The sequence below is a fragment of the Enterococcus sp. AZ140 genome (assembly GCF_051714405.1).
GTDB lineage: Bacteria > Bacillota > Bacilli > Lactobacillales > Enterococcaceae > Enterococcus_B > Enterococcus_B pernyi.
In genome coordinates, this window is sequence record NZ_JBIORU010000001.1 from 1,157,843 (window position 1) to 1,273,185 (window position 115,343).

Annotated in this window: 104 protein-coding genes, 1 tRNA gene and 1 riboswitch (2 of these 106 running past the window's edge); of the genes, 82 read left to right on the plus strand and 23 right to left on the minus strand. The window is 38.9% G+C overall.

The features are described from left to right. The 3 genes from hslU to IGJ39_RS05510 all read left to right on the plus strand — a co-directional run. Positions 1-696: the final stretch of an ATP-dependent protease ATPase subunit HslU gene (hslU, locus tag IGJ39_RS05500; protein ID WP_010735739.1), read on the plus strand. It extends 702 nt beyond the left edge of the window; the window shows 696 of its 1,398 coding nt (coding positions 703-1,398); its start codon lies off the left edge, out of view; it ends in the stop codon at positions 694-696. 15 nt (positions 697-711) lie between these two features. Continuing rightward, positions 712-1,503 (plus strand): GTP-sensing pleiotropic transcriptional regulator CodY, encoded by a 792-nt coding sequence (codY, locus tag IGJ39_RS05505; protein ID WP_010735738.1) that lies wholly within the window; start codon positions 712-714, stop codon positions 1,501-1,503. Positions 1,504-1,569: 66 nt separating this feature from the next. After that, positions 1,570-2,445, plus strand: a complete 876-nt coding sequence (locus IGJ39_RS05510; protein ID WP_019723888.1) for an aldose 1-epimerase family protein — start codon at positions 1,570-1,572, stop codon at positions 2,443-2,445. Between the two features lie 137 nt (positions 2,446-2,582). Here the strand turns inward: IGJ39_RS05510 and plsY are convergent, their stop codons facing one another. Then, positions 2,583-3,218: a glycerol-3-phosphate 1-O-acyltransferase PlsY gene (gene plsY, locus IGJ39_RS05515; protein ID WP_195339326.1), complete on the minus strand. Its 636-nt coding sequence runs from the start codon at positions 3,216-3,218 to the stop codon at positions 2,583-2,585. Positions 3,219-3,315: 97 nt separating this feature from the next. Here plsY and IGJ39_RS05520 point away from each other — a divergent pair, with 97 nt between their 5' ends. The 7 genes from IGJ39_RS05520 (at position 3,316) to IGJ39_RS05550 (ending at position 13,942) form a co-directional block, all read left to right on the plus strand. Further along, positions 3,316-3,741, plus strand: coding sequence for a CoA-binding protein (locus IGJ39_RS05520; protein WP_010735735.1), 426 nt, complete (start codon positions 3,316-3,318; stop codon positions 3,739-3,741). 269 nt (positions 3,742-4,010) lie between these two features. Next, positions 4,011-6,056 carry a DNA topoisomerase IV subunit B gene (parE, locus tag IGJ39_RS05525; RefSeq protein ID WP_065096566.1) on the plus strand — a complete coding sequence of 682 codons (2,046 nt, stop codon included), beginning with the start codon at positions 4,011-4,013 and terminating at the stop codon, positions 6,054-6,056. A gap of 11 nt (positions 6,057-6,067) precedes the next feature. Further along, the gene (gene parC / locus IGJ39_RS05530) at positions 6,068-8,518 is read left to right on the plus strand and encodes a DNA topoisomerase IV subunit A (RefSeq protein WP_019724203.1); all 2,451 of its coding nucleotides are present in this window, start codon (positions 6,068-6,070) and stop codon (positions 8,516-8,518) included. A gap of 272 nt (positions 8,519-8,790) precedes the next feature. Beyond that, positions 8,791-11,022 (plus strand): formate C-acetyltransferase, encoded by a 2,232-nt coding sequence (gene pflB / locus IGJ39_RS05535; protein WP_066025377.1) that lies wholly within the window; start codon positions 8,791-8,793, stop codon positions 11,020-11,022. 197 nt (positions 11,023-11,219) lie between these two features. Further along, entirely contained in the window at positions 11,220-11,981 is a 762-nt protein-coding gene (gene pflA, locus IGJ39_RS05540) for a pyruvate formate-lyase-activating protein (protein WP_019724233.1), read from the plus strand. 84 nt (positions 11,982-12,065) lie between these two features. Then, complete coding sequence (locus IGJ39_RS05545; protein WP_019724232.1) at positions 12,066-12,992, plus strand: manganese-dependent inorganic pyrophosphatase; 927 nt, start codon at positions 12,066-12,068, stop codon at positions 12,990-12,992. Between the two features lie 98 nt (positions 12,993-13,090). Then, entirely contained in the window at positions 13,091-13,942 is an 852-nt protein-coding gene (locus IGJ39_RS05550; protein ID WP_195339327.1) for a DUF1803 domain-containing protein, read from the plus strand. Positions 13,943-14,105: 163 nt separating this feature from the next. Here IGJ39_RS05550 and IGJ39_RS05555 read toward each other — a convergent pair whose 3' ends face one another. Next, positions 14,106-14,717 (minus strand): hypothetical protein, encoded by a 612-nt coding sequence (locus tag IGJ39_RS05555; protein WP_019724125.1) that lies wholly within the window; start codon positions 14,715-14,717, stop codon positions 14,106-14,108. Positions 14,718-14,855: 138 nt separating this feature from the next. Then, on the minus strand, positions 14,856-15,404 hold the full coding sequence (locus IGJ39_RS05560; protein WP_019724126.1) for a DUF2179 domain-containing protein: 549 nt from the start codon (positions 15,402-15,404) through the stop codon (positions 14,856-14,858). A gap of 137 nt (positions 15,405-15,541) precedes the next feature. Between IGJ39_RS05560 and IGJ39_RS05565 the strand changes: the two genes are divergently transcribed. From IGJ39_RS05565 to IGJ39_RS05585, 5 genes are all read left to right on the plus strand, one after another. Then, positions 15,542-15,928 carry a hypothetical protein gene (locus IGJ39_RS05565; protein ID WP_019724127.1) on the plus strand — a complete coding sequence of 129 codons (387 nt, stop codon included), beginning with the start codon at positions 15,542-15,544 and terminating at the stop codon, positions 15,926-15,928. Positions 15,929-15,936: 8 nt separating this feature from the next. Then, positions 15,937-16,698 carry an alpha/beta fold hydrolase gene (locus tag IGJ39_RS05570; RefSeq protein ID WP_019724128.1) on the plus strand — a complete coding sequence of 254 codons (762 nt, stop codon included), beginning with the start codon at positions 15,937-15,939 and terminating at the stop codon, positions 16,696-16,698. 157 nt (positions 16,699-16,855) lie between these two features. Beyond that, positions 16,856-17,824, plus strand: a complete 969-nt coding sequence (locus IGJ39_RS05575; protein WP_010735724.1) for a LacI family DNA-binding transcriptional regulator — start codon at positions 16,856-16,858, stop codon at positions 17,822-17,824. 62 nt (positions 17,825-17,886) lie between these two features. Next, positions 17,887-18,579 carry a hypothetical protein gene (locus IGJ39_RS05580; protein WP_019724129.1) on the plus strand — a complete coding sequence of 231 codons (693 nt, stop codon included), beginning with the start codon at positions 17,887-17,889 and terminating at the stop codon, positions 18,577-18,579. Between the two features lie 172 nt (positions 18,580-18,751). Beyond that, the gene (locus tag IGJ39_RS05585) at positions 18,752-19,780 is read left to right on the plus strand and encodes a zinc-binding alcohol dehydrogenase family protein (RefSeq protein ID WP_438764283.1); all 1,029 of its coding nucleotides are present in this window, start codon (positions 18,752-18,754) and stop codon (positions 19,778-19,780) included. Positions 19,781-19,913: 133 nt separating this feature from the next. On the opposite strand, the gene IGJ39_RS05590 is transcribed toward IGJ39_RS05585, so the two are convergent. Then, positions 19,914-20,579: a YitT family protein gene (locus tag IGJ39_RS05590; protein ID WP_010735721.1), complete on the minus strand. Its 666-nt coding sequence runs from the start codon at positions 20,577-20,579 to the stop codon at positions 19,914-19,916. Between the two features lie 510 nt (positions 20,580-21,089). Between IGJ39_RS05590 and IGJ39_RS05595 the strand changes: the two genes are divergently transcribed. From IGJ39_RS05595 to IGJ39_RS05630, 8 genes are all read left to right on the plus strand, one after another. Further along, on the plus strand, positions 21,090-21,305 hold the full coding sequence (locus IGJ39_RS05595) for a hypothetical protein (RefSeq protein WP_010735720.1): 216 nt from the start codon (positions 21,090-21,092) through the stop codon (positions 21,303-21,305). Between the two features lie 130 nt (positions 21,306-21,435). Next, the gene (locus IGJ39_RS05600; protein WP_019723585.1) at positions 21,436-22,974 is read left to right on the plus strand and encodes an ABC transporter permease/substrate-binding protein; all 1,539 of its coding nucleotides are present in this window, start codon (positions 21,436-21,438) and stop codon (positions 22,972-22,974) included. Further along, the gene (locus IGJ39_RS05605) at positions 22,971-23,918 is read left to right on the plus strand and encodes an ABC transporter ATP-binding protein (protein ID WP_438764285.1); all 948 of its coding nucleotides are present in this window, start codon (positions 22,971-22,973) and stop codon (positions 23,916-23,918) included. Before IGJ39_RS05600 ends, IGJ39_RS05605 begins: the two co-directional genes overlap by 4 nt. A 410-nt stretch (positions 23,919-24,328) precedes the next feature. Then, positions 24,329-25,813 carry a helix-turn-helix domain-containing protein gene (locus IGJ39_RS05610; protein ID WP_019723587.1) on the plus strand — a complete coding sequence of 495 codons (1,485 nt, stop codon included), beginning with the start codon at positions 24,329-24,331 and terminating at the stop codon, positions 25,811-25,813. 331 nt (positions 25,814-26,144) lie between these two features. Beyond that, on the plus strand, positions 26,145-27,617 hold the full coding sequence (locus IGJ39_RS05615; RefSeq protein WP_065096555.1) for a helix-turn-helix domain-containing protein: 1,473 nt from the start codon (positions 26,145-26,147) through the stop codon (positions 27,615-27,617). Positions 27,618-27,993: 376 nt separating this feature from the next. Then, positions 27,994-28,341, plus strand: coding sequence for an LPXTG cell wall anchor domain-containing protein (locus IGJ39_RS05620; RefSeq protein ID WP_019723588.1), 348 nt, complete (start codon positions 27,994-27,996; stop codon positions 28,339-28,341). 33 nt (positions 28,342-28,374) lie between these two features. Beyond that, a complete protein-coding gene (locus IGJ39_RS05625; RefSeq protein WP_019723589.1) occupies positions 28,375-28,977 on the plus strand; it encodes a hypothetical protein in 603 nt (200 codons plus the stop codon). Positions 28,978-29,075: 98 nt separating this feature from the next. Continuing rightward, the gene (locus tag IGJ39_RS05630) at positions 29,076-29,600 is read left to right on the plus strand and encodes a hypothetical protein (RefSeq protein WP_019723590.1); all 525 of its coding nucleotides are present in this window, start codon (positions 29,076-29,078) and stop codon (positions 29,598-29,600) included. Positions 29,601-29,710: 110 nt separating this feature from the next. On the opposite strand, the gene IGJ39_RS05635 is transcribed toward IGJ39_RS05630, so the two are convergent. After that, entirely contained in the window at positions 29,711-30,325 is a 615-nt protein-coding gene (locus IGJ39_RS05635; protein WP_019724622.1) for a LysM peptidoglycan-binding domain-containing protein, read from the minus strand. A gap of 397 nt (positions 30,326-30,722) precedes the next feature. Then, positions 30,723-30,935, minus strand: a complete 213-nt coding sequence (locus tag IGJ39_RS05640) for a DUF378 domain-containing protein (RefSeq protein ID WP_010735711.1) — start codon at positions 30,933-30,935, stop codon at positions 30,723-30,725. A gap of 210 nt (positions 30,936-31,145) precedes the next feature. Here IGJ39_RS05640 and IGJ39_RS05645 point away from each other — a divergent pair, with 210 nt between their 5' ends. Together IGJ39_RS05645 and IGJ39_RS05650 are read left to right on the plus strand one after the other, a co-directional pair. Then, positions 31,146-31,838 (plus strand): hypothetical protein, encoded by a 693-nt coding sequence (locus IGJ39_RS05645; RefSeq protein ID WP_019724533.1) that lies wholly within the window; start codon positions 31,146-31,148, stop codon positions 31,836-31,838. A 96-nt stretch (positions 31,839-31,934) separates the two neighbouring features. Then, the gene (locus tag IGJ39_RS05650) at positions 31,935-32,210 is read left to right on the plus strand and encodes a hypothetical protein (protein ID WP_019724534.1); all 276 of its coding nucleotides are present in this window, start codon (positions 31,935-31,937) and stop codon (positions 32,208-32,210) included. A 146-nt stretch (positions 32,211-32,356) separates the two neighbouring features. Here IGJ39_RS05650 and IGJ39_RS05655 read toward each other — a convergent pair. Next, positions 32,357-32,439, minus strand: a tRNA-Leu gene (locus IGJ39_RS05655). A 64-nt stretch (positions 32,440-32,503) separates the two neighbouring features. On the opposite strand from IGJ39_RS05655, the gene IGJ39_RS05660 reads away from it, so the two are divergent. From IGJ39_RS05660 to nagA, 4 genes are all read left to right on the plus strand, one after another. Beyond that, positions 32,504-32,665, plus strand: coding sequence for a hypothetical protein (locus IGJ39_RS05660; protein WP_019724415.1), 162 nt, complete (start codon positions 32,504-32,506; stop codon positions 32,663-32,665). Positions 32,666-32,799: 134 nt separating this feature from the next. Beyond that, on the plus strand, positions 32,800-34,017 hold the full coding sequence (locus IGJ39_RS05665) for a pyridoxal phosphate-dependent aminotransferase (protein WP_019724414.1): 1,218 nt from the start codon (positions 32,800-32,802) through the stop codon (positions 34,015-34,017). A 435-nt stretch (positions 34,018-34,452) separates the two neighbouring features. Continuing rightward, positions 34,453-35,289: a helix-turn-helix domain-containing protein gene (locus IGJ39_RS05670; protein WP_010735706.1), complete on the plus strand. Its 837-nt coding sequence runs from the start codon at positions 34,453-34,455 to the stop codon at positions 35,287-35,289. Between the two features lie 74 nt (positions 35,290-35,363). Further along, a complete protein-coding gene (gene nagA / locus IGJ39_RS05675) occupies positions 35,364-36,512 on the plus strand; it encodes an N-acetylglucosamine-6-phosphate deacetylase (RefSeq protein ID WP_029594281.1) in 1,149 nt (382 codons plus the stop codon). 94 nt (positions 36,513-36,606) lie between these two features. On the opposite strand, the gene IGJ39_RS05680 is transcribed toward nagA, so the two are convergent. Beyond that, positions 36,607-37,395 carry a MerR family transcriptional regulator gene (locus tag IGJ39_RS05680; RefSeq protein ID WP_253181800.1) on the minus strand — a complete coding sequence of 263 codons (789 nt, stop codon included), beginning with the start codon at positions 37,393-37,395 and terminating at the stop codon, positions 36,607-36,609. Between the two features lie 162 nt (positions 37,396-37,557). On the opposite strand from IGJ39_RS05680, the gene IGJ39_RS05685 reads away from it, so the two are divergent. Continuing rightward, positions 37,558-40,149 carry an HAD-IC family P-type ATPase gene (locus tag IGJ39_RS05685; protein WP_019723960.1) on the plus strand — a complete coding sequence of 864 codons (2,592 nt, stop codon included), beginning with the start codon at positions 37,558-37,560 and terminating at the stop codon, positions 40,147-40,149. A 269-nt stretch (positions 40,150-40,418) separates the two neighbouring features. On the opposite strand, the gene IGJ39_RS05690 is transcribed toward IGJ39_RS05685, so the two are convergent. Together IGJ39_RS05690 and IGJ39_RS05695 are read right to left on the minus strand one after the other, a co-directional pair. Beyond that, a complete protein-coding gene (locus tag IGJ39_RS05690) occupies positions 40,419-40,787 on the minus strand; it encodes a hypothetical protein (RefSeq protein ID WP_253181799.1) in 369 nt (122 codons plus the stop codon). After that, positions 40,788-41,600 carry a DNA/RNA non-specific endonuclease gene (locus IGJ39_RS05695; RefSeq protein WP_019723962.1) on the minus strand — a complete coding sequence of 271 codons (813 nt, stop codon included), beginning with the start codon at positions 41,598-41,600 and terminating at the stop codon, positions 40,788-40,790. Positions 41,601-41,726: 126 nt separating this feature from the next. Here IGJ39_RS05695 and IGJ39_RS05700 point away from each other — a divergent pair, with 126 nt between their 5' ends. Then, on the plus strand, positions 41,727-42,251 hold the full coding sequence (locus tag IGJ39_RS05700) for an NfeD family protein (RefSeq protein WP_034690200.1): 525 nt from the start codon (positions 41,727-41,729) through the stop codon (positions 42,249-42,251). A 13-nt stretch (positions 42,252-42,264) separates the two neighbouring features. After that, positions 42,265-43,746 (plus strand): flotillin family protein, encoded by a 1,482-nt coding sequence (locus IGJ39_RS05705; RefSeq protein WP_019723963.1) that lies wholly within the window; start codon positions 42,265-42,267, stop codon positions 43,744-43,746. A gap of 182 nt (positions 43,747-43,928) precedes the next feature. On the opposite strand, the gene IGJ39_RS05710 is transcribed toward IGJ39_RS05705, so the two are convergent. Then, positions 43,929-44,525 carry an FUSC family protein gene (locus IGJ39_RS05710; RefSeq protein ID WP_010735697.1) on the minus strand — a complete coding sequence of 199 codons (597 nt, stop codon included), beginning with the start codon at positions 44,523-44,525 and terminating at the stop codon, positions 43,929-43,931. 109 nt (positions 44,526-44,634) lie between these two features. On the opposite strand from IGJ39_RS05710, the gene IGJ39_RS05715 reads away from it, so the two are divergent. Then, positions 44,635-45,600 (plus strand): aromatic acid exporter family protein, encoded by a 966-nt coding sequence (locus IGJ39_RS05715; RefSeq protein ID WP_019723463.1) that lies wholly within the window; start codon positions 44,635-44,637, stop codon positions 45,598-45,600. A gap of 57 nt (positions 45,601-45,657) precedes the next feature. On the opposite strand, the gene IGJ39_RS05720 is transcribed toward IGJ39_RS05715, so the two are convergent. Next, positions 45,658-46,617 (minus strand): Gfo/Idh/MocA family protein, encoded by a 960-nt coding sequence (locus IGJ39_RS05720; protein WP_019723462.1) that lies wholly within the window; start codon positions 46,615-46,617, stop codon positions 45,658-45,660. Positions 46,618-46,814: 197 nt separating this feature from the next. Here IGJ39_RS05720 and IGJ39_RS05725 point away from each other — a divergent pair, with 197 nt between their 5' ends. From IGJ39_RS05725 to purB, 9 genes are all read left to right on the plus strand, one after another. Continuing rightward, entirely contained in the window at positions 46,815-47,351 is a 537-nt protein-coding gene (locus IGJ39_RS05725; protein WP_019723461.1) for a hypothetical protein, read from the plus strand. 13 nt (positions 47,352-47,364) lie between these two features. Then, positions 47,365-48,165 (plus strand): M15 family metallopeptidase, encoded by an 801-nt coding sequence (locus IGJ39_RS05730; RefSeq protein ID WP_019723460.1) that lies wholly within the window; start codon positions 47,365-47,367, stop codon positions 48,163-48,165. A gap of 9 nt (positions 48,166-48,174) precedes the next feature. Beyond that, positions 48,175-48,789 carry a glycoside hydrolase family 73 protein gene (locus IGJ39_RS05735; protein ID WP_019723459.1) on the plus strand — a complete coding sequence of 205 codons (615 nt, stop codon included), beginning with the start codon at positions 48,175-48,177 and terminating at the stop codon, positions 48,787-48,789. 24 nt (positions 48,790-48,813) lie between these two features. After that, positions 48,814-49,491: a hypothetical protein gene (locus IGJ39_RS05740; protein WP_010735691.1), complete on the plus strand. Its 678-nt coding sequence runs from the start codon at positions 48,814-48,816 to the stop codon at positions 49,489-49,491. 276 nt (positions 49,492-49,767) lie between these two features. Continuing rightward, positions 49,768-49,865: riboswitch (purine riboswitch) on the plus strand. An 86-nt stretch (positions 49,866-49,951) separates the two neighbouring features. Then, positions 49,952-50,533: a xanthine phosphoribosyltransferase gene (locus IGJ39_RS05745; protein ID WP_019723458.1), complete on the plus strand. Its 582-nt coding sequence runs from the start codon at positions 49,952-49,954 to the stop codon at positions 50,531-50,533. Positions 50,534-50,535: 2 nt separating this feature from the next. Beyond that, entirely contained in the window at positions 50,536-51,840 is a 1,305-nt protein-coding gene (locus IGJ39_RS05750; RefSeq protein ID WP_019723457.1) for a nucleobase:cation symporter-2 family protein, read from the plus strand. 441 nt (positions 51,841-52,281) lie between these two features. Next, positions 52,282-52,770, plus strand: a complete 489-nt coding sequence (gene purE, locus IGJ39_RS05755; RefSeq protein WP_010735688.1) for a 5-(carboxyamino)imidazole ribonucleotide mutase — start codon at positions 52,282-52,284, stop codon at positions 52,768-52,770. Further along, on the plus strand, positions 52,763-53,887 hold the full coding sequence (gene purK, locus IGJ39_RS05760; protein ID WP_019723456.1) for a 5-(carboxyamino)imidazole ribonucleotide synthase: 1,125 nt from the start codon (positions 52,763-52,765) through the stop codon (positions 53,885-53,887). The genes purE and purK overlap by 8 nt, the downstream gene beginning before the upstream one ends. Positions 53,888-53,900: 13 nt before the next feature. Next, positions 53,901-55,196: an adenylosuccinate lyase gene (gene purB / locus IGJ39_RS05765; RefSeq protein WP_034690182.1), complete on the plus strand. Its 1,296-nt coding sequence runs from the start codon at positions 53,901-53,903 to the stop codon at positions 55,194-55,196. Positions 55,197-55,337: 141 nt separating this feature from the next. On the opposite strand, the gene IGJ39_RS05770 is transcribed toward purB, so the two are convergent. After that, entirely contained in the window at positions 55,338-55,715 is a 378-nt protein-coding gene (locus IGJ39_RS05770; protein ID WP_010735685.1) for a hypothetical protein, read from the minus strand. Positions 55,716-55,971: 256 nt separating this feature from the next. Between IGJ39_RS05770 and purC the strand changes: the two genes are divergently transcribed. The 36 genes from purC to holA all read left to right on the plus strand — a co-directional run bounded on the left by purC (position 55,972) and on the right by holA (position 103,119). Then, positions 55,972-56,703 carry a phosphoribosylaminoimidazolesuccinocarboxamide synthase gene (gene purC, locus IGJ39_RS05775; protein ID WP_019724080.1) on the plus strand — a complete coding sequence of 244 codons (732 nt, stop codon included), beginning with the start codon at positions 55,972-55,974 and terminating at the stop codon, positions 56,701-56,703. 3 nt (positions 56,704-56,706) lie between these two features. After that, positions 56,707-56,961 (plus strand): phosphoribosylformylglycinamidine synthase subunit PurS, encoded by a 255-nt coding sequence (gene purS / locus IGJ39_RS05780; protein ID WP_010735683.1) that lies wholly within the window; start codon positions 56,707-56,709, stop codon positions 56,959-56,961. A 1-nt stretch (position 56,962) separates the two neighbouring features. Continuing rightward, on the plus strand, positions 56,963-57,637 hold the full coding sequence (gene purQ / locus IGJ39_RS05785) for a phosphoribosylformylglycinamidine synthase subunit PurQ (protein ID WP_019724081.1): 675 nt from the start codon (positions 56,963-56,965) through the stop codon (positions 57,635-57,637). Continuing rightward, the gene (gene purL / locus IGJ39_RS05790) at positions 57,638-59,860 is read left to right on the plus strand and encodes a phosphoribosylformylglycinamidine synthase subunit PurL (protein ID WP_019724082.1); all 2,223 of its coding nucleotides are present in this window, start codon (positions 57,638-57,640) and stop codon (positions 59,858-59,860) included. Further along, on the plus strand, positions 59,845-61,284 hold the full coding sequence (gene purF / locus IGJ39_RS05795; RefSeq protein ID WP_071867134.1) for an amidophosphoribosyltransferase: 1,440 nt from the start codon (positions 59,845-59,847) through the stop codon (positions 61,282-61,284). Before purL ends, purF begins: the two co-directional genes overlap by 16 nt. Positions 61,285-61,314: 30 nt before the next feature. Continuing rightward, on the plus strand, positions 61,315-62,358 hold the full coding sequence (purM, locus tag IGJ39_RS05800) for a phosphoribosylformylglycinamidine cyclo-ligase (protein ID WP_019724551.1): 1,044 nt from the start codon (positions 61,315-61,317) through the stop codon (positions 62,356-62,358). Further along, complete coding sequence (gene purN / locus IGJ39_RS05805) at positions 62,355-62,933, plus strand: phosphoribosylglycinamide formyltransferase (protein ID WP_019724550.1); 579 nt, start codon at positions 62,355-62,357, stop codon at positions 62,931-62,933. The genes purM and purN overlap by 4 nt, the downstream gene beginning before the upstream one ends. Then, complete coding sequence (purH, locus tag IGJ39_RS05810) at positions 62,930-64,462, plus strand: bifunctional phosphoribosylaminoimidazolecarboxamide formyltransferase/IMP cyclohydrolase (RefSeq protein ID WP_029594273.1); 1,533 nt, start codon at positions 62,930-62,932, stop codon at positions 64,460-64,462. Before purN ends, purH begins: the two co-directional genes overlap by 4 nt. A gap of 15 nt (positions 64,463-64,477) precedes the next feature. Next, positions 64,478-65,743 carry a phosphoribosylamine--glycine ligase gene (gene purD, locus IGJ39_RS05815; protein ID WP_195339591.1) on the plus strand — a complete coding sequence of 422 codons (1,266 nt, stop codon included), beginning with the start codon at positions 64,478-64,480 and terminating at the stop codon, positions 65,741-65,743. 118 nt (positions 65,744-65,861) lie between these two features. Beyond that, positions 65,862-66,776 carry an aldo/keto reductase gene (locus IGJ39_RS05820; protein ID WP_019723830.1) on the plus strand — a complete coding sequence of 305 codons (915 nt, stop codon included), beginning with the start codon at positions 65,862-65,864 and terminating at the stop codon, positions 66,774-66,776. A gap of 105 nt (positions 66,777-66,881) precedes the next feature. Then, the gene (locus tag IGJ39_RS05825) at positions 66,882-68,003 is read left to right on the plus strand and encodes a hypothetical protein (RefSeq protein WP_019723829.1); all 1,122 of its coding nucleotides are present in this window, start codon (positions 66,882-66,884) and stop codon (positions 68,001-68,003) included. A 239-nt stretch (positions 68,004-68,242) separates the two neighbouring features. After that, entirely contained in the window at positions 68,243-69,220 is a 978-nt protein-coding gene (guaC, locus tag IGJ39_RS05830) for a GMP reductase (protein ID WP_019723828.1), read from the plus strand. 242 nt (positions 69,221-69,462) lie between these two features. After that, positions 69,463-70,899, plus strand: a complete 1,437-nt coding sequence (locus IGJ39_RS05835; RefSeq protein ID WP_019723827.1) for a PLP-dependent aminotransferase family protein — start codon at positions 69,463-69,465, stop codon at positions 70,897-70,899. Between the two features lie 518 nt (positions 70,900-71,417). Next, positions 71,418-72,527 (plus strand): pyruvate dehydrogenase (acetyl-transferring) E1 component subunit alpha, encoded by a 1,110-nt coding sequence (gene pdhA, locus IGJ39_RS05840; RefSeq protein WP_010735671.1) that lies wholly within the window; start codon positions 71,418-71,420, stop codon positions 72,525-72,527. A 2-nt stretch (positions 72,528-72,529) separates the two neighbouring features. Next, positions 72,530-73,507 (plus strand): alpha-ketoacid dehydrogenase subunit beta, encoded by a 978-nt coding sequence (locus IGJ39_RS05845; RefSeq protein ID WP_010735670.1) that lies wholly within the window; start codon positions 72,530-72,532, stop codon positions 73,505-73,507. Between the two features lie 24 nt (positions 73,508-73,531). Continuing rightward, positions 73,532-75,184 carry a dihydrolipoyllysine-residue acetyltransferase gene (locus IGJ39_RS05850; protein ID WP_195339590.1) on the plus strand — a complete coding sequence of 551 codons (1,653 nt, stop codon included), beginning with the start codon at positions 73,532-73,534 and terminating at the stop codon, positions 75,182-75,184. A gap of 7 nt (positions 75,185-75,191) precedes the next feature. Beyond that, positions 75,192-76,598, plus strand: coding sequence for a dihydrolipoyl dehydrogenase (lpdA, locus tag IGJ39_RS05855; RefSeq protein ID WP_010735668.1), 1,407 nt, complete (start codon positions 75,192-75,194; stop codon positions 76,596-76,598). A gap of 167 nt (positions 76,599-76,765) precedes the next feature. Next, positions 76,766-77,041 carry a UPF0223 family protein gene (locus IGJ39_RS05860; protein ID WP_019723241.1) on the plus strand — a complete coding sequence of 92 codons (276 nt, stop codon included), beginning with the start codon at positions 76,766-76,768 and terminating at the stop codon, positions 77,039-77,041. A gap of 4 nt (positions 77,042-77,045) precedes the next feature. Then, positions 77,046-77,813, plus strand: coding sequence for an inositol monophosphatase family protein (locus tag IGJ39_RS05865; RefSeq protein ID WP_029594039.1), 768 nt, complete (start codon positions 77,046-77,048; stop codon positions 77,811-77,813). A gap of 345 nt (positions 77,814-78,158) precedes the next feature. Then, positions 78,159-79,988 carry a translational GTPase TypA gene (gene typA / locus IGJ39_RS05870; RefSeq protein WP_010735665.1) on the plus strand — a complete coding sequence of 610 codons (1,830 nt, stop codon included), beginning with the start codon at positions 78,159-78,161 and terminating at the stop codon, positions 79,986-79,988. A 455-nt stretch (positions 79,989-80,443) separates the two neighbouring features. Then, on the plus strand, positions 80,444-85,660 hold the full coding sequence (locus IGJ39_RS05875; RefSeq protein WP_019723243.1) for an LPXTG cell wall anchor domain-containing protein: 5,217 nt from the start codon (positions 80,444-80,446) through the stop codon (positions 85,658-85,660). A 435-nt stretch (positions 85,661-86,095) separates the two neighbouring features. Beyond that, positions 86,096-87,874 carry a DNA helicase RecQ gene (gene recQ, locus IGJ39_RS05880; protein WP_195339587.1) on the plus strand — a complete coding sequence of 593 codons (1,779 nt, stop codon included), beginning with the start codon at positions 86,096-86,098 and terminating at the stop codon, positions 87,872-87,874. Positions 87,875-87,971: 97 nt separating this feature from the next. Then, positions 87,972-88,274, plus strand: coding sequence for a YlaN family protein (locus IGJ39_RS05885; RefSeq protein ID WP_010735661.1), 303 nt, complete (start codon positions 87,972-87,974; stop codon positions 88,272-88,274). A gap of 2 nt (positions 88,275-88,276) precedes the next feature. Continuing rightward, entirely contained in the window at positions 88,277-89,443 is a 1,167-nt protein-coding gene (locus IGJ39_RS05890) for an FtsW/RodA/SpoVE family cell cycle protein (protein WP_019723755.1), read from the plus strand. Between the two features lie 21 nt (positions 89,444-89,464). Next, the gene (locus tag IGJ39_RS05895) at positions 89,465-92,893 is read left to right on the plus strand and encodes a pyruvate carboxylase (RefSeq protein WP_019723754.1); all 3,429 of its coding nucleotides are present in this window, start codon (positions 89,465-89,467) and stop codon (positions 92,891-92,893) included. Positions 92,894-92,910: 17 nt separating this feature from the next. Then, a complete protein-coding gene (locus tag IGJ39_RS05900) occupies positions 92,911-94,041 on the plus strand; it encodes a CAP-associated domain-containing protein (RefSeq protein WP_019723753.1) in 1,131 nt (376 codons plus the stop codon). Further along, on the plus strand, positions 94,028-94,459 hold the full coding sequence (locus tag IGJ39_RS05905; protein WP_065096766.1) for a YlbF family regulator: 432 nt from the start codon (positions 94,028-94,030) through the stop codon (positions 94,457-94,459). The genes IGJ39_RS05900 and IGJ39_RS05905 overlap by 14 nt, the downstream gene beginning before the upstream one ends. After that, the gene (locus tag IGJ39_RS05910) at positions 94,443-94,784 is read left to right on the plus strand and encodes a YlbG family protein (RefSeq protein ID WP_034689324.1); all 342 of its coding nucleotides are present in this window, start codon (positions 94,443-94,445) and stop codon (positions 94,782-94,784) included. The genes IGJ39_RS05905 and IGJ39_RS05910 overlap by 17 nt, the downstream gene beginning before the upstream one ends. A 183-nt stretch (positions 94,785-94,967) precedes the next feature. Beyond that, positions 94,968-95,525: a 16S rRNA (guanine(966)-N(2))-methyltransferase RsmD gene (gene rsmD / locus IGJ39_RS05915; RefSeq protein WP_019723134.1), complete on the plus strand. Its 558-nt coding sequence runs from the start codon at positions 94,968-94,970 to the stop codon at positions 95,523-95,525. Then, a complete protein-coding gene (coaD, locus tag IGJ39_RS05920) occupies positions 95,526-96,017 on the plus strand; it encodes a pantetheine-phosphate adenylyltransferase (protein ID WP_019723133.1) in 492 nt (163 codons plus the stop codon). After that, positions 96,007-97,050: a SepM family pheromone-processing serine protease gene (locus tag IGJ39_RS05925; RefSeq protein ID WP_019723132.1), complete on the plus strand. Its 1,044-nt coding sequence runs from the start codon at positions 96,007-96,009 to the stop codon at positions 97,048-97,050. The genes coaD and IGJ39_RS05925 overlap by 11 nt, the downstream gene beginning before the upstream one ends. Before the next feature lie 304 nt (positions 97,051-97,354). Continuing rightward, complete coding sequence (locus IGJ39_RS05930; RefSeq protein ID WP_229049050.1) at positions 97,355-98,497, plus strand: hypothetical protein; 1,143 nt, start codon at positions 97,355-97,357, stop codon at positions 98,495-98,497. 123 nt (positions 98,498-98,620) lie between these two features. Continuing rightward, positions 98,621-99,265, plus strand: coding sequence for a helix-hairpin-helix domain-containing protein (locus IGJ39_RS05935; protein ID WP_029594023.1), 645 nt, complete (start codon positions 98,621-98,623; stop codon positions 99,263-99,265). A gap of 19 nt (positions 99,266-99,284) precedes the next feature. Continuing rightward, positions 99,285-99,767, plus strand: coding sequence for a ComE operon protein 2 (locus tag IGJ39_RS05940; RefSeq protein WP_019723128.1), 483 nt, complete (start codon positions 99,285-99,287; stop codon positions 99,765-99,767). Beyond that, positions 99,760-102,036: a DNA internalization-related competence protein ComEC/Rec2 gene (locus IGJ39_RS05945; RefSeq protein ID WP_019723127.1), complete on the plus strand. Its 2,277-nt coding sequence runs from the start codon at positions 99,760-99,762 to the stop codon at positions 102,034-102,036. Before IGJ39_RS05940 ends, IGJ39_RS05945 begins: the two co-directional genes overlap by 8 nt. A gap of 36 nt (positions 102,037-102,072) precedes the next feature. Next, positions 102,073-103,119 (plus strand): DNA polymerase III subunit delta, encoded by a 1,047-nt coding sequence (holA, locus tag IGJ39_RS05950; RefSeq protein ID WP_029594021.1) that lies wholly within the window; start codon positions 102,073-102,075, stop codon positions 103,117-103,119. 112 nt (positions 103,120-103,231) lie between these two features. Here holA and rpsT read toward each other — a convergent pair whose 3' ends face one another. From rpsT to IGJ39_RS05980, 6 genes are all read right to left on the minus strand, one after another. Then, complete coding sequence (rpsT, locus tag IGJ39_RS05955; protein WP_010735647.1) at positions 103,232-103,486, minus strand: 30S ribosomal protein S20; 255 nt, start codon at positions 103,484-103,486, stop codon at positions 103,232-103,234. A 401-nt stretch (positions 103,487-103,887) separates the two neighbouring features. After that, positions 103,888-104,157, minus strand: coding sequence for a hypothetical protein (locus IGJ39_RS05960; RefSeq protein ID WP_010735646.1), 270 nt, complete (start codon positions 104,155-104,157; stop codon positions 103,888-103,890). 195 nt (positions 104,158-104,352) lie between these two features. Then, positions 104,353-104,478 carry a hypothetical protein gene (locus IGJ39_RS05965; RefSeq protein ID WP_010735645.1) on the minus strand — a complete coding sequence of 42 codons (126 nt, stop codon included), beginning with the start codon at positions 104,476-104,478 and terminating at the stop codon, positions 104,353-104,355. Between the two features lie 70 nt (positions 104,479-104,548). Then, on the minus strand, positions 104,549-105,004 hold the full coding sequence (locus tag IGJ39_RS05970) for a DUF441 domain-containing protein (protein WP_010735644.1): 456 nt from the start codon (positions 105,002-105,004) through the stop codon (positions 104,549-104,551). 380 nt (positions 105,005-105,384) lie between these two features. After that, positions 105,385-106,341, minus strand: a complete 957-nt coding sequence (locus tag IGJ39_RS05975) for a permease prefix domain 1-containing protein (protein ID WP_019723124.1) — start codon at positions 106,339-106,341, stop codon at positions 105,385-105,387. Next, a complete protein-coding gene (locus IGJ39_RS05980; RefSeq protein ID WP_019723123.1) occupies positions 106,338-106,670 on the minus strand; it encodes a PadR family transcriptional regulator in 333 nt (110 codons plus the stop codon). The genes IGJ39_RS05975 and IGJ39_RS05980 overlap by 4 nt, the downstream gene beginning before the upstream one ends. Positions 106,671-106,931: 261 nt before the next feature. Between IGJ39_RS05980 and IGJ39_RS05985 the strand changes: the two genes are divergently transcribed. Together IGJ39_RS05985 and abc-f are read left to right on the plus strand one after the other, a co-directional pair. Next, entirely contained in the window at positions 106,932-107,066 is a 135-nt protein-coding gene (locus tag IGJ39_RS05985; RefSeq protein WP_019723122.1) for a hypothetical protein, read from the plus strand. A gap of 111 nt (positions 107,067-107,177) precedes the next feature. Then, on the plus strand, positions 107,178-108,761 hold the full coding sequence (abc-f, locus tag IGJ39_RS05990; protein WP_195339582.1) for a ribosomal protection-like ABC-F family protein: 1,584 nt from the start codon (positions 107,178-107,180) through the stop codon (positions 108,759-108,761). A 115-nt stretch (positions 108,762-108,876) separates the two neighbouring features. On the opposite strand, the gene IGJ39_RS05995 is transcribed toward abc-f, so the two are convergent. From IGJ39_RS05995 to IGJ39_RS06005, 3 genes are all read right to left on the minus strand, one after another. Further along, complete coding sequence (locus tag IGJ39_RS05995; protein ID WP_066025946.1) at positions 108,877-109,710, minus strand: undecaprenyl-diphosphate phosphatase; 834 nt, start codon at positions 109,708-109,710, stop codon at positions 108,877-108,879. A 152-nt stretch (positions 109,711-109,862) separates the two neighbouring features. Next, the gene (locus tag IGJ39_RS06000; RefSeq protein WP_019723743.1) at positions 109,863-110,567 is read right to left on the minus strand and encodes a histidine phosphatase family protein; all 705 of its coding nucleotides are present in this window, start codon (positions 110,565-110,567) and stop codon (positions 109,863-109,865) included. A 23-nt stretch (positions 110,568-110,590) separates the two neighbouring features. Then, positions 110,591-111,217 (minus strand): MBL fold metallo-hydrolase, encoded by a 627-nt coding sequence (locus IGJ39_RS06005; protein WP_010735633.1) that lies wholly within the window; start codon positions 111,215-111,217, stop codon positions 110,591-110,593. Positions 111,218-111,532: 315 nt separating this feature from the next. Between IGJ39_RS06005 and IGJ39_RS06010 the strand changes: the two genes are divergently transcribed. After that, the gene (locus tag IGJ39_RS06010; protein WP_019723742.1) at positions 111,533-113,881 is read left to right on the plus strand and encodes an ATP-dependent DNA helicase; all 2,349 of its coding nucleotides are present in this window, start codon (positions 111,533-111,535) and stop codon (positions 113,879-113,881) included. A 58-nt stretch (positions 113,882-113,939) separates the two neighbouring features. On the opposite strand, the gene IGJ39_RS06015 is transcribed toward IGJ39_RS06010, so the two are convergent. Then, positions 113,940-114,434, minus strand: a complete 495-nt coding sequence (locus tag IGJ39_RS06015) for a YajQ family cyclic di-GMP-binding protein (RefSeq protein WP_019723741.1) — start codon at positions 114,432-114,434, stop codon at positions 113,940-113,942. Positions 114,435-114,608: 174 nt separating this feature from the next. Here IGJ39_RS06015 and IGJ39_RS06020 point away from each other — a divergent pair, with 174 nt between their 5' ends. Further along, positions 114,609-115,343 carry the 5' portion of a YitT family protein gene (locus IGJ39_RS06020; protein WP_080570510.1) on the plus strand. 195 nt of this gene lie beyond the right edge of the window, so 735 of the gene's 930 nt are visible here — the first part of the coding sequence; its start codon is at positions 114,609-114,611; the stop codon falls past the right edge of the window.

Consider the following 115,343-nt stretch of genomic DNA (forward strand, 5'->3'; position numbering starts at 1 on the left):
ATCGAACGAACAGTGACCGTCAAAGAAGCCTTAGAATTATTGATCAAAGAAGAATCAGCAAAATTAGTCAATGATGCGGATATCCATAGTGAAGCGATCAAATTGGCTGAATCAAGCGGGATCATTTTTATTGATGAAATCGATAAAATCACTTCTAAATCGCAACAATCTGGGGAAGTATCAAGAGAAGGTGTCCAAAGAGATATCTTGCCGATCGTTGAAGGTTCACAAGTCAATACGAAATACGGTACCTTACAAACAGACCACATTTTATTTATCGCTTCAGGAGCGTTCCACTTATCAAAACCAAGCGATTTGATTCCTGAATTACAAGGTCGTTTCCCAATCCGTGTTGAGTTAGATGACTTAACTGCTGAGGACTTTGTCAAGATCTTGACTGAACCAAACAATGCGTTAGTCAAACAATATATTGCCTTGATTGGTACTGAAAATGTGACTGTCACGTTTACTAAAGAAGCAATCGAACGGATTGCCCAAATCGCTTATGATGTGAATCGTGATACCGATAATATCGGTGCACGACGTTTACACACGATATTAGAGAAATTGTTGGAAGACTTGTTATTCGAAGCGCCAGAAATGCAAATGGGAGAAATTACCATTACAGAAGCCTATGTCAATGATAAATTAGGATCAATTGCGGCAAATGAAGATCTAAGTCGCTATATATTATAAAATCGGAGGAAAAAAATGACGGATTTGTTGACGAACACTCGAAAGATAAACAAATTATTGCAACAAAAAAATACGTTTGATATGCAGGCGGATTTACCTTACGATAAAATGGCGGTCACTTTAGGTGCTGTTTTAGACAGCAATACGTATATCATTGGCAGTGAAGGGGTTTTACTTGGTTATAATGAACGGCACGATGTGAACAATGATCGTGTGAAAACAATGTTTGTGCAAAAACAATTTCCTGATGCCTACACAGAAACAGTCGATATGATCACGAAAACAGAATCCAATATCCCGATCACAAGCGATATGACGGCATTTCCATTTGAAAGTCGCGAAAAATATCCTTTTGGATTGACGACAGTAGTGCCGATCTTTGGCGCAGGTGAACGCTTAGGAACGATCATTTTAGCAAGAATGGAACAAGCCTTTAACGATGAAGACCTTGTTTTAGCAGAATACGGCGCGACAGTAGTAGGGATGCAGATCCTTTATCAAAAATCACGAGATATCGAAGCGGACGTTCGTAGTACGACCGCTGTCCAAATGGCGATCAATACGTTGTCATACAGTGAATTAAAAGCAGTTCAAGCCATTTTTGATGCTTTAGAAGGTAATGAAGGCCGATTGACTGCCTCAAATATTGCGGACAAGATTGGTATTACTCGTTCGGTCATCGTAAATGCCTTACGTAAACTAGAATCAGCTGGAATCATTGAATCCCGCTCTCTAGGAATGAAAGGCACGTATTTAAAAGTATTGAATGCTCGTTTTAAAGATGAGCTGACGAAGCATAGTTATTAAAAGGAAGATTTTTCAGAGGCTTGCTACTCGAAGAAGTGAGTGTCTGAGAAAAGATGGAGGATGACGATGACTGTTATTATTCAAAATGATCAGCTGATTGCTGAAATTTCCGAACATGGAGCAGAATTGATCAGTTTGAAATCAAAAGAACATGATCTAGAATATATTTGGCAAGGCGATCCTAAGTATTGGGGAAGACATGCCCCCGTTCTTTTCCCTATTGTTGGACGTTTGAAAAACGATCAATATGTGTACCAAGGAAAAACGTATTCAATGGGTCAACATGGTTTTGCTCGTGATATGGATTTTGAAGTGGCGGAGCACGAACAAGAACGTGCGAAGTTTGTCCTGAAAAGTACCCCTGAAACAAAAGAGAATTATCCGTTTGATTTTGAATTGGTACTTGTTTATGAATTAGGGGGAGACGGGATCACTGTTCATTATCAAGTTGAAAATATTGGGGAAGAAGAGATGTATTTCTCGATTGGCGGTCATCCAGCATTCAATGTGCCATTAGAAGAAGGTTTGACTTTTGAAGACTTTTATTTGGCTTTCTCTCCTAGAAAATCACGTTTGCGTTTACCATTAGCTGGACCATTCATCGACATGGAGCAAAAAACGATTGGACAAACGAATACCAACCTTGCGTTATTTCGGGAGCTGTTTGACCAGGATGCGTTAGTATTTGAAACAAGGGGATTGAATGCTTACAGTATCCGGAGTGAAAAGTCTAGTCACAGTGTCACCCTCAGTTACAAAGATATGCCTTACGTTGGGATATGGTCGCCCTATCCTAAAGAAGCACCATTTGTTTGTATCGAGCCGTGGTTTGGAATCGCAGATACTGTTGATAGTAATGGGCAGTTGAACGAAAAAGCAGGAATCAACCAATTAGGCGCTCACGAATTATTCAAGACGAAATATTCGATCACTGTCAAGTAAACACAAGTCGATTACATGTGTTCTCTTGATCTAGTTCGATGAAACAAAACATGCCTTCTGAACAAATGAACGAATGGTTGAGCAATCGATCAGTCATTTGTTTAGAAGGCATTGTTTTTTATCATTCATCAAAAAGATTATTTCTTTTTGCTACTATTCAAACCGAATGGGATTCGGCTTTCTGTTTTATTTTTGATACGCTTGATATTGTCTTTATGACGGTAAAAAATAAAAGCGGAGACACCACAAGCAATCAACGTCAAAAGTAAATTTGGTTCTGGTAAGATCACTGGTGCAATGTATGGTAAGAAGATGGTGGATAAAGTGATCAAGACCGCACTGATCATGCTCGTTAAGCTTACCATGCTCGTGCAGTATAAACTGATCACGAAAATTGCTGATGAATAAAGAAAGAACAGTGGATTGAAGCCTAATAACATACCGGCACTTGTCGCCACTGCTTTGCCACCTTTGAACTTAGCAAAGATCGGAAATGTATGTCCTAAGATCGCACAGACACCAAACCATAGCGGGTTGACAGAAGTGACATGGAAAATGACAGGTAAGGCAGTAGCTAATGTTCCCTTTAAGATGTCCATGAATAATACCACTGTTCCAGCGGTTTTACCTAGAACACGAAATGTATTCGTCGTTCCCATATTTCCACTACCGTGTTCGCGGATGTCTCTTTTAAAAAAGATTTTACCAACCCATACTCCAGATGGAATGGAACCCAAAAGATATGCTACAATAAACAATAAGATTATTTTCATTTTTTAACCTCTTTCAAGTTGAAACTAATGTATATTTTAGCATGAAAGAATGCTTCAAACAATCGAAAAAATCGAACGATCGAAAGGAGTCATCCACATGTCATTTAAAAATCCAGAACAAGCGAATATCTTTCGCTATCTTCAAGAAGCAAAAACGATCGCGGTCGTTGGTTTAAGTAATAAGCCCGAACGGACAAGTTATCAGATCGCACAATTACTACAAGAACACGGCTATCGTATCATTCCAGTCAATCCTGTATTAGCAGGGGAAGAAGTGTTAGGCGAAACTGTTGTCGCACAGTTGACAGATATCAATGAACCTATTGATATCGTGGATATTTTCCGCCGTAGTGAGTTTTTACCAGAAGTAGCGGTAGATTTTCTGAAAACAGATGCGAAAGTCTTCTGGGCACAGTTAGGCATTGAGAATGAAGAAGCTGCTGAAATGCTCCAAGCAGCTGGAAGAAATGATATCGTCATGGATCGCTGCATCAAGATCGAATTAGCAAAAATGGAACAATAAAAAACAGGAATAACAGAAGCACATATCCTGATAGTCAGTGACACTTTTACTGGCAAATGGTTTAGCTAAGTGATGAAAAATGGTTTGACCTGTTATCAAAAAAGAGTAAGTGATCGTTACCACTGACAAGCTGAGAGAAAAGAAAGAAAAAAGCGGGAGAGTTGGTTGTTTCTTGTAATTCTGACCTTCCCTCTTTTTTTTTGAGGACTTTTCTAGTATGATAAGCGTGGTGCGGTTATATCGCAAGTATTATTGAAGGAGCGTTTGCCTTGGCAAAAAAAATTAAAAATGAATACAATGATGCCTCGATCCAAGTTCTTGAAGGATTAGAAGCAGTAAGAAAACGACCAGGGATGTATATCGGGTCGACTGATAGCCGAGGCTTGCATCATTTAGTCTATGAAATCGTTGATAATGCCGTAGATGAAGCTTTATCAGGCTACGGAAATGAAATCGCTGTGACGATTCACGAGGATAACAGTGTGACTGTTACGGATAGTGGACGTGGTATGCCTGTTGGCATGCATGCTTCAGGTATCCCAACGGTCGAAGTTATTTTCACTGTGCTACATGCCGGCGGTAAATTTGGCCAAGGAGGATATAAAACTTCTGGTGGACTTCATGGTGTAGGTGCCAGTGTTGTCAATGCTTTATCTAAATGGCTAACAGTGACGATCGTCCGAGATGGTATCGAATACCAACAAACATTCAAACAAGGTGGAAAACCAGACGGAACGTTGAAAAAAATTGGCAAAACGAAGAAAGCCAATGGGACGTCTGTTCATTTCTTACCAGATGATAGTATTTTCTCAACCACGAAATTTTCCTATGATACGTTATCTGAACGTTTAAGAGAATCTGCATTTCTGTTAAAAGGTGTAAAAATCACTTTGACAGATCTAAGAGGTGACGAAACAGTTCAAGAAGTCTTTCATTACGAAGAAGGAATCAAAGAATTCGTTGCGTATTTAAATGAAGAAAAAGATACGTTGACGCCAGTAGTCTATTTCTCTGGTGAAAAAGAAGGAATCGAAGTAGAAGTGGCCTATCAGTATAATGATGGCTATTCTGAAAATGTCCTGTCGTTTGTTAACAACGTGCGAACAAAAGATGGTGGGACACATGAAGTCGGCATGAAAACAGCAATGACCAAAGCCTACAATGAATATGCCCGTAAAGTAGGCTTGTTGAAAGAACGAGATAAGAACCTAGAAGGTACTGACTTCCGTGAAGGACTTGCGACAGTCTTGTCGATCCGGGTACCTGAACATTTGCTACAATTTGAAGGACAAACGAAAGAAAAACTAGGTACACCGATTGCTCGTTCCGTCGTTGATAATGTCATGAGCGAACAAATGGGCTTCTACTTGCAAGAAAATAGCGAAATGAGCCAAATGCTGATCCGTAAAGCAATCAAAGCGAGAGAAGCAAGGGAAGCCGCTCGTAAAGCCAGAGAAGAAAGCCGTAATGGGAAAAAACGTAAAAAGGGCGAATCATTACTTTCTGGAAAATTAACACCTGCACAATCGAGAAACCCTAAGAAAAATGAATTGTATCTTGTCGAAGGAGATTCAGCCGGTGGATCAGCCAAACAAGGGAGAGATCGGAAATTCCAAGCGATATTGCCACTTCGAGGAAAAGTCATCAATACCGAAAAAGCAAAAATGCAAGATATCTTAAAAAATGAAGAAATCAATACGATGATCTATACGATCGGTGCCGGCGTAGGCCCTGAATTTTCACTTGAAGATTGCAACTATGACAAGATCATCATCATGACCGATGCGGATACCGATGGTGCCCATATCCAAGTCTTATTGTTGACATTTTTCTATCGCTATATGAAACCATTGATCGAAGCAGGGAAAGTTTACATTGCTTTGCCGCCGCTATATAAAGTATCTAAAGGCCAAGGGAAAAAACAAGTAGTCGAGTATGCTTGGACCGATGACGAATTAGCTGCAGTCATTAAGACTGTCGGTAAAGGCTATATGTTGCAACGGTACAAAGGTCTTGGGGAGATGAATGCGGAGCAGTTATGGGAAACGACGATGGACCCAACCTCTCGGACCTTGATCCGGGTGAGGATCGATGATGCTGCGCAAGCAGAGCGACGCGTAACCACCTTGATGGGGGATAAAGTCGAACCACGTCGTAAATGGATCGAAAACCATGTCCAATTCAGCTTAGAAGAAGAACGTAGTATTCTAGACAAAAAAGAAGAAACTGAGACTTCCGCGTCTGTTTCTAATGACCTATTAGAAGAAGAACGCGCAGAAGAAAACAAAAATGAACAATCAGTAGAGGTAGAATAGGAGGTCACCTAATGGAAGAACGTCAAGAAATCCAAGAATTAACGTTAGAAGAAGTGATGGGTGACCGCTTCGGACGTTACTCGAAATACATTATTCAAGAACGTGCTTTGCCGGATATCCGTGATGGTCTGAAACCCGTTCAACGTCGTATTTTATTTGCGATGAACAAAGACGGCAATACGTTTGATAAAGGATTCCGTAAATCAGCTAAATCCGTCGGGAATATCATGGGTAATTATCATCCTCATGGTGACAGCAGTATCTATGATGCAATGGTTCGTATGAGCCAAGATTGGAAACTACGAGAAGTACTCGTAGAAATGCACGGAAACAACGGAAGTATGGACGGAGACCCACCAGCAGCAATGCGTTATACAGAAGCACGCTTATCGAAATTGAGTGGTGAGATGCTTGCTGATATCGAAAAAAATACGGTCGACCTTGTGTGGAACTTTGATGACACTGAAAAAGAGCCGACTGTATTACCAGCGAGATACCCCAATCTATTAGTCAATGGATCAACCGGTATCTCTGCGGGCTATGCTACTGAGATACCAACGCACAATCTTGCGGAAGTTATTGATGGAACGGTCTATATGATCGACCATCCACAAGCCAGCTTAGACAAATTGATGGAATTCATTCCAGGTCCTGATTTTCCAACTGGGGGCATTTTACAAGGAAAAGATGAAATCAAGAAAGCTTATGAAACTGGTCGTGGGAAAGTGATCCTACGCTCAAAAACGGCGATCGAATCCATCAAAGGAAACAAGCAACAAATCGTGATCACTGAGATTCCTTACGAAGTGAACAAAGCGACTCTTGTCAAAAAAATGGATGAGATACGCTTGAACAAGAAAATCGATGGGATCGCAGAAGTTCGTGACGAAAGTGATCGTACGGGTCTACAGATCGTTGTGGAATTGAAAAAAGACGCTAACGCTCAAGGAATCTTGAATTATTTATTCAAGAATACCGAATTACAGATCAACTACAACTTCAATATGGTGGCAATCGATCATATGACCCCTCATCAAGTAGGGTTGAAGGATATTTTAAGTAGTTACATCGAGCACCGCAAACAAGTGATCACCAAACGTAGTCAGTTTGACTTGGAGAAAGCGCAAAGAAGACAGCATATCGTTGAAGGGCTGATGAAAGCTCTATCGATTTTAGATGAAGTCATTGCAACGATCCGTGAGAGTAAAGATAAAAAAGATGCGAAGCACAATTTAGTCCAAATGTTCCAATTTACAGAAGAACAAGCTGAAGCCATCGTTACGTTACAGCTTTATCGTTTGACGAATACAGACATTACCGAACTACGCCGTGAATCGCAAGAATTGATTGCTCTGATCACTGAATTAAATAAAATCCTTTCAAACGATAAAGAATTATTTTCTGTCATGAAAAAAGAACTACGTGAAGTCAAGAAGAAATATGCTTCTTCTCGCTTGACGATGATCGAAGATGAAATCGAAGAAATCAAAATCGATACACAAGTATTAGTTGCGCAAGAGGATGTCATTGTCAGTGTCACACGTGAAGGCTATGTGAAACGAACAAGCCTTCGTTCCTATAGTGCATCAAAACCAGAAGAAATCGGGATGCGTGAAGGAGATTATCTTCTATATGCTGGGGAACTGAATACGTTAGATCATTTGTTACTGGTCACCAATAAAGCCAATGTGATCTATCGACCAGTTCACGAACTACCAGATTTGAAATGGAAAGATGCCGGTGAGCATATCTCACAAACGATAGTGAATCTAGCTGTTGATGAATCCATTTTAGCGGTATTCCCCTATCAGAAAATCGATTCCGAAAAAACATTTGTATTTATCAGTAAAAACGGCTTGATCAAACAGACGCGGATGACAGATTTTGAACCATGGCGTACGTATAAGAGTCGTCCATTGAGTGGCATGAAGCTAAAAGCCAGTGAAGATGAATTAGTGGCTGTCTATCTTGAAAAAGAACAAACAGATCGTGATGTTTTCCTTGTTACGCATCAAGGAATGGGCCTACGCTATCCGTTGACTGAAGTGCCAGTTGTTGGAACGAAGGCTGCAGGTGTCAAATCGATCAATTTGAAAGAAGAAGATTATGTCGTTAATGGTTTACTTGTCTTAGCAGAAGGAGATACGCCTATCGTTATCGTCAGCCAGCGTGGGGCAGTAAAACGAATGCTTGCACAAGAAATCAGTCAGACTTCTCGTGCCAAACGAGGTGTGAGTGTATTGCGAGAATTGAAGAAACAACCACATCGAGTGATCTATATGTCAGAGGGGCATGCCAAAACGATGACGTTGATCAATCAAAAAGGACAAGAATTACCAATCGATCCGACGGATTATCCAATTGGTGATCGTACGTCTAACGGTTCATTTGTTTTAGATGAGAAAAAAGGCGGAGAAGTACAAATGGTGATTGATTCTCCAACGATGGATATCAAGGAATAACTGTTATAGTTTTTTATGGAATAGCTGGCAACTGTATTATTACAGTTGCCAGCTATTTTTATTTATTAACATAAAATTAAGACTTGCACAAACAAAATATGAATAGATTCACAATAGATAAATGCCTATATATCAGCTTTAATAACTACTATTATTTTATATTCGCTTTATTTGTTAAAAAAAAAACAAGAAAACCCTTGCATTGGAGGCAACATGTGTTATACTTATCACGTAAAAACTGTTACATAAAACAGAAACGGGAGGTCCATACGATGGAACAATGGAATGGATTTAAAGGAACTAAGTGGAAAGAAGGCGTGGATACACGTGACTTTATCCAAAACAACTATACAGAATACCGCGGTGATGACAGCTTTTTAGAAAAACCCACTGAAGCAACAGAAAATTTGTGGGAAAAATTACAAAAATTGAATGATATCCAATTTGAACGTAATGGTGTATATGACATGGATACAGATGTCGTATCAACAATCACTTCCCACGAAGCAGGATACCTAGACAAAGATTTAGAACAAATCGTCGGTCTGCAAACTGAAACTCCTTTGAAACAAGCATTCATGCCATTTGGTGGCATCAACATGGCGAATCATGCGTTAACAAGTAACGGCTATGAGCCAAAAGAAGAGTTAACACACATTTTCACAGACTGGAGAAAAACACATAACCAAGGTGTATTCGATGCTTATACTGCAGAAATGCGTGCTGCACGTAAAAACAAGATCATCACTGGACTTCCTGACGCTTACGGACGTGGCCGCATCATCGGTGACTACCGTCGTATCGCATTATACGGAATCGACTATTTGATGGCTCAAAAGAAAAAAGACCATGACAATACAGGCTACCATACGATGAGTGAAGAGGTCATCCGTCTTCGTGAAGAAATCTCAGAACAATATCGTGCATTAGCTCAAATGAAAGAAATGGCTGCAAAATATGGGTATGACATTTCAAAACCAGCTGCAAACGCAAAAGAAGCCGTTCAATGGTTATACTTTGGTTATCTAGCAGCAATCAAATCTCAAAATGGTGCAGCTATGTCGATCGGACGTATCTCTGCATTCTTAGACATTTATATCCAACGTGATTTAGACAACGGTGTGATCACTGAAAAAGAAGCACAAGAATTGATCGACCATTTAGTAATGAAATTACGTATGGTGAAATTTGCACGTACGCCTGAATACAACCAATTGTTCTCTGGCTTCCCGATCTGGGCAACCTTATCAATCGCTGGTATGGGCTTAGACGGACGTTCATTAGTCACAAAAAATGATTTCCGTATGTTGCACACATTGACAAATATGGGACCTTCACCAGAACCAAACTTGACTGTTTTATACTCAGAAAACTTACCAGAAGGCTTTAGAACGTATGCAAGTAAAATTGCGATCGAAAGTTCTTCGATCCAATTTGAAAATGATAACTTGCTTCGTGAACAATGGGGTTCAGATGACTGTGCGATTGCGTGTTGTGTATCTGGAACGGTTGTTGGTAAAGATATGCAATTCTTCGGTGCTCGCGCAAACTTAGCTAAGGCTTTGTTATACGCGATCAATGGTGGTGTGGATGAAATGACAGGCGCACAAGTAGGTCCTGAGTATCGTCCGATCACAAGCGACACATTAGACTTTGAAGAAGTAAAACACAACTTCATGAACATCATGGACTGGTTAGCTGAGCTTTATGTCAATACGCTAAACATCATCCACTATATGCACGACAAATATTCTTATGAAGCAGCACAATTAGCTGTCATGGATACTGACTTGAAACGTACATTTGCGACAGGTATCGCAGGTATCTCTCATGCGGCAGATAGCTTATCTGCAATCAAATATGCACAAGTTAAACCAATCCGTAATGACAAAGGGATCACAGTTGACTTTGAAGTAACTGGTGACTTCCCTAAATATGGTAATGACGATGACCGTGCCGATGAGATCGCTGAATGGATCTTAGAATACTTCATGGGTCAAATCAAACGTCATAAAACTTACCGTAATTCGACTCCGACAACTTCATTATTAACGATCACATCAAATGTCGTTTACGGAAAAAATACAGGGAATACACCTGACGGACGTGAAGCTGGTAAACCTTTAGCACCTGGTGCAAACCCAAGCTATCAAGCAGAACAAAATGGGTTGCTTGCAAGCTTGAACTCAACTGCGAAATTCAACTATGCACACGCTCGTGATGGTATCTCTAATACACAAACAATCAACCCTTCTGGTTTAGGGAAAGATGAAGAAACAAGAATCGACAACTTACGTAACGTCTTAGATGGTTACTTCTCAAGAGGAGCATACCACTTGAACGTGAACGTATTCAGTAATGACTTATTGCGTGATGCCATGGAAAACCCAATGAAATATCCAAACTTAACGATCCGTGTTTCTGGATATGCGGTTAAATTCCGTGACTTGACAAGAGAACAACAATTAGACGTATTAATGAGAACGTCACACGACAGAATGTAAGACAATCAATGCAGTGTAAAAAGGAAAGGCAAAAGTTCCGCATGAGCTTTTGTCTTCCTTTTTTACAACTATATGTAAAAAAGGATATATAGCGTGTTAGAGGCAAACAGATAGATCTCCTCTTCACAGCGTGTTGAGAAGTCGCAACATTGTCCGTGGCTCATAACGAAAGAAACTAAAGAAAAGAAGTGATTAAAATGGAAGAACAAACAAAAGGCTATGTCCATTCGATTGAAACATTTGGGTCTGTAGATGGACCAGGCGTTCGCTTTGTCGTCTTCATGCAAGGTTGTCGCATGCGTTGTGAATTTTGTCATAACCCCGACACCTGGAATATTGGTGGAGGAAAAGAATATACCGCAGATGCAATTTTAGACCAAGCAGAACGTTACCGTTCTTATTGGGGGAAACAAGGAGGGATCACGATCAGTGGTGGTGAACCTTTATTGCAGATCGATTTCCTGATCGAATTATTCCAAAAGGCGAAAGAACGTGGCATTCATACAACAATCGACACATGTGGAAAACCATTTAGCCATGATGAGCCTTTCTTTTCTCGTTTTGAAGAGTTGATGAACTATACGGACTTACTGTTATTCGATATCAAACACATCGATAACGAAGCACATAAAAAATTAACTCATTGGGGCAATGAAAATATTTTAGAAATGGCTCAGTATCTTTCAGATATCAAGAAACCTGTCTGGATTCGTCATGTGTTAGTCCCAGAACGTAGTGATTATGATGAGTATTTGATCCGCCTTGATGCATTCATCAAAACACTTGAAAATGTCGATCGTGTGGAAATCCTTCCTTATCATACAATGGGTAAATACAAATGGGAAACGCTTGGTTTGACGTATCCATTAGAAGGAATCGAACCACCGACAAAAGAACGAGTAGAAAATGCAAAACGTCTTCTTCATATCGAAGATTATACAAAGTATTTAACTAGATAGACGCGAACGGAAGGAAGATAAGTATTGCTTCTTTCCGTTTTTTTGCTATTATTGAATAGGAGAAAACAAAAAGGAGCGAGTCAAATGTCAAAAGTTTTAGTTTTTGGTCATCAAAATCCTGATACAGATGCAATTGGAGCAGCGATTGCATTTTCATATTTGCAAAATCAATTAGGAGTAAACGCTGAGCCTGTCGCTTTAGGCACGCCAAGTGAAGAAACACAATTTGCACTAGATTACTTCAAATTAGAGGCGCCTCGAGTGATCACATCGATCAAAGAGGAACAAGCAGATGTCATGCTTGTCGATCATAATGAATTCCAACAAAGCGTGGTAGATATTGCGGAAGCTACGATTCTAGCAGTAGTTGACCATCATCGTATCGCCAACTTTGAAACAGCGAATCCATTGTATTATCGTGCTGAACCAGTGGGTTGTACAAGTACGATCATTCTAAAATTATTTAAAGAAAATCAAATTGAGATTCCGAAAGAAATCGCTGGAATCATGTTATCAGCAATCATTTCAGATACATTGTTGTTCAAATCACCAACTTCAACAGAAGCAGATCAATTGGCTGCAAAAGAGCTAGTTGAAATCTCTGGTGTAGACTTAGAAGCGTATGGTTTAGACATGTTGAAAGCAGGTACAAATCTAAGTGATAAACCAGCAGAAGTATTACTTGATCTAGATGCGAAAAGTTTCCCTATGGGTGAAGCAAGTGTTCGTATCGCTCAAGTCAATACAGTTGATCTAAATGAAGTAATGGATCGTCAAGCTGAACTTGAAACTGCTATGCAAACAGAGATCGCGACGAATGGGTATGATCTTTTTGTTCTTGTTGTAACAGACATCTTGAACAGTAACTCAGAATTATTGATTGCTGGCGAAAGAAAAGAACAAGTTGAACAAGCTTTTGGCGTGAAGTTAGAAAACAATCGCGCATTTTTACAAGGGGTCGTTTCACGTAAAAAACAAGTGGTACCTCAATTAACAGAAGTTTTCAATTAGGCAATGAGATTGGAAGAAGGGAGTGGGAGTGTAACCAGTTGACTGGGACCTCCCGCTTTTTTCATTCAAGGTGTCACATAGAAAGCAGGTAAACAGATATGCAATATTTTTATTCTTTAGAGAACGAACGAAAACTAATTGAGCATCCGCTCTTCCAACCAATGATCGACTATTTGATCGAACAAGGCTCACAAGAGGTCATTTTACGCCAACTAAAGAAAGCATTTCCCCAAAAGAAAATGGTACACTTTCTTGATCAAATGATCGATAGTGGCTTGATCATCCGAGAAAATCGCCGTTACCGCTGTGCTTTTCCGGTCTATGACCAAGGAGATTTCCAAACAGAGATCAATCAACTGACTAAAGAATTGATCAATGAATTAATGAAACAACCGGAACACCGCAGAAATCTCTTCTTATCAGAAGAAATTTGGGATTTCTGCCATGAAACAACGTCTGCTTATTTTTATGCCACTACTTTTTCAGTTCCTACGATTGTGCGGTTGGAAGCAGGAAATGAGAACTATCGCTTTGTAACGCTCAACCAAGGAGAGAACGTGGTTTCTTTACCAACGTATTTCCATCTCCAAAAACAGCAAACCCCACTATCTGAGGAATTTCAGGCTCTAGGGCAGTTGATTGGCGATGTGAATGAAACCTATTTTTTTGACCAAATAGAAGTGATTATCGAACGAATTTGTGAAAACAAATACAAAAAACGCCGTGAGTCGATTTTTTTAGATGCCTTATTATTAGCGGGGGTTGTCGTCCAACAGGAGCAATATCAATTGCTCTTGCCTGTAACAGAGGATAGGAATGACGCATTGCTACAAAAATATGAACCTTCAACGGAAACACCAATGCGAGCCGCCTTTATTAAAGAACAAGCGTTGGTCGAAGTCATGCGGCAATTGGATTTAAAATCTTATTCTTATATCAAGAAAATATGACCTCGACAATTGTTGGGGACCCCACCGACTAAAACCGGAAAAAGTGAGAACAGAAAGAACTACTTCGAAAAATCAGGCAGCATCCACAAAAATTAGAAAATAATTTTTGTGGATGCTGCCTGATTTTTCGAGACTAAACACTCCTGTCCAGATCTCATTGGGATCATGCTGCTTGACGAAAATGCCACATCATATAAGCCAAATTCCCAATAAACAAGATATCTAGAATATTACTAGTGATTTGGATATTGGCAGAATTGATCGATGGCGCAAAGGCTAGGATGAATAGTGCTACGAGACTATAGCAAAAACAGAAAAAGGTGCTGGTTTGTATGACCATCGGCATTCTTAATTGCTTGGTGATCAATGAAAAAATAAAGAAAGTAAATATCGTTAAAATCACAACTAAACCGTTAATAATGAAGAAAAAAAGTGAATCTTGATTAACCGTATAGAGCATAGCTGTTAAAAGGTTCAGTGATTTCAGTATCACGAAAATAACATTTACTTCATTAAATGTATTCATCTTTTTTTTAGCAAAATAGGCGGCGAAACATAACGAGAAGATAAGGCCGCAGAAAGTAGAAAGAATCAAGAAGGTTGGGTTGTCAGTCGATTGATTCAGCTCGGAATGGTCAAGCAATAACCAGCCAAATGAATTGCATGGGATGCTTGAAGTCTTAAAATAAGCATAAAAGAAAAAAAGTAAAGCATTCAAAACGGCAAAAACAGATCCCCAATGTAGATAGGTCGTTGTTTTTTGTTGTATTTCCATAAGTACTCCCATAAATTTAATGATATACAATATAATAACAAAATGATGAGGAATTGTCGATGGTTTTTAATAAAACAAATAAATAGACGATGGTCGGATGAAATAAATTCATCGAATCATCGTCTGTTTTGTGAATATTCATTTCACATTGCTTCGACGTTTGCGCACTTTCTTTGTCCAGAATCCGCCAGAAATATATTTTGGTTCGTAGGAGATAATAAAAGCGCGTTCTTCAACTTCTTTGATCAAGCGATAAAGCTCACGTTCACTTTTACGTGGAGATAAAATCTCTAGGACTAACCGTTCACCTTCTAAACCAGTTGCTGACGTTTGAGTCACTCCAAACCCATTTTGTCGAAGAATGATCGGCAAATTTTTATCCTCTGAAGTATTTGCTGGTAGGATCGTCGTTACCATGATATATCCTAGTGCTAATTTATCCTCAATGGCAATCCCAACACTGATACCAACAGCATAGCCTAACGCATAAACGAACAAATTCAATGGATTATCTAAGCGGTCTAAAACCAGCGATAAACCAACGATATAAATAGTGATCTCAACCATACTAACTAATGGAGCAATGTAGCGATAGCCTTTCATGGTCAACATAAAGCGTAGGGTATTTAATGTGATGTAAGCGAAATTGATGAAAAAGATCATCGCTAACATTTTTGGATCGAACATAATAAGAACTCCTTTCAGTAGCGTCTATGTTCATCATATCAGAAATAATGCGATTAAAGAAAAGAATAAACGTTTATTACTTTAAAAAAATGATAAAATGATTATAATAGAATTATAAAGAGAGTCAGGTGAGCGCGATGAAGCGAATGAACAGGGTCATTGGAGTCAGTCATATATGTAGTATTTTTCTTAGTATGTATTTAGGGACCCATGCGATCCAACAACCCATTGAAGCGAATTCCTTGTTATTCCCAATCTCACTAACTGATGGGGTAATATTAAGTATTTTTCTTTTTCTAATGGTGTTTATTGGTAATATTTTTGGTAGTGTGGCTAGCTTCTTTAAAATGTCGATTTCCCCAGCCTTATCCATAGGATTAGGAACCATAGGAATATTGGCCATGTTATTCTTTGTTAAAAGGATGGATTTTTATACTATTACATTTGGGCTACTATGCCTTGTACAAGTCATGCTAAGTTTATGGTTGTCTTTACGGTCAACCAATCTAATGAAAATCAGGTGAATCAATCAGTGAATCCAATTATTTTGAAACGAACCATCAAAAACATACCCGTATTAGAAGTTGTCCAAAAAGAGTTGAAGACAGAGAAAATCCCAGTAGTGATCTACTATCATGGTTGGCAGACAAGCAAGGAGCTTGTATTGACTCAAGGTAGAAAAATGGCTAAAAAAGGGATGCGAGTTTTGCTTCCAGATGCGATGAATCATGGCGAGCGTAAACAACCCGTTTCAAAAATTCCTTCCTTTACTTTTTGGAGTAGTATCTACGGGAATCTATTCGAGTTTGATACATTGATCGAACATCTAAAAAAACGTGAACTTCTTTCAGATAAATTAGCTGTGGGTGGTGTGTCAATGGGTGGAATGACCACTTGTGCATTGCTAGCCAAACACCCAGAAATCACTGGCGGAATTTGTTTGATGGGATCACCATCACCACTTGAATATGGTCAAGAAATCTCACTTAGAGCACAAGAATTCCAGTACAAGTTGCCCGTTGACTACTTTGATTTGATTTCTTGGGTCAACCATTATGATCTATCTTTACACCCAGAAAAATTAGCAGGTCGTCCTTTATTTTTCTGGCATGGTGAAAAAGATGAAAAGATTCCTTTTCGACAAGTGTCTAAATTTGTCGAAAAAAACCAAGATAAGTCTTATGGTAAGGGAATCGTCTTTCGTGCTTCTTCGGAAAAACGTCACATGGTAGAAGTCCCATTGATGGATGAAGCAGCGGATTTTTTGAGCCAAATGATGGCTGTGTCTATATAGTAAGTAAGAGGTCTAAATAAATAAAACGTCTATCAAAGAGAAATTTTTTTCTTTGATAGATTTTTTTTTCAGAACTACTTGAGAGTTGCTCTTTTTTAGCACAAATCTTTGCTATAATGACTATAGTTATGGAATTAGGCATGGAAGGGGAGATTTTATGCCAACATTGGCAGATGTAGCTAAACGAGCAAATGTCTCAAAAATGACGGTTTCTCGGGTGATCAATCATCCAGAACAAGTCACTGATGAGCTAAAGGAACTAGTTTTTACAGCCATGGCTGAATTGGATTATCGTCCAAATATTGCAGCAAAAGCGTTAGTTTCGAACCGTTCACAGATCATCAAGTTGTTTATTCTTGAGGAAATCGATACCACGGAGCCCTATTATATGAATCTACTCATGGGGATTGCTAAAAGGATTGGTAAAGAGCACTATTCCTTGCAATTAGTGACCAACGATGCTTTTGACGTTGGCTCCTGCGATGGTTATATCATCACTGGCGTGCGTCAAAGAGATTTTGATTGGATCAATCGTCTAGAAAAGCCAGTCGTGCTATTTGGTGAAAATCGTATGGGCTATGATTATGTTGATAGCGATAATCAATATGGAACCGCCAAAGCGACACAATATGCCTTAGAAGTTGGTTATCAAACGGTTGTTTATATCGGCATTGATGAAGCAGAACCTTTTGAACTATCTAGAGAAGCGGGCTATCTAAAAGTGATGGAAGAGGCTGGGCTAACTCCGAAAATGCTGCGTTTTGATAATCACTCCACCACACCAGAAAAATATATCACAGAACATTGGGACGAATTTTCAGATAAAACGTGTTTTGTTTGCAGTTCTGATCGTTTAGCGCTTGGTATCGTTCGTGGCATCACACAAGTTGGCGGACAGTTACCCGATCAATTTGGCGTTATTGGTTTTGATGGCGTATTTCTTGATCAAATCAGTTCCCCAAAACTGACTACCGTTAAACAAGACATCATTCGTATGGGGGAAGTGTGCGGCGAAATGTTATTAAAGAAAATTACTGAAAAAGGAGCAAGTCAAGGATACCGTCACTTTTTCCCAGAATTGATCATTCGTGAAACGACAAGAAAGTTAAATAAGACTAACGCTTAGCTATAGAAAATAGACGATTTGTGCTATTATAAGAGAAAGTCCACTGAAAAAGGATGGTTTACATGACAGAAATCAAACGAAAACATTTTCGCTTTCCTGCATACGATGATCACATAGGTGTAAAGTTAAAAAATGAAAATAGGCGTGTGCTGTTTGACGGACAAGATGATCTGATGACCGATACAAGCGACAAACCATTGTTCGAGCAAATCAATGAATTTCATTTTGAGGATTATTCAAAAAATGAAAAAAATCCTCATTCGACAGTCAATGTTCGGCATGCTTCAACACAAAAAGCAAATCTAGCAAAACATAAACAAAATTTGCCAGACTATAGGCAGAGTAAAAAAACACAAACCAAACGAAACAGTCAGACGAATTTTGGCTATACTCGTCATGCCAGCCCTTCAGAGCAAAGATCAACACAAGAAAAAACAAGCCAATCACGAAGTGTATTCAATCGTTCGGGAAGAGAACGTTCTTATTTTGTACCTAAGTACGTACCCGCTTCGATCATTCCTGATCCGAAGAAAAATAAAATCTCTGAAGAAGAATTGCTCGCTTCGATCAAAAAAGAAAAGAATGCGTATCTTTTATTTGAAACAGAAAATACACCCTATGATGGAAAACAAGGTGTAACAATGAACCAAGAGAAAAGTTCAAGTAAGAAAACTCATGGAGTATTAGATCGTTCGTTGGAAGGCCTGATCAATGACCAAGGTAATTCCTTGAAAGGCAATGGTTATTTCCAATAAGTAGTGACTGCTCAAGTATGAGAAAAAGTTGTTCCTTCAAACATTCAGACACATAAGAAACAAGCAGGACTTGTGAAAAAATGTCTGGGTGTTGGAGCGGAACAGCTTTTTTTTGACCGACTATATTATTGCAGTAGAAAGGAACAGAAAAATGATAAATAGACCCTCATCAATGAAAAGGTTTGGTTTTACTTATGAGACCCCTTATCCGCAATTGATTGAAGAAGATACGATGGTACCAAAACCTGGCGAACACGACTTATTGATCGAAGTTGTAGCACTTTCAATCAATCCTATAGATACGAAGCGAAGAGAAATCGTCAAAGAAGAAACATTCACTGTGCTCGGCTATGATAGTGTGGGTTATGTACGGGAAATGGGCGCGGCTGTAAAAGGGGTTGAGCTGAATGACCGTGTCTATTATGCAGGAACGACTCAACGCGAAGGGAGTCAACAAGAGTATCAAATCGTTGATGCACGGATCGCTGCAAAAGCTCCTAAGAATCTTAGCGACGAAGCTGCTGCAGGGATTCCATTGACTGCACTCACTGCCTATGAATTGCTATTTGAAAAATTTCAGTTAGTTCCTCAAGAAAAAGCAAATGAAGGGAAAGAGCTTTTGGTGATCAATGGAGGAGGTGGCGTTGGTTCGATCATGACGCAACTAGCGAAGTGGACGGGTATGAAAGTGTATGCAACTGCTAGTCCGCAAAATTTTGGATGGCTTGAAAAAAATGGCGTAGATGTTCCGATCGATTACCATCATTCTATCTATGACCAATTAAAATTAGCTGGGAGCGATGGTGTTGACTATATCGCAGTGTTGTATGATATTGAAGCCTATCTACCAGAAATAAAAAATATCATTCAACCTTTAGGGCATATCGGAATGATCGTCAATACACAAGCGAAAATCGATTGGAATGAATATAAAAATGATTCAATCAGCTTCCATTGGGAGTATGTTTTCACGAAAACCGATCATAATAAAGAAATCGCAACACAAGGCACAATCCTAGAGACATTGACAAAGTTATTTGAAGAAAATAAACTTCATAGCCACGTAACAACTGTTTACTCAGATGGTATCACCCGAGCTTCCCTTGAACAAGCGATGAAGTTGGTGAAGGAAGGTAGCCAGCAAGGCAAAGTCGTTTTGTCAGGTGGGTTCAAATCCACCGGTGGAAAAATGGCTCGATAAGACAAGTAGTAAGAATGACTATAAAAAAGCAACTGTGGCTGGAACATGGTTTCTCTCGCACTATCTAAAACCAGATAAACGGCGAGAAATAAACACTTCTGTTCCGACCTCAGTTGCTTTTTATGGTAAGAGTTCAATCTATATATGAATCTTCCACAGGTTCTAATTGATTGACTGTTGGGGATGGAGCTGTGATTTTTTTGAAAGGATTAGCGAAGCGGAAGTACTTCACTTTATTCAATGTATAAGATAAAATTGAGCAACTCAAAAGAGTATAGGCAAAATGCGTAAAATCCAAATACAACAAAGACACAACTAAAATCCCAAACGTGATAACAAATAGACTTTTCCCGATATTCACATGATAATATTTTTCAATTGCTTGATAAACGATATCGGTGCCGCCAGTGCTGCCCCCAAAACGAAAAACTAAGCCACAACCGATTCCCGAAAGAATGCCAGTCATTAGACTATTCACTAAAAGATTTCCAACAGCAAAGTGGACATTTAAATTTTCCCATACATGCAAGAAGAAGACCAGAGAAAATGTTCCGACGATCGTTCGAATAAATGCATGTTTTCCAAAAATAAACAAGGAAATCAGCAATAAAGGTAAATTTATAATCAGTGAGGTGATGGAAGGCGCAAAGCCAAATAAATGATTAAGTAAAAGAGCAATTCCTGTGACACCACCGTCAGCTAATTTTGAAGGGAGATTGATTCCGGTTACCGCTAATCCATAAAGAGCAGCCCCAAAAATAATTCCACATAAGTCTAATAAAAATTTTACTTGTTTCATCTCTAACCTCTTTTCTTTTTGAAAATTTTCAGCAATCTTTATATTACACTGAATGGCTCTATAAATTCAATAGGTAAATAGAAAAAAATATACATAATGAAGTGTATTTAATTTTGGTCAATCATTCCTTGTAAAACAATCTTTTAAATCAAAAATGATTCTATGTAAAAATATGTATTGCATAATTTAGGGATAAAAAAATAGTGAATAAAATAGTGTGATAAATAAAAAAATGTATTTAAATATAAAAAAACATAAATTATTTTATTAAATTTAACGATTATGATGTTAAAACAACCGATTTTTACTTTTTTGGTCACTGACACACAACTTAAAGTATAATAATTATTGAACAAGCCAGTAAACAAGTATCTCCCCCACGAGATTTTAAAAGTTACTGGCTGTTTTTTTTTGTTCAAAATTCCAACTTCTCCTTTACAACGAGAACAATTGTTCGTATAATAAAAGAGCGAACAATCGTTCGGTATAAAATAATAGAGGTGATCAGAGATGCAATCAATGAGACGTTTTGGTGCGATGTTGTTGATTTTATTTTTTGGAATTATTATAGGTAATTATGGGTTACAAACAGCATTATTGATTTTTTTACCTTCGTTTGTATTATGGTTTGTGATGTGGGATGAAAAAAAGTATCGACAAAATGAACGAAAACGCAGGTATGAAGAAACCTTCTATCAACATAGAGCTACGTACGATTCAAAATAACTAAATACAAAAACAAAACTTGCAATCACTTCTCACCATCTAGTCGATTGCAAGTTTTTTTTTAAAACAACTTAGTTGGGGATTTACTTCGCTATGTTTATACTTAAAGGAGAACAGAAAGGAAGGTCATATGAATACGTTTATCGAAACGCTCAGTGAGAGAAAAGAAGAGTTATTCGCAGCAACATTTCAGCACTTATCTATTTCATTGATTGCATTATTGATTGCCGCAGTGATTGCGATCCCACTTGCTATTTGGGCAGTCAACCATAAAAGAATGGCAGAATTTTTGTTACAAGTAACGAGTGTGCTGCAAACTATTCCCTCACTTGCACTTTTAGGATTATTGATTCCATTTGTAGGGATCGGCACTTTACCGGCGTTGATCGCCTTGATCTTATACGCCTTATTACCGATATTTCAAAGCACTTATATAGGATTAGCAGAAATCGATCCATCAATCGAAGAAGCAGCAGTTGCTTTTGGGATGTCTCGTTTTCGAAGATTGATCAAAGTAGAATTACCCATCGCGCTGCCTGTCATTATCTCAGGTATCCGTACTGCGTTAGTATTGATCATTGGTACAGCAACATTAGCAGCCTTGATCGGTGCTGGCGGGCTAGGAACATTTATCTTACTAGGGATCGATCGGAATACACCTGTTTTAACTTTGATCGGCGCAATCAGCTCCGCCTTGTTAGCTATTGTTTTCAGTAGCTTGATCCGTCTATTACAACACTTGAAACCTCGTTATACGATGATCACTTTAGGCTTGATTTTGACTTTAGTCGCAGGTGCTTCCATTTATCAAACTGGTTTCTTGAAACAAGAGAAAATCACGATTGCCGGTAAGCTTGGTGCAGAACCAGATATATTGATCCAGATGTACAAAGGATTGATTGAAGAAGAAACCGAGGCGGAAGTCGAATTAAAACCGAATTTCGGTAAAACCAGTTTTCTATTCAGCGCTTTAGAAAACAAACAAATTGATATTTATCCTGAGTTTACTGGAACAGTATTAGAGAGTTTGGTTACAGTTCCAGAATCAATCAAGGACCAAAAATTAACAAAAGAAGAAACGTATCACGAGGCCAATAGACTGTTAAATGAACAGTTCTCAATGACACTTTTAAGTCCGATGGCTTATCAAAACACATATGCTCTTGCTGTTAAACGTGACTTTGCGGATGAGCACCAATTAAAATCAATTTCTGATTTAGCTAAAATCGAGAATCAAATGAAGGCAGGGTTCACGTTAGAATTTATCGACCGTGCGGATGGGTACAAGGGGATACAGGAACTTTATCAGTTAGATTTTCCGAGTGTCCAAAGCATGGAACCTAGTTTGCGTTACCAAGCAATAAATAATGGTGATGTCAATGTAGTTGATGCCTATTCTACCGACAGTGAACTGAAACAATACGATTTAGTCGTCCTAGAAGATGACCGAGGCTTGTTCCCTACCTACCAAGGCGCACCATTGATGAATGAAGATTTTGCCAATGATCATCCAGAAGTCGTGGCAGCTTTAGAGAAACTTAGCGGCAAAATAACGGAAGAACAGATGCAAACGATGAATTACCAAGTAAATGTCGAGAAAAAACAACCAGCTGAAGTGGCACGACAATTTTTGGTTGACCAAGGTTTAGTGAAGGAGGGTAACAATTGACCGAACTGATTGAATTTAAAAACGTCCAAAAAACCTTTAATGACAAGTATGCAATTAGACAATTAGACCTTTCGATCAATGAGGGAGAGATCTTTGTATTGGTAGGTCCTTCGGGAAGTGGAAAGACAACTTCACTAAAAATGATCAATGGACTCTCTTTACCAAGTGTCGGTGAGGTATATTTCAAAGGTAAATCATTAAAGGACTATAACTTGCAAAAAATGCGTTGGCAAATGGGATATGTCTTGCAACAGATTGCATTATTTCCAACGATGACTGTCAAACAGAATATCGAAGTGATCCCTGAAATGTTAGGCTGGGAAAAACAGAAACGATCCGAGACTTCGGATCAGTTACTGGCAAAAGTTGGTTTAGATCCTGATATCTATCGTGATCGAATGCCACAAGAATTGTCTGGAGGAGAACAACAGCGTGTAGGGATCATTCGGGCGTTAGCAGCCAATCCTGAAGTGATCTTGATGGATGAGCCTTTCAGTGCGTTGGACCCTCTATCAAGAACTTCCTTGCAGGAGCTTGTTTTATCACTTCATAAAGAATTAGGTACGACGATTGTTTTTGTTACCCATAATATGGAGGAAGCAATTAAACTAGGGGATCGCATCGCTGTGATGAAAGAAGGGGCATTGATCCAATGTGATACACCAGAACAATTATTGATGCATCCTAAGAATGACTTTGTACGTAGTTTCTTCGAGGAATCGATCCAAGAAAAAGATCAGACAGCTGAACAACTTGTACTTGCTGGCTTTTTTGAGAAAGAGATCACTGAACAACGAAGAGTGGTTCAGCTTGATACACCACTAAAACAATTATTTGCTCAACTAGAAGCAGTCGAAACAGTCAACATCTATAAACAAGAAATTCCGATTGGATCGATCTCCAGAGAACATGTCTTTGCATTTCTAAGTGGGAAACAGAGTTGATTTGGATGTTTTAGACAGGTGAACCCTGACTTATTTAGATAACTAGACACAAAGAAGTAGTGGTTCAATAAAAGTTATTTAAAAAAATATTAGAATAACAAATAAAGAAATGATTGAATAAAGGCGTTGATTTTCGGATGCTTTTATTCGATCATTTATTATTACAAATATTATTTAACTGTAAATTAAAAATATCTCATGTTATCTTCATTTTTCTTATAGACATAAGACGATTTATATTTTAAAATTATGATTAAGTAATAGTACATATATTTTTGTTGAAATCTTATTTCAATGATAAATCTAAATGAAAATTGAATAATCATATAAGAAAAAAATGGAAAAATCACAGACGGGGTGTTATTTTTTTGTTTATTACTGTGCTTTTTTATTAGATTTGGGGGAGTAAAATGAAAGGAATATTAAATAAACAAAGTACAAGGCAATTAGCATTATTAGAATTGCTATGGGAGAATGAATGGTTGACCGTATCGAAAATTGTCCAAGTCATCGGGGGAGTCGAAAAGACGATACGAACGGATATCAAACATTTAAATGAAATAATCAAACCGCTTAAAATTGAAACATCTTTTAAACACGGGGTTTTCTTGGATAAAACACTTGGGGTCTCAAAAACACATCTTTATTCTTTGTTTTTGCAAAACTGCATCGAATGTCAGATCATCGAAGAAATTTTTATCAATCCAAAGCTTTCTAAAGGTGAGTTATGTGATTGCTTGTTTATCTCAGAGACACAGTTGAACCGCTTGTTGGCCAAGCTAAATTCAGTTTTAGAAAAATTTTCAATACAGATCAGTCATGAATTGACGATTGAAGGTTCAGAGATAAATATTCGTAAATTATTTGCTAGTTTGATGTATGAAAAATATCTTTCTGCGGAAACGCTTCTTTTAAAAGAAGAGTTTGACCTGATCGATCGATTGATCCAATGTTTTTATGAGGAAAACATAACGATCATTGAAGCGAATGACCAACATCATTTTTTATTAAATAAAATACATTTAAAAGTACTAGCTGCGCTATATCGATGCAAGCAAGGCGCTTTTATAGAAAAAAAAGCAACTGTTTTTAACTACAAAACCATTTTGAATGACGAAGAATTAAAACGTAGATGTAAAGAATCTTTTGAAATTGAACTGAATGAAGACATATTATACAATTTATTTGCCAACTATTGCGAACCTTTTAAAGTGACCGGAGCTTGCCAACAGTTTGGTATGTTTCAATCATCCTTACATAGTAAAATTGAACGACTGATCAAAGATTTATCTCAACGATTTAATATCGAGTGTTCCCATAGTGATACATTGATTGCAGACATTTTATGGAGTAGTTATCGAATCACTGGACCGACTTTCATATTGAACAATGTGATTGAAGAATTTGTTTTAGAATTAATGGGTGAAAATCAAACAATCATGTTTGAATTAAGAGAGTGTTTTGCAGAAATATATGAAGAACTTGAACTTAAACCGTTTGATAAGAAAAATATGGTGTATCAATCGATCTATAGTTTGGTTACACAGTGGTCTGATTTTAGGATCGAGATGAAAAAGACCCATCAGATCAAGGCTGCATTGATCTTGGATGTTCCCATTGGTCATTTGCGTATGTTGAAGGAAGAAATCGAAATGCATTTCAGAAGTACGTACTCCGTTGATATCTTGTCACCATTTGATCTGTTCAGCCAAGTAAAATTAGAAAAATATGACTGTGTGTTGACAGATGTTTGTACAATCCGAGGGTCCATCGAACAACCGAGGGTGATTGGCATCCCACATTATTTCGATAATGAGTTCATTCACAAATTACATACTTTTATTATAAATAGAAAAGAAAGTATCAAGTTATTTAGAAAAGAACTTGTGATGTAATCTGTTTAATAATCCAATTTATTAGATATGCCTATACTGGCATATCTTTTCTTGTTCTTAATTAATAAAAATGCAAAAAATCATTGATAAATATCTGTTTTGGAAATGGTTATCAATCGAATGATCACTGAAAAAATGAGAGCACCTTAATTTTTTTAAACTATACCAATTTTTTGAATGATAGAATTATTGACATTTTCAATACATTTACCTATAAGTTCTAACGTTATTTTACCAAGCAGTCGGTAGATTGAGATTATTTTTAGATAAATCACTATGTTAAAAATAATGTAGACGTTCAATATTTTTTGTTTGGAGAGGTGGAAACGAAATGAGAGAAATCTTAGATGGACGTTTGAAACGTCAGTTGAAGATTTTGGAAATATTATGGGATACTCAGTGGATGACGACAGCTGAATTAGCCGAAATGATCGAAAGCTCAGAAAAAACAACTCGAAATGATCTTTCACAAATCAATGAGATGATTGCACCGCTGACAATTGAAACCTCCTTTAGATCAGGAGTATTGCTAAAGAAAAATCTGAAAACACCCAAAGCATTCATCTATTCAAAAATTTTGAGTAAAAGTTTGGAATATACCTTACTTGAGACACTATTTTTTAGAAGAGTAAGTTCAAAAGACGATCTAAGTGATAGTTTATACATATCTGAAACACAAGTATCACGTATTATTAATCGAATCAATCAAGTCATCAGTAAATATGAATTTAAAATCAATAATCATCTCGATATTGTAGGTAATGAAGGGAATATTAGAGATTTTTTTTCTGCTTTTTTTGCAGAAAAATATAATTTACCTGAGAATTTAATGAAAGGCGATGATATCTCTCTGATCACGGATATCATCGAAGTATTTGTAAAAGAGAATACGATCTGGGCATTAGTCAATAATGACAATCATTTATTTTTAGGAAATATGAAATTTCATTTATTTATTTGTTTTGTTCGTTTGAAGCAAGATTATCAGTTGATCTCAAGGAATGTACCGTTCATTTTCCAACATTTCGCAAATGAAACAGAACTTTTAGGACGTATCAATGAAAATTTTGCCGTCAGTTTAAGAGAAGAAAACCTCCAACAACTTTTCTATGAGTTTTATCAACCGATTCATCCGACTTTACGATTACAATATTTAAATGTCCAAGTTGATGCAGTAAATCAAAAAAATAAACTAAATCAAGTAATTGAATATTTAGAGAATAAGTTCGGTATAGTTTGTGAGAATCGTGATCAATTGATTCATGATATTTATTGGACAACTATGAATATGGTAAGACCCACCTATATTTTACATAATAAGAAACAAGAATTTTTTCAAAACGTAAAAAGAGATAGTCCCACACTAGTGAAAGATCTTGAAGACCGATTTTTTGAGATTTATCAGACATTAGGATCTGCATTTCATAGCTATCTAGATGAAATGATCCATCAATCCGTCTTCAAGTTGTTGACTTCCTGGTCAGATCTATGGGTACAAGTACGGAAGCAAAAGATAAAACTCCATGTCGCACTATTATTAGATAGTTCTTATGATCATATGCGTATGCTCAAAGAGGAAATCAAATTTTATTTTCGACACAATATCAATATAGAGATTCTCAACCCTGCGACAAAAATACAAAATGATTATTTAAAAAAGTTTGATTGTCTTCTGACAGATATCTATTCCAATGACTATTTTGAAGTGCCTACTCTTGGTATTTCTAACTATTTAGATGAAGCGATCATTGATAAATTGGTCGAGTACTATCACATCAAAGTGGATGAACTTGCTGAGATTTGATCGACTATACAAAAATCAGTTGGCAATTGTTTCAGGATAGTTTATTCGATTCCGCGATATATCGCTCAATTATTTCTTTTGGTGGGAATTATTAAGAAAAGTTCAAACTGATTGGTTAAAATAATATGTTATTTATTTTTTCTTGGTTTCATATGGACTCTATAATGCTATTTTATCACTGTTATATATGGGGTATTGGTCAATTATTGTAAGTCTGGTTTGTATTTGTTACTAAAATAAATAACTATATATTCTTATTTTATTTACCAAACTGGCGGTAAAACTTGGTTTTAAAAGTGCTGGTTTTTTAAGGATAATTGTTTTGTGGGAATCGTGTCGTTTATATTAGGAGGTGAAGGGTAAGATAAAAAAGACGATGTATTACATGATAGGTGTGTTGTTGTTATGCGTTATGAGTCCAACTGTCTATCATGCTCAACAATCAGAAATACAAACAGTTCATGTCGAAGCAACGATCGGTGATTTAGGTAATAGTTCCGAAAATCAAGACGACACAGGGCAGAGTACCCAAAATGAAGAACAGCAAGCTACAGGTCCAACATCAAACAAAAGTAAAGGTTCTTCCTCTAATTTTCCACAAACTGGGGAACGTTTGACCAATGGAATTGCTTTGATCGGTTTATTGCTTACTCTTTTTTCGATAGGATTGTTTTATACATTCAATCAAAAAGAAGAACGACTACAAAAAAATTTAGTGAAATAATATAGATTATTTCAGCAAGGAGAGAAATTCAATATGAAGAAGCTAAGTAATTTAGCAATTGTATCTACAATTTTATTAAGTGGTTTAGGACTTGGTTCAATGAACGCTGCTGCCAATGACTTGGGATGGATTCCTGGACAACCAGACAATTCACCGGGACAAACGATCAAAGGTGATGACAAAGCAGATGTTCAAGTTTCAGGATGGATCGGAGAATGGGATCCAGTTGATCCAGAAGATAAACGCTATATCGATATCACGATCCCAACGACTGTAAGATATGCAAATGCAATGGCAGAAGACGGAACGCCTCAACCAGAGATCGTTTCCCCATTATATGCAATGACAAATAATTCAACTTCACATAGAGTGATGATCGAAGTAGATAGTTTTGCGGAGACAAGCTCAACTGGGATCACTCAAGATTTGTTCTTTACACCATTAAATGAAGCAGCGGTTCGTTTGCAAAGTGCTTCTGGACAGTTCTTGAATACTCGTACTTACTTGACAACTATCGGAACAGGACAAACAAAATCCTTGAAATTTGAAGGAGCAATCACTAGTCCTTTCCAACAAGATGTTATTGTGACACCTGCATACACGATGTCATTCCATTTTTCTGCATTAGCTAACTAATCTTAGCAAAGTTGATAAGTATTCCATTACCTATTTTAGTAGAAAGAGTCTGAATAACAGACTTTTCAGTTATAATTTGAGAAAGGAGGTTGAGAAAAATGGCACATAGTAATAATATTGAAAAAAAGAATCATAGTAAAAAGAAGAGAACTTATATCTTGTTTTCTTTGCTACTCGTATGTCTTGTAGCAGGGATCGGCGGATACTTTTATTTTAATCAATCTCCTCCTCAAGTAGTGGCAGGATTGCCTGATTTAGATGATCATCTGTCAAGATTGAGTAATGAAGATATTTTAAAAGCAATGCAAGATCAAGTAGATAAAGACAAAATGCGTATTCTTTTGAAACATGATATAGAAGTTGATAAAGAAGGAAAAGCGAGTGTCGATGTACGTAATAATGGTCAGAATGCATTCAATATCCAAGTAGAATACTATCTAGCGTCAAATAATAAACAATTGTATAAATCAGGATTGATTCCTCCAAACAACCGAATAGACTCTATCCCTTTTGAGAATCTACCTGATGCTGGCAGTCATGATGTTAGAATTTTATACAATATTTATAACGAAGAAAAATTGGTCAATACAACAACGATCGATGGTACAATCAACATTAGTTGATCGCTGATTGAAGGTAACATAAATAAAAAATGGAAGGCTCTGAAAATAGATTATCTATTTTCGAGCCTTCCATTTTTTTATTTAACTTTTAACTCAATGATAAATTGTTCTTAGTACCAACCGTTAGCTAACCAGAAAGCCTTGGCTGCATCCCAAGAGCCATAACGAGAAGCCACATATTGTTCTGCCACTCTTTCTTGATTGGCAGCAGAGTAGTCACCGTTCAAGTAAGAAGAGTCTAATTGGTAACGGCCGATATAGCGTCCGTTTGTTGCTGTATAAGAACCGCTAGACTCTTTTTGTGCGATCCATTCTTTGGCATCGTTCGTACCAGTTGAAACAGCGACTTCAGTAGCTGGTGCTTGTTCTACAACTGGCGCTTGTTCTACTACAGGTGCTTGTTCCACTACAGGTGTTTCCACAACTGGCGCTGTTTCTTGAACAGGTTCCACAGGTGCTTGAGTAGCGACAGGTGCAGCTGCTTGCTCACCAGTAGGAATAGTTAATTCTTGACCTGAAAAAATCAGGTGAATGTTTGAGATTGAGTTAGCTTCGGCAATTGTTTGGATCAAGGAGTTGTCACCAACGTATTTTTGAGAAATCGTTGATAAAGTATCACCTGATTGAACAGTGTAGGCTTCGTCTGCGTGTGCAGAAGTACCCATAAATAATGCAGCGCCGGCGGCCAAAGTTGTTCCAAAAAGAATAGTTTTAAGTGATTTCATGAAAGATCTCCTTCGTATTTTAAAAAGTTATTTTGATTAGCTGTTTTCGCTAACGAGTAATACTTTACCATGAGGAGACATTTCATAGGTGATAAAAACGTAACAGTTTATGACAAAGCTACCTTTTTTGTAATATTCAACGAAACATATGTAATCGAAAAACGCTTTCTTTCCTTTAATTAAAAGAATGTATGTTCTCTTTTTTTGATGAAAAAAATTAGTTAAGAAAATATTAAGCGGATAATAAATATGTTTTTTTCTATTGTAGAAGATAAAATGGGTGGCTATCTATCAGTCATAATAGCTATTCTTAAGCCTGTTGACGACAATACAAAGGAGTAAATAAAAAAACATGAAGCAAATGGTTGCCCCATGTTCTAAAAAAATCAAATCCCAATTATTGATGTTCTACACGATTGGAGATCATTGGAAAGAATTTCAAACAATAAATAGCACAAATCCCAACAATAATATATATAGCTTTAGCTAAAATAGTCGTAGAGCCGCCTGCAATCGTCGCAACTAAATCAAATTCTAATAAACCGACTAACAACCAGTTCAATCCTCCAACAATCAACAATGTTAAAGCGATCATATCTAATGTTTTCATTGAAATTACCCCTTTCCTATATGACATACTATTATTATAAAACAATTAAAGAATTTGTACTAAAATATTGCCTGTAATTTAATTTATAGTCCTTTCATTTCAACGTTTTATAGAATTTGAAAATTTAAAATAGATATGTCTTGACAATAGACAAGTAAAAGATTAGATTTAGCTGGTTATAAAATAATAATATTTATTAAGGAGAAGAACATGAAGAAAAAATGGATGATTACTGGATTGATTGCATTGTTGCTAGGGGCTATTGGTTATACGGGCACACGGTTTGCAGGAGAAGTTTTATTCTGGGGTGGAGAATCTGATATCACTAAGATCAACGAAAATTTAGAAAAACTTGATCAACAGTTAACAAGCCATGACCAAAAAATCACTGACTTAAATAGTCAATTAGCAATAAAAAATCAAGATCTTCAAAATATACAAACAAAAGCGCAAGAATACCAAACAAAGATCACTGACTTGGAAACGCAAAAAAGCCAATTGGTTGCTGAACATGCAAATTTACAAAACCAATTAACCAGTAAAGAAAATCAATTAAATGACAAACAAATCGAAATCAACAATAAGATCAATGAAATAACTCAAAAAATAAACGAAATCAATACCCTAAATAGTCAATGGAACACTAGACTCCAAGAAATCCAGGGCAAATATACAGAGATGCAAAGTACGGTTAATCAGTTAAACGAACAAATCAGCCAATTAAATCGAGAAAAAACAAATTTGCAAACTGATTTAGCAACCGCGAAGAAACAATTAGAAACTATTTCAGCAGAAAATAGTAATTTGAGAAGTTACATCGCACAATTAGAAAAAGCGAGAAACGATGCAAAGCAAACGGCGGAAAAATCTCAACAAATCGTTGATCGCCAAGTGCATAAGTAGACGTTAAAGATACTTTTTTAGAGTTGTTTTTCCAAGGAAAATCACTTGAAAAACGGAACGTTTGTTCGTATAATGGTGATGAGGGGAGAGATGACAATGGAAAGAAAATATGGAACAGTCTCAAAAATCAGAACGATCAAACTAGGGGAACGACCACTGATCCGTTTTACTTTAGGCTCAGAGAATTGCTTGATTGCTAATCATAGTCTTAATTTTATTGCCGATGTAGATGAAGGAATGAAGATATTTGTGAAAGGCTACTATAATAACCGTAAGCAATTTGTCGTCAAAGACTACACGGTATTAGAAAAACCAAACATTGTTGTCGCTTTTGAAAATAGTCTCTTCCCTAAACAGAAGATCATCAAATGAGAGAACAAAGTCAATGTTCGATATCAAGAACTAATGGATTACTCTTATATAGGTAGAAAAATTGTAAGTTGACTCGATGAACTGCCTTGTTTTTTTAATAACAAACAAAAAAACTCATGGCATAAACCATGAGTTTTACTTATTGATGCAGACGATGGGATTTGAACCCACACGAGCTTACGCTCACAAGACCCTCAATCTTGCATGTCTGCCGTTCCATCACGTCTGCAAGAAACAACACTTTAATCATAGCGAGTAACGAAATAGATGTCAAGATATGAAAGAGGAAAATCATGAATAAATATGATGGGGAATTTTCAATTTTAGGAATGGTGGCAGGCATTATCATTGGATCTGCATTTGGACAATTGACTATGGGGATATTCTTAGGTGTGATTATCGGGATCGCTATGGATTGGGCAGCAAATCTTTGGAACGATCGGCATGAGAAATAAAAGTAAAAAAAGTTGATTTTCATCTAGGATTTCTTTAAAACGGTGGCAAAATCCAGATGAATGGAGTATGATATGGAAATAAATGGGTATAATCAGAAATTTCTAACTTTTTTGAAACGAGGGATTGGATCACTATGAGAGAATTTGAAAAATCCAACAAATTAGAAGGCGTAAGTTACGATGTCCGCGGACCGGTTCTTGAAGAAGCAGAACGAATGCAAGAAGAGGGCATCAGTATATTAAAATTGAATACGGGAAATCCAGCACCATTTGGATTTGAGGCACCAAATGAAGTGATCCGTGATTTGATCATGAATGCCAGAGATTCAGAAGGCTATTCGGATTCAAAAGGGATTTTTTCTGCACGAAAAGCGATTGAACAGTATTGTCAATTGAAAAAATTTCCAAATGTGACGATCAATGATATCTATACTGGTAATGGGGTCAGTGAGCTGATCACGATGTGTATGCAAGGGCTATTGGACAATGGCGATGAAGTATTAGTGCCAATGCCAGATTATCCTTTATGGACAGCTTCTGTTTCTTTGGCTGGAGGAAAACCAGTTCATTATGTATGCGATGAACAAGCCGAATGGTATCCAGATATTGAGGATATCAAATCTAAAGTTACCAGCCGGACAAAGGCAATCGTGATCATCAATCCTAATAATCCAACAGGAGCTTTATATCCGAAAGAGTTATTAGAAGAAATCGTGAAAATTGCACGAGAACATCAATTGATCATTTATTCAGACGAAATCTATGATCGTTTAGTGATGGATGGCTTAGAGCATATCCCGATTGCGACTTTAGCACCTGATCTATTCGTTGTCACATTGAATGGCCTATCTAAATCACATCGTGTGGCGGGATTCCGTGTCGGCTGGATGGTGTTGAGTGGTGACAAATCAAATGTAAAAGGCTATATCGAAGGGTTGAATATGCTTTCCTCTATGCGTCTTTGTTCAAATGTCCTGTCACAACAAATCATCCAAACTGCCTTAGGGGGCTACCAAAGTGTGGATGAATTGCTATTGCCTGGTGGACGGATCTACGAACAAAGAGAATACATTTATAATGCAATCAATGATATCCCTGGATTATCAGCGGTTAAGCCGAAAGCAGCTTTTTATATCTTTCCAAAAATCGATACGAAACGCTTCAATATTACCAATGATGAGCAGTTCGTATTAGATTTTCTGCACGAGCACAAGATTTTACTTGTTCACGGAGGCGGTTTTAACTGGCCTGATCCAGACCACTTCAGAATCGTTTACTTACCAAAATTAGACGATCTAAAAGTAACGGCGAAAAAAATGCGTGAATTCCTGACAACCTACCAACAAAGATAGGAAATATCATAATTTGGCTGTTGTGCGTGTGTATTAAGTAGGTAGTATTAAGCGTAAGCGAGTAACTGATGGAACATATCAAGATTTTATGAAGTAAGTGAATCACTATAACAATTGGAATCAACGATTCTTATGGGCGTTTGCTTACTTCACTAAATCAACCGTTTTTGTCTGAGTTTTATTTTCATTTGACACCTGTAAATAACCAGTTTCGAGTAAGAGCCAACGAGTAGTAAAAACGATGTGATTGGTAACTTTTTTTATAAAGTAAATACGACTTCACCTAAAAGCCGTCCCGATACCGAGGCGTTTTTTTAATGTCAATTTTTGAAAAATGATTCGTTGCTATTGGACTTTTCTTGAAGTTTACAAAGTAGTCAAGTACAATACATGTAGTCATGCGAATACGCATATTTTTTTGAGAGGGGGATACTTATGGAAGCATTAGTCGATTCCTTTGGTACGATCATCAAAGAAATCCGAAAAGAACAAAAAATGACTCAACAAATGCTTTCACAAGGCATTTGTTCTCAAAGTGTGCTGAGTAGAATCGAAAATAACGAAGAGTTACCAAATGTATTAGTGATGGCTCAGATCTGTCACAGGCTTGGTGTAACGATCGATTATGTCATGAACTTATCCAAGGACAAGATTCGAGCAGCAACTAGACAGTTTGATCTTCTGGATCTTTACTTTTTAAAAAGAGATTATCGTAAATTAGAACAAGAACTAAAATCAGCGAAGGTGACAGAGAATCTCTATTCAGCTGAGGATTTTCAACGGTATTATTATTATTTAGGTGTTTGTGAATTTACATTAAGGAAAAACCTAGTAAAGGCACTTAGTTACTTGAAAGAAGCATTGACTTACTCCAGCCAAAAAGATCGGACACATGTCTGTGATATCGAGATCCAATTGATCAGCTGTATTGGGAAAGTCTATGGGGTTGCAGGGAGAAGTACAGAAGCAAGATATTATTTAAGTCGTAGTGTCCAACTCTTGCATGATACGATCAACGAGCACAACAAAAGCGAATTGACCCAGATTTTTTATAATTATGGTAGTTTTCTATTTCATCAAGGAGAACGCCAAGCAGCCCTTGAACAAGTGAATCAAGGGATTCGTTGGGCACAAGAAAAAAATAGCTATTATTATTTAAATGATTTATTTATTCTAAAAAGTTTGATCTACAAACAGCAAAATGAACTATCAAAAGCATTGTTTTATGAAGAATTAGCTCAAGCAGTAAAAAAGATTGCTAAAAGTATATAAATGGTGTAGACCATTCTTGACTTCTTTCGTAAATAAGAGTAATTTAAAGGTAGATCATCAAAGGAGAGAATAGAATGAGAACTTATATCTATGCTGACAAATTCTTTTTAGCATCTGGTGTGAAAAACACTGGATATCTTGAAATCACTGATGGGCTTTTTGGCGAATATCTTTCAGAAAAACCAGCTGGTGAAGTAACGATCATTGATCAAAGCGGTAAATGGATCGCCCCTGGACTTGTAGACACACATATTCATGGGTTTATGAATCACGATGTTATGGATAATGACGCAGAAGGAATCAAAGCTATGTCAGAAGGTTTGTTATCTTGTGGGGTAACTGCCTTTTTACCTACAACATTAACCTCTAGTAAAGAACGTCTAAGAGATGTAGCAGAGACGATCGGAAAAATGTACCATGAAGCTCCTGGCGCTAAAATCAAAGGGATCTATTTTGAAGGACCATTCTTTACAGAAGAGCATAAAGGCGCGCAAAACCCAAGTTATTTTGGCGACCCTGATTTGGCAGTCTTCAATGAATGGCAAGAAGCTTCAGGCGGATTGATCAAAAAAATCGCATTAGCACCAGAACGCGCAGGTGTCGAAGAATTTGTAAAACAAGTGACAGATGAAGGCGTTGTCGTTGCTTTAGGTCATAGTAATGCAACGATCAATGAAGCACAAGCAGCTGTTGAAGCAGGTGCAAGCGTGTTTGTTCATGCGTTTAACGGGATGCGCGGCTTGAACCATCGTGAGCCAGGTATGGTCGGCGCATTATTATCATTGGATCACGTATTTTCTGAGTTGATTTGTGACGGTCACCATGTCCATCCAAATGCAGCACAGATCCTGATGGAAAAAGCAGGACATGAACATGTGGCTTTGATCACGGATTGCATGATGGCTGGTGGAATGCCTGATGGTAACTACAATTTAGGTGAGTTCCCAGTAGTCGTAAAAGATGGAACGGCTCGCTTAGAATCTGGAAATCTAGCTGGAAGTATCCTAAGATTAAAAGAAGCAATCAAAAATGTCGTAGATTGGGGCTTAGCTACACCAGAACAAGCCATTATGATGGCTACGTACGTTCCTGCAGTTAGCTGTAAGATCGACGATACATGTGGAAAGATTGCTAAAGGAAGAGATGCTGATTTCATCGTCTTGAATCCTGACATGACCTTAGATGCCACTTATTTAGATGGTGTTGAACGTTATCATGCGTAAAAAAGAATAAATGAACAGCCAAAAGGAAGAAGCAACTCGTAGCTTTACTCTCTTTTGGCTGTTTTTTTGTGGTGTTTTTTAGATAAATAGTTGGTTACTGGATCAATACTTCTAAGCGTGTAATAAATTCATTCTGGTCATTGGTTTCATGGAAATCTACGAGATAGAGTTCATAAAATGGACTTTTTAATTCTAGTTGATGTGTTTGTGCATATTTTTTCATTTCTTGAATGCCTGTGACTTGTTGCTCATAGGCTCCTTGGTAAGTGTAGGTCAAGTATTTCCCGGATGGTAACGTAGACACCTCATTGATCAAAGAGGCAGTTTCTGGATAGAAATAAAAGACTTGATAAGCAAAAGAATCTGACTCTTCATGTAAGATACTTCCAAATAAATTTTGATTGTTGGCACTGAGGTGTTTCTCATGTTTTTTATGCAGTTGTTTCAATGCGTAATCGACATCATCGCTAGTCGTCATTTCATCGTCTTTGATGACTTGACGTAATTGATGTTCCATCACGATCGGTTGATTGAATGGAGTATCTTCTACTTCATAGATCAACTGTAAGCGATCATCTAATAAGGCGATTTTTTCTTTTGATTCTGCAATCAACCGATGCAAAGAATCAATTTCAAATCGTAAAAGTTCTTTTGTTCGATCGATATTTTTATTATTCAGATATTCGACGATCTCAGGCAAAGAAACATCAAAATATCGCAGATCGCGAATCGTATTTAGTTGTTCTAATTCTTTGTACGAATAATTTCGATAACCGTTGTCGTCATAATCTGGTTGGATCAAACCGATTTTTTCATAGTAACGTAAAGTATGTGGGGTAATATCATATAATTTTGCTAATTCATTGATTTTCAATCGATTCACTTCCGTTTGATTTTATTTATACTTTATATCTGTTCCTCATTTTACTATTAGTTGATTCAAAAAAGCGAGTATTTTTAAATTATTTACACAAAACCCTTGACCTTAGAGTTACTCTAACCTGTAAGCTGATTATAGATTAGTCAGTGTTGGAGGAGAAAAAGTATGGAATGGTATAACAAGTCAACGGAAGAAACAATCAAACAAGTTCAAGTCACAGAATATATCACAGAGAGTGATCGGCTGGAACGTCAACAAAAATATGGAAAAAATAAAATGGAAGAAAAAGATCAAACACCAGAATGGCAAAAATTCTTATCTTATTTCCATGATGCGTTGATGTACATCTTATTAGGGGCAGCGATATTGAAAGTTGCAACTGGTGCATTGATGGAAGGTGGCATGATCTTTTTAGTTGTTTTTCTAAATGCGATGATCGGGTACTTCCAAGAACGAAAAGCAGCTTCTTCTTTAGATAGTATCAAAGGATTATTGAGTGATAAAGCAGTGATTTTAGAAGATGGTAAAAAACGAGAGATCGATCCGGCAGACTTGGTCGTCGGCGATCAAGTAGTCTTGACTGCTGGAGATATCGTACCAGCAGATGTTCGGATCATCGAATCATTCAATTTACAAGTGGATGAGGCGATTTTAACAGGAGAAACACATTCTGTCAGCAAAACTGTTGATAGCTTACCTGAAAATACAGAATTAGCTGAACAAGTAAATATGGCTTTTTCGGGCACTAAAGTTGAATCTGGCAATGGATTAGGTGTCGTTGTTGAAGTAGGTTCGAATACTCAAATCGGTAAAATCAGTCATTCTTTATCAACTGTTGAAGAACAAGAAACCCCGTTATTGAAGAAAATCAAGGAAATGAATACAAGTATATTTAAAGGAATCAGTGCGTTGATTTTGTTAATTGCTCTTGTTTCGTATTTTTATTATGGTATGACATGGGGCTATATCGCTACGGCGATCATTGCTTTGATCGTTTCTTCGATTCCAGAAGGCCTGCCGTCGATTTTAACGATCATTTTGTCGATTGGCGTGAATCGAATGGCAAAGAAGAATGCCATCGTAAAAACATTGCCTACAGTAGAAACCTTAGGTGCGATGACGGTTATTTGTTCAGATAAGACAGGGACATTGACAAAAAATGAAATGTCTTTAGTTCATATAGCGACACTAAATGATTGGTATACGCCTGAATCATTTGCACAAGTAGCACATACAAAAGTCGAAGAATATTTGTTACAAGCAATGCATAATTGTCAAGAAACACAATTAGCAGATGGGGATTGTCCTGAAACGGGAAATGCAACAGAACTTGCATTATTACGTTATACAAATACGCAACAGGCAATAATCCATTCACCTATTGCCAAAATCCCTTTTGATTCAGCGTATAAATACATGGGGACTGTTCATGAGATCAATGGGAAGAATATCTTGTTCGTAAAAGGTGCACCGGATGTATTGATCGAAAAAGCGGGACAACAAATGGATGCTAGAGGTATGAGCCAGTCGATCGATAAAAAACGTTGGCATAAGAAAAATGAAGATTTAGCGAGTCAAGGGCAACGTGTGTTAGCTTTTGCGATGAAAGAAATCGGCGATGAAGACTTATCTCATGATGCACTAGATGAAGCATTGACGATGATTGGCTTATGCGGTGTGATCGACCCACCAAAAGAGTCAGCAATCGAAGCAGTGAAATCAATGCAACAAGCTGGAATACGTGTCAAAATGATCACAGGCGATCATCCACTGACAGCGAAAGCCATCGCAAAACAACTAGGATTGCAAAATCATCAAACAGCAATCACAGGAAAAGAGCTGAATCAACTGTCAGAGCAACAATGGCAACGCGCAGTAAGTGAAAACGATGTATTTGCGCGAACGACACCAGAACACAAATTGGCAATCGTTTCTTATCTACAAGCGCAAGGTGAAATTGTTGGGATGACCGGCGATGGTGTAAATGATGCACCAGCATTGAAAAAAGCTGACGTCGGGATTGCTATGGGGATCAAAGGGAGCGATGTTAGTAAGCAAGCAGCAGATATGGTTTTAGTCGATGATAATTTTGAGACGATCGCTTATGCAGTCAAAGAAGGACGTCGGATATTCGACAACTTGAAGAAAACGATTCTCTTTTATTTACCAACATGTTTGGCGCAAGGATTATTGTTACTTTTCTCATTGATCGGAAACTACCCATTACCTTTGACGACTGTGCAAATCCTATGGTTGAATCTAGTTGCTTCGATCACCTTGTCCTATGCTTTAGGATTTGAACGGGCAGAAAAACAAGTGATGAGTCGACGACCACGACCATTGAACGAACGGATTTTGTCACGATATGCGTTGATGCGCATTTTGTATGTAGGGATGATCTTGACGATCTTAGGCTTAACTGCGATGGAATATGTCTCAAACGATGCACGTCAGACGGTGTTGATCAATGCGATGGTGTTTGGTCAAGCCTTCTATATGATCAATTGTCGTAGGATCAGCGAATTTAGTTTAGATAGAGGATTATGGAAAAATACCGCATTGTTTTATTCAATTGGGATCATGATTTTGCTTCAAGCCGCGATGATCTGGTTCCCACCATTACGAATGGCTCTAGGAACAAACCTACTATCAAGTACGGAAGTCGTCATCAGTCTTTTACCTGGATTACTTTTATTCTTCTTAGTAGAAATCGAAAAATATGTTTTATCAGCTAGAAGTTACAGGGTAGGTGCTTGATCATCCATATTATTGAAAAAACATAGAAAGATACCAAAGTAACTAGGTGCTTTTTATTCACACTAAACCCAAGTAATGTTGGAAGAAGAAACTAGTTTATAAAATAAGTTAGTAAAAACGTCCGAAATGAGAATGATCATTTCAGACGTTTTTTTGTACGTTATTCTGTTTCATATACCTAAACATGCGCGATACGTTTTTTGTTAAATGTTCAAAGATAAAGCCCCAGTTTGTCATTGTTAATGCGAGCAACCTTAGATAGTAGAAAGTTAAAAAAATTCGACAATTGATTTCGAAGAGTTTGCGTATCTTATTAGTAGATCGGCAAAACTCCCATTAAATCGCTGGATTTCTTCTTTTTGGTGAGAGCGAGGAAACAAACAAACCGTTTTTTCATTTGCTAAGAGATAATCACCATCGATCGTACGAGCCACCAAGTAAAAGGATGAAAGGAGATTCGCGACCTCCGCTTCATCCAGGGAGGTATAATCGATTGTTCGCAGAATACTAGCTTTGAAATGTTGGTAAGAAGGGAAAAATACAAGTTCCTCATAATCGAACAGCTCGTTTTCTTCCAGCCATGCGAGTGTTTCTTCTAATGTACGATTTTGCTTCAATTGTTCAAACAATCGTTTCACCTACTTTTTATTTGGTATCAATACCGTAAAATCAATCGTTGGATTATTGCCTGTTCCTTTTGCCTCTAACTCGACACTTTCAGGGATGAGTTCATCGCCAACATAATGTGGAGTAACACGATAGCGTACAGTTTCACCATGATTCAACGCCTTACGGATTTTTAGTTCATAGTAGTTCATGTAAGGATCATTGACTGGAAATTGAAACAAAGTAACTAGATTTCTTTCGTCGTCGCCACTACCGCCGAACTGTTTAGCGATCAGATGTCCGCGAGAATGATCGTATCTGGGACCAGAAATAAATCCAGGAGGACGGATGTCACGGTTTGCGCTGGTTCCTGTATTGATCATTGATTTTTCCAATAAGGCATCCGCACCAGTGGGACGTCCTAATCGATCAAGCTCATGATACTCGATCCATCCTTTGTTTGTTGAGAGTTCAGCCCCATCAAAGGAAGCTGTTCCTAATTCTTGTGGCCCAGGATTGTTTCCAGTCGGTGCTAAGTCTTCTTCTTGTGGTAAGCCGTTGTTTCTTGGTTCAGATGAGTCAGGTATACTACTTGTGATAGTAGCTTCACTTTTGCTTGTACTTTCGACTGGTTTATCAGAAGACTCCATACTATATGTACTCATGTTTGATCGTTGTTCAGTAGAAACTTCCGGTTCACTATCGATTGAAGCAGTAAAACTAGATTCACTGTAATCCCTTGAGATCGGTTGTTCTACATTCACTAGATCCATTCCGATAAAGCCAATTGCGCCAAAAACAACTATAGAGATCAATGTACCCCATAGTTTTTTTAAATTTTTCATTCGTTCACCTCCTTTGTTAGTATAATCCAAAACCAAGCGGACTAAAAGTGAAAACTTTATCCAAAGTAGGTTAATTATATAGGTTAGTATGATATGATAATCTTGTACACAAAGGAGGCGAATGAGATGATAGGAGGAATCGCAATCATCACGATTTACTGGTACGTTTTACTCATATGCGCTGGGGTTGCAGTGTTACTTGTTATTTTTGGAGATGTCTTTGATTTCGATGGACCTATTGATCCGATGCTGATCGTTCCCTGGTTGACTTTTACCAGTTTATTAGGTTATTTAGGTGAATCCTTGACCGACCAGTCCTCATTAGTGATTTTCGTGATCAGCGCGATTATTGCAACCGTTTTAGTTTTTTTGTTGAATTTTTATATCTTGATGCCGATGAAGCACGCAGAATCGACGCTATCAACTTCTGAAAAAACATTAGAAGGTCAAATCGCGACAGTGGTGACCCCGATACCGATCCAGGGAATGGGAGAGATCCAATTAAAAAGTGTTACTGGTTCAATCAGTCGCCCTGCTTGTTTTTATACGCCCCAAGAGAAAATGATCGGACGTGGCGAAAAGGTGTTGATCATTGAAGTAAGAGACCGTGTTTGTTATGTTACACCGTACGAAAGTATGTTGAAAATGTAAAGGAGTGGAAGAAATGGAAATATCTGGAGTGTTTGTTGCAATTGTTTTAGCAGTGTTGATCGTTTTAATGTTATTGATCGTCTTTGTCGCTAAGTACCAAACGGCAAAGCCTGACGAAGCATTGATCATCAGTGGTAGTTACTTGGGAAGTAAAAATGTTCATGCCGACGAGAGTAACAATAAAATCAAAATCGTCCGCGGTGGTGGTGCATTCGTATTACCAGTTTTCCAACGTTCGAATCGCATCAGTTTATTATCAAGCAAATTAGACGTGTCTACCCCAGAAGTTTATACAGAGCAGGGTGTGCCGGTGATGTGTGACGGTACTTCGATCATCAAGATCGGTTCTTCTGTCGAAGAAATTGCGACAGCAGCGGAACAATTTCTAGGGAAAACGCGAGAAGAACTTGAAAATGAAGCGCGTGAAGTATTAGAAGGTCATTTGCGGTCGATCCTAGGTTCGATGACAGTAGAAGAAATTTACCAAAATCGTGACAAATTCAGCCAAAGCGTGCAAGAAGTTGCCTCGGTGGATCTAGCAAAAATGGGCTTGATCATTGTTTCGTTCACGATCAAAGAAGTCCGTGATAAAAATGGTTATTTGGATTCTTTAGGGAAACCACGGATTGCTCAAGTCAAACGTGATGCAGATATTGCAGAAGCAGAAGCACTAAAAGAAACGCGTATCAAAAAGGCGGAAGCAGAGAAAGAATCTCAAGCTGCAGAATTACAACGCCAAACAGAGATCGCCGAATCTTTAAAAGAAAAAGAATTGAAATTAGCTGCCTATAAACAGGAACAAGATGTGGCACGAGCAAAAGCTGACCAAGCGTATAATTTAGAAAGTGCCAGAGAACAACAACAAGTAATCGAACAAGAGATGCAAGTAAAAGTCGTCGAACGTCAAAAACAAATCGAATTAGAAGAAAAAGAAATCATTCGTCGTGAAAAACAATACGATTCTGAAGTGAAGAAAAAAGCCGATGCGGATCGTTACGCCAAAGAACAAGAAGCCCAAGCGCAAAAAGTCAAAGAAGTGACTGAGGCAGAAGCAGAACAATTTAGAATCGAAGCCTTAGCCCAAGCCCAAGCCAACCAAACTCGTTTAGCTGGACAAGCCGAGGCAGAAGCCACGTTAGCAAAAGGGAAAGCGGAAGCAGAAGCAAAACAAAAAATCGCAGATGCGTTCAAAGAATATGGAGAAGCTGCTGTGCTTAGCATGGTGATCGAAATGTTGCCTCAATTGATGCGTGAAGCGGCACAACCGCTAGGCAATATCGAAAAAATCTCTGTTGTTGATACAGGAAACTCCTCAGGTGAAGCAGGTGGCGCCAATCGAGTGACAAGCTATGCGACAAACTTGTTGTCGACGACACAAGAAACGTTGAAAGAAACAACTGGATTGGATATCAAGGATATCATTGAGAATCTTTCCACACGTGGAAATTCTAGACAATTGAATGTCTATGAAGGATCAAATGAACCGAAAGAATAACTTAAGAAAGAGAGTGGGACATTAGTTCTCTCCCACCACCTAAAACCGAATAAACGGCGAGAACAGAAGTAACCTCTTCGGAAATAAGGCGCCATCCACAAAAATTTGAAGAACAATTTTCGTGGATGGCGCCTTATTTCTCGAGGCTGAACACTTCTGTCTCGACCTCTTTTGTTGGTTCGCTATTTATTTTCATTTTGCTCACGGATCTGTGCTTTTACTTCTTCAAGACTTTCAAGTAAAGCCTGCTCTTTTTTTCTTAATTGTTCTAAGTCCTCGACAATCTCTTCTTTTTTTTCAACTTCTGGCGGACGCAAGCAAAAATTGATACCGATAGCAATAAATGTCCCGATAAATGTATCGAAAACCCGCTCAATCGCATAGAAGGCTGACTCTCCTTGAGGGATACTTAAAGAGATCAGCAGTAATGTTGCAATAGCAGCAATGATCCCAGAATTATTATTGATACCGTCAGATAAGACGATCACAATGATCACTAAAAGTGGGAGAACGATCAGTTCAACTAAAAAATCATTGTGGAAGTAACTTTTTACAAAAAAATAGAAAATACCTAATCCGCCACCAAGTAGATTGCCAATAATACGCGAGCGACCAAAAGAAAAGGTCGTAGTCAAATCCTGGCGCAAGGAAAAAACAGCAGATAGGGCAGCAATCATTGGAATGCCACGATCAAAGAGATGAAAGATCAAAATACATAAGAAAACGGCTAAAGCACTCTTCATTGTACGCATACCAAGTCGAAAGCGTCCAAATTGCATAGTATACTCTCCTTTACGTTCTTTACAATATCATAACTAAACTTACCTTGGATTGCTAGTTTTTCATGAACGAATTTAGTATAATTCAATAAAAAGAAAGGAGCCGATCATGCGTATTGGAATGAGAACGGTAAAAACGGTCATCAGTGTATTTGCTTCCATGTTGGTTGCAAACTACTTTTCCTTATTATTCTGGCCATCTGCCGGTATTATTGCGTTGTTAAGCGTAGGGAATACTCGTCGCTCCACCTTGATGACTGGAATCTATCGAATCGCTGCATTTATTGTCGCTACACTTATTGCCTATATGTGTTTTACACTTTTGGGCTATCGAATCATCAGTTTCAGTGTCTTTCTATTATTTTTTATTCCAATCGCCGTGCGGTTCAAATTGACAGAAGGAATCGTTGTAAACTCAGTCTTGATCACTCATTATCTTAGTGAACAAAGTATGAGTTGGCAATTGATCACAAACGAAGCAGCCTTGATGATCATTGGTGTAGGCTTTGCTTTGTTATCTAATGTCTATATGCCAGATAGTAAAAAACGTTTAAAGGAAAATCAAATGATCATCGAAGAGCGATTTCGTCTTCTTTTGAAGAATATGGCAGACTTTTTGCTTTCTGGCGAAGCTTACGAAAATCAAGGGTTATGCAAAGAATTACAAGTTTATATTCGAGAAAGCCAAGCATATGCACGGAATCACCAAGAGAATAACTTGCTTAGACAAAATCAATACTATGAAACCTATTTTTCTATGCGACGGGCTCAGATCAATGTGATCCAAGATATGCAAGAAAATTTAGCTTATATCCAGGACCCAGTGCCTTATAGCGACCATATATACGGCTTGTTGATCTATACAGCTGAGACATTTTCTGAATCAAATGATGGCAAAGAAATATTGACACGGATCGAAGAGGTCTATGGGATGTATCGTCAAATGCCATTGCCGACTACTCGAAGTGAATTTGAAGATCGTGCGGAATTGTTTCAGTTTTTACAGTCATTCAAAAGTTTTATTGAAATAAAAGTAGAATTTTCTCAGCAGATGATAGTGGATGCGGAAAGATGAACAAATAAGACGAAGCGATGAGAAGACCATTCTCGCTTCGTCTTATTTTTATTTTGTTTATTTGTTATTCTTCCAATGCTCTTGCATATCATCTAAGAGTGCAATCACTTCGGTAGTTAAGTACAGGGAACGGTTTGGAAGTTCTCCTTCGATCATTTTTACCATATTTTCAATTTCATAATTCATTGCTTGCGCACGATGGCCACTTTCGATCAATTCTTTTGTACCGTCAGTATAAATGATTTCGGCTTGGTCAGCTCTAGGATAATCATTGATCGAGATATACCCATTTTCAAAAGCAACGATTCCGATTTTTGGCATTTTTGCTTGGAAGGTCAGGTTGATCGTAGCTAGTTCATTTTCTTTATTTTGTAAGATCGTTACAGATTGTTCATCGACACCTGTTTTAAATGGAATCATACGAGAGGCGATGACTTCCGGTTGTGAGCTCAAAAAGAAGCGAGCAAATGAAACAGCATAGGTTCCAATGTCAAGTAATGCTCCACCTGCTAAATCAGGGTTGAAGAAGCGGTTGGTCGGATCAGGTTCTTTGTAACTGCCAAAAGGTGCTTGGATCATCTTTAATGCACCTAACTTGCCTGAATCGATCATTGAACGAAGTTGATGATACAAAGGCATGTTGAAAATCGTCATCGCTTCTGCCAAGATCAGCTGTTTTTGTTCGGCTAATTGGATGGCTTGTTGAAGTTCTGCCTTATTCATCGTGATGGCTTTTTCGCATAAGACATGTTTCCCAGCTTCCAAGGCAGGAAGGATATAGTCGATATGTTGACGATTCGGAACGGCGATATACACGATATCAACTTCAGCATCTTGCAACATTTCACGATAATCGCCATATGCTTTTTTGATAGAATGGCGTGTAGCAAAATCCTGTGCTTTTTCCAAAGTTCGTGATGCGACTGCCGCCAATGTACTTGATGGTTGATCGAAGCTTTCTGCAAATTCGTTAGCGATCGATCCTAGACCGACAATGCCCCATTGGAATTTTTTCATTTTTTCATCTCTCCTTGACGTGATATATTTAATATAAGGGTATTTAGTTGAATACTCTTGGTTTCGCTATTATTATATCAAAAAAAGGACATCCCATCGTTTTGAAGAATTGCTTTCTAAAAAAAGGTGAAAGAAATGTTCTAATAGATGATTTTTTACCTTAATTTAAGTAGAATAAGAAGGAGGAGGAGATTGCGATGCATCAAGTATACGTTGATCTTATTATGAGTGTTTTACTCGAACAATTTGAAACAGAAGAAAATTTCTTAGATACTTATCTATTGGTGGATGAAACAACTTGGCAAGCTTGGAAGCGTGGTGAACAAAACTTACCATCCGAGGCCATGCAAAAAGTGAAAAATCTTTTTACGGACTATGAATGGATGTTGACGCAAAAAATTCTACGTCAAACCATTATTTTCCCTGAAAAAAGAAACGTTGCAGTAGCGGAATATAAGCAAATCAAAACACGTATTGCTCAGAAATGGGTAAGTAGTGGCAGTGCGAATGTAGAGTTGCTCCCTTTAAAAAATGATCAAATTGTCAATGGATATCTTGACTTGAAAGTCAGTATTCAATATGATGAGTGGGGTTATGATGACATTTTGAACTTTCGATTACCAGCAGAAGTTCAAAAGCAAATCGAAGGGGAGAAAATCGAGTTGTTAGATTGGGTAAATGAAAATCTGGAAGAAACTTACGTGAGTGAGAAAGTGGAACCAGAAAGGGAATGAAAGGATTTTTTGCGTGAATAAAATTTTAGGCGTTATCTCAGTCGTGATTATGATTGTTGCGATGGGCTATCTGGTTGTTAGTGAGAGTCGGACGGATACGAAAGCTCAAGCTGATAATTCAAAGACAGAACAAACAAACACGACGAGTGCGACAGAAGAAAGTACAGAAAAAGCAACAAAAAAAGCAACCTCTAGTGATTTACCAGATGTTAAGTTGGATGATTGGTCACTGGTATTGGTAGGACCTGATCATAAAATCGAGACAGAAATCGATGAAGCCAACCAATTGGCTGCGCTAGATAATGGCTATCTGATCGACAAACGTATTAAAGCTGATTATGAAGAACTGGCTAACGCAGCTAAAGCTGCGGGCTTTCCTTTAGTTATGGTATCGGCTTATCGCTCAGTTGCGACACAACAAGAGGTGTTCGCTCAAAATGTCCAACAGGTGATGAGTAGTCAGGGAGTCACTGAAGAAGAGGCGACCGCGATTACGAAAAAAACTATGACAGAACCGGGTTACAGTGAACACCATACAGGTTTAGCTGTGGATGTGGTCGATGAAACATGGTACAACAATTATCCCAATACTGTATTGGATGAAAAATATGGTGACGAACCAGGTGCGAAATGGCTTGCGGACAATGCCTCTAAATATGGCTTTATCATCCGTTATCCAAAAGGTCGAGAAGATATTACAAAAATCACTTACGAACCTTGGCACCTACGTTATGTAGGCAAAGAAAGTGCAGAATATATCACATCAAACGATTTAACGATGGAGGAGTACTTGGACCAACTAAAAGAAAAGTAGGAATAAGAGATGGCAAAAAACAAAGGGAAAAAACAAAGGCGTAAAAATAATCGCTGGTTTGCTGTAGTTTTAGGGAGTATGTTGATCATGATGGCTTTTGTTTTTTCTTTGAGAAGTTTGTCATCGCCCTACTCTACAGAAGCACAGCAACAAGAAACACTGACTCATCAGGAATTTATCAACGCATTAGTTCCACATGCGAAAGAACTACAACAAGGCTATGGCGTTTTGCCAAGTATCATTATTGGGCAAGCCATCCTTGAATCTGATTGGGGCAATAGTACGCTTGCCAGTAAATATAAGAACTTGTTTGGAATCAAAGCGTTTGGGAACGAAGAAAAAGTCAATCTGGAAACAAAAGAATATATCAATGAAGAATGGATCACCATCCAAGGAGACTTTCGAGTCTATTCTTCGTGGGAACAATCAATGGATGACCACACAGCTTTATTTGTCAATGGTGTCGATTGGAATCCTGCATTGTATGCGAATGTGATCACTGCGACCAATTATATTGAAGCAGCTCATGCGTTACAGGCGGCAGGATATGCGACAGATCCGACATATGCTGATAAAATCATACATGTGATTGAAACTTACCAGTTAAATCAATACGATCAATAATCAGAAAAGAACGGAAGTGGACGGATGGCAGATTTATTTGTTCCAGAAATAATGACAGAATTACGTAAGGATATCGTGAGAGTCCCAGAGGTCATTATGGAAGCAAGTGGTATTAAAATTTTTGGCAAGTTGATACGTTCGATTATCTTCACCACGGATATTGCGATCATCAGAAACACCAATGCAAATGCAGTGATCGCAGTTTATCCTTTTACACCCCATCCGGCGATTACGAAAAGCATCATTGAAGCAGCGGATATCCCTGTGTTTTCAGGTGTCGGTGGTGGCTTGACACAAGGGATGCGTTCGGCATATATGAGCCTTTTTGCAGAAGCACAAGGATCATTAGGCGTAGTCTTGAATGGTCCAACACCAGTAGAGACTGTCCATGATGTCTGTCAAGTGGTTGATATACCGGTAATCAGTACAGTCACGTCTAAATACTCGGAAATCGACGAAAAATTGGCAGCAGGCATTACGATCATCAATATCAGTGCGGGAAAAGATACAGCAGACACTGTTCGCTTTTTCCGAGAAAAGTACCCAGAATTACCAATTATTGCGACTGGAGGTCCCACGGAAGAAAGCATCAAAGAAACGATTGAAGCTGGCGCCAATGCAATCACCTACACACCACCTAGTAGCGGAGAGTTATTCAGTCGTAAAATGGACAAGTATCGAAAAATCGAGAAAACCAATTGAGTACCAAACGAAAATAAATATCATTCAACCAACCATAGATAATAGTTATCGATATAAACTTGGCTTTAGCAACCTTTTCCTTTATGGGATAGGTTGCTTTATTTCATAAATACTATTTTGTTTGCTAGGATGAAACTATGAGGTTTATCAAGTCTAATCTAAAGATAAATCCTTCATGAGAAAAACAAGAAATATAGTTGTAAGTTTCAGAAACAAGTGTTAGACTGTTTTCATCGTTTAAAAATTAAACTATTTTGTTTCTAAAAATATCATTTATCAATCGAATATCGAACAACTTATATATCGTCATAATAAGGATGACAGTTTCTAGCCAGCACCGTAAATGTTGGACTATAAGTGAAAAAGTAGTGAAACATCTTTTTTGCTTATACATGAGCAGTAGAGATGTTTTTTTTCTATTTTGAGTGGCATGAATTTAGCAAGAAAAGGAGTAAATAAAGTGAGAGAATTAGTTGAACGTATCAATAAAGATGGACAAGTCTTGGGTGAAGGCGTGTTGAAAGTAGATAGTTTTGTTACCCATCAGGTAGATCCAGTGTTGATGGAACAAATGGGCCAACGTTTTGCGGAAGTATTTAAAGAACAAGGAATCACTAAAGTGGTGACAATTGAAGCTTCTGGTATCGCCCCTGCTTTATTTGCGGCTAAAGAGCTCGGCGTACCGATGATCTTTGCAAGAAAAGCCAAAAGTTTGACGATGGATGAAGAATTATTGACGGCATCCGTTTATTCATTTACGAAACAAGTAACAAGCACGATATCGATTTCTCGTAAATTCTTGTCTTCTGAAGATAAAGTATTGATCATTGATGACTTTTTAGCGAATGGTCAAGCGGCAAAAGGGTTGATCGAATTGTGCCAACAAGCAGGTGCGAGTGTGGAGGGAATCGGGATCGTCATTGAAAAATCCTTCCAAGACGGTCGTCAACTTCTTGAAGAAATGGGCTTAAAAGTGGTCTCGCTTGCCCGCGTAGCATCACTTTCTGATGGTCAAGTAGATTTTCTTGAGGAGGATGCGTAAGCGTGGAGAAAGAAACACAAAATGGAAAAGCAGCAGTCTTAGGGTTACAGCATTTATTAGCGATGTATGCGGGAGCAGTCGCTGTACCGTTATTGATCGGTACGGGTCTAGGATTTAATCAAGAACAAATGACTTATCTTATCTCAATCGATATTTTCATGTGTGGATTAGCGACGCTCTTACAATTAACTGTCAATCGCTTTTTCGGGATTGGTTTACCAGTTGTTTTAGGTTGTGCGATCCAAGCAGTTGCACCGTTGATTTTGATCGGTAGTACTGAAGGTGTCGGTGCAATCTATGGCTCGATCATCGCATCAGGGATTTTTGTTGTGCTAGTTGCTGGTTTCTTTTCAAAGATCAAAAAACTATTTCCGCCGATTGTTACTGGAACAGTGATTACAGTGATTGGCTTGACGTTGATTCCAGTAGCCATCGAAAAAATGGGTGGCGGCAGTGCAACTGCTCCAGGCTTTGGTGATCTGACGAATTTATTATTAGCGTTTGTCACGATCCTACTGATCGTTGGTGTGCAATTATTAGGCAAAGGGTTTATTCGATCGATCGCTGTGCTGATCGGTCTGATCGGTGGAAGTATCTTAGCTGCCTTTTTAGGTAGAATCGATCTAGGAGCAATTGGACAAGCCCCTGTTTTTCACGTACCGCAACCTTTTTACTTTGGAAAACCGACATTTGAAATCTGGTCGATCTTATTGATGATCATCATTTCAATGGTAAGTATGGTAGAATCAACAGGCGTCTATTTTGCCTTAGGAGATATTACTGGAAAAAAAGTCGGGGAAGAGCAGTTGAAAAAAGGCTATCGAGCAGAAGGGTTAGCCGTCATCTTAGGTGGTATTTTTAACACATTTCCTTATACAGGATTTTCGCAAAATGTCGGGTTGGTACAACTTTCAGGAATCAAAACAAGAAAACCCATTTACTTTTCCGCTTTCTTTTTGATCATCTTGGGTCTATTCCCTAAAATCGGCGCAGTGGCTCAAATCATACCTGAACCAGTCCTTGGTGGCGGGATGTTGGTCATGTTTGGAATGGTGGCGATCCAAGGAATCCGGATGTTATTAGAAGTAGATTTTACAAATGACAAAAATTTATTGATTGCTGCAGTGTCGATTGGTTTTGGTTTAGGCTTCAATTTGATGCCCGAATTATTCAGCCAGTTACCTGAAACAGTTCAAATGTTCACAGGAAATGGGATCGTTATGAGCAGTATCACAGCAATTGTGTTGAACTTAGTTTTTAACGGACTAAAACAAGACGAGAGAATCATTAAAGAAGCATTGAAGTAATGATGTAGATCACTTTTATAAATCATAGCTAGTAACTGAATAAGGTAGAGACCTTTTTAGCTTAGAGAGATAAGGCGCCATCCACGAAATTTGTTTTTCAAATTTTTGTGGATGGTGCCTTATTTTCGAAGAGTTTACTTTTGTTCCTGCCGTTTATTCGATTTTAGGTGGTGCGAGAAGACGAATTTCCCAGACGAATTTTTTAATTGTAGCAAATTCATGAACAGATTCTCTCTGCATTTTGGATACATGAAGAAAAGTGTTATATCCTTAAAAAAAACAAATGATTTGGACCAGAAAAAACTTGATTTCAACAAGCAAGAGTTGATTTGTTAAAGACGAACAATAAACCTTTTTATCTATTTTTCATTCGAATTTATCTTGATTTACAGGGGGGCGATTGATAAAATATAAGTGAATACGAATCGAGAGGAGAAACGAATGGCTGCAAAAATTTCTGTAATAATGGGGAGCATCTCGGATTGGGAGACAATGAAACATGCGTGTGAGATTATTGAAGAATTTGGCGTTTCTTTTGAAAAGAAAGTAGTTTCAGCACATCGAACACCAGATTTGATGTTTTCGTATGCAGAAGAAGCTCGAGAAAAAGGTATAAAAGTGATTATTGCAGGTGCGGGAGGAGCAGCTCATTTACCAGGGATGGTTGCTGCAAAGACGACATTACCGGTTATTGGTGTTCCTGTTCAAAGCCGAACATTGAACGGATTGGATTCTTTGCTATCCATTGTCCAAATGCCAGGCGGCGTGCCTGTGGCGACGACAGCGATTGGAAAAGCAGGCGCAATTAATGCCGGTCTACTTGCGATACAGATGCTTTCAATGTATGATTTAGAGTTGGAGGCTGCATTAGCGAAACGACGCGCAATGTCGGTTGAATCTGTAATAGAAAGTAGTGATCAACTTGGTTAAACCATTATTACCAGGCTCGACGATCGGAATCGTCGGTGGTGGACAGTTAGGTCGCATGATGGCGATCAGTGCAAAAGAAATGGGATTCAAAGTCGGTGTACTTGATCCGATGAATGATTGTCCGGCTGCTCAAGTAGCGGACTGGCACATTGAAAGTTCCTACGATGATACATTTGCTCTAGAAGAACTTGCAAGACGAACTGAGGTTATCACCTACGAATTTGAGAACGTGAGTGTGGAAGCACTGAATGCGATTTTGCCGATGTCATTTATTCCTCAAGGAACAGATTTGTTGGCGATCACGCAAGATCGTCTACTAGAAAAATCATTTTTAGAAACAAATAATATCGTGATCGCTCCACATGCAACAATCGTCAGTCCCACAGATATCCAAGATGCAATCGATGGTATCGGTTATCCTTGTGTCTTGAAAACAACTCGAGGCGGGTATGACGGTAAGGGGCAATATGTACTGAAGAGTCGAGCGGACTTAGCTCCTGCGATGGATCTTTTAAGAGAAGGAACTTGCGTATTAGAAGCTTGGATTCCGTTTGAAAAAGAACTATCGATCATGGTCGCAGGCAATGGGCAAGGGCAATATACGACATTTCCAGTTGTTGAAAATATCCACCGTAATAATATTCTCCATGAAACGATTGCGCCAGCAACTGTTTCAGCGGATGTGATCGAAGAGGCAGAAAGAATTGCTAAAGTGATTGCTGAAGCAGTGAGTTTGTCCGGTGCACTGGGCGTCGAAATGTTTTTGACGAAGACTGGTGGATTGTATGTGAATGAATTGGCACCGCGTCCACACAATTCAGGACATTACACCTTAGAAGCATGCGGAATGACACAATTTGATGCGCATATTCGTGGGATTTGCGGTTGGCCTTTACCTAAAAAAGTCCCATTGTTAAGTGATGCAGTCATGGTCAACGTTTTAGGGGAACAACTCTTAGAAAGTTACAATTTGATTGCGAAAAAACAAGATTGGAAATTTCATTTCTATGGCAAGAAACAAGCGAAAAAAGGTCGTAAGATGGGACACATCACGATTTTGACAGAAGATATCGAGTCGACATTGAAAGAAATCGAAAAAACGAATATTTGGGACTAAAGGAGAATAGTTGATGTTAGAACGTTATACACGACCTGAAATGGGCAATATTTGGACAGAGCAAAATAAATATCAAGCATGGTTAGAAGTTGAAATACTTGCTGATGAAGCTTGGGCAGAATTAGGAGAAATACCTAAAGAAGATGTAGCGAAAATCCGTGAACACGCGTCTTTTGATATCGCTCGTATTTTAGAGATTGAGCAATCGACACGCCACGATGTCGTTGCTTTTACTCGAGCAGTTTCGGAAACACTTGGCGACGAAAGTAAATGGGTCCATTATGGATTAACAAGTACAGATGTGGTTGATACAGCTTATGGTTACCAAATCAAACAAGCAAATGATATTTTGCGCGAAGATTTGAAACGTTTCACAGCGATCATTGGTGAAAAAGCCAAAGAGCATAAGTATACAGTCATGATGGGACGTACGCATGGTGTGCATGCTGAGCCAACGACTTTCGGCCTTAAATTAGCTACTTGGTATTCTGAGATGAAACGAAATATCGAACGTTTTGAACATGCAGCAAAAGGCGTAGAAGCAGGGAAAATCTCCGGTGCTGTTGGTACGTTTGCGAATATCCCTCCGTTCATTGAAGAATATGTCTGCGAAAAACTAGGCATCCGTCCGCAAGAAGTATCGACGCAAGTTTTACCACGTGATCTACATGCCGAATATTTTGCGACGATGTCATTAATTGCGACCAGTATCGAACGCTTTGCGACAGAGATTCGTGGACTTCAAAAATCGGAAACACGAGAAGTCGAAGAATTTTTTGCTAAAGGACAAAAAGGCTCATCTGCTATGCCACATAAACGTAATCCGATCGGTTCAGAAAATATGGCTGGCTTAGCGCGAGTGATCCGTGGGCATATGATTACCGCTTATGAAAATGTTTCATTGTGGCACGAAAGAGATATCTCCCATTCTTCTGCAGAACGGATCATTCTACCTGATACAACGATCCTACTTGATTACATGTTGAACCGCTTTGGCAATATCGTTAAAAATCTGACGGTATTCCCAGAAAACATGAAACGTAACATGGATGCGACATTTGGTTTGATCTATAGCCAACGTGTCATGTTGAAGTTGATTGATAAAGGGATGACAAGAGAAGAAGCCTATGATCTTGTTCAACCTAAGACAGCGTATGCTTGGGATAACCAAGTGTCCTTCCGTCCGTTACTTGAAGAAGACGAAGCGATCACTTCTGTTTTGACACCAGAAGAAATCGCTGAAGCATTTGATTACAACCACCATATGAAAAATGTGGATGTCATTTTTGAACGTGTCGGTTTAGCATAAACCATTCAGTAAGAATAGATGTTAACAATGTTTCTCGACTGATCGAGAAAAACCGAACAATCACTAGCTAGAACTATTTTTTTAAATGCAAGAAAAAAAGAACATCCTTCAGACTAACTTCTGAGGGATGTTCTTTTTGGTTTAAGCATAAGCCATTTGATGACCCAAATTGAAATGTTGGGAATGTAGAAGATTCAATAATGTTTCAACAAATGTATAGCCAAATTCTTGTTGATCGAAGGTCACGAGCAATCGGTAATGATGTTTGAATAACTTTTGCTCATGGATTTGTTTGATCACTAGTTCATGGTTGTTTTGGGTCAAGTAATGGAATGTTCGTTTTCGACACTCCGATTGTCGTTTTGCTGCACGGCGAAGTTTTCTAAATGTATAAAAACTTCGATCCTTCATGCAGGCATCAACATCTTTGATAGCAAGTAGATCATTGTATAAGCGTGATTTTTCTTCAACAGATAAATCGAGTAAAAAGCGTTGGGCAGACGTACTTGGATCTTCCATTTAGTTACCTCCTTGAAACCTCTAACTGTTTTCTTTAAATCTACTATATCACCAATCAATAAATGTGTAAACGCTTCTTAACGAAGAACAACTATTCTTAATAAAAGCACGAAAGACGAACATTAAATGTTTTTAATGGTTTGAATGTACACTTTTGTATTGATTTGATTCCTGACCCTTGGTAAAATTTAAAGTGAAAAGACGAACAAATAATGTGTGTTGGTAATACAACGTTAACAAACAAGGAGTCGTAGACATGGAAAAACAGAACTTGCTCTATGAAGGAAAAGCAAAAAGAATGTTTAACACGAATGATGAAACTGTCCTGTGGGTGGAGTATCTAGATCAAGTGACTGCCCTCAACGGTGGAATGAAAGACCCAATGCAAGGGAAAGCAGAATTGAACAATCAAATCACAAGTACTATTTTTGAATACTTATCGAATCAAGGAATAAAAAATCATTTTATTGAGAAATTGTCAAAAAACGAACAATTGATTAAAAAACGGTCGATCATTCCCTTAGAAGTGGTCGTCAGAAATATTTCAGCTGGAAGTTTTTCAAAACGCCTAGGAGTAGAAGAAGGGCAAGTGCTACCGACACCGATCGTTGAATTTTATTACAAAAAAGATGAACTAGATGATCCCTTCATCAATGATGCCCACGTTGGGTTCTTAGGGTTAGCAACGCCTGAAGAGATAGCGGAGCTTAAAAAACAAGCGTTGCAAATCAATGACCATCTGATGGAACTATTCCAAAAAATCAATTTACGATTAGTCGATTTTAAAGTGGAATTTGGACGTACTGCGACTGGCGAGATCGAATTAGCAGATGAAATTTCTCCGGATACATGTCGCTTATGGGATCTTACCACTAAGGAACATATGGATAAAGATGTCTACCGGCGAAAGATCGGCAACATCATTCCTGTCTATCAAGAAGTACTCGATCGTTTAAATCAATTATCACTCGAAAATAAAGGAGAATAAATCATGTATTTTGTAAAAGTGTACGTAACATATAAAGACTCAGTATTAGACCCACAAGGAGAGGCAGTTAAAAATGCGGTACATCGTTTAGGCTACGACAACATTGAAGATATTCGTATCGGGAAGTATTTTGAAATCCAAGTCTCAGCTAGTGAAGAGGAAGTAGAAGCAACGATCGAAGCGATTTGCGATCGTTTATTAGCAAATGTCAATATGGAAACGTATCGTTATGAAATCAACAAAATGGAGGAAGTTTAGCATGAAATTTGCCGTGATTGTTTTTCCTGGATCGAATTGTGATGCGGACTTGCTTTGGGCGATCCGTGATGTGATGGGCGCAGAAGCAGACTATGTTCGTTATGACGAATCTTCTCTTGAAGGGTATGACGGAGTATTGATCCCTGGCGGCTTTTCTTACGGCGATTACTTACGTTGTGGAGCGATTGCTCGTTTTTCAACAATCATGGATGAAGTGATTCGTTTTGCGGAAGAAGGAAAACCTGTTTTTGGTACATGTAATGGATTCCAAGTATTGACGGAGGCTGGATTGCTACCAGGCGTATTAAGAAGAAATGATTCACTACGTTTTATCTGTAAGTCAGCGTCACTGAAAGTCAACAATCAAACATCCTTTACTTCAGAGTATGACAAAAATGAAGTGATCCAGTTGCCGGTGGCCCATGGAGAAGGCAATTATTTTTGTGACGAAGAGACGCTTCAAGAACTGATCGACAACAACCAAATCGTGTTTACCTACGAGGGAGAAAATATCAACGGCAGTGTGGCCAACATTGCAGGGATTACAAACAAAGCAGGAAATGTGTTAGGGATGATGCCCCACCCAGAACGAGCAATGGAAGCATTACTTGGCTCAGAAGATGGCAAACGTTTCTTCGCTTCGCTATTGAAGAATTTCGGAAAGGTGACTGCATAAATGAAAACAATGATGGAGCCAACTGCATTAGAAATCAAAGAACAAAAGATTTATACGCAATGGGGACTGACGGATGAAGAATACCGGATGATCGAAGAAGACATCTTAGGTAGGATGCCGAATTATACGGAGACCGGTTTGTTCTCAGTCATGTGGAGTGAACACTGTTCTTACAAAAACTCCAAGCCGATCTTAAGAAAATTCCCAACAAGTGGGCCGAATGTCTTACAAGGGCCTGGTGAAGGTGCGGGGATCGTTGACATCGGAGACGGACAAGCAGTGGTTTTTAAAGCAGAAAGCCACAATCATCCTTCGGCAGTCGAACCTTATGAAGGCGCAGCAACAGGTGTTGGGGGCATTATTCGTGATATTTTCAGTATGGGTGCACGTCCGATTGCTCTACTTGATTCACTGCGTTTTGGCGAATTAGATAATCCTCGTACAAAATACCTGTTAGAAGAAGTTGTTGCTGGTATCGGAGGGTATGGTAATTGTATCGGCGTACCGACAGTTGGTGGTGAGATCGCCTTTGATCCTTGTTATGAGGGGAATCCATTGGTAAATGCCATGTGTGTTGGGTTGATCGATCATAAAGATATCCAAAAAGGACAAGCATCAGGTGTTGGCAATTCGATCATGTATGTAGGTGCTAAGACAGGTCGGGATGGTATCCACGGTGCGACATTTGCCTCCGAAGAATTTAGTCAGGAAGAAGAACAACAACGTTCAGCTGTGCAAGTGGGCGATCCTTTTATGGAGAAATTATTGTTAGAAGCTTGTTTGGAATTGATTTTGGACCACTCAGACATTCTTGTCGGCATCCAAGATATGGGTGCGGCAGGACTTGTTTCATCAAGTTCAGAAATGGCCTCAAAAGCAGGCTCTGGTTTGATATTGACCTTGGACGATGTACCGCAGCGTGAATCGCAGATGACCCCTTATGAAATGATGTTATCTGAATCCCAAGAACGGATGTTGATCTGTGTGAAGGCTGGTTCAGAAGCGCGTGTCCAAGCACTATTCCAAAAATATGATCTAGACGCGGTGACGATTGGAAAAGTAACAGATGATGGTCAGTACCGTTTGTATCATCATGGAAAAGAAGTAGCCAATCTTCCGGTAGATGCCTTGGCAGAAGATGCGCCTGTCTATCAGAAAGAAATGGTTGAACCAGGACGGATGGCAAAATTCCGTGAATTAGGTCAATACCAACCAGTGATCTCTGATCCAAATGAAGTATTGACTGCGTTGTTGAAGCAACCGACGATCGCATCAAAACGTTCGATTTATGAGACGTATGATTCGCGTGTCCAAACCAATACAGTGGTTGCTCCAGGTAGTGATGCCGCAGTTTTGCGTATTCGCGGGACCAAAAAAGCGTTAGCGATGACGACAGACTGTAATGCTCGTTATATTTATCTAGATCCAGAAATTGGTGGTCAGATTGCTGTTGCGGAAGCAGCAAGAAATATTGTCGCAAGTGGTGGTCAACCTTTAGCGATTACGGATTGTTTGAACTATGGTTCTCCGGATAAACCAGAAGTATTCTGGGAGTTATCGTACTCAGCTGATGGAATTGCCAAAGCATGTGAAATGTTGGAAACACCCGTGATCTCAGGAAATGTTTCTCTATATAACGAGACAGATGGCCAAGCGATCTATCCAACGCCGATGATCGGTATGGTCGGATTGATCGAAGCCCACGAACATATCACTACCCAAGAGTTCAAACAAGCAGGAGATGTGATCTATGTGATCGGCCAGACGTTTGCAGACTTTAACGGTAGTGAATTACAAAAGCTACAGCTAGGTAGAATCGAAGGAATGGTGGAACATTTTGATCTAACTACCGAAAAAGAAAACCAGACCTTGATGTTAGAAGCAATCCAAGCTGGACTGATCCAAAGTGCGCATGACTGTGCAGAAGGTGGGTTAGCGGTGGCTATTGCGGAATCAGCGTTCACAAATGGTTTTGGTGTTTCAACGAGAGTTGATCTGCCAGCTGCTCATCTGTTTTCTGAATCACAATCGCGTTTTATTGTATCAGTAACAAAAGAAAACCAACAAGCCTTTGAAACATTAGCTGGTGAGCGTGTGACACTTCTTGGTCACGTAACGGATGAAAAACAATTGGTGATACAAGCAAATGATGGAAGAGTTGACTTGGCAGTCGCTTCGGCGAAACAGTCTTGGGAGGAAGCAATCGAATGTCTTATGAAGTAAGAAGCATCAATGAAGAATGTGGAGTGTTCGGTGTTTGGGGACATCCTCAAGCTGCCAATGTCACTTACTTTGGGTTGCATAGTTTGCAGCATCGTGGGCAAGAAGGCGCTGGCATCGTATCAAATGATGATGGGAAATTATATGGTCACCGTGATCTTGGGCTTCTTTCAGAGGTATTCAAAGATCCAAGAAAACTAGCAGCTTTATCTGGACAAGCAGCGATCGGTCACGTTCGCTATGCTACCGCCGGCAATGGCAGTGTGGATAATATCCAACCTTTTTTATTCAAGTTTTACGATCAATCGATTGGGTTGGCTCATAATGGCAATCTGACGAATGCTCGCTCTTTACGAACGTCTTTAGAAAAAGATGGTGCTATCTTTCATTCAAATTCAGATACAGAGATCTTGATGCATTTGATCCGTCGTAGTAACGAAGAAACATTTTTAGACAGATTAAAGGAAGCATTGGCTGAGGTAAAAGGCGGATTTGCTTACTTATTACTGACAGAAGACGCTATGGTTGCGGCACTAGACCCTAATGGTTTTCGCCCGTTAGCTATCGGTCAAATGAAAAATGGCGCATATGTCATTACTTCTGAAACCTGTGCGTTGGAAGGGATCGGTGCGCGGTTTGTACGTGATGTCTTGCCAGGAGAAATCGTGATCATCAATGATGATGGCTATACGATCGAGCAATACACGACAGATACTCAATTGGCGATTTGTTCCATGGAATATATTTACTTTGCACGTCCGGATTCTGATATTGCAGGGATCAATGTGCATACAGCACGTAAAAATATGGGGAGACGTTTAGCGGCTGAAGCGCCGATCGAAGCAGATATGGTGGTTGGTGTGCCCAATTCTTCGTTGTCAGCAGCCAGTGGTTATGCTGAAGCAAGTGGTATCCCATATGAAATCGGCTTGGTGAAAAATCAATATGTGGCACGTACGTTCATTCAACCAACCCCAGAATTAAGAGAACAAGGTGTGCGGATGAAACTTTCTGCGGTTCGGGGCGTTGTGGAAGGAAAAAAAATCATTATGGTCGATGATTCGATCGTTCGCGGCACGACCAGCCGAAGAATCGTCAATCTATTAAAAGAAGCTGGAGCAAAGGAAGTCCATGTGCGGATCGCATCTCCACCATTGAAATATCCATGTTTTTACGGGATCGACATCCAAACGAGAAAAGAACTGATCGCAGCGAATCATTCCATCGAAGAGATCAGAGAATGTATCGGCGCAGATTCGTTGGATTTCTTGAGTGAAGAAGGCTTGATTGGAGCAATCGGCCTACAAAAAGATGCCCCTTATTCAGGTTTATGTATGGCTTATTTCAACGGCGATTATCCGACACCGCTATATGACTACGAAGAAAAATACCAAGAATCTTTAAAAGAAAAAGTATCTTTTTTTTAAACGGAGCAAATGAAAGGAGCAAGTAATCAAATGGGTAATGCTTATGCAAAAGCGGGTGTGGATGTAGAAGCGGGTTATGAAGTCGTGGATCGCATCAAAAAACATGTGAAGAAAACAGAAAGAATCGGTGTGATGGGCGCATTAGGAGGCTTTGGTGGCTGCTTTGACCTTAGTGGATTCCAATTAAAAGAACCTGTCTTAGTTTCCGGGACAGACGGTGTGGGTACTAAGTTAGCTGTAGCTATCGCCGCAGATCGCCATGAAACGATCGGTATCGATTGTGTCGCGATGTGTGTCAATGATATTTTGGCACAAGGGGCAGAACCTTTATACTTTTTAGATTATTTGGCAACAGGTAAAAATGATCCAGAACGTCTAGAAAAAGTCGTAGCAGGCGTTGCTACTGGTTGTGTTTCAGCAAACATGGCATTGATCGGTGGCGAAACAGCAGAAATGCCAGGTATGTATCAAGGGGACGATTATGATCTGGCAGGTTTTGCGGTAGGGATTGCGGAAAAAGCGCAATTGATTACTGGTCAATCGATCACAACAGGTGATATCCTGCTAGGTTTGCCTTCTAGTGGCATCCATTCCAATGGATACTCTTTGGTTCGTAAAATCTTTTTTGAACAGCAAGGTTTTTCATTAGAAGAATCGATCGAAGGGTTGGATACCTCTTTGGCAGATGTGTTGCTTGAACCGACAAAAATCTATGTTTCGACTTTATTGCCATTAATCAAAAAAGAGAAGATCAAAGGTGCCGCACATATTACAGGTGGTGGGTTCATTGAGAATATTCCGCGGATGTTGCCAGAAAATGTTGCTGCCCGCATCGATCTAGGCACTTGGCCAGTTTTGCCGATCTTCGATTGTTTGCAAAAGTATGGTGAGATCCCTGCACATGAAATGTATGAGATCTTTAACATGGGCATTGGAATGGTCATTGCAGTTGCTCCTGAACATGCGAGTGAAATCATTGATCAAATCCGTGAATCTGGCGAAGAAGTCTATCAAATCGGTCAAGTCGTACCGTTTGAGGAGCAAAAAGTCGTGATCGCAGAGGGGAAAAAATGAAGATTGCCGTCTTTGCTTCAGGAAATGGCAGTAACTTTCAAGCGCTGGTCGATTATTTTAAAAAGAACCGACTTTCTGCGACAATCGAGTGGTTGTTTTGTGATCAGCCACATGCTTATGTTTTACAACGGGCAAAAAAAGCGCAAGTTCCGAGCGCCTGTTTTTCACCGAAAGAGTTTGCATCCAAAACGGAGTACGAACAAGCGATCCTTGAAGAATTAGCAAACCGAGAGATTGATTTGATCGTATTGGCAGGCTATATGCGAATCGTTGGTGAAGGTTTACTGTCTGTTTACGAAAATAAAATGATCAATATCCATCCTTCGTTATTACCAAATTTTCCAGGTCTTCATGGGATTCGCGATGCTTTTGAAGCGGGTGTGAAGGAAACAGGTGTGACTGTCCATTATATCGATCGTGGGGTGGATACTGGACCAATCATTCGCCAGGAAAAAGTGATGATCGAAAAAGAAGATACATTAGCTACATTGGAACAAAAAATCCATCAGATCGAACATCAGATCTTTCCAGAAGTGATTGCAAATATAGTAAATATGGGAGATGTAAAAAAATGACAAGAGCGTTAATAAGTGTTTCAGATAAGACTGGGGTCATTGACTTTGCGAAAGGACTACGTGCTGCTGGTATAGAGATCATTTCCACAGGTGGAACTAAAACAGCTTTGGAAGAAGCAGGAATCGAAACCATTTCTATCGATGAAGTGACTGGTTTTCCTGAGATGATGGATGGCCGAGTAAAAACTTTACATCCAAAAATCCACGGAGGATTATTAGGGCGTCGCGATAGTGAAAGCCATATGGAGGCAATGGAAAAAGAAGCCATCCAACCAATCGATATTGTCTGTGTCAACCTTTATCCATTCAAGGAAACGATCTTAAAACCAGAAACGACCGAAGCAGATGCGATCGAAAATATTGATATCGGTGGACCGAGCATGTTGCGAAGTGCTGCAAAAAATCATGCTTTCGTAACAGCCATCGTTGATCCCGTTGATTATGGGATCGTTTTAGCAGAAATCCAGCAAGAAGGTCACACGAGCCTTGAGACACGTAGAAAGTTAGCAGCAAAAGTTTTTCGTCATACGGCTGCTTATGATGCGTTGATTGGTCAATATCTCACAGAAGCTGTGGGTGAAAAAGATCCTGAGAATCTAACCCTTACTTATACGCGCAAACAAGACCTTCGCTATGGCGAGAATAGCCATCAAGAAGCAGCATTTTATCAAGCGGCTTTACCATCGAGCTACTCGATTGCGTGTGCGGAACAATTGCACGGTAAGGAACTTTCTTTCAATAATATTCGTGATGCGGATGCTGCGTTACGTATCATGAGAGAGTTCACGGAACCAACTGTCGTTGCGTTGAAACATATGAATCCATGTGGGATCGGAAGTGGCGAGACGATTTTCTCTGCGTGGGAAGCTGCTTATGCTGCTGATCCGGTATCAATTTTTGGCGGCATTATCGTATTGAATCGGGAAGTCGATTTGGTTAGTGCACAAGCAATGACTCAATTGTTTTTAGAAATCATTATCGCTCCTAGTTACAGTGAAGAGGCCCTAGCTGTACTGAAAACGAAGAAAAATCTCCGCCTGTTGCAAGTCGATTTCTCGAATGTGGAAGGAAATGCTAACGAAATGGTCTCTGTCTTAGGAGGTTTACTGGTCCAACAAGATGATCGTGCAATGGAAGAACCAGAAAGTTGGACCGTAGTCACCGATCGTCAACCCACCAAAGAAGAGCAAGCAGCGATGGCTTTTGCTTGGAAAGCGGTCAAACATGTGAAATCAAATGCGATCGTCGTTGCAAATCAACAGCAAACCCTCGGTATTGGTGCGGGCCAAATGAATCGTGTGGGTTCGGTCAAGCTTGCGATCGAACAAGCTGGTGCTAAAGCCGAAACAGCTGCGCTTGCAAGTGATGCCTACTTCCCAATGGATGACTCTGTCGAATACGCTGCGAAGCATGGCATCAAAGCAATCATCCAGCCTGGAGGAAGTATCAAGGATCAAGCCTCGATCGATATGGCAAACAAGTATGGTATCGCAATGGTATTTACCGGCGTGCGTCATTTTAGACATTAAGAAGGAGCGGATAAAATGAAGTGTTTAGTGATTGGCTCGGGCGGGCGAGAACATGCGATCAGCAAAAAACTTTTAGCTAGTCCATTAGTTGAAGCTGTATATTGCGCACCTGGAAATGCAGGAATGAAAAAAGATGGGGTTCACTTAGTGGATCTTGTTGAAACGGATCATGAAGGATTGATCGAATTTGCTCGAGCTGAAGGGATCGCCTGGACATTTGTTGGTCCAGAAATCCCTCTACTCAATGGGATCGTTGATGATTTTCAAGCGGAAGGATTAGCGATTTTTGGTCCAACAAAAGCTGCAGCTTTAATTGAAGGTTCAAAGAGCTTTGCCAAAGAGTTGATGGCACGTCAAGGTATTCCTACTGCAGAGTCACAAACGTTTACCCGTTTTGCCGAAGCGAGAGAATACATTGAAGCAAAAGGCGCACCGATCGTTATCAAAGCAGACGGATTAGCTGCTGGTAAAGGGGTCGTTGTGGCGGAAACCCTCGAAGCCGCTGTCGAAGCCGCTTCAGAGATGCTAGAAAATGATCGTTTTGGTGCTAGTGGGCAGCAAATCGTTGTGGAAGAGTTCTTGTCGGGTGAAGAGTTCTCTTTACTTGCTTTTGTCCGAGATACAGAAGTTTATCCCATGGTGATCTCGCAAGACCATAAGCGAGCGTATAATGAGGATAAAGGTCCCAATACTGGCGGAATGGGTGCTTACACACCTGTGCCACAAATCCCTCAAACCATGGTTGATCAGGCTGTCGAAGAAGTATTGAAACCAGCAGTGCGAGGAATGAAAGAGATAGGTCGTTCATTTACTGGTATTTTATATGCAGGACTGATTGCCACAGCAGAAGGGCCAAAAGTAATCGAATTCAACGCCCGGTTTGGTGATCCCGAAACGCAAGTTGTGTTGCCACGACTTAAAAGTGATCTAGCGGAAGTCATTGACCGCCTATTATCAGGAAAGGCAGTCGAGTTAACATGGGAGACAGAAGGAGTTTGCTTAGGTGTAGTCGTTGCGGCAGAAGGCTATCCAGAAAAATACCAAAAAGGTGCCTTGCTTCCGGATTTTTCAGCTGATCCAGATGTGGCCGTCTATTATGCGGGAGTAGAGGAACAAGCGAAAGAACTGGTAGGTGCAGGGGGACGGATCTATTTGGTGGAAGCGAGTGGTCAGACAATCGAAGAAGCGCAAGAAAAAATATACTCTGTTTTAAAAGTCAAGAATACTGAGCGTACATTCTATCGGACGGATATCGGCTCAAAAGCCTTGGTACAAAAGTAAAAGTCACACAAAGAAATAAAACTATTTTTTGCTGAAACGGAAAAATAGTTTTATTTTTTTTGAAGCCTTTTCATGGTGGTTATGGTAAAATCGAGTTGGTAAGAAAGGATGAGATTTGATGAAAAAGATTCGTTTAGGGACTTCTGAACAGCTCGTATCCTCCGTCATTTTAGGTTGTATGCGTATGAATGGTTCTGAGCAACCTGAAAAAGTGATTGAAACAGCTTTTGAAAATGGCATCAACTTTTTTGACCATGCGGATATTTACGGTGGTGGGGACTGTGAAACAATTTTTGCTCAAGCGTTAGCAAAAACTTCGCTAAAACGTGATGAATTATTTATCCAAACGAAATGCGGGATCGTACCAGGAAAGATGTTTGATTTCTCAAAAAAACACATCATTCAATCGGTTGAAGATAGCTTGCGTCGATTAGATATGGAATACGTTGATGCCTTGTTACTTCATCGTCCAGACACGCTCGTTGAACCCGAAGAAGTGGCGGAAGCGTTTGATGAGTTGGAGCGATCTGGCAAGGTTCGTTTCTTTGGTGTGAGCAATCAAAAGCCAATGCAGATCGAGTTATTGAAAAAATATGTGAACCAGCCATTACTGGCGAACCAATTACAATTTGGTCTTAAACATTCCGAAATGATCGATCAGGGAATCCATGTGAACATGACGGATCAAGCAAGTATTGACCATGATGGCAGTATCCTAGATTATTCTCGTTTACATGAGATGACGATCCAAGCGTGGTCGCCTTATCAATATGGCTTCTTTGAAGGTGTATTCATTGGAAATGAAAAATTCCCAGAATTAAATCAGTCGTTAAACGAACTGGCAGAAAAATATCAGACGACACCAACAGGGTTAGCGTCGGCGTGGATCTTACGTCATCCTGCAAATATGCAGGTGATCGCTGGAACGATGAATCTGACAAGGATTGAAGAAATCGCGAAAGCATCGATGATCGATATGACCCGAGAAGATTGGTATGCATTATATCGTGCTGCTGGCAATATTTTGCCATAAAATAAAAGATATCGTTAGCCGACTCTCTGTTTTTTATGAGAAAGAGAGTCGGTTTTTACAAAAATAGAAAAACGATGAACAGTATCGAAGAAAAGAGGAGAATCAATGGATAAACAGTTAAGGAAACTATTACAAGATGAGAGAAAATACTTATACGCCGATTTTAGTACATTACATAAAACACAACAAAAACTATATAATGAGATCACCAAAGAACAAAATAACTTATTGAATAAATTTCCTGAAAATGAAACACAAGCAAAAAAACTTATCGACCAAATCAATTCTTATGAAAATAAGATCGAAATGTGGGTAGCCAACGCCATGCGGATGGAAAAAATGGAAAAACATATCCAATCTATCCGATTAAAATTACATGCGGGCTTTCATCAACCAAGCAAGGCTTTCGAAAGAATGGGTTATCAGGAAAATTCGGCAAGATTCATGCTTGAAAAACGTAACGAACAGTTTTATCCCAAGGTGTTTCAACAATTGATTTCAAATATCACTTCCTTCCTTGGTCAGGATGTAACTTTCGCCCGTGGTGAAGCAAAAATTCCACAATCGGTTGATCTAAACCTAAGTAAAAAAACATTACAAACACGTAAAGATCGTTTATCAGCTGAGTTTAAAGTACTACATAAAGAATCAAATGAATGGAAAAATGATTTAAAAACCTTAACGAAACAAGTATTACAGCATCGTGAAGATTTAGAAAATCCTGATTTTCGCATGGATTTCAAGAGAGGTTTGGAGTCGCATCATTCTATTGAACATATTGCAGCCCCCGTCATCAATTCGATCGAATCACTACATTCAAGTATGTTGAATTACGCAGAAAGTTTGATCCATTTAAATAAAAAAGAGGGAGAACTTTTTGAAACCAGAGCGCAAATCAACGGGAAAAATCAGTATGTCAATGGGAGCCATACGCTGAAAAGTTTGAATTATCAGCGTGGTCAGGCATTAACTGATCTAAAAGCAATAAGCAAATCACACTATACTCCTAAAGTGCTGTCAGCGATCGATTATGTACGTAGTTTAGGTGCGGGAGTACTAAGAACAGTTGATGTAGATAAGCATGTACAGACGGATAGAAAACTCCAACAAGTAGCTCAGTTGAAAGCGCAAGGTTCTTTCGCCGATCGGACGAATCGTGCGAAAAAAATGGCGGGAGATTTTCAACAAAATCGCCCAACAACAAGTAACCATGAAAAAAGTCGTTAAGAATCATTGTGATTTTACAAACAAAAAAGTAAGGTAGCAATCAAAAAAAGCGAACGTTTAAAAATGTTCGCTTTTTTTTACACGAAAACTTAATTAAAGGTAAAATACAACTTTTTTATAATAAAAAGCTTGATTTTTTAATTAAATTGCGTTAAATTACTTGAGGTGTTAAAAATAAGCACGTAAAAAGTAGATAATGTTCGTGTTTTTTACGAATATGAAATCGAGAGGACGATATGATGAAAGTATTTGATTACGAAGATATTCAACTGATTCCTAATAAATGTATCGTAAACAGCCGTTCAGAATGTGATACAACTGTGACTTTAGGTTCACATACCTTTAAAATGCCGGTTGTACCAGCAAATATGCAAACGATCATTGATGAAACGATTGCGGAATTTTTAGCTGAAAATGGTTATTTCTATATCATGCATCGTTTTGAAGAAGAAGCACGAATCCCATTTATCGAAAAAATGAAAGCAAGAAATTTAATTTCTTCTATTAGTGTAGGCGTGAAAAAAGACGAGTATGCTTTTGTAGAAGAATTAGCAGAAAAATCGCTTGTACCAGATTATATTACAATTGATATTGCCCATGGACATTCAAATGCTGTGATCGCGATGATCCAACACATTAAGAAGCACTTACCAGATACGTTTGTCATTGCAGGGAACGTCGGCACGCCAGAAGCCGTTCGAGAATTAGAAAACGCTGGAGCAGATGCAACGAAAGTCGGCATTGGCCCAGGAAAAGTATGTATCACAAAAATCAAAACTGGTTTTGGTACTGGTGGTTGGCAATTAGCGGCACTAAGATGGTGCGCGAAAGCTGCCCGCAAACCTATCATTGCGGACGGTGGCATCCGTACACCTGGAGATGTCGCGAAATCAGTACGTTTTGGTGCGACGATGGTGATGATCGGTTCATTGTTTGCAGGACACGAAGAATCACCAGGAGAAACAAAAGTTGAGAACGGTGTCGTTTACAAAGAATATTTTGGATCAGCTTCTGAATTCCAAAAAGGCGAAAAGAAAAATGTTGAAGGTAAGAAAATTTGGATTCAACACAAAGGATCTTTAAAAGATACGTTAGTTGAAATGCAACAAGATTTACAATCTTCGATTTCTTATGCCGGTGGTCGTGATTTAGAATCGATTCGTAAAGTCGATTATGTCATCGTTAAAAACTCGATTTTCAATGGAGATACGATTTAATTCGAAGTAAGAGAGGTCGGGACGGAAGTGTTCAGCCTTGAGAAATAAGGCGCCATCCACTAAAATTGTTTTTCAAATTTTTGTGGATGGCGCCTTATTTTTCGAAGAGGTTACTTTTGTTCCCGCCGTTTATTCGGTTATAGGTGGGTGAGGTGAACGAATGTCCCACTCCCTTTTTTTACATTTTCTTTCTTTTTGAAACTAAGCTACAATAGTAGAAAGTAAATATTTGGAGAATGCACATGTGGACGAGAATAACTAAACATAAAGGTTCTGCTTACCAACAGATCATGGATCAAATTTTGAAGAAAATCGAAAATGGGCAATTGCAACCAGGAGATAAATTACCTTCTGAAAGAATGTTTGCTGATTTTTTTGGTGTGAATCGTACGACTGTTGTTCATGCGTTAGATGAATTGCGTGGACTAGGGATATTGGAAAGTCGTCAAGGGAGTGGTCGGTTTATTTCTTCGATGACTTGGGGTGATTTTTCAGAGCCACGGATCGATTGGCGTCAATTGATCTCTGCAAGATACGATAAAATCGTTGATAGTTACGGAGAAAAAGTCAAAGAAGCAAGTCGAAAATCCGATTTTTTAGATTTATATTCAAGTGAAATGCCGCTTGATGTATTACCTAATATGAAGATGCCCAATTATACATTAGAAGGTATCTTAAAAGAAGAACAAGCCGTTTCCGTGTTTGGGTATCAACCGCTGATGGCGCAGATCAGAGAACGCTTGATCAGAAATAACGGATTTTCGTTTAAAAAAAGTCAATTGCTAATCACTGGTGGGGGACAACAAGCGATCTTTCTGATTTTACAAACCATTTTGTCGGTAGGAGATGCCATCGCGGTGGAATCCCCCACTTTTTTCTACCGCTTGCCATTGTTTAAAGCACTTGGTACCCGCTTGTTCGGTATTCCAATGGATGATCAAGGGATTGATTTAGAGAAATTGGAAGAAGCTATTCATAAGCATAAGATCAAAGCGGTCTTAGTCAATCCAAATTTTCAAAATCCGACAGGTACAGTGATGGCTGCTGAACGTCGCCAACGTTTAGTCGCGCTGTGCCGCAAATACCAATTGCCGATCATAGAAGATGATGTGTTTGCAGATTTAGCCTTTTCTCCGGAGAAACAAGCTTCGATCGCTCCGATCCATGCGATTGATCCGGAAAATGTCTTGTATGTCGGCTCGTTATCGCGTTTGTTGGGGGAAACGACTAAAATTGGTTGGATCGTGGGCCCAACTATTCTGATCCAACGATTGTCTGAGGCACAAAAAATGATGGATGTCTCTTTGAGTATCTTTACACAAATGGCTGCAACTGCTGTTTTTGATTCTTCTTTTGACCAAAACATGGCAAGTCTGTGTCAACGACTAGAAAAGAACAGTCAGCTTTTACGTAGTTGGGTCGATTCGCAAGACTTCTTTCATTTAGCCCCTCTTGCAGGCGGATACTATGGCTGGTTGACTTGGGAGGGTGAAAAGTTCACGAAAGTATTAGCAGAAAGATTATTGCGTGAGGGGTTAGGTGTGGCTCCAGGTTATCTTTTTGGCGAAGACATTGGTTTAAGAATCAACTATAGCCGTATGAGTCCTGATGACCTACCACTGTTCGTTTCACGAATGGACAAATTACGTACATGGTTGGAAGCGAAAGAGAAACAATAATAAGAAAAGAAAGAGTAACTTTTGTTATTTTTTCTTTTCTTTTTTATTTTGTGAAGAAATTTCTGGAAAAGTTGACGTATTGCCTGTCAATCAAAAGAAATATGTAGTTGGACAGGCTTATTGTTTGTAAAAAAGCCTATGTTAAGGATAAAATTAAAGTAAGTGATTTGTGTAATCACTCACTATCGAGAAAAAAATTAATACAGTGATTGGTAAAAGGTTGTAACAACTTGGATACAGAAAAGAAACGATTGTTATAAAAGGGGAGAAACATCTCTATGTTTTTTTAGAAAAAATGTAAACCGCTTACTACCTTGTGATTACCTTCACTATTTTAACAGAGATAGGGATTGTTATAATTTTTTTTAATGGTGAAAATTTGTGCTTAAAGCTTGTATTTCGGAGGAATACGTGATAATTTATTAGTGAAGCCGGAGAAATAGTGATACAGATATCGTCGCTGTTTCAACCGCGGAATGAAGAGAGTTTCTTATAGATGAGAGAGGAATGTGTGATAAATGGCAAACAAGAAAACACCTATCGACTTCCAAGCGTTGCTTGAAGAAGTCAATTCAGATTTTCCGGTATACCAAGCACTTGATCAAGATGGGAAAGTAGTAAACCCTGATCTTGTTCCAGATTTAACAGATGAAGAGTTAGTAGAATTGATGACTAGCATGGTTTGGTCTCGTGTATTGGATCAACGCTCAACAGCATTGAACCGTCAAGGACGTTTAGGATTTTTTGCTCCTACTGCTGGACAAGAAGCAAGTCAATTAGCTAGTGCATTCGCTTTTGACAAAGAAGATGTACTATTACCAGGTTACCGTGATGTTCCACAATTGATCAAACACGGCTTACCTTTATCTCAAGCATTTCTATGGTCTCGTGGGCATGCAGCTGGAAACTTCTACCCAGAAGAATTGAAAGCTCTACCACCACAAATCATCATTGGTGCACAATACGTCCAAGCAGCAGGTGTTGCATTAGGACTTAAAAAACGTAACAAGAAAAATGTTGTTTTCACTTATACAGGTGATGGCGGTTCTTCTCAAGGTGACTTCTATGAAGCAATCAACTTTGCTGGAGCTTACCATGCGAATGCTGTATTCTACATCCAAAACAATGGATTTGCGATTTCAACACCTCGTGAAAAACAAACAGCAGCAAAAACATTAGCGCAAAAAGCAGTAGCAGCTGGTATCCCTGGTATCCAAGTAGATGGTATGGACCCATTAGCCGTTTATACTGTTTCAAAAATGGCACGTGACTGGGCAGTCTCTGGTAACGGACCTGTATTGATCGAAACATTGACTTACCGTTACGGTCCACATACATTATCTGGTGATGACCCAACACGTTACCGTGAAAAAGATGTTGACGATGAATGGCAATTAAAAGATCCATTGATCCGTTTCCGTAAATACCTAACTGAAAAAGGTTTATGGAGCGAAGAAAAAGAAGAAGCAGTCATCGAACAAACAAAAGAAGAAATCAAAGCAGCAATTGCTGAAGCAGATAAAGTTCCAAAACAAAAAGTTTCAGATTTCTTGAAAAATATGTTTGAAGAAACACCACAAACAATCAAAGAACAAATTGCAATCTATGAAGCGAAGGAGTCGAAATAACCATGGCACAAAAAACAATGATTCAAGCAATCACAGATGCCTTAGCACTTGAACTTGAAAACGACGAAAACGTACTCGTTTTTGGTGAAGATGTCGGCAAAAACGGAGGCGTATTCCGTGCAACTGAAGGATTGCAAGAAAAGTTCGGTGAAGACCGCGTATTTGACACTCCTTTAGCAGAATCAGGTATTGCCGGATTAGGTTTCGGTTTAGCACTTGAAGGATTCCGTCCTGTCCCTGAAATCCAATTCTTTGGCTTTATTTTTGAAGCAATGGATGAAGTTGTAGCACAAATGGCTCGTACGAGATACCGTATGGGTGGAACAAGAAATATTCCAGTAACGATCCGTTCACCATTTGGTGGTGGTGTTCATACACCTGAATTACACTCAGATAACTTAGAAGGATTGATTGCTCAATCTCCTGGTATCCGTGTAGTGATTCCGTCAAACCCATATGATGCAAAAGGATTATTGATTGCTTCTATTAGAAGTAATGACCCTGTTGTTTTCTTGGAGCATATGAAACTTTATCGTTCATTCCGTGAGGAAGTGCCAGATGAAGCGTACGAAGTGCCTTTAGATAAAGCCGCAGTGACTCGTGAAGGAACAGATGTATCAATCATCACTTACGGTGCAATGGTACGTGAAGCCATCAAGGCAGCAGACAATCTTGAAAAAGAAGGTATCTCTGTTGAGATCGTTGACCTACGAACAGTTGCTCCATTAGATGTTGAAACAATCATCAAATCTGTTGAAAAAACAGGACGTGTCGTTGTTGTTCAAGAAGCACAACGTCAAGCAGGCGTAAGCACTCAAGTAATCTCTGAAATCTCTGAACGTGCAATTCTTTCATTAGAAGCACCAATCGGACGCGTTTCTGCACCAGATACTGTTTTCCCATTCGGTCAAGCAGAAAACATCTGGTTGCCAAATGCTTCTGACATCGAAGCAAAAGTAAAAGAAATCGCAGAATTTTAAGGAAAGAAAGGACGTTAAAAACCCATGGCTTACCAATTTAAATTACCTGATATCGGTGAAGGTATCGCAGAAGGTGAAATCGTTAAATGGTTCGTTCAACCAGGCGATACGATCAATGAAGACGATACATTATTAGAAGTACAAAATGATAAATCAGTGGAAGAAATTCCATCTCCAGTAACAGGAACAGTGAAAAGCATCGTTGTTCCAGAAGGTACAGTTGCAAATGTTGGTGACGTATTAGTTGAGATCGATGCACCAGGACATGAAGGAAACGAAGACAGCGGAAGCGAAGGCGTGGCAGCTGCTGAGCAAACACCTGAAGCACCTGCTGCTGAACCAACAACAGAAAGTTCATCTGCATCAGCAGAAGCTTCTGACGGCGGCGTATTCCAATTCAAATTACCTGATATCGGTGAAGGTATCGCAGAAGGTGAAATCGTTAAATGGTTTGTTAAAGCCGGTGACACGATCAATGAAGACGATACATTATTAGAAGTGCAAAATGACAAATCAGTGGAAGAAATTCCATCTCCAGTAACAGGAACTGTGAAAACAATCGTTGTTTCTGAAGGTACAGTCGCAAATGTTGGTGACGTATTGGTTGAGATCGATGCGCCAGGACACAATAGTGCACCTGCAAGCAAACTAGCGGCAGCAACTTCTGATGCAAAAGTGGAAACTTCAGGTTCTTCAAGTATCCCTGAAGCGGCAAACCCAGATAAACGCGTATTAGCAATGCCATCTGTTCGTCAATTCGCTCGCGAAAAAGACGTGGATATCAGCCAAGTTTCTGCAACTGGAAAAGGCGGACGTGTGACAAAAGAAGATATCGAAAACTTCTTATCTGGCGGAGGCGCTCCAGCAGCTGCAAGCAAACCTGCTGAATCAGCTGCACCAACAGAAGCATCTGCTGCAAAACCAGCTGAAACAAAAGCTGCTCCAGCAAAAGCATTCAAATCAAACTTAGGCGATCTAGAAGAACGTGTGGCATTGACACCAACACGTAAAGCAATTGCCAAAGCAATGGTCAACAGCAAACAAACAGCACCTCATGTCACTTTACATGATGAAGTTGAAGTAACAAATCTTTGGGATAACCGTAAGAAATTCAAAGAAGTGGCAGCTGCTAACGGCACGAAATTAACGTTCTTGCCTTACGTTGTCAAAGCGTTGACTGCAACAGTCAAAAAATTCCCAATCTTGAATGCGTCAATCGACGATGCAAAACAAGAAATCGTTTATAAAAACTATTACAATATCGGTATCGCAACAGATACAGACCACGGTTTGTATGTGCCAAACGTGAAAGATGCTGACCGTAAAGGAATGTTTGCGATCGCAGACGAAATCAACGAGAAAGCAAAACTTGCTCATGATGGCAAACTAGCGGCAGACGATATGCGTAACGGAACGATCACGATCAGTAACATTGGTTCAGTTGGTGGCGGCTGGTTCACACCAGTAATCAACTACCCTGAAGTAGCAATCCTTGGTGTAGGAACAATTGCACAACAACCAATCGTCAATGCTGAAGGTGAAATCGTTGTTGGCCGAGTGATGAAATTATCATTGAGTTTCGATCACCGAATCGTCGATGGTGCGACAGCACAACAAGCAATGAATAACATCAAACGTTTATTAGCTGATCCAGAGCTATTAATGATGGAAGGATGAGAAACAAATGGTAGTTGGAGATTTTGCTGTTGAATTAGATACAGTTGTAATCGGTGCGGGACCTGGCGGTTATGTCGCTGCCATCCGCGCTGCTGAAATGGGCCAAAAAGTAGCGATCATTGAAAGAGAATATATCGGCGGCGTTTGTTTGAACGTTGGTTGTATTCCTTCTAAAGCGTTGATCGCAGCTGGTCATCATTATCAAGAATCACTTGATTCATCGATGTTCGGTGTAACAAGTGAAAATGTCTCACTAGATTTTACAAAAACACAAGAGTGGAAAGACAACAAAGTAGTGAAAACATTGACTTCAGGTGTCGGCTACTTGTTGAAAAAACACAAAGTTGAAACGATCGAAGGTGAAGCATTCTTCGTAGATGATCATACATTACGTGTGATCCATCCGGATTCTGCTCAAACTTATTCATTCAACCATGCTATCGTTGCGACAGGTTCTCGTCCAATCGAAATCCCTGGATTCAAATTTGGTGGTCGTGTCTTAGATTCTACAGGTGGATTAAGCCTAACAGAAGTTCCTAAGAAATTCGTCATCATCGGCGGCGGGGTAATCGGTGCTGAACTTGGTGCGGCTTATGCCAACTTAGGTTCTGAAGTAACGATCCTTGAAGGTTCACCACAAATTTTACCTACGTATGAAAAAGACTTGGTGAAATTAGTGGAAGATGACTTCAAGAAAAAAGGCGTAACAGTCATTACAAATGCAATGGCTAAAGAATCAATCGACAATGGTGATAGCGTAACTGTCAAATATGCAGTAGACGGAAAAGAAGAATCAGTAACAGCTGACTACGTGATGGTCACTGTTGGACGTCGTCCGAATACAGAAGACATGGGCTTAGAACAAGCTGGTGTTGAAATCGGTGAACGTGGCTTGATCCCAGTTGACAATCAAGGACGTACAAACGTACCTAACATCTTTGCAATCGGCGACATCGTTCCAGGCGCTGCTTTAGCACATAAAGCAAGTTATGAAGCAAAAATCGCCGCAGAAGCAATCTCTGGCAAAAAAGTAGCAGTTGACTACAAAGCAATGCCAGCAGTTGCCTTTACTGATCCTGAATTAGCATCAGTAGGGATGACGATCAAAGAAGCAAAAGAAGCCGGACTAGAAGCAACAGCTTACAAATTCCCATTCTCTGGGAACGGTCGTGCTTTATCATTAGGTAAAACAGAAGGCTTTATCCGCTTAGTGACAACGAATGAAGACAATGTCATCATCGGTGCGCAAATCGGTGGAGTTGGAGCAAGTGATATGGTTTCTGAACTTGCTTTGGCAATCGAATCAGGTATGAACGCTGAAGATATCGCGTTGACGATCCATCCACATCCATCTTTAGGTGAGATCACAATGGACGCAGCTGAATTAGCTTTAGGCTTACCGATCCATATTTAATCATTCAACTAAATGCAACTTTCTCTGAGAAGAGAGAGTTGTGTTTTTTTTACTCTAAATAACGATTATAAAATTATTATGTAAACTAAAATAGAGCAAAACCACTTGGAAGAAGTCTTCTTTCTATGATAAACTGAAAGGGATGAATAGAATAGGAGATAATATCTATGAATGAGTATCAATATCCATTAGACTTGGACTGGACCACTGAAGAAATGGTCATCGTGATGAACATGTGGGAAGCCCTCGAAAAAGCGAATGAACAAGGAATCAATAATCAAGAATTTCTAACAACCTATCAACAATTCAAAACAGTGATCAAATCGATCGGAGAAGAAAAACGGTTAGGACGTGAGTTTGAAAAAGCTTCTGGCTATTCGCTATACCGTACTATTCAAGAGGCAAAGAAGAACACCAACAAAATGCTAAAAATGAATGGGTGAGACGATGGAGAAAATGATTGAGGAAATAATTGCCTGGTTGGTAGCAGCAAAAGAAAAGATCCTCCATGCACAAAATGAGCAACTAACAGTCGCAGAAAAAACGAATCGTAAAGATCTAGTGACAAACATGGATCGAGAAATCCAAGCATTTCTGATCAATAAAATCCATTCTGCCTATCCTCAAGCAAAAATTTTGGCAGAAGAAGAAGGATACAACAACTTATCTGATTTAAGTGGTCAAGTCTTTATCATTGACCCCATTGATGGTACGTTGAACTTCGTGGTACAAGGAGAAAATTTTTGTATCATGCTTGCTTATTACGAAGATGGAGTAGGACAGCTAGGATTCATCTATGATGTCATGCGAGATGAATTATACTGGGGCGGTAAAACGATCGGTGTTTACAAAAATGACGTGAAATTACCCCAACCGCAAGACCTTCCATTAGACAAAGGATTAGTAGCGATCAATAGCTATCTCTTCGGTCATGATCGATTCAATATCCATGCGATTGGTGAACAAAGTATCGGCGTTCGGATGTGTGGCTGTGCAGGCTTAGAATTGATTGCGATGTTAAAAGGCAACCACATCGGCTATATCTCCAATCTAAGTCCCTGGGATTACGCAGCTGGTAATGTCTTGTTGGAAGAGTTCGGTATGCGATATAGTGGGTTTTCCGGTGCACCATTGAGTTTCAGTGGCAGAGAATATTACTTAGCCGCAACTCCAACCGCCTATGCGACCATACTCGACATGTTTCAATTGGATTGATTATTTTTCTAGCTTTGAGATACATCCATCAAAAAGTTCTTATAAAATAAGTGGGGGACGATAAAATTGCTTTTTTGAGCAATGTAATCCTTCGCTTATTTTTTTGATCGATGATAGTATCGGAACATTCATTTATAGAATATGCTAATGGAAAAGTTTTGTAATGACTCTTTTTTACATAAATTCGGATTTTTCGTGCTGTTTTGATTAGAAAAAGGGCGAATTATTAATTTTCTCGAAAAAATGAAAACATTTCACTATATTTCATGAAAAAAGTTTGGTATAATAAACAGTCGAGTAAAATTGCCCTGTGATAAAGAATCGATAAAAAAGGAGTTACTTAAATTGAATAAAAGAAATGACATCCGTAACGTAGCGATCATCGCCCACGTCGACCACGGAAAAACAACATTAGTTGATGAACTATTAAAACAATCTGACACATTAGACGCCCACACTCAATTACAAGAACGTGCGATGGACTCAAACGCACTTGAACAAGAACGTGGAATCACAATCTTAGCAAAAAATACAGCTGTTGATTATAAAGGGATTCGCGTCAATATCATGGATACACCTGGACACGCGGACTTCGGTGGTGAAGTAGAACGTATCATGAAAATGGTAGACGGCGTTGTCTTAGTTGTAGATGCCTATGAAGGCACCATGCCACAAACACGTTTCGTATTGAAAAAGGCTTTAGAACAACATATCACACCGATCGTTGTTGTAAACAAGATCGACAAACCATCCGCTCGTCCTGAGTATGTGGTAGATGAAGTCTTAGAATTATTTATCGAATTAGGCGCAGACGATGATCAATTGGATTTCCCAGTGATCTACGCATCTGCTTTGAACGGAACATCAAGCTTATCCGATGATCCAGCGGACCAAGAACCAACAATGGCACCGATCTTTGATACAATTGTCGAAGCTATTCCTGCACCAGTTGACAATAGCGATGAACCTTTACAGTTCCAAGTATCATTACTTGATTACAATGATTATGTTGGACGTATCGGTATCGGCCGTGTCTTCAGAGGGAAAATCAAAGTTGGTGACCAAGTATCACTGATCAAACTTGATGGCACAGTGAAGAAATTCCGTGTGACAAAATTATTTGGTTTCTTTGGCTTACAACGTTTAGAGATCCAAGAAGCTAAAGCTGGTGACTTGATTGCTGTCTCAGGAATGGAAGATATCTTCGTTGGGGAAACAGTTACACCAGTCGATCATCAAGAAGCATTACCGATCTTGCATATCGATGAACCAACATTACAAATGACTTTCTTAGTCAATAACTCTCCATTTGCTGGACGCGAAGGAAAATACGTGACATCACGTAAAATCGAAGAGCGTTTGATGGCAGAATTACAAACAGACGTTTCACTTCGTGTTGAACCAACAAATTCACCAGATGCTTGGACAGTTTCAGGTCGTGGTGAACTTCACTTATCGATCTTGATCGAGAACATGCGTCGTGAAGGTTATGAGTTACAAGTATCACGTCCAGAAGTTATCGAAAGAGAAATCGATGGCGTAAAATGTGAACCATTTGAACGTGTTCAAATCGACACACCAGAAGAATACATGGGTAGTGTCATCGAATCATTGAGCCAACGTAAAGGTGAAATGCAAGATATGGTTCATACAGGAAATGGTCAAATTCGTTTGACATTCTTGACACCTGCTCGTGGATTGATCGGTTACTCAACAGAATTCTTGTCAATGACTCGTGGTTACGGAATCATGAACCATACATTTGATCAATACTTGCCAATGCTTCCTGGCCAAATCGGCGGACGTCACCAAGGTGCGTTAGTATCCATCGATACAGGTAAAGCAACAACGTATTCAATCATGAGTATCGAAGAACGTGGTACTGTATTTGTTGAACCAGGTACAGAAGTCTACGAAGGTATGATCATCGGTGAAAACAGCCGTGAGAATGACTTGACAGTCAATATCACAAAAGCAAAACAAATGACTAACGTTCGTTCAGCTAACAAAGATCAAACATCAGTCATCAAAAAACCAAAACAATTAACACTTGAAGAATCACTAGAATTCTTGAATGACGATGAATACTGTGAAGTAACACCAGAAAACATCCGACTAAGAAAACAAATCTTAGAAAAAAATGCGCGTGAAAAAGCATCTAAAAAGAAAAAATAATAATTTTGACCGAATCTTAGAGAGAAATCTCTGAGGTTCGGTTTTTTTTAGAAGTTCGAACGGATGGATAGTCAAATATGATGAATTAATTTTGGAAGTACACATGTCATCATAATCAATGACTGGTATTAACAAAAGAAACTCTAAAATTTTAATTCAACATCAAATGTGTGAGATAACCTTAAAAAGGTGTTTTTTTTTATTTTTCAGCTGATGGATAGGAAATTCTGTAGTTGCCTGATAGATAGGTTAAAATAACTAATATCTTTCAATATTTACCAATTAATTGAGAAAAAATGGCGTTATCAAATGACGGATTTCGTTTTAAAGTTAGAGAGTGGGACTTACCTATAAAAATGTCAGAAGAAAGGGATGTGTGAATGAGCATAAAAAGATAGCTTGTCATTTTTATGAGAATTGTAATATGAAAAAGTTGCGTGAAGGAGGAACATAGGTTGACGGTAAGGAAAAAAGCACTACATAGTTTTTTGATAGCTGGAATGATACTAGGTAATATGAATGGAACGATAGTACAAGGTATTTCAACGGTAAGCACAAGTAATAACGTACAAACACAACCAACAAAAAAAGGAATAGAGACTAAAACATCAAATAAAACAACAAGTGATACGGTAGCAAATAAAAATACGAAATCTGAAACAACAACTGAAAGCTCAAAGAAAAAAGAGCAAAAGACAGAAGAGCAAAAGACAGAAGAGCAAGTGAAGGAAACTGAAAAATTGATCAAAGGCTTAATTAGCCCTAGATATGCTATCGAACCACCCACAAGCATACCTGTCGCACCTAATCAACTATCTGTTGATCATGGGAATATCTTGTCTGAATATATTCAAAACGGAATCAGAAGTAAATTTGATATTTCAAGTGATACTTTAACAGTTGGGGATACGATTATCTTAACTAATGTATCACCGATTTATTACAGAGAAAGCCCAATTCCGCTTTATAAACCAGGGTCTGGACATCATACTAGGGTTGAAAATTTGAGTCCATTAAGAAACAATGGAGTTGGCCATCCTAGACCAGTTTATACGATCAATGTGGAATCAAAGAGTGGTAATTGGCGGATGCAACTTACTCCAACAGAGCAGGCGACAGCGGAAGATATGAAGTTAGGAGAAATTGGGGTTGTATTTACTCGCTTAAAGGTGGCACCACCTCAAGAAGAAATTTTTGATATACCTAGATTCCCTTATTCTTATTGGTGGGGAAATGCGGATGAAGGTGGTTATAGTATAGAAAGAATTAGCACAGAATTTAGTTTTGATGGTTTCTCAAAAACAAATATTGGTAATATCAAAGCTAGTGTAAAAGAAGGTTCCCATACTCTTGAGCACCAACAAAAGATTCCTGATCCAAAAGAGTATATTAAAGTAGATAATACGCGTGGAACAGTTAGCTATGAATGGGTCAAAGTACCGGATGCAACAAAAATAGGTAAGCAAGAAGTGAGTATCAAAGTAAGTGATGAATCGGGTAGAGCGCCAGTTACAGTAAATTTCGATTTAGAAATCAAGCCGTTGATTAAAGCTATAAAAGATAGTATACAGATTTACCAAAATGATCCTGTGCCAAAAATCGAAGAAATTTTTGAAGTCATTCATCAAGGTTCTTATCAATTGTCATGGGTAACTTCAACTAATACTTCAACCCCTGGGATGTACTCTTGGCAAGCAAAAGTTCTGACACAGGATGGTAGAGAGGCAACTGCAAATGTGAATGTAGAAATCATACCTGATGAAGGACTAGAAATTGAATTAAATTCAATTGAGGAACAGCAATTAGGAAATACCACTTCCTTACTCTCTAATAATCGATTTAAAGAGTTAATTAAAAAAGTAAGCTTTCGTGGAACATCAATAGATATAGATAGCTTAGAATTAGTTGGGGCAGAATCAGTAGAGCCAGACTATGACGTAGTTGGTGAACAGATTTTGCGTTTGACCGTTCAAGGAAGACGTCCAGATGTCAATGCGATGACAAAAGGAACAGTTGAAGCAAAAGTGAATGTTCGTTGGGGAAGTACAATTCTGATGAAAACAAGTAACGGGGAGTCGGCAGGTGCTTTTTCCTTAACGTTAGATAATTCTAGTTCAAATAGTATTCCTCTAAAAATCACTAGAGGACTTTCGTCCCCATTGGACGTACCAGTTGGACCTCAAGTATCTCCATTTTCTCTTTATTATTCATTTGAAGTATTAAGAAATCAACAAGTTACCTATAGTCAAGATGTGAGTAATCGTGCGACTTTACAGCAAATCATAAACCAATTTGGAAATTCATCAAGTACGATTGATGTGCGTCTAAATGATGTCATTAAAATTTATCATCCTGAACACACGACAAATAGTTCTGTTGTGATGATCGATGAAAAAGAAAATGACTTCACTTATGATACGCCATATGCGTATTACAAAGTGACAGCATATGGGTTTGAACCAATTCCATTGTTAGATGCAGAAGTTTCGCAAAAAAGTTTTGTTTTAGGTGAAAACACGAAAAATATCGATCCCGCTTCCCTATTAAAACATGTGACTATCAATGGTAGAATCATCGATAATAGTTTATATCAAGTAGAATCCTCAGTTGATTTTGATACTAGTACAATTGGAACCAGGAGTATGCGCCTGAAAGTTTCTATGAAGGATGGCTTAGCCACTAAAGAATTTGATGTCGACTACCAAGTGAAATGGGGTAGTACGATTTTACTGAAAGGTTTAGATGATGCAACAGTTGGCGCATTTAGTCTACTAAAAGAAAACGATCAATGGGCATTACATGCTAGTCAAGGTGTAAGTGGGACGGACTTGAGTCAACCGGTCAATAATCATTTTGGCCGAGACATTTACTATGGTATTGAAGTGATCGAAAATATTACTACCAAATACCAATATAACGTACTAGGAAATCAATCGATTAGAGAAGGAATCGAAGGGTTCAATCAAGGAAAGCCATTAAACGTTAAACAAGGCGATGTCATCAAAGTGTATCATGCAGAACCAACAGGTAATAGTCTGTTGATGCAAGATGAATTAGCCAAAGACTTTACGATGGGCTCAAATGATGCCTATTACGAAGTCACCGAGCATGGGCTAGAACCGATCCTGGCGATTTCTACAGATACTAAACCACAAGAATTTAGTTTAGGTGATGATGCCACAGAGATTGATGGCACACAACTGATTAATTATGTGACGATCAACGGTACCGAGTTAACACCGGATCTATATACAGTGAAACAATTAGGAAACTTCGATACAACCACAGTCGGTCAAAAAGAACTTGCTATCCAATTTGACACAAAAGATGGGGTAGTATCAAAAGTCATCACAGTGCCTTATGAAGTGAAATGGGGCAGAACGATCGTGATGAAATCTAGCACTGGTGGTTCAGCAGGTGTTTTCTCACTGCAAACTACTAATACGACCAGACAACTGAAAATTCATCATGGGTTTGACTCGCCATTAGATGAGCGCTTAGGAAACGATCAAGACCTCTATTATTCAATTGAAGTCTTACGTGGTGAAAAAGTCCAGTATAGTCAAGAAGTCCCAGGTCGTGTCACGCTACAAGACGTCATCAACAGTTTTGGAACGAATGGTACTCCAGCTGTCACTGTCCAGTTAGATGATGTGATCAAAATTTATCACCCGCAAAAATCTCCTGGTAGCTCGGTACTGATGGTCGATGAACTAGAAGAGGACTTCACGTATGGTTCAGATTATGCGTATTACAAAGTAACGACATATGGTTTTGAAGCAATGCCAGTCATGGAAGTCCATACAGCTAATAAAGCCTTTTATCTCGCGCAAGATGTGACTACTGCAGCTGATGCTGAATTAATTGATCGTGTGACGATCAACGGCAAAACAGTCGATCCAGAGGAATACACGATCGAAAGACGTTCAGAAATCGATACGACAACGATAGGAAATAAAAACGTCGCTATGCGTGTGAAAATGAACGACGGTTTATCTAGTGTACAACTTGAACTGCCTTATCAAGTCAAATGGGGAAGTACATTTATTCTGAAAGGTGAAGAAAAAGAAGGGAAAAGAGGAATCGTCGGCTCCTTTAGCCTGCTTGATCAAAATGATGAGTTGGCTATCTATGCCACAAAAGGCGAAGATGAAACAGAACTTAATGCGCCGGTCAACTCTGCCTATGGTCGGAATGCCTATTATCGAATCGACATCCTAGCAGATCCTAAAAATAAAGCCAATAGTTTATTTCCCGATAACATCAAATATACTTATGAGGTGGCAGGTAATCAAACGGTTCGTCAAGCAATCGAAGGGTTCAATAATGGAGAATCATTACCTGTGGAAGAAGGAGACATTTTCCGTGTCTACCATGCAGAAACAGATAACCAGAACTTACTGATGTGGGATGATATCGTCAAAAACTATACAGCTGGGTTGAATTACGCTTATTATGAAGTCAAGAATGGCGAGTTTGAGCCGATTACGATGATTCACGCAGATGTTGCTAGTCAGGAACTCGTCTTAGGTGAGGATACCAGTGAGGTAGACGTGACAACGTTGATTGAGAATGTTGCATTCAACGGACAGAGTTTGAACACAGAGCTTTACAAAGTAGAACAAACGGGAGCGTTTGATACCCATACGACAGGAGAAAAAACAGTAACGGTAAAAGTATCAACCGCAGATGGAGTTTCTTCGACTGACATCGAAGTGCCATATGAAGTGAAATGGGGCAGTACGATCCATTTAAAAAATCGTAAAGGTGAAACGGTTGGATCGTTTGGACTACTAAAAAACAGTAAACAAATCGAAATCCAATCTGTCCAAGGAACCGATCAAACAGTGTTGAAGAATCGAGTGAATGAATACGATGACACCGAAGTATATTATGGAATCGAAATTCTCAACGAACGTAAGCAAAGCAAATATCAATACGAGGTTCGTGGTACACAAACGATCGAGCAAGCAATTTCACGTTTTAATACAGGTAAATCACTGGCGGTGACACCAGGTGATATCGTGAAGGTTTATCACGTAGATACTAGTAATAATTTATTGATGGCAGAAGAGAACGAACGAAACTACACCTATGGCAGTAATTACGCTTATTATAAGGTAACAGATTATGGTTTTGAGCCTACAGGTGAGTTAACAGTTGAACCTGCTCAGCCTTCTTTTGCACAAGGCACTGAAAGAGTTGACCTGAAATCGTTAGTAAAAGAAGTGAAAGTCAATGGACGTGTAATACCTAAAAACGTCTATACTGTTTCTTTAGATGGGACATCTGAAATCGATACTGAAACTATGGGCAGTCGCTTTGTTTCTCTCGATGTCAAAGTGGATCGGAGTTATGGGAGTTTATCTACTCGTACAGAATCTTCATATGAAATCGTTGAACCTGGTCAAGAAACAACGCCAGGAGAAGAGGATGCTAATGCAGGAGGAGTAGAAGGTACTGACACATCAAACGACCCAGATGCAGATGGAATTTCAGCAGAGACTGGTTTAGGCGAGGGTTCCGCAGCAGAAGGTGATGAGAGTAAATTGCCACAAACCAATCAAACCATCAATCGAGTACTGCCATATATTGGTGCATGCTTCTTACTAATAGTAGGATTTGTTTTATGGAAACGAAAAGCATCTAAAAAATCGTTTGATAAACAGTAACGGATAGTTAAAATGACAACGAAGCAGTTGAAAGAGCGAAAGTGATAATTACTTTGGCATCCTTTCAACTGTTTTTTTATGACCAATAAAGGAGTCATAGACAAGAAATATAAAAATAAATCCTATGAGTAAAAAACAAAATTCTTGTAATAGGAAGTCAATCATTAGCTGTGGAGAACTTAAAGAAACAAAAAATGAAAGCAAGAATGGCAAGATGAATTTTTTAAAGAACTTTTAAAAAACTTAAAATACTCTGTTTTTAGTTTCACAAAAGGCGTTTTGTTTCACAGAGCGAGACTTGCTCTTATGAGCAGACAGAAGTAGAATAGATAGTACATGTCTGATGAATCATTTGATAAAATGCGTAATTAATAGTTAGATGAAAGAAGTAAAACATGAAAGTGTAAAAACAAACAGAAATCGAGGAGGGCGCATGTGGAGCAGTTATTAAAAAAATATTTTGGATATGAGCTTTTCCGCCCAGGCCAAAAAGAAATCATTGAAAAAATCATGGCTCAAGAAGATGTCTTGGGTATCATGCCGACTGGAAGCGGAAAATCAATATGTTATCAGCTACCCGCGCTAGCCTTAGAAGGGTTGACGATCGTCGTTTCTCCCTTGATCTCTTTGATGAAAGATCAAGTGGATGCTGCGAATCAACTGGGAATTGCGGCTACGTTTATCAATAGTTCATTAGAAGGATATGAAGTGGCACAACGTTTTCGTTCATTAGATGAGGGCAAGGTTCAATTGTTATATGTTGCACCAGAACGTTTTATCATGCCTGATTTTATCCAAGCGATGAATCGTTGGTCAGTTCGCTTGATTGCCATCGATGAAGCCCACTGTATCTCGCAATGGGGGCATGATTTCAGACCTAGTTATTTGCAGATGGCGATTATTTTAGAAGGTATCCCTCAGCGTCCGCCCATCGTGGCCTTGACAGCAACTGCTACTGTCCCTGTAGCGACAGATATCAAAAGACTTTTAAAAATCCCTGAACAAAACCATATTCAAACTGGATTTGCACGAGAAAATCTGAGGTTGCAGGTTATCAAAGATCAAAAAAAAGAACAATATTTGGTCGAGTATTTAAAAGTGAATCAAAATCAATCAGGCATCATTTATGCCGCGACTAGAAAAGAAGTGGATCGACTATATCAGTTGTTGGCGAAATTTGGTTTTTCCGTTGGCAGATACCACGGCGGTATTTCCGAAAAGGAACGGACGGAAATGCAAGAAGCTTTCCTTTATGATCGTATCCAGCTATTAGTAGCAACGAACGCTTTTGGAATGGGGATCAATAAAAGTAATATTCGTTTTGTCATTCACTACCAAATACCAGGTTCATTAGAAGCATATTATCAAGAAGCTGGTCGTGCCGGAAGAGATGGTTTACCTAGTGAAGCCATTTTGCTATTTGCGCCACAAGATGTGCAAGTCCAAAAGTTTTTTGTTCAACAATCGCAACGTGAGGAAGCACAAAAACATAAGGAATACGACAAGATCCGAGCAATGACTGAATACGTCCATATCGAATCCTGTCTGCAACAATATATTCTTTCTTACTTTGGAGAAGCAAGCGAGCCTTGTCAGCGTTGTGGCAATTGTCTTGATGATCGTGAACTGGTCGATGTGACCACAGAAACGCAAATGGTTTTGTCGTGTTTGAAACGAATGGGTGAGAACTACGGAAAACAATTACTAATGAAAGTCCTTGCCGGATCAAAAGATCAGAAAATCAAACAGTTTCAGTTTGATCGATTGTCTACGTATGGTCTACTAAGGAATCTGTCACAAAAAAACATATTACAGTTGATCGACTATCTGATTTCAAGTGGCTACTTACTTGCGGCTAGTGGTGAATACCCTGTTTTGAAAGTCAGCGATCTTGGGGTGCAAGTGCTTATGGGAAAAGTAACTGTCCACAAAAAGGAACCCAAAAAAGTGCAACAATTGTCGCATGACGAAACGGATGGTCTATTTGAAGTATTACGCCAGCTACGGACTGATTTAGCTGTTGATGCAGACGTTCCGCCCTATGTTGTTTTTTCAGATGCGACACTCAAAGAAATGAGTCAGCATCGACCAAATGACCGATTGGCACTTCTCCAAATCAAAGGGGTAGGACAAAGCAAGCTTGATAAGTACGGTGAAATGTTCTTACAGGCAATCAAAAATTTCCAAGAAAGCGCTACGCAAAGTGATAGTTAAAAAACATAAAAAAAAGCCTAGATAAATCTAGGTTCTTGCTCAGTTATCGCGTAAAATATGCTATAATGAATGAACTTAGAAATGGAGGGAAAGGTAAATGGATTCTCTTTCAAAAGAGACGGCACTCAATGTGTTGATTGATGAGGCAGATCGCATCAAGCGTTTGATCCAAAATCAAACAAACAGTCTTTGTATCTCGCAGTGCAAAGCCTTTGAAGAGGTAGTCGATACACAAATGTATGGATTTTCTCAGCAAGTGAGTTTTGCGATACGTGTAGGGATCATTGAAAAAAAAGAAGGGCAACTGATGCTCAGCGAGTTAGAACGTCAATTGAATCACTTATACAATGAAGTTTACCGAGAAAATTATGATAAAAAAGAAAGTGGCAAGGGGGAATAAGCTTGCCGAATAAAGTAAAAAAAAGGCATCTGTTGGATTACAGTATTTTAATTCCATATTTGATTTTATGTATCATCGGGTTGATCATGGTTTATAGTTCCACCTCCTACTTGTTATTAGCAAATGGGAGCAATCCAGCATCATCAGTTATCAATCAAAGTATTTTTTGGGTGCTTAGCTTGATTGTTATTGCACTTTTATACAAAATGAAAATCGGTGTATTGAAAAATCAGCGATTGATCATGGCGGCTATCGCAGTCTTGACGATTTTATTATTGATCGTCTTATTTTTTGGGGAAGAACGTAATGGGGCAAAAGGTTGGCTTGAAATTGCCGGATTTTCTATCCAGCCCGCCGAATACCTAAAAATCATTGCCATCTGGTATCTTTCCTTTACTTTGTCACAGAGACAAATGAGTGTGCAAAAAAACTTCATTGCAACGGTCAAACGACCTTTATTGTTAGTGCTTGCCTTGACAGTATTAGTGGCAAGTTTACCCGATTTTGGGAATGCAACGGTTATTTTTTTGATCATCATCGTGTTACTACTAGCTAGCGGCGTCAATTATTTTTACACCTTGATCGTCGGTGTCGGAGGAATCATTTTTAGTGTGGTAACAATTTGGTTGATCAACGTGACCCAAGGGAAACTTTTCCCAGGTCGCCTACAATATATTTATCATCGTTTTGAAATTTTTCAAAACCCTTTTTCTGATGAATTGAATAACGGACACCAAATGGTGAATGGATATTATGCGATGTTCAACGGTGGCCTATTTGGTCGCGGATTAGGGAATAGTATCCAGAAAAAAGGATTTCTACAAGAAGCGCAAACCGACTTTATCTATGCCATCGTAGTAGAAGAATTAGGAGTGATCATGGGTATTTTGATCTTAGCTTTATTGATGTTCATGATTGCGCGTATCATTTTAGTGGGCATCCGCTCAAAAGATCCATTCAATTCTTTGCTATGTATCGGAATCGGTTCGATGTTTCTGATCCAAGTATTTGTCAACCTTGGCGGGATAACTGGGATCATCCCATTGACAGGGATCACATTCCCATTCTTGAGTCAAGGTGGTTCGAGTTTACTGATGCTTTCGATCTGCGTAGGTTTCGTCCTGAATATCAGCGCAGATGAGAAACGTAAGAGTTTAGGTATTTACTAAAATTGACGTAGGAGTGATTCGATGAGAAAAGTTTTGGTAGCTAACAGAGGAGAAATTGCTGTACGGGTATTTCGTGCCTGTACAGAATTAGGGATCCAAACTGTAGGTGTCTATGCAGAAGAAGATGAATATTCCGTTCATCGCTTTAAAGCGGATGAGGCATATCTAGTTGGTAAAGGAAAAAGACCGATAGATGCGTATCTTGATATTGAAGGGATTCTTGAGATTGCTAAAGCTAGTGGAGCGGACGCGATCCATCCCGGTTACGGATTATTATCTGAAAACTTACACTTTGCCACACGGTGCAAAGAAGAAGGCATCACTTTTGTTGGGCCAGAACTTCATCATCTTGATATTTTTGGCGATAAGATCAAAGCGAAAACAGCAGCAATCGAAGCTGGTATCGCATCGATCCCTGGGACAGATGGTCCAGTAGAGTCAATTGAAGAAGTTTTATCATTTGCTGAACGTCATGGCTATCCAGTCATGATCAAAGCAGCATTAGGCGGTGGCGGTCGTGGGATGCGTGTAGCATATGACGAAAAAGGCGCTCGCGAAGGATATGAACGTGCAAAAAGCGAAGCGAAAGCTGCTTTTGGTAGTGATGAAGTCTATGTTGAAAAGTATATCGCTGATCCGAAACACATCGAGGTCCAGATCTTAGGGGATACCCATGGAAACATCATCCATCTCTTTGAACGTGATTGTTCAGTCCAGCGGCGTCATCAAAAAGTCGTAGAAGTTGCTCCTTGTGTTTCGATGAATGACCAACAGCGTCAACGTATTTGCGATGCCGCTGTCCAGTTGATGAAGCATGTGGGATATGTCAATGCAGGGACAGTCGAATTTTTAGTGGAAAATGACGAATTTTACTTTATCGAAGTCAACCCACGTGTCCAAGTGGAGCATACGATCACTGAGATGATCACGGATGTCGATATCGTAACGACCCAATTATTGATCGCACAAGGAAAAGATCTGCATAAAGAAATCGGATTGCCACAGCAAAGCGAAATAAAGATCAAAGGTTCAGCCATTCAATGTCGGATCACAACGGAAGACCCATTGAGTAACTTCCTACCAGATACTGGTAAGATCGATACGTATCGCTCACCAGGGGGCATGGGCGTCCGTTTAGATGTAGGGAATGCCTATTCAGGCTACATCGTTACCCCATACTTTGATTCACTTTTAGTAAAAGTTTGTACCCATGCGGCTGATTTTGCAACAGCGATCCAAAAAATGGAACGTTGTTTGAGAGAATTCCGTATTCGTGGAGTGAAAACAAATATTCCATTTATGTTGAATGTCATCTTGCACCCAGAATTTCAATCAGGACAAGCTAAAACGACGTTCATCGATAGTACCAATGAATTATTTGACTTCCCACGCTTACGTGACCGTGGAAATAAAACGATGAAATACATCGGAGAAATCACGGTAAATGGTTTCCCTGGCATCGAACGTGGTGAAAAACCATATTATGATGCACCACGTATGCCAAAAGAGCTGATCACTCGTCCGGATTACATCACAGCTAAAAATGTCTTAGACAAAGACGGCGCTTCTGCATTAGTGGATTGGGTCAAACAACAAGAAAATGTGTTATTGACAGATACCACGTTTAGAGATGCCCATCAAAGCTTATTGGCTACTCGTGTGCGCACAAAAGATTTCAAAGAAATCGCGCGGTTGACTGGTGAAGGGCTTCCGGAGCTGTTTTCAAGCGAAATGTGGGGCGGTGCTACATTTGACGTCGCCTATCGTTTCTTGAATGAAGACCCATGGAAACGCCTGAGAAAGATTCGCTCCTTGATGCCAAATACTTTATTGCAAATGCTCTTTAGAGGATCGAATGCTGTCGGCTACTCCAACTACCCAGACAACGTGATCGCTGAATTTATCAAAGAAGCAGCAGCACAAGGCATCGATGTCTTCCGGATCTTTGACAGTCTGAACTGGGTACCACAAATGGAAAAGAGTATCCAAGCCGTTCGTGATACAGGGAAAATTGCAGAAGCGACGATTTGCTACACAGGTGATATCAATGATCCAAGTCGTGCGAAATACAATGTGCAATATTACAAGGACATGGCAAAAGAGTTGGAACAGTTAGGCGCTCATATGATTGCAATCAAAGATATGGCAGGACTGTTGAAACCGCAAGCTGCTTATCGCTTGATCAGTGAATTGAAGGCGACAACGGATCTACCAATCCATTTACACACACATGATACAAGTGGCAATGGCATCATCACTTACTCAGCAGCAACCAAAGCGGGTGTCGATATCGTCGATGTAGCGATGAGTGCGATGAGTGGAAATACTAGCCAACCAAGTATGAGCAGTTTGTATTACGCTTTGGTCAACGGGCCACGTGTACCAGAAATCAATATTGCAAATGCGCAACAGTTGAATCACTATTGGGAAGATGTTCGCATGTATTACAAACCATTTGAGAATGGCTTGAATGCACCTGAAACTGAAGTTTATATGCACGAAATGCCAGGTGGACAATACTCGAACTTACAACAACAAGCCAAAGCAGTTGGCTTAGGTCATCGTTGGGATGATATCAAAAAAATGTATCACACAGTAAACTTGATGTTTGGTGATATCGTCAAAGTCACGCCTTCTTCTAAAGTTGTAGGCGATATGGCCTTGTTCATGGTCCAAAATGAGTTGAGCGAAGAAGACATTTACGAAAAAGGCGAGACATTGAGTTTCCCGGAATCAGTCGTTACCTTCTTCCAAGGTGAATTAGGCCAACCAGTAGGCGGATTCCCAGAAAAACTCCAAAAGATCATTTTGAAAGGTCGTCCAGCCATCACCGAACGTCCAGGATTGTTCGCTGAAACAGTAGACTTCGAAAAAGTCAAAGCAGAATTAGCTAAAAAGATCGGCTATGAACCAAAACAAGAAGAAGTCTTGAGTTACTTGATGTATCCACAAGTCTTCTTGGATTATCAAACCGCTTATAATCAATTTGGCGATGTCACATTACTGGATACACCGACTTTCTTCCAAGGAATCCGCTTAGGTGAAACGGTCAATGTCCAAATCGAAAAAGGCAAGATCCTGATCATTCGTTTGGATGAGATCGGTGAACCTGATATTGAAGGAAACCGTGTGTTATTCTTTAATTTGAACGGCCAACGAAGAGAAATCACTATCAAAGATACGTCGATCGTCAGTGCGGTAAAAACTAGACGAAAAGCAGAACCAACCAATCGCGAACAAATCGGTGCGACGATGTCCGGTTCAGTTCTAGACGTCTTGGTGAAAAAAGGCGATACGGTCAAAAGAGGCGATACATTGATGGTTACTGAAGCAATGAAGATGGAAACGGCCATTGAAGCACCATTCGATGGAGAAATCGCACATCTCTATGTTGTTGCTGGCGATCCCATTGCCTCAGGAGATCTATTGATCGAAGTTACAGAAAAATAAGAAAGGAGAGGGAACATTTGAAACGACTAGGTCTATTTATAGCAACACTACTATTCGTCACGTCGGCTTTATATTTGGAGCCAGTAGTGTTCCCTCCCAAACTTGAAACATCCACGCAAGACCAACAACTGATAGGAAATCAAAATCAGGTAACGTCTTGGAAATACCAGGAGCTAAATGCGACTGGCTTTTCTACATATATTGGTCGATCAGTCACCGAATTAGAAGCAAAGATTGGTTCACCTAAAGATCGTTTGACGAGCGGATTCGGCTTTGAGATCAGATATTATCAAGATCCAATTCAACAAATCGTACTTGAAGCAAATATACAAAATGACCGAGTGGAGGCTATCAAAGTTTTAAATGCGAACGCAACTAGTTTGACACCATTTGCCGTTGGCATGACTATGCAGGATCTGACAGAGATTACAACGATTTTTCCGAACTTCACATTTGAATATGAAGAGACAGAAGTCGGAATCGAATTGACAGAAGAAGACATGAATTATCGTCCCTTGATTGCTTTTGATAATGGTACATTTGCGATGCTTTTCTTTGATCAAGATACAGGTGGATTATTTTCAACAGTTTATTTAAATAAGAAAAGCTTATTGAAATTAATGCCTTACCAGGTCTTTGGGGAAGGATTGCCCCACTACGAAATGGATAGTTCAGCAGACTGGGAAAGTATCAATCAATCAAGAGAGCGTGTCATCATTCGAGTGTTGACGAGATTACGCCAAGAAGCTGAACTGCCTGATTATCATTACTCTCCAGATTTTATGATCCAAACGAATGTACTGTTAACAGACTTTATCGAACAACCAGAAGAATGGTTGGCAGAAAATCGTTTGGCAGAGTGGCAAATGGCAACACAGACTTCGCAAACTACAGTTAAATTTACGTTGTCAAATGATGAAATCAATCGCTTAGTGGAAAAACGACAATTAGATCAAACAACTGGAATTTTCATGCATCCAATCATTGATCCGACTTTTTCAGTTTTATTGTTATATACTGATCCTTATTATCATGATCGATTCTTGGAAAAAGAACCAACACAGTTAGGCGTTGCGTTTTCGAAAGAAAACATGTTAGTCTTAATGAAGGAAAAAGAGGAGACTAGTGAAAGCAGTGATAATCAATGAGGAGTTGTTTGAACTGGAGGACCAGTGTCATCAGCTTGTTCAAACGATTGTAACAAGTGAAATGATGGAACAATATCTCAAAACTAAAAAAGAGATGGAAACTTCTATCAACGTCAACCAGTTAAAAAATGATTTTATTGCAAGCAGACAAGCATTTGAAGAAATTTCACCTTATGGAAAGTACGTTCCAGAGTTTCGTGAAAAACAACGAACTGTACGCCAAGCCAAAAGGCAGTTGGATCTAAATGAAGAAGTAGCTGCTTTTCGAATAAGTGAAACAGAATTACAAAAGATACTAGATTCCATTGGAAAACAACTTGCACATACGATTTCGACGGAGATCAAAATCAGTGCAGGTAGTCCATTTTTTGAAAAAAGTGAAGGGTGCGGAGGAAACTGCCATGGACATAGAAAATAAAGAATTTGAACAAACACATCGGCGAGGGTTAGTCGTGTGGGTATATAGTTTAAAACAATTGAAAAATCTTCGCAAATTTGGATTAGTGCATTATGTCTCTCGTAAAATGAAGTATGTGATCATGTATTTAAATGAAGACAACTATGAACAAACGGAAGAAAGGATCAAGAAATTACATTTCGTACGAAATGTCGAACGTTCTTATCGACCAGATATCGAAATGAATTTTGCTGAAAAAATCGGTAAAAAGGCGGATACAAAAGAAGAAGGCTTCGAGATCGAAGAATTAAACACCAAGATCCGCTTAGCTGATCACGTTTTCTAGTAAAGAGAGTCCAGCGTTATAGTTAATAAAATCGGCGAAAATGAAGAAAATGTGATAAAAAGATTTTGAATAGTTATAAAAAGTTAAATTAAGAAAAAATAGACTTGAGAATTGACGATTTTAGTCGGAATCAAGTCTATTTTTTTGGTATACTAATAACAGTATGTTTCAAGGAGTGAGTAGATGCGAGTAATTTCAGGAGATTACGGCGGTCGCCGTTTAAAAAGTTTAGCAGGGCCAAATACTCGACCGACGTCTGATAAAGTCAAAGAGTCGATATTCAACATGATCGGTCCTTATTTTAATGGAGAGGTCGTTTTGGATCTTTACTCAGGAAGCGGGGGTCTAGCGATCGAAGCAGTTTCCAGAGGCTGTAGCTACGCAATCTGCGTGGAGAAAAACTATCAAGCACTAAAAATAATCAAAGAAAATATTGAAATCACAAAAGAACCAAACAAATTCAATACAATGAAATTAGATGCTGATAAAGCGATTGAGTCACTGGCGAAAGAAGATCAAAAGATTGATATTCTATTTTTAGATCCACCTTATGCTAAACAAAAAATCGTCGATCAAATTGAACGTATGGAAGAATTGGCTCTTTTTCAGGATGCTGCCTTGATCGTATGCGAAACAGATAAGTCAGTGGAGCTTCCTGAGACAATAGGAAATTTTCAACAAATCAAACAGCAGACCTATGGCATCTCTGCGGTGACCATTTATAGAAAAGAGGAAATATAAATGAGAAGAGCTTTATTTCCAGGGAGTTTCGACCCATTGACTATGGGACATTTAGACACGATCGAACGAGCTGCGAAGTTGTTTGATGAAGTGATCATCGGTATCTTTATCAATACATCAAAAAAAACATTGTTCACGGCTGAGGAACGCTTGGAATTGATCACACAAGCAGTCGCACACTTAGAAAATGTCCGAGTGATCCACCAAGAGACACAGCTGACAGTGACGACGGCAAAAGAACTAGGTGTTCAAGCGCTGGTTCGAGGTGTTCGCAGCTTCAAAGATTTTGAATATGAACGTGACATTGCGCAAATGAATCATCATTTGAGTCATGAATTGGAGACGGTGCTTTTTATGGCAAAACCAGAGTATAGCCATATCAGCTCAAGTATGCTTAAAGAAGTTCTTTATTTTGGTGGGGACGTGAGCGCCTATTTACCTACTGTGATCAACGAAGCATTAGCTAGAAAGCGTGAAAGTGATGCAGAATAAGAAATGGTGGAAAACATTATCCGTAATCCTTTTAGGTACGTTATTAGCAGGCTTTGTCATTGTTCCTTTACCCTATTACGTGGAGGCTCCAGGTGCCACGATTGATCTTAAAGATATGATCACAGTCAATGATCAAGAAGATAAAGAATCAGGCTCTTTCTCTCTCACTTCTGTAGGAATCAGAAGAGCAACAGGATTTGGTGTCGTCTCCGCACTGCTGTCAAATTTCAAAGATGTTATCAGTGAAGAAGAGTTGACTGGTGGAGCGACAAATGAAGAATATAATCAGATGCAAAAATATTATATGGAATCCTCACAAAATGCCGCCATTGAGCAAGCCTTGAAACTAGCGAATATTCCGTATACGATGGAATTCAAAGGTGTCTATGTCATGGGCGTCGAAAAAAATTCGAGTTTTTACAAGAAACTATCTGTTGGCGATACAGTCACGAAAGTAGATGGGATGAGTTTCAAGAGTGCGGAAGAATTTATGGAGTACGTGAAAGGACAGGAAGTAGGACAGGTTGTCACAATCACCTTCATCCACAATGGCAAAGAAGAAGAAGCTTCAGGTAAACTGATCGAGTTATCGACAGATAAAAAACCAGGAATCGGGATCACGTTGACCGACCATACAGAAATCGCCACAGACACTGAAGTGACAATCAATTCTGGTTCAATCGGTGGCCCTTCAGCAGGCTTGATGTTTACTTTGGAGATCTATGAACAGTTGACCCATCAAAACATCCGTAAAGGGAAAAAAATAGCCGGTACAGGGACAATCAATAGTGCAGGTGAAGTGGGACGAATCGGTGGAATCGATAAAAAAGTGGCAAGTGCAGACGAAGCAGGAATGAATATCTTTTTTGCGCCAGATGATACGATTTCTGAGGAAGTGAAAAAAGAAAATCCAGATATCAAAACGAATTATGAAGAAGCTAAAGCTGCGGCTAAAAAACTCAATACATCGATGAAGATCGTTCCGGTCAAAACAGTGCAAGATGCCTTAGAGTATCTTGAGAACATGAAATAAACGGTTTATCGACTTGTATGTTTTGTACTCATATTTTAAAGCGAGGTCTAGACATGTTTAGCCTCAACAAATAATGCGCCATCCACGAAAATTGTTTTTTAAATTTTTGTGAGTGGCGCATTAATTTTTGAAGAGGTTCTATCTGTTCTCGGCGTTTATTCGGTTTAGATGGTATGAAAGGGCTAATGTCCCCTCTTTTTCTTTTTTTTCAATAATTACAAAAAAACGTTTTGTTATTTTGTAGGTAATTTTAAGTAAGTTTGCTACCATATTAAGAAAAGAGTTAGAAAGGGGCAAGATAAATATGGAACAACCAAGCGATCGCCAATCATCATTTGATATCGGAGAATATTACTCCGAAAAAAAGTATAAAAAAAATTTTGGGCACTTGCGGAAAACAGCAGACTTTAAACGTGTATTAATTGATTTTGACAAACAACTGGAAGAAACGAAAGATCAACTGCCAAAACATCGAAACGGTGTGTTGTGGACTAGACGCTTACTTGCAGAATTTCGACAGAAAAAGTTGAGCAAAGCGGGTAGAGTTTTCAATTTTATTCTTAGGCGTAAGAATAAAGAGCCTGAAAAATATGAGAATACACTAAAGGATTTGAACAGTAAATATTTTAAATCAGAATATATTCAATCGATTGTTGATAAAGATGTATGGATTGATCCAAAAGAAATCGTTGATGAAATCAAGCACTTAGCTTCAAGAGCGAAATCTATCCCTACGGCTCGCGGGTTGGAACTAAGGGAACAGTTTCGAGCACAACCTTCGGAGCAAAAAAAATGGCGTCAACCTGAAACAGAAGAAGAATTACACTACAGTACCCTTTCTTTCCTAGAGGAAGGTGGAGAAAGCGAGAAGTCGCGCAAGATAACTATCAATAGAAAAGATGACCCCGTCATTTACGCTGTGATCCGACGAGAGGACAATGGGGAAAAAGTCTCATTAAATATAGAAGTTTCTCATAATAAAGAGAAACGAATCGAAAAACCTATAACTAGACACCACAGAAATCCTTCCGTTCATGGCGAGGTAGCCTTTACTGGTCACCATGAGCAACAAATCAAACAACCAAGACGGTTATCACCAATTTCAGAGTTGCAAGAAAATAATGGGAGAAAAAATTCATTGAAAGATGAGTTTGAACGACGTGATACGAAACTTCGAGAAGTAAAATCTGCGATCAATCAAGGACTTATTTCGTCAAAAAATTTATCTGGAGAAGGCGCTGTGCAATCGGTGAAACAACGGATTTGGGAAATAGAGAACGGATCTGGGAAGTCCGACCGTATGGTTTTTAATAGTCATAATGACTCAGACAAACGTTCATTTGGCATGACCAAACAAGCAGCAATGAGTAAGTCAGGGGAAAATCGACCACCAGCTCCGCCTTCTCCAAGTTTGAAGCCGAAACCAAGGATAGAACCAACTAGATAAACCCTGGATATAAAAAATAAAAGAAATAATCATTTGAGGCGTATCTAATATTGAAGGAACATCGCAGTGTAGATGTTTTTTCACTATTTTTTAGAAAGGAAAATGAAATAGCAAAGAATACCAATGAAGAAAATAGTTCAAGAAATCTTTGATTCGCCAAAACGCCTCATTCTATTTTTTATATGCAGTGTATCAGTTAGTATGATCGTAGGAGTGGTCATATACCGTCAGATCGCTCCAACTAAGATCCATGAATCTAGTAACATACCGTTGATAACTGCGACAAGCTCGGATAGTTACCAAAAAACTGCGACAACCGAAACAACGACAAACGACCCAATCATGTATGTAGACGTGAAAGGAAATGTCCATCGACCAGGAATATACGCATTTACAGACGAGGAACGTGTATTTGATATCATTGAAAAAGCAGGAGGATTGACTGCACACGCTGATGAAAAACAAATCAATTTTGCTGCAAAAGTTTCGGATCAACAAGTGCTTTATATTCCCCAAGTTGGGGAAGAGATGCCTCAGTTCGCAGAGGAAAAAGAACAGACAGAGGAAAAGAAAGTCAATCTTAATACTGCCAGCCTTGCTGAATTACAGGAGCTTCCAGGAATCGGGGCAATGAAAGCACAAGAGATCATCAATTATCGCGAAGCCAACGGTTCCTTCCAAACAATTGAAAGTTTGAAAGAAATATCGGGATTTGGCGAAAAGACAGTTGAAAAACTGAAAAACTTCGTTACAATTACAATAGAATAAACCAATGAGGTGACAAAATATGAGCAATGAACGAATTCCTTGGGATCAGTATTTTATGGCACAAGCCGTATTATTATCATTAAGAAGTACATGTACACGATTAGAAGTAGGTGCCACATTAGTTAGAGAAAAACGAATCATTGCGGGTGGTTATAACGGCGCAGTGAGTGGGGATGTTCATTGTATCGACGAAGGTTGCTATGTCGTGAATGGTCACTGTTTACGAACGATCCATGCAGAAATGAATGCGTTACTCCAATGTGCAAAACTCGGAGTTCCTACAGAAGGGGCAGAGATCTATGTCACCCATTTTCCATGTTTGGCATGTACAAAAGCATTGCTTCAAGCAGGAATCAGGAAAATCCACTACTTGCATGATTATCGCAATGACCCTTATGCACAGTCATTGATTACCCAATTAGATGCATCCGTCCATCAAGTCAATTTAGATATGAAATATTTTGCTAAACTTCAACAAGAGTCAACAGGAGAGCTTGATTAAACAATTTGGCGAACAAGTTCGTAATTACTTGATTTTACCAGCAATGTCTTCGGTCATTTTATGTTTCGTTTACTATAAGGAGCATGATCTGTCTCGCTTGATCGTTGCTGGTCTTTTTCTTCTGGTACTATTCAAACACAAGCAAGCGGTGATCTATCTTTGTTGTTTTTGCAGTCTGACAGTCTGGTTGGCTTGTCTTCGTTCAGAGGTTCCCTCGATTGATCACACAAGAACAACTGAAGAGTTTTTATTGATGACCGATACAATTCAACGGAATGGCGACTGGTTGACTGTAGAGGCGCGAAGAATCCCCACAAAACAAAAAGTCCAGCTAAGTTATCAAGCCAAAACAAAAGCAGAAGCACACCAATGGGAAGACTTTCGCGGGTATCCGATCGAACTTCGAGTAACTGGCAGTTATCAAACATCCGAATCGTTGCGTAATCGTTATGCATTTGATGCGGTCAAATATCTGAAGGGATCACGAACTAGTGGTCAGTTCCTTGGAACTGATTTCGAAGTCCTGCCTTCAACAAGGGGAGGGTGGACTCTATTTCGTGACCTCCGTGGAAAAGCAATCAATTATGTAAAAAAACGCTATCCTGAAAAAATAGGAATGTATATTAACGCGTTACTTTACGGTTATCGTGATGCTTCTTTTCGCGAGTCCGAATCAATTTTTAAAGCCACTGGATTACTGCATCTATTCGCAGTTTCTGGGATGCATGTCCACTATTATTTAGGATTTTTGTATTATCTTTTTCGACGAAGTGGTTGTCTTTTGTCTATTACGATTCTTCCACTGACATTGCTTACAGGGGGGTATATCCTATTAGCTGGAGGCTCATTTTCTGTGGTTAGAGCAGGGAGCTTATTTATTTTGAAGCTTATACTTAAATTGGCAGAAATCAAACTATCTACGCTTGATTGCTTTTCTTTGAATCTATGGTTGCTTTTATTGTTCGATCCATTGATCCTGCTTCAAATGGGTGCGCAATTAAGTATATGGATGAGTTTATTATTTATGACATTTTCTCACTCATCAAAAGGTTGGAACAATCGTTTATTCTATTTATTCCAAACAAGTGCAATTCAATTACCTTTAAGTGCTTGGTATTTCTATGAGTGGTCGTTTTTAGGTGGCTTATTCACGACACTTGGCATTCCATTATTCCAATACGTCCTTCTTCCAGGGGTGATCATTCTCTTTTTAGCAGGCAACATCCTTCCGCAGTCTTTATTAGAAATCCTCGAATCGTGTTTGATGCTCTTTGAAGACTTCCTCTCTTTTTTTGATTTCTCCACACTGACAATCGGGCAACCCGCTTTTTATTTCGTTTTATTGAGTATTGTCGTCCTCTTACTTTTGTTTGAGAGCGTAACGATTCCCCCATGGAAAACAATCATTTATTCATTATCACTCCTCCTCAGTTATTTCTTGATACCATTACTTGATGCCTCGACTACGATCACCTTTATCGATGTCGGACAAGGCGACAGTATCCTACTAAAAAGTCCGATGAAACAAGAAGTGATTGTAATCGATACTGGGGGCAGATTAAATGTTGAAACAGAAGCGTGGCAGCAACGTATTACTCGTCCTTATGCAGAAAATAATATCGTTCCGTATTTAAAAGGACAAGGGATCACCACGATTACAAAACTATTTCTCACACATAATGACACTGATCATATCGGGGAATTAGAAACACTCTCGTCACATTTCACCATCAAAGAAATTTACATTGGTTGGGGCGCTGCCAAAGAACCAAAGTTTCGCGAACGATTGATAAAAATTAGTCAGTTAGGAACCAAGATCATGGAAGTCAGGCAAGGAGATCGAATATCTGCTTGCTTTGACTTGTACGTTTTGATGCCAAGTAAAGAAGGGCAAGGAAAAAATGAAGATTCAGTGGTTCTCTGGTTCGCATATAAGAAGCAGCGCTTTTTATTACTGGGGGATTTAGATCAAGAAGGGGAACTCGACCTGTTGAATGCTTACCCAACATTAAGGGCGGAGGTCGTGAAACTAGGACATCATGGGAGTCGTAGTTCGAGTCATCCTATGTTTTTGGCTGCTTTGCAACCAAAGATCAGTATCTTATCTAACGGGCTTGACAATCGCTATGGCCATCCTCATCCTGAAGTCCTTGACACGTTGGAAAGCTTAGAGAGTACAGTTTATCGGACAGACAAAAATGGGGCGATCACTTTTTATTGGCATCCTATTTGGACCAAAAATGGCCAACTTCAGAAAATGATAGACTAGCAATTTTTGTTTTCTCGTGATAGGATAAATTGGAAAGTGGTGAGAGATGTGAGTATCCAAGTTGAACTACAAAAAATACGTAAAGATAAGCTCGCACCTTGTTATCTCGTTTTAGGAACGGAGAAGTTTTTACAAGACCAAGTGCGTACAGAAATCCTCAAGAAAATACAAATATCAGGAGAAGATGACCTTAATTTTCTGCGATTTGATATGACTCAAGCAACGATCGATGACGTAATCGCTGAAGCAGAAACCTTACCGTTTTTCGGTGATCAACGGGTGGTTTTTGTCGAAAACCCTTATTTTTTGACGGGTGAAAAAAACAGCAACAGTATCGAACAAAACACAGATCTTTTAGTAGACTATTTAAAAGAACCGCTTGAATCAACCGTACTCGTCTTTTTTGCGCCTTATGAAAAATTAGATGAACGAAAAAAAGTTACGAAACAATTGAAGAAAACGGCGATATCGATCAATGTTCAGCAATTGAATGAAAAAGAAGTGCGACAGTATTTATTGAACACATTAGAAAATACACCGCTTACTCTAGATCGTAAAGCAATCGACCTTTTTTTACGATTGACTGATTTAGACTTATCAAAAATGATGGCAGAATTAGATAAATTGATGTTATATGGACAGAATCAATCAGCAATCTCTGCGAAAGAAATCGAACAATTAGTGCCTAAGACATTGGAACATAATATCTTTGACATGACACAATATATGCTTTCTGGAGATACGGAACATACCCTGCGATTATTTGAAGATTTAGTCACACAAGGGGAAGAGATCATCAAGATCAATGCAATCTTACTCTCCCAACTACGATTGTATCTCCAAACGAAATTTTTAGTCAAAATCGGGTACCAACAAGCAAACATTGCGGAAACTTTGAAAATCCATCCCTATCGGGTAAAATTGGCGATGCAAGAAGTCAGAAAGTTCGATGAACGAACATTAGTCCAATTGTTCGACCAATTAGTCGAGATGGACTATCAAGTGAAAAGTGGGCAAATCGAAAAGAAATTGAGTTTTCAATTATTCGTTTTTCAGGCAGCTGAAAGACTAAAAAACAAGTAAAGACAATCGCAACAAAAAACACACAGTTTTGTCGGTGATCAGAAGGATTAGCGAAGAACTGTGTGTTTGTGTATAGAAAAGCAAATAAAAAAACCGGCCGTGGCCGATTTCCTTATTTAGCGATTTTTTTGCTTAAACGAGATTTGTCGCGGTTTGCTTTGTTTTTGTGGATAAGACCTTTAGTTTCAGCCATATCGATCGCTTTAACAGCGTCTTTATATAACGCATCTACGTTGTCAGCACCTGAAGCTACAGCATCCTCAAATTTTTTGATTGCAGTACGCATAGCACTAGTTTGAGATGAATTTTTTACATTCGCGTTTTCGCTTGTGCGAACACGTTTGATTGCAGATTCAATGTTTGGCATTTGTTTCACCTCCGATAAGTAAAGTTCTTACGCGTGTTACCGCATAATTCAACATTCATTATTATACCTAATGCGAGCGCGCATTGCAATATCAACATGACAAGTTTTTTTCCTTAACACGTAAGAAATATCAGAGAGCATGGATTTATGAGTGGCAGAAAAACAAAAAAACAAAAGAAAAAGCGCTGTTGTGGGAGACAACGAGCGCTTAACCAAACGTGGTTTAATTTATCTTGGTAAATAAATAATTGAATGGGATGTTTGGTACTGAAATAGTATATAACAAAGTCAACCGTTTGCAAAGTTTTTTTTGAAAAGGGATACGATTGCTTCAAATCAATGAATCATAACGTTAACATAGATTAGTTATTTTATAACTAATTAGAATGCATGAAAAGGAGCTATTCGGGTGTTCCAATGATTTTGATGTATTCATCGATGTTTTTGATCATCATTCGTTTGATGACTAATTGATTTCGACGATTCCATTTTCCGCTAACTTCCAATACATATTTGTTTAAAGGTAAACGTAAAACATATTTTGCCAAGTAGCGATCTTTAATTAGACAATTGATTACCCGATCTTCAAGTTGGAGATTCAAACCAGTCAACATCATTGGTTGTTCTTGTAAAACATACGTATCAATCAAAAGACCTTCAAAAGTTTCCACGAGCGTCTTCCTTTCTTCTAAATCAAACATTTCGCACTTCTTTTAAAATTTCCTGCATAAAAGAGGTACACTTACACTTAGTATAACAAAAAAGAAGCACCAAGCCAAAAAAAAGCCGAAAGAACTTGAATAATCCCAAGATCTTTCAAGTTTTCCGACTTTTTTTATAGATAATTGAAAAAATAGTTACGTATATTAAAAATTGGCATCAAAGACGTTTTGGATCAAATCAGGAAATAGTAAGTAGGTCAATCCAATAATCAATAGAACAGCCAATAAAAACCATCCAACAGTCCCAAAGAAATATTTTAGTTTTTGCATATGCGATCACCTCAAAACTAGTATACCACGAACAAAAAAATTATCCTTTTCTCAACCACTAGATGCATCATTATTTATTAAAAGAAAACAATTGGAGAATGCAATAGGCGATTCCAGAAGCAATCACAGGGCCCGCTGCGATTCCTTTTAAAAAGACAACGCCTAAGATCGTTCCAAAAACTAAAGCCACAGTGATTTGTGGATCTGTCGCGATCAAGCCAACGCCTTTAGACGACAATACAGCAACTAAGCCGCCACAGAAGATCGCGACCCAACCCATAGGTGATTTGAACGCATCAAGCAAATCTTTTAAACCAATATCACCTGTAGCAATAGGCACTAAAATCGCCGCAGTAATGATCGTCACGCCAATATTGATTCCTTTCCCTTGGAGCCATGTCAAAAAATCTTTTGATGCAGGAATAAACTTAACAAGTAAAATAAAACCAGTCGCTAACATCAGACTTTGATTTTTAGCAAGGACGGCTACCAGCATGATCAACCCAAGAAATAACCAACTTTCCATCAAAAAACCTCACTTTCTAATTATTCATCATACCATTTTTTTAATACGATGCAAAAGAGTCATTAGCAAAATATTTGATCGAATATAGAAGGAACAAAAAGGTACGAAGAATTAGACGAAAAGGCAAAATGAGAAAAATACCTACGTTGATGATATCAAACCATGTTTTTATGAGGTGAAGAATAGAGTGTCTGATTTATCATGTATACTTGATGTGAAAAAGTAACAAATAAACTGTCTGATGTCGCAAAAGGGAAATGGGTCAATAAGGCAACAAATGTGGTGGAAAACATGACAGAATCTTCTAGTTAGAAAAAATCGACAAATAAAAAAGTCGAATCATACCGAAATCCCTCGGATGATTCGACTAAATTGAGAAGTTATTTACGTTTCAATCTTTCAAGAAAATAGTCTTCTAATACACCGCCTAGTACAAAGATGAGCCAAGAGTAAGCCCAGCTTCGAGTCATAAAGGACCAAACCATGTAAACGATGAAGATACCCGGCCAGTATAAACGTTCAAATAAACGAATCGCTTCTGCTGAGTCTCCGTACATGTGTTGAGACGCTCGTGGTCCTGGCTCATCTTCATCTGAGATGAAGAACGTGCCTTCAGCGACTTTTGAAAACCAAGTGTAGATGATGCTGACGTAGACGATAAAGAAGACGCCGAGTGCCACGGAAGCAAAGAAAAGCAATAAAGCAAATCCAATCGGTAAGCCAAAGGCTCTATTCGTCAAGATAGGTGTGACCGCAAGGATACATAGAATGATACCGAAAACTAATCCTACTCGAAAACTTTTCGCATAGGCTTCTGTTTGTTGTCTTGCTTCGATTTTTACTTGCTGTGAATAGGGACGATCATTTAGTTTCTTCTTACTAGCTGAATAGCTCAAACTTGTAGTAATAATCAAACCAACGCCTAAAGCGACTAGAAGAAACATTGCCAGAAAGCCGATGATCTCGCTAATACCATTAGCAAAAAATACGAGCATTCCTACAGCTAAGATACAACTAGCAATTCCAGTTGAAAGAAAAAGGGAGAAACGACGGACTTGGTTCCAAAATGAAATCACTTCATCGAGTTCAATCTCGTTTTCCCAGACTTCTTCGTCAAAAGAGGACCGAGAAAGTTCCAATTCTTGGAGGATCTCATCAATAGAACCAAATTCACTGATGACTGCACCAATGGCTTCATGCTCTGATTTTCCTTCTTCTAATAATCCGTGATACTGATCTTCCATGATTGCCAATAGGTCTTCTTTGGCTTTTTTTGTTTCAGGTGTATTCGGTACATTTAAAAATAAACTATCTAGATAATCCTTAATGGTTTTCATGTTTCTCCTCCTTGTAGAAAACGGTCAACAACGATTTTTGTTTGCTGCCACTCGTCTTTTTTTTCTTCTAATAATTTCTTCCCAGCACTACTGATTCGGTAATACGTTCGTTTCTTGCCATGGGTGACTTCGCCAGGATAAGAAAGGATCAGCCCTTGCTTTTCTAGGCGTGTAAACGCGGAGTATAAGGTTGTTTCCTTGATGATATACATTGAATCAGTTCCCTCGCGAATCTGTTTAGAGATTTCGTACCCGTAGGAATCTTCTTTGGAAAGAATCGATAAGATGATGGCATCATTATACCCACGAATTGCATCACTTGATATCACTCGATCGCCTCCTTCATAATTACTACATCTGTCGTAATAATTATAAAACAATTACTACGACAGGTAAAGTAAATAAAATGAATTACTTAGAATTCAGTCTTAGGTCTGAGTCTTTTTGGTAGAAATCGATCACTAGAGACAATACATGTAGAAATGTAGCAATGTTCAGTCTAGATGTTTATTTCTTTTAGTCTCATTTGAGCTTTTATGAGTGATTTGGTACAATTGATATAAATATAGTGAAAAGGAGGGACATATTTAATGGGCAGCTTGACTAAAATAACAGAAACAGATGATTATTCTAGATATCATATTAGCTTTAGTCATGCAATTATTTTTGTATTTTCTATCCAAGGCATCAGTGCGCTTAAAAATAGAAAAATCAATCAAAAATAAATGACCATTCAATATGTTTATTCCATTTTTAGCTAAGTACCAGATAAATGAAATAACAACAGGTCATGAATTTTTTCATGGCTTTTTTGATTGGTCTTAAGGAGCGAGAAAATGTATATTCAAGCGAATAAGATCAGTAAAAATTATAGTGGCGTACCTCTTTTTGAGAATTTGAGTTGCACACTCAATAAGCAAGACAAAATCGGATTGATCGGACAAAATGGCACTGGGAAAACAACTCTTCTTCAAATGTTGATCGGGTCTGAAGGTGTTGATGAAGGGACAGTTAGTAGGAAAAAAGGGCTGTCGATTGGTTATATTCCACAGAAAATGGAAAATGGCTCAATCGCTACTTTTGACTATGTGTATCAAAGCTTCAAAGACATCCAAGAAATGCAAACACAACTCACTTACTATGAAGAAAAAATGTGTATCGCAACGGAAGATCTGGACCATATCATGAAAGTATATGGCGACTTGCAGCAACGATTTGAGACGATGGGCGGATATGGATTAGAAGATCGGATCACGAGTGTTTTGAAAGGATTAGACCTTGCAGAACAAATTGAAACAACACTTGATCAATTAAGCGGAGGCGAACGTATTCGAGTAGAATTAGCCAAAGTATTATTACAAGAAAATGATGTTCTTCTATTAGATGAGCCAACCAATCATCTTGATCTCGACTCCGTACAATGGTTAGAAGAATATCTAAGATTGACAAATTGTGCGTTCCTCGTGATTTCCCATGATCGTGCGTTCCTTGACAATGTAGTCAAAAAAATCATGGAGATCGAGGACGGTCAGATAATCGAATATTCGGGGAATTATAGTCGATACATGACGTTGAAGAAACAACGGATACAGGAACTTCAAAAAAATCATGAACTTCAGCAAAAAGAAATCAAACGATTGAAAGGAATGATACGACGCTATCGCCAATGGGGGAATGAAGGAGACAACGAAGCATTCTTTAAAAAAGCAAAAGAAATCGAGCGTAGATTAGAAAAAATGATACTGATCAATGCGCCTAAGGTCCCCCGCAAAAAACTAACTACGATCAGTCAAGAAGATCTGTCGGGGAAAGAAGTGTTGGTTGCCAAAAATATAAAGAAAACAGTAGGTCACATATGTTTGTTTTCAGATAGTTCGTTTATGATCTATCGTGGTGAGCGGATCGCCATATTAGGTAAGAATGGTTCTGGGAAATCAACGCTATTAAAAGTAGTGATGGGGGAAATAGGAGTAGATGAAGGGACCATTAAAACTGGCGAAAGTTTGTCAATTGGCTATTTACCTCAACGCTTAACGTTTGATCAACCAGAACAACGGATATTGAATTATGCTAAGTACCTGATACCTGATGAACAGAAAGCACGACAAGTATTAGCGAATTTTGGATTCTTTAGTGGGGATGTCGCTAAAAGGATCAAAGATCTTTCTGGCGGAGAACAAGTAAGGCTGCACCTCTTGAAACTGTTCCAAAAGAAAATCAATGTATTGATCCTAGATGAACCAACCAATCACTTGGATATCTATGTAAGAGAAGAAATCGAAGAATTATTGTCTACATTTACCGGTACTATTTTAGCAGTTACTCATGATCGCTATTTCTTGCGAAAGAATTTCGATCAGATATTATTAGTGAAAGATAAAAAAATCAAAAAGCTATTGTATGAGGATCATTCATTTTAGCTCAAAAAAGTATATAAAAAATAGTAGTAAGCTCAGCGATGCGTGAGCTTACTACTATTTTGTTTTGTTGTTGTGCTTACCAATCATTTAGCTGGTTTGCGATGAGCATATCAAATTACATTGCGATAAACCAGTAACCGATCAAGATGATTCCTAAAATGATACGATACCAGCCAAAAACAGTAAAGTCATTACGTTTCAAGTAGTTGATCAAGAACTTGATCGCAAAAATCGAAACGATGAATGAAACTACAGTACCCACTAAAAGAATAACTGTTTCTTCCATTTGGAAGCTGTTGCCATCAGCAAGGTATTTCACGATCTTTAATCCACTGGCACCAAACATCACTGGAATGCCAAGGAAAAATGAGAACTCAGTGGCAACGAAGCGGGAAGCACCAATCAGGATTGCTCCAAGGATCGTAGCGCCGGAGCGTGAAGTCCCTGGTATCAAAGCCAAGACTTGGAAAGCCCCAATCAGAATCGCTGCTTGGAAAGTCAAATCATTCAGGTTTGACCAACGAGGTGTTTTATTTTTGTTTCGTTTTTCAACAATGATAAAGCCGATACCGTAAACGATCAAGGCGATCGCTACTGGTAAAAATTTATAAAAATGGGCATCTAACCAATCGTCCAATAATAAACCAATAATAGCTGCTGGCACACAAGCAACAAGTACTTTTGACCATAAAACCCACGTATCTTTTTTCTCGATGGAGGACTTGCTTGGCGCAAAAGGATTCAACTTGTGGAAATACAAAACAACGACGGCTAAGATCGCTCCTAATTGGATCACGACATTGAACATCGACATGAATTGTGAACTCGCATCAAGCTTGATGAATTCATCTGCTAAGATCAAATGTCCTGTACTACTGATTGGCAGCCACTCTGTGATTCCTTCAATGATTCCGAGAATCGCTGCTTTTATGATATTTGCAAAAAACATAAATTCCTTCCTTCCCAATTAAAATACAACATTTAGTATACCGTTCTTTGTTTCCAAAGCCAAATTGTTTCTTTGAGATTAATACAAAAATAAAGGAGTTCAAAAAAGTACATTGAAATCATAAGACTTCAATGTACTTATTCAACGAGTCATCACATAAAGGATTCTCTTGTCTGTTGTTTTCCTTGTTCGATATAACTGGTATCGTTGACACTTTCAATTGAAAAACGACCATTTTTATAGGTTACTTTTGTGACACTACCATTTAACAATCCAGCACGAACTGGTTGAGAAGGATCGATCAAGCTAAGAAGAAAAGCAATCGTTAGGCCGTGGGAGACGACTAAAACATTGCCACCATTGTTCTTCTCACACTGATGGGCGATATCTTCAAAACCTGACCAGACACGTTCTTTTAATTCGTCATAAGGTTGCGCCCAGCCAGCAGTATCCGTCTCATAGATGGCATTAGCGATTTGTTCAAAGGTAACATCTGTGGTGAACATCTCATCGTATGTTTGAAAATTTAGTACACGAGGAATGACACCCCACATCTCCATATCGTAGCCACCTTCTAGCGAACCAAAACACCATTCACGAATCCGTTTATCAATAAAGTAAGGAATTTCTTTCCCTTTTGTATGTTCGCTTAAAACGATCCGTGCTGTTTCGATTGCTCGACCACTGTCGCTTGAATAGGCGTAAGAAAAATCGATATCTTTTAGACCTTTACCTAAAAAATGGATACCTTCTTGTCCTTGTTTCGTCAATGGTGTGTCACACCAGCCTTGCACACGTTCAATCGTATTGAACATTGTTTTACCATGACGGACGATATACAGGGTTGTTTCACTCATGTTGAACGACCTCCTAAGTTTGATTAAGCGTTAAAAAATGGGTTTGTTTTTTTCTCGTGTTCAATCGTTGTTGGTTCTCCATGGCCAGGATAGACCACAAATTCATTTGGTAGAACAAAAAGCTGTGTCGTGATGCTATAGAGTAACTGCTCTAAATTACCGGTGTAGAGATCGGTGCGTCCGATACTCCCTTTAAAGAGTGCGTCTCCAGATATCACGAAGTCATCGAAAATAAAGCTAACACTACCGGCTGAATGACCAGGTGTTGGAACGACTTCAAATGACATATTCCCAAGACGGTATTGTTTCATTTCAAATTCATATTCCGCAGGAGAAACAATGATATTATCCATATCATCATGGCGACCAAGTCCTGAGAGATTCAAGATGGGATCTCCAAGCCATTCTTGTTCTAGTGGACTGACATAGACAGGGATGTCATAGGTATTTCTCAATGCTTCGACAGCGCCAATGTGGTCGTAATGCGTATGCGTTAGTAAAATAGCGACAGGTTGTTGCTGGGTCTTCTTGATTTGTTCTTGGATCATTTCAGCGTCAGCTCCTGGATCAATGATCAGAAGCGCTTCGTCGTTGTAGACAAGGTAACAGTTTTCCTCGATTGTTCCAGTTTTTAATTGTAAAACATGCATAAAAGGAAACCTCCAACTTTTAAAAATTCTTTCTTCTATCGTTCGATATAAGTATAACGCAAATATGGATCAGAAACAAAAGTGTCTACTTTTATAACATCAGTTATCTGAATTGTCAGATTATATGAAAAGTGTTTAAAAATTTTAAACGGAAGAATAGAAAATTTTCATTGATTTTTCATTTACTCTTGTTACATTGAGTGTATCCAAAAATCCAAATTCTATATCCTATATCCCTGCTTATCCGAGCAGGGTGTTTTTGTTTTTTGCGAAACGGTCTATTTTGCGGTACTCTAATACAAGAAGGAGGCGACCATGGTGAAAAAATCTAAAATCTCCGTCCGTCACTTAGTCGAGTTCATCTTGCGTCGCGGAAGTATCGATAATCGAAAGAAAAGTAATCATACCGCCTTGGAAGGTGCAAAAATCCACCGCAAGCTCCAAAAAGAAGCAGGCGAAGAGTATCAAAAAGAAGTGTTCTTACAAACCAGTGTACAGCTTGATCCTTATGAACTGATCGTTGAAGGACGAGCAGATGGTATCTTCAAAAAAGATGGCGTGTACCACATCGACGAAATTAAAACGTCGGAACCACGCTTTGAAGATTTAGAACCCGAACAAGTCGAATTGTTTTTTCATCAAGCAAGAGTGTATGCCTATATTTATAGTCAAGAAAACAACTTAGAGGAGATCAACCTCCAGCTAACCTATTATCAAACCACAGAAGAAGTGATCACACGGAAAGTGGAACATCAGACGAGAGAACAACTGGAAGTGTTTTTTAAAAAACTGACCGAGGATTACCAAGAGTGGCTGATTTTTCAGGAAAATTGGCGTACGGTACGTAATGCCTCATTGATGGCATTAAAGTTTCCATACGAAGAGTATCGTAAAGGACAAAGGGAACTGGCAGTTGCTGCCTATAAAACGATCCGGACAAAACAAAAACTGTTTGCGGAAGCCCCCACTGGTACTGGAAAAACGATCTCTACATTATTTCCAGCCTTAAAGGCGATCGGAGAAGATGAAGGAGAACGTATTTTTTACTTAACCGCGAAAACTATTACGAGACAGGTGGCTGAAGATGCGTTAGCAGCGTTAAAAGATGTTGGGGCTGAGACAAAAAGTGTGACCTTGACAGCGAAAGATAAGATTTGCTTCTTAGATGAGACCACGTGTAATCCAGATCAATGTCCTTATGCCAATGGCTATTATAATCGAATCAATGAAGGGTTATGGGATCTACTGAATCATGAAAACCAAATAACTCGCGAGGTAATTGAGAAATACGCGAAGAAACATACCTTATGCCCATTTGAACTCTCTTTAGATGTCAGCTTATGGTGTGACGTGATCATCGGGGATTATAATTATCTTTTCGACCCAACGGTTTACTTGAGACGATTTTTTGATGAAGAGAAAAATGAAGATCATCTTTTCTTGATCGATGAAGCACACAATTTAGTCAATCGTTCAAGAGAAATGTATTCTGCTGAGTTATCTTATGGAAAAGCACGTAAAGTCTATGGAGAGATCCCGAAGGAATTTAAAAAACTACGTCGTCGATGGAATCGTCTTTTAAAAGCTTTTGATCAGATCCAAGAAATTGCTCTTGAAGAAGGATGGAACTATCATCACCAAAAAGCCCCAGCAGATTCATTGATCAACGCAGGGTTTCAACTCGGTGAATTTATTCAAGAATGGTTGGCTGAATATCCTGAGCATCCGATGCAAGAGCAAATTTTAGGATTTTATTTTGACTTGAATCATTTTTTAAAAATCAGTGAATTCTATGACGATCACTATGAAACAACTGTAGAGAAAAGTTACCATGATTTGATCGTGAAGCAATTTTGCATCGATCCTAGTTTATTTTTAGAACAATCGTTGAATAAAGGACGGAGTAGTCTTTTGTTTTCTGCGAGTTTTTCACCACTTTCTTATTATCAAGAAACATTAGGGGGCAAAGAGAGTTTAGCGTATCGCTTACCTAGTCCATTCCCAATTGAGAATCAACAAGTACTTATAGCAAGTTATCTTGAAACGACGTATCGCAAAAGAGAGCATAGTATGCCACGTTTAGTCGAAACGATTCAACGTTTCATTCAAGGGAAGAAGGGCAATTATATGATTTTCTTTCCTTCCTATCAATATTTGGACCAAGTCGCCGAAGTGTTCAAAGAAACTTACCCTTCGACTCGCACACTTATCCAAGGAACCAAGTTGAATGAACAAGAACGAGAAGATTTCTTAGCAGAATTTATAGTCGAACCGCAAGAAACATTAGTAGGCTTTTGTGTACTTGGCGGCATTTTTTCAGAAGGAATCGATCTACGCGGATCACGCTTGATTGGTAGTATGATCGTTGGTGTGGGCTTACCACAAATGAATCATGAGCAAGAGTTGATCAAATCTTACTATGATGAAAAAGAACAGCTAGGTTTTGCTTATGCTTACCAGTTACCAGGAATGAATAAAGTATTGCAAGCAGCTGGGCGAGTAATCAGAGATATGGAAGATCAAGGCATTGTGCTTTTAGCCGATCAACGCTTTGCCTCGTTAAATTATCGTAAACTTTTCCCGCCACATTGGCACCAAGCAAAAGAAGTTCGAACAGTTGAGGCATTATCACAAACTATCCATCAGTTTTGGCAAGACCACTAAAAAAGGACGAAGCAAAATGCTTGTCCTTTTTTAGTGATATCTCAATAGTACCCATGAACTAACGGTAGTTTGTAAATTGCAATTCAATCGGCAAGTCTAGTTTTCTTAAAAGTGCGATCACAGCTTGTAGATCATCGCGATTTTTACCAGTTACTCGGATCTGGTCTTCTTGGATCTGTGTTTTCACTTTTAGTTTTTCATTTTTGATCGCGGTCGTGATCTTTTTGCCATTATCGCGGTCGATCCCATTGACTAGATCAGCAGATTGGCGTGCTTTACCACCTAAAGCGTGTTCCGTTTCAGAAAAGTGGATATTTTTGATTGGCACATTGCGTTTATTCAATTTTCCAAACAAAACATCTTTGATTTGTTCGATTTTAAATTCATCGTCACTTAGCACAACTAATTTATTTGTATTCTCTAACTTGATCTCAACCGTTGAATCCTTGAAATCGAAACGGTTAGTTAATTCTTTCGTGGTTTGTTGGATTGCATTTTTTACTTCTTCAACAGATACTTCTGAAATGATATCAAAACTTGCATCTTTTGCCATAATGTCCTCCTCGTTCATTCGGTTTTCTTTTATTGTAGCATAGGCTTATTTTTTTTGTGACATCTTTACTAAAATTCTTCTCATTTAAGTAGTCGCTATTTTATTTTCTGGAAGAAACTGTTATTCTTACATTTGGAATAAACTTGAAAAGGAGAGGTGCTTGTGAGCAGATTCATGACTGTCTATCAAAGAAACGAAAATCTTAAGAAAATAGTGGTTATCTTGATGACCGGTTTGTCTGCAGCGGTGGCATTGAATTATTTTTTGATTCCAGCCAACGTCTTTTCTGCAGGAATGAACGGGATCGCCCAAATCATTGCTTCACTATTATCTGAATGGGTCCATATAGATGTCGATACTGGAACGTTTATTTTTCTATTGAATATTCCTGTATTTATATTAGGCTTTTTAAAAGTCGGAAAACGCGCAACTGTACTTAGTTTCATCAACGTTGTTTGTGTGTCAGTCATGACGACAGTTTTACCGACAGGACAGGTAACAGATAATATACTGATGAATGCATTAGTCGGTGGTGTTTTACTTGGCGTCGGCGTCGGTATTTCTCTGAAAATGGGTTTTACGACTGGTGGAATGGACATCATTTCATTGGTTCTTTCTCAAACGACAGGGAAAACCGTAGGAAACTATATGCTGATTTTAAATGGCATTATCGTCGTAGCAGCTGGCTTCCTCTTTAATTGGGAAAGTGCTTTGTATACAATCATCTCAATCTATGCAATGACTCAAGTCATCGATGCGATCCATACGAGTCACCAAAAAGTGACCGCCATGATTGTCACTGTGAAACCAGAAGAAGTGACTGCTGAAATTGCGCAACGCATGGTTCGGGGGATGACTCTCTTACCTTCAGTTGGTGGATATTCAAAACGTGAAGGAAAAATGATCATG

Bases quoted from the DNA above. Each gene is read 5' to 3' on its own strand.
- purC (WP_019724080.1), top strand. From the start codon at position 55,972: ATGGAAAAACAGAACTTGCTCTATGAAGGAAAAGCAAAAAGAATGTTT.
- IGJ39_RS05835 (WP_019723827.1), top strand. From the start codon at position 69,463: ATGTGGACGAGAATAACTAAACATAAAGGTTCTGCTTACCAACAGATC.
- IGJ39_RS05865 (WP_029594039.1), top strand. From the start codon at position 77,046: ATGGAGAAAATGATTGAGGAAATAATTGCCTGGTTGGTAGCAGCAAAA.
- IGJ39_RS05620 (WP_019723588.1), top strand. From the start codon at position 27,994: ATGTATTACATGATAGGTGTGTTGTTGTTATGCGTTATGAGTCCAACT.
- abc-f (WP_195339582.1), top strand. From the start codon at position 107,178: ATGTATATTCAAGCGAATAAGATCAGTAAAAATTATAGTGGCGTACCT.
- IGJ39_RS05590 (WP_010735721.1), bottom strand. From the start codon at position 20,579: ATGAAACAAGTAAAATTTTTATTAGACTTATGTGGAATTATTTTTGGG.
- IGJ39_RS05925 (WP_019723132.1), top strand. From the start codon at position 96,007: ATGCAGAATAAGAAATGGTGGAAAACATTATCCGTAATCCTTTTAGGT.
- IGJ39_RS05895 (WP_019723754.1), top strand. From the start codon at position 89,465: ATGAGAAAAGTTTTGGTAGCTAACAGAGGAGAAATTGCTGTACGGGTA.
- IGJ39_RS05580 (WP_019724129.1), top strand. From the start codon at position 17,887: ATGACAGAAATCAAACGAAAACATTTTCGCTTTCCTGCATACGATGAT.
- IGJ39_RS05820 (WP_019723830.1), top strand. From the start codon at position 65,862: ATGAAAAAGATTCGTTTAGGGACTTCTGAACAGCTCGTATCCTCCGTC.
- IGJ39_RS05645 (WP_019724533.1), top strand. From the start codon at position 31,146: ATGAAGAAAAAATGGATGATTACTGGATTGATTGCATTGTTGCTAGGG.
- IGJ39_RS05860 (WP_019723241.1), top strand. From the start codon at position 76,766: ATGAATGAGTATCAATATCCATTAGACTTGGACTGGACCACTGAAGAA.
- IGJ39_RS05665 (WP_019724414.1), top strand. From the start codon at position 32,800: ATGAGAGAATTTGAAAAATCCAACAAATTAGAAGGCGTAAGTTACGAT.
- guaC (WP_019723828.1), top strand. From the start codon at position 68,243: ATGAAAGTATTTGATTACGAAGATATTCAACTGATTCCTAATAAATGT.
- IGJ39_RS05720 (WP_019723462.1), bottom strand. From the start codon at position 46,617: ATGAAAAAATTCCAATGGGGCATTGTCGGTCTAGGATCGATCGCTAAC.
- IGJ39_RS05640 (WP_010735711.1), bottom strand. From the start codon at position 30,935: ATGAAAACATTAGATATGATCGCTTTAACATTGTTGATTGTTGGAGGA.
- codY (WP_010735738.1), top strand. From the start codon at position 712: ATGACGGATTTGTTGACGAACACTCGAAAGATAAACAAATTATTGCAA.
- IGJ39_RS05975 (WP_019723124.1), bottom strand. From the start codon at position 106,341: ATGAAAACCATTAAGGATTATCTAGATAGTTTATTTTTAAATGTACCG.
- rsmD (WP_019723134.1), top strand. From the start codon at position 94,968: ATGCGAGTAATTTCAGGAGATTACGGCGGTCGCCGTTTAAAAAGTTTA.
- IGJ39_RS05510 (WP_019723888.1), top strand. From the start codon at position 1,570: ATGACTGTTATTATTCAAAATGATCAGCTGATTGCTGAAATTTCCGAA.
- purE (WP_010735688.1), top strand. From the start codon at position 52,282: ATGGCTGCAAAAATTTCTGTAATAATGGGGAGCATCTCGGATTGGGAG.
- IGJ39_RS05940 (WP_019723128.1), top strand. From the start codon at position 99,285: ATGAGCAATGAACGAATTCCTTGGGATCAGTATTTTATGGCACAAGCC.
- IGJ39_RS05600 (WP_019723585.1), top strand. From the start codon at position 21,436: ATGAATACGTTTATCGAAACGCTCAGTGAGAGAAAAGAAGAGTTATTC.
- IGJ39_RS05930 (WP_229049050.1), top strand. From the start codon at position 97,355: ATGGAACAACCAAGCGATCGCCAATCATCATTTGATATCGGAGAATAT.
- IGJ39_RS05555 (WP_019724125.1), bottom strand. From the start codon at position 14,717: ATGGAAATACAACAAAAAACAACGACCTATCTACATTGGGGATCTGTT.
- IGJ39_RS05670 (WP_010735706.1), top strand. From the start codon at position 34,453: ATGGAAGCATTAGTCGATTCCTTTGGTACGATCATCAAAGAAATCCGA.
- IGJ39_RS05560 (WP_019724126.1), bottom strand. From the start codon at position 15,404: ATGTTCGATCCAAAAATGTTAGCGATGATCTTTTTCATCAATTTCGCT.
- parC (WP_019724203.1), top strand. From the start codon at position 6,068: ATGGAAGAACGTCAAGAAATCCAAGAATTAACGTTAGAAGAAGTGATG.
- rpsT (WP_010735647.1), bottom strand. From the start codon at position 103,486: ATGCCAAACATTGAATCTGCAATCAAACGTGTTCGCACAAGCGAAAAC.
- IGJ39_RS05725 (WP_019723461.1), top strand. From the start codon at position 46,815: ATGCATCAAGTATACGTTGATCTTATTATGAGTGTTTTACTCGAACAA.
- IGJ39_RS05520 (WP_010735735.1), top strand. From the start codon at position 3,316: ATGTCATTTAAAAATCCAGAACAAGCGAATATCTTTCGCTATCTTCAA.
- IGJ39_RS05935 (WP_029594023.1), top strand. From the start codon at position 98,621: ATGAAGAAAATAGTTCAAGAAATCTTTGATTCGCCAAAACGCCTCATT.
- IGJ39_RS06010 (WP_019723742.1), top strand. From the start codon at position 111,533: ATGGTGAAAAAATCTAAAATCTCCGTCCGTCACTTAGTCGAGTTCATC.
- IGJ39_RS05550 (WP_195339327.1), top strand. From the start codon at position 13,091: ATGCAATATTTTTATTCTTTAGAGAACGAACGAAAACTAATTGAGCAT.
- IGJ39_RS05630 (WP_019723590.1), top strand. From the start codon at position 29,076: ATGGCACATAGTAATAATATTGAAAAAAAGAATCATAGTAAAAAGAAG.
- IGJ39_RS05660 (WP_019724415.1), top strand. From the start codon at position 32,504: ATGAATAAATATGATGGGGAATTTTCAATTTTAGGAATGGTGGCAGGC.
- IGJ39_RS05685 (WP_019723960.1), top strand. From the start codon at position 37,558: ATGGAATGGTATAACAAGTCAACGGAAGAAACAATCAAACAAGTTCAA.
- IGJ39_RS05715 (WP_019723463.1), top strand. From the start codon at position 44,635: ATGCGTATTGGAATGAGAACGGTAAAAACGGTCATCAGTGTATTTGCT.
- IGJ39_RS05625 (WP_019723589.1), top strand. From the start codon at position 28,375: ATGAAGAAGCTAAGTAATTTAGCAATTGTATCTACAATTTTATTAAGT.
- IGJ39_RS05845 (WP_010735670.1), top strand. From the start codon at position 72,530: ATGGCACAAAAAACAATGATTCAAGCAATCACAGATGCCTTAGCACTT.
- purS (WP_010735683.1), top strand. From the start codon at position 56,707: ATGTATTTTGTAAAAGTGTACGTAACATATAAAGACTCAGTATTAGAC.
- purM (WP_019724551.1), top strand. From the start codon at position 61,315: ATGGGTAATGCTTATGCAAAAGCGGGTGTGGATGTAGAAGCGGGTTAT.
- IGJ39_RS05985 (WP_019723122.1), top strand. From the start codon at position 106,932: ATGGGCAGCTTGACTAAAATAACAGAAACAGATGATTATTCTAGATAT.
- purB (WP_034690182.1), top strand. From the start codon at position 53,901: ATGTTAGAACGTTATACACGACCTGAAATGGGCAATATTTGGACAGAG.
- purQ (WP_019724081.1), top strand. From the start codon at position 56,963: ATGAAATTTGCCGTGATTGTTTTTCCTGGATCGAATTGTGATGCGGAC.
- plsY (WP_195339326.1), bottom strand. From the start codon at position 3,218: ATGAAAATAATCTTATTGTTTATTGTAGCATATCTTTTGGGTTCCATT.
- IGJ39_RS05695 (WP_019723962.1), bottom strand. From the start codon at position 41,600: ATGAAAAATTTAAAAAAACTATGGGGTACATTGATCTCTATAGTTGTT.
- IGJ39_RS05970 (WP_010735644.1), bottom strand. From the start codon at position 105,004: ATGGAAAGTTGGTTATTTCTTGGGTTGATCATGCTGGTAGCCGTCCTT.
- IGJ39_RS05850 (WP_195339590.1), top strand. From the start codon at position 73,532: ATGGCTTACCAATTTAAATTACCTGATATCGGTGAAGGTATCGCAGAA.
- IGJ39_RS05825 (WP_019723829.1), top strand. From the start codon at position 66,882: ATGGATAAACAGTTAAGGAAACTATTACAAGATGAGAGAAAATACTTA.
- IGJ39_RS05995 (WP_066025946.1), bottom strand. From the start codon at position 109,710: ATGTTTTTTGCAAATATCATAAAAGCAGCGATTCTCGGAATCATTGAA.
- IGJ39_RS06015 (WP_019723741.1), bottom strand. From the start codon at position 114,434: ATGGCAAAAGATGCAAGTTTTGATATCATTTCAGAAGTATCTGTTGAA.
- IGJ39_RS05710 (WP_010735697.1), bottom strand. From the start codon at position 44,525: ATGCAATTTGGACGCTTTCGACTTGGTATGCGTACAATGAAGAGTGCT.
- IGJ39_RS06005 (WP_010735633.1), bottom strand. From the start codon at position 111,217: ATGCATGTTTTACAATTAAAAACTGGAACAATCGAGGAAAACTGTTAC.
- nagA (WP_029594281.1), top strand. From the start codon at position 35,364: ATGAGAACTTATATCTATGCTGACAAATTCTTTTTAGCATCTGGTGTG.
- IGJ39_RS05585 (WP_438764283.1), top strand. From the start codon at position 18,752: ATGAAAAGGTTTGGTTTTACTTATGAGACCCCTTATCCGCAATTGATT.
- IGJ39_RS05575 (WP_010735724.1), top strand. From the start codon at position 16,856: ATGCCAACATTGGCAGATGTAGCTAAACGAGCAAATGTCTCAAAAATG.
- IGJ39_RS05965 (WP_010735645.1), bottom strand. From the start codon at position 104,478: ATGCAAAAACTAAAATATTTCTTTGGGACTGTTGGATGGTTTTTATTG.
- IGJ39_RS05595 (WP_010735720.1), top strand. From the start codon at position 21,090: ATGCAATCAATGAGACGTTTTGGTGCGATGTTGTTGATTTTATTTTTT.
- IGJ39_RS05705 (WP_019723963.1), top strand. From the start codon at position 42,265: ATGGAAATATCTGGAGTGTTTGTTGCAATTGTTTTAGCAGTGTTGATC.
- coaD (WP_019723133.1), top strand. From the start codon at position 95,526: ATGAGAAGAGCTTTATTTCCAGGGAGTTTCGACCCATTGACTATGGGA.
- IGJ39_RS05735 (WP_019723459.1), top strand. From the start codon at position 48,175: ATGGCAAAAAACAAAGGGAAAAAACAAAGGCGTAAAAATAATCGCTGG.
- IGJ39_RS06000 (WP_019723743.1), bottom strand. From the start codon at position 110,567: ATGAGTGAAACAACCCTGTATATCGTCCGTCATGGTAAAACAATGTTC.
- purF (WP_071867134.1), top strand. From the start codon at position 59,845: ATGTCTTATGAAGTAAGAAGCATCAATGAAGAATGTGGAGTGTTCGGT.
- purH (WP_029594273.1), top strand. From the start codon at position 62,930: ATGACAAGAGCGTTAATAAGTGTTTCAGATAAGACTGGGGTCATTGAC.
- IGJ39_RS05910 (WP_034689324.1), top strand. From the start codon at position 94,443: ATGGACATAGAAAATAAAGAATTTGAACAAACACATCGGCGAGGGTTA.
- purD (WP_195339591.1), top strand. From the start codon at position 64,478: ATGAAGTGTTTAGTGATTGGCTCGGGCGGGCGAGAACATGCGATCAGC.
- lpdA (WP_010735668.1), top strand. From the start codon at position 75,192: ATGGTAGTTGGAGATTTTGCTGTTGAATTAGATACAGTTGTAATCGGT.
- purL (WP_019724082.1), top strand. From the start codon at position 57,638: ATGAAAACAATGATGGAGCCAACTGCATTAGAAATCAAAGAACAAAAG.
- pdhA (WP_010735671.1), top strand. From the start codon at position 71,418: ATGGCAAACAAGAAAACACCTATCGACTTCCAAGCGTTGCTTGAAGAA.
- pflA (WP_019724233.1), top strand. From the start codon at position 11,220: ATGGAAGAACAAACAAAAGGCTATGTCCATTCGATTGAAACATTTGGG.
- IGJ39_RS05565 (WP_019724127.1), top strand. From the start codon at position 15,542: ATGAAGCGAATGAACAGGGTCATTGGAGTCAGTCATATATGTAGTATT.
- IGJ39_RS05610 (WP_019723587.1), top strand. From the start codon at position 24,329: ATGAAAGGAATATTAAATAAACAAAGTACAAGGCAATTAGCATTATTA.
- IGJ39_RS05650 (WP_019724534.1), top strand. From the start codon at position 31,935: ATGGAAAGAAAATATGGAACAGTCTCAAAAATCAGAACGATCAAACTA.
- IGJ39_RS05545 (WP_019724232.1), top strand. From the start codon at position 12,066: ATGTCAAAAGTTTTAGTTTTTGGTCATCAAAATCCTGATACAGATGCA.
- purN (WP_019724550.1), top strand. From the start codon at position 62,355: ATGAAGATTGCCGTCTTTGCTTCAGGAAATGGCAGTAACTTTCAAGCG.
- IGJ39_RS05615 (WP_065096555.1), top strand. From the start codon at position 26,145: ATGAGAGAAATCTTAGATGGACGTTTGAAACGTCAGTTGAAGATTTTG.
- IGJ39_RS05700 (WP_034690200.1), top strand. From the start codon at position 41,727: ATGATAGGAGGAATCGCAATCATCACGATTTACTGGTACGTTTTACTC.
- IGJ39_RS05885 (WP_010735661.1), top strand. From the start codon at position 87,972: ATGGATTCTCTTTCAAAAGAGACGGCACTCAATGTGTTGATTGATGAG.
- pflB (WP_066025377.1), top strand. From the start codon at position 8,791: ATGGAACAATGGAATGGATTTAAAGGAACTAAGTGGAAAGAAGGCGTG.
- IGJ39_RS05740 (WP_010735691.1), top strand. From the start codon at position 48,814: ATGGCAGATTTATTTGTTCCAGAAATAATGACAGAATTACGTAAGGAT.
- IGJ39_RS05770 (WP_010735685.1), bottom strand. From the start codon at position 55,715: ATGGAAGATCCAAGTACGTCTGCCCAACGCTTTTTACTCGATTTATCT.
- IGJ39_RS05635 (WP_019724622.1), bottom strand. From the start codon at position 30,325: ATGAAATCACTTAAAACTATTCTTTTTGGAACAACTTTGGCCGCCGGC.